This window comes from Streptococcus cristatus AS 1.3089, from assembly GCF_000385925.1.
Classification (GTDB): domain Bacteria; phylum Bacillota; class Bacilli; order Lactobacillales; family Streptococcaceae; genus Streptococcus; species Streptococcus cristatus_B.
On record NC_021175.1, the window covers coordinates 1,469,611 to 1,584,953 of the forward strand.

Annotated in this window: 111 protein-coding genes, 6 pseudogenes, 1 riboswitch and 2 other annotated features (2 of these 120 only partly in view); of the genes and pseudogenes, 17 read left to right on the forward strand and 100 right to left on the reverse strand. The window is 42.7% G+C overall.

Annotated features, from left to right (window positions below; all coding sequences use genetic code 11):
* The 6 genes from asp3 to pflA form a co-directional block, all read right to left on the reverse strand.
* On the reverse strand, positions 1 to 947 hold the 5' portion of the coding sequence (gene asp3 / locus I872_RS07255) for an accessory Sec system protein Asp3 (protein WP_015605484.1). The gene continues 88 nt to the left of window position 1, outside the view; the window shows 947 of its 1,035 coding nt (coding positions 1-947); the start codon lies at positions 945 to 947; its stop codon lies off the left edge, out of view.
* Positions 944 to 2,506 carry an accessory Sec system protein Asp2 gene (asp2, locus tag I872_RS07260; RefSeq protein WP_015605485.1) on the reverse strand — a complete coding sequence of 521 codons (1,563 nt, stop codon included), beginning with the start codon at positions 2,504 to 2,506 and terminating at the stop codon, positions 944 to 946. Before asp2 ends, asp3 begins: the two co-directional genes overlap by 4 nt.
* Positions 2,493 to 4,100, reverse strand: coding sequence for an accessory Sec system protein Asp1 (asp1, locus tag I872_RS07265; RefSeq protein ID WP_015605486.1), 1,608 nt, complete (start codon positions 4,098 to 4,100; stop codon positions 2,493 to 2,495). Before asp1 ends, asp2 begins: the two co-directional genes overlap by 14 nt.
* A 6-nt stretch (positions 4,101 to 4,106) precedes the next feature.
* Complete coding sequence (gene secY2 / locus I872_RS07270; protein WP_041826824.1) at positions 4,107 to 5,366, reverse strand: accessory Sec system protein translocase subunit SecY2; 1,260 nt, start codon at positions 5,364 to 5,366, stop codon at positions 4,107 to 4,109.
* Positions 5,367 to 5,532: 166 nt separating this feature from the next.
* The gene (locus I872_RS07275; protein ID WP_015605488.1) at positions 5,533 to 6,756 is read right to left on the reverse strand and encodes a glycosyltransferase; all 1,224 of its coding nucleotides are present in this window, start codon (positions 6,754 to 6,756) and stop codon (positions 5,533 to 5,535) included.
* Between the two features lie 503 nt (positions 6,757 to 7,259).
* The gene (pflA, locus tag I872_RS07280) at positions 7,260 to 8,057 is read right to left on the reverse strand and encodes a pyruvate formate-lyase-activating protein (protein WP_015605489.1); all 798 of its coding nucleotides are present in this window, start codon (positions 8,055 to 8,057) and stop codon (positions 7,260 to 7,262) included.
* A gap of 501 nt (positions 8,058 to 8,558) precedes the next feature.
* On the opposite strand from pflA, the pseudogene I872_RS11025 reads away from it, so the two are divergent.
* Positions 8,559 to 8,654 (forward strand): annotated as a pseudogene (locus I872_RS11025) (trehalose operon repressor); the annotation flags it as partial.
* 341 nt (positions 8,655 to 8,995) lie between these two features.
* On the opposite strand, the gene I872_RS07285 reads toward I872_RS11025, so the two are convergent.
* From I872_RS07285 to typA, 18 genes are all read right to left on the reverse strand, one after another.
* Positions 8,996 to 10,336, reverse strand: coding sequence for a hemolysin family protein (locus I872_RS07285; protein ID WP_015605490.1), 1,341 nt, complete (start codon positions 10,334 to 10,336; stop codon positions 8,996 to 8,998).
* 88 nt (positions 10,337 to 10,424) lie between these two features.
* Positions 10,425 to 12,071: a phosphoenolpyruvate carboxykinase (ATP) gene (locus I872_RS07290; RefSeq protein ID WP_015605491.1), complete on the reverse strand. Its 1,647-nt coding sequence runs from the start codon at positions 12,069 to 12,071 to the stop codon at positions 10,425 to 10,427.
* A 253-nt stretch (positions 12,072 to 12,324) separates the two neighbouring features.
* Positions 12,325 to 13,449 carry an AI-2E family transporter gene (locus tag I872_RS07295; RefSeq protein WP_015605492.1) on the reverse strand — a complete coding sequence of 375 codons (1,125 nt, stop codon included), beginning with the start codon at positions 13,447 to 13,449 and terminating at the stop codon, positions 12,325 to 12,327.
* Between the two features lie 274 nt (positions 13,450 to 13,723).
* On the reverse strand, positions 13,724 to 14,026 hold the full coding sequence (locus I872_RS07300; protein ID WP_015605493.1) for a DUF1827 family protein: 303 nt from the start codon (positions 14,024 to 14,026) through the stop codon (positions 13,724 to 13,726).
* Between the two features lie 99 nt (positions 14,027 to 14,125).
* Positions 14,126 to 14,578 (reverse strand): NUDIX domain-containing protein, encoded by a 453-nt coding sequence (locus tag I872_RS07305; protein WP_015605494.1) that lies wholly within the window; start codon positions 14,576 to 14,578, stop codon positions 14,126 to 14,128.
* A 193-nt stretch (positions 14,579 to 14,771) separates the two neighbouring features.
* A complete protein-coding gene (gene ileS, locus I872_RS07310; RefSeq protein ID WP_015605495.1) occupies positions 14,772 to 17,564 on the reverse strand; it encodes an isoleucine--tRNA ligase in 2,793 nt (930 codons plus the stop codon).
* Between the two features lie 51 nt (positions 17,565 to 17,615).
* Positions 17,616 to 17,819, reverse strand: a binding site (T-box leader).
* Entirely contained in the window at positions 17,819 to 18,604 is a 786-nt protein-coding gene (locus I872_RS07315) for a DivIVA domain-containing protein (RefSeq protein WP_015605496.1), read from the reverse strand. It overlaps the preceding feature by 1 nt.
* A 9-nt stretch (positions 18,605 to 18,613) precedes the next feature.
* A complete protein-coding gene (locus tag I872_RS07320) occupies positions 18,614 to 19,399 on the reverse strand; it encodes a YlmH family RNA-binding protein (protein ID WP_015605497.1) in 786 nt (261 codons plus the stop codon).
* A complete protein-coding gene (locus tag I872_RS07325) occupies positions 19,393 to 19,668 on the reverse strand; it encodes a YggT family protein (protein WP_015605498.1) in 276 nt (91 codons plus the stop codon). Before I872_RS07325 ends, I872_RS07320 begins: the two co-directional genes overlap by 7 nt.
* Before the next feature lie 3 nt (positions 19,669 to 19,671).
* Positions 19,672 to 20,238, reverse strand: a complete 567-nt coding sequence (locus tag I872_RS07330) for a cell division protein SepF (protein ID WP_015605499.1) — start codon at positions 20,236 to 20,238, stop codon at positions 19,672 to 19,674.
* A gap of 9 nt (positions 20,239 to 20,247) precedes the next feature.
* The gene (locus I872_RS07335; protein ID WP_015605500.1) at positions 20,248 to 20,919 is read right to left on the reverse strand and encodes a YggS family pyridoxal phosphate-dependent enzyme; all 672 of its coding nucleotides are present in this window, start codon (positions 20,917 to 20,919) and stop codon (positions 20,248 to 20,250) included.
* A gap of 5 nt (positions 20,920 to 20,924) precedes the next feature.
* Complete coding sequence (ftsZ, locus tag I872_RS07340; RefSeq protein WP_015605501.1) at positions 20,925 to 22,190, reverse strand: cell division protein FtsZ; 1,266 nt, start codon at positions 22,188 to 22,190, stop codon at positions 20,925 to 20,927.
* Positions 22,191 to 22,206: 16 nt separating this feature from the next.
* Complete coding sequence (gene ftsA, locus I872_RS07345) at positions 22,207 to 23,580, reverse strand: cell division protein FtsA (RefSeq protein ID WP_015605502.1); 1,374 nt, start codon at positions 23,578 to 23,580, stop codon at positions 22,207 to 22,209.
* 121 nt (positions 23,581 to 23,701) lie between these two features.
* Complete coding sequence (locus I872_RS07350; RefSeq protein WP_015605503.1) at positions 23,702 to 24,889, reverse strand: cell division protein FtsQ/DivIB; 1,188 nt, start codon at positions 24,887 to 24,889, stop codon at positions 23,702 to 23,704.
* Positions 24,886 to 25,956, reverse strand: coding sequence for a UDP-N-acetylglucosamine--N-acetylmuramyl-(pentapeptide) pyrophosphoryl-undecaprenol N-acetylglucosamine transferase (locus I872_RS07355; protein ID WP_015605504.1), 1,071 nt, complete (start codon positions 25,954 to 25,956; stop codon positions 24,886 to 24,888). The genes I872_RS07350 and I872_RS07355 overlap by 4 nt, the downstream gene beginning before the upstream one ends.
* A gap of 1 nt (position 25,957) precedes the next feature.
* Positions 25,958 to 27,310, reverse strand: coding sequence for a UDP-N-acetylmuramoyl-L-alanine--D-glutamate ligase (gene murD / locus I872_RS07360; protein ID WP_015605505.1), 1,353 nt, complete (start codon positions 27,308 to 27,310; stop codon positions 25,958 to 25,960).
* A gap of 386 nt (positions 27,311 to 27,696) precedes the next feature.
* Complete coding sequence (locus I872_RS07365) at positions 27,697 to 27,954, reverse strand: DUF3165 family protein (RefSeq protein WP_015605506.1); 258 nt, start codon at positions 27,952 to 27,954, stop codon at positions 27,697 to 27,699.
* A gap of 34 nt (positions 27,955 to 27,988) precedes the next feature.
* Complete coding sequence (gene typA, locus I872_RS07370; protein ID WP_015605507.1) at positions 27,989 to 29,836, reverse strand: translational GTPase TypA; 1,848 nt, start codon at positions 29,834 to 29,836, stop codon at positions 27,989 to 27,991.
* Between the two features lie 195 nt (positions 29,837 to 30,031).
* On the opposite strand from typA, the gene I872_RS07375 reads away from it, so the two are divergent.
* Positions 30,032 to 30,757, forward strand: a complete 726-nt coding sequence (locus I872_RS07375; RefSeq protein WP_015605508.1) for a 16S rRNA pseudouridine(516) synthase — start codon at positions 30,032 to 30,034, stop codon at positions 30,755 to 30,757.
* A 186-nt stretch (positions 30,758 to 30,943) separates the two neighbouring features.
* Here the strand turns inward: I872_RS07375 and I872_RS12285 are convergent.
* The 3 genes and pseudogenes from I872_RS12285 to I872_RS07385 form a co-directional block, all read right to left on the reverse strand.
* A pseudogene (locus I872_RS12285) lies at positions 30,944 to 31,114 on the reverse strand (DUF4190 domain-containing protein); the annotation flags it as partial.
* A 29-nt stretch (positions 31,115 to 31,143) separates the two neighbouring features.
* On the reverse strand, positions 31,144 to 31,524 hold the full coding sequence (locus I872_RS07380; protein ID WP_015605509.1) for a rhodanese-like domain-containing protein: 381 nt from the start codon (positions 31,522 to 31,524) through the stop codon (positions 31,144 to 31,146).
* Between the two features lies 1 nt (position 31,525).
* Positions 31,526 to 31,744, reverse strand: a complete 219-nt coding sequence (locus tag I872_RS07385) for a YqgQ family protein (protein ID WP_015605510.1) — start codon at positions 31,742 to 31,744, stop codon at positions 31,526 to 31,528.
* A gap of 268 nt (positions 31,745 to 32,012) precedes the next feature.
* Between I872_RS07385 and I872_RS11040 the strand changes: the two are divergent.
* A pseudogene (locus tag I872_RS11040) lies at positions 32,013 to 33,381 on the forward strand (IS3 family transposase).
* A 209-nt stretch (positions 33,382 to 33,590) separates the two neighbouring features.
* Here the strand turns inward: I872_RS11040 and I872_RS07400 are convergent.
* A complete protein-coding gene (locus I872_RS07400) occupies positions 33,591 to 34,106 on the reverse strand; it encodes a Dps family protein (protein WP_015605512.1) in 516 nt (171 codons plus the stop codon).
* A 166-nt stretch (positions 34,107 to 34,272) separates the two neighbouring features.
* Here I872_RS07400 and I872_RS07405 point away from each other — a divergent pair, with 166 nt between their 5' ends.
* Positions 34,273 to 35,004, forward strand: a complete 732-nt coding sequence (locus tag I872_RS07405; protein ID WP_015605513.1) for a prepilin peptidase — start codon at positions 34,273 to 34,275, stop codon at positions 35,002 to 35,004.
* Here I872_RS07405 and trpA read toward each other — a convergent pair.
* The 32 genes and pseudogenes from trpA to I872_RS07560 form a co-directional block, all read right to left on the reverse strand.
* Positions 34,903 to 35,682: a tryptophan synthase subunit alpha gene (gene trpA / locus I872_RS07410; protein WP_015605514.1), complete on the reverse strand. Its 780-nt coding sequence runs from the start codon at positions 35,680 to 35,682 to the stop codon at positions 34,903 to 34,905. The genes I872_RS07405 and trpA overlap by 102 nt on opposite strands.
* Entirely contained in the window at positions 35,675 to 36,898 is a 1,224-nt protein-coding gene (trpB, locus tag I872_RS07415; protein ID WP_015605515.1) for a tryptophan synthase subunit beta, read from the reverse strand. Before trpB (I872_RS07415) ends, trpA begins: the two co-directional genes overlap by 8 nt.
* Positions 36,888 to 37,475 (reverse strand): phosphoribosylanthranilate isomerase, encoded by a 588-nt coding sequence (locus tag I872_RS07420; protein WP_015605516.1) that lies wholly within the window; start codon positions 37,473 to 37,475, stop codon positions 36,888 to 36,890. Before I872_RS07420 ends, trpB (I872_RS07415) begins: the two co-directional genes overlap by 11 nt.
* Entirely contained in the window at positions 37,462 to 38,229 is a 768-nt protein-coding gene (trpC, locus tag I872_RS07425) for an indole-3-glycerol phosphate synthase TrpC (RefSeq protein ID WP_015605517.1), read from the reverse strand. The genes I872_RS07420 and trpC overlap by 14 nt, the downstream gene beginning before the upstream one ends.
* Complete coding sequence (gene trpD, locus I872_RS07430; RefSeq protein ID WP_015605518.1) at positions 38,226 to 39,230, reverse strand: anthranilate phosphoribosyltransferase; 1,005 nt, start codon at positions 39,228 to 39,230, stop codon at positions 38,226 to 38,228. Before trpD ends, trpC begins: the two co-directional genes overlap by 4 nt.
* Before the next feature lie 10 nt (positions 39,231 to 39,240).
* Entirely contained in the window at positions 39,241 to 39,804 is a 564-nt protein-coding gene (locus I872_RS07435) for an aminodeoxychorismate/anthranilate synthase component II (protein ID WP_015605519.1), read from the reverse strand.
* Complete coding sequence (trpE, locus tag I872_RS07440; protein ID WP_015605520.1) at positions 39,801 to 41,159, reverse strand: anthranilate synthase component I; 1,359 nt, start codon at positions 41,157 to 41,159, stop codon at positions 39,801 to 39,803. The genes I872_RS07435 and trpE overlap by 4 nt, the downstream gene beginning before the upstream one ends.
* 402 nt (positions 41,160 to 41,561) lie before the next feature.
* Positions 41,562 to 42,743: a tryptophan synthase subunit beta gene (gene trpB, locus I872_RS07445; protein WP_015605521.1), complete on the reverse strand. Its 1,182-nt coding sequence runs from the start codon at positions 42,741 to 42,743 to the stop codon at positions 41,562 to 41,564.
* Between the two features lie 61 nt (positions 42,744 to 42,804).
* Positions 42,805 to 43,033: a binding site (T-box leader), on the reverse strand.
* Positions 43,034 to 43,128: 95 nt separating this feature from the next.
* Positions 43,129 to 43,668: a VanZ family protein gene (locus I872_RS07450; protein WP_015605522.1), complete on the reverse strand. Its 540-nt coding sequence runs from the start codon at positions 43,666 to 43,668 to the stop codon at positions 43,129 to 43,131.
* Complete coding sequence (gene rlmN, locus I872_RS07455; RefSeq protein ID WP_015605523.1) at positions 43,655 to 44,743, reverse strand: dual-specificity RNA methyltransferase RlmN; 1,089 nt, start codon at positions 44,741 to 44,743, stop codon at positions 43,655 to 43,657. Before rlmN ends, I872_RS07450 begins: the two co-directional genes overlap by 14 nt.
* A gap of 9 nt (positions 44,744 to 44,752) precedes the next feature.
* Positions 44,753 to 45,316 (reverse strand): YutD family protein, encoded by a 564-nt coding sequence (locus tag I872_RS07460; protein WP_015605524.1) that lies wholly within the window; start codon positions 45,314 to 45,316, stop codon positions 44,753 to 44,755.
* 152 nt (positions 45,317 to 45,468) lie between these two features.
* The gene (locus I872_RS07465; RefSeq protein WP_015605525.1) at positions 45,469 to 46,575 is read right to left on the reverse strand and encodes a SepM family pheromone-processing serine protease; all 1,107 of its coding nucleotides are present in this window, start codon (positions 46,573 to 46,575) and stop codon (positions 45,469 to 45,471) included.
* Positions 46,568 to 47,053, reverse strand: a complete 486-nt coding sequence (gene coaD, locus I872_RS07470; RefSeq protein ID WP_015605526.1) for a pantetheine-phosphate adenylyltransferase — start codon at positions 47,051 to 47,053, stop codon at positions 46,568 to 46,570. Before coaD ends, I872_RS07465 begins: the two co-directional genes overlap by 8 nt.
* Positions 47,043 to 47,582 carry a 16S rRNA (guanine(966)-N(2))-methyltransferase RsmD gene (gene rsmD / locus I872_RS07475; protein WP_015605527.1) on the reverse strand — a complete coding sequence of 180 codons (540 nt, stop codon included), beginning with the start codon at positions 47,580 to 47,582 and terminating at the stop codon, positions 47,043 to 47,045. Before rsmD ends, coaD begins: the two co-directional genes overlap by 11 nt.
* 85 nt (positions 47,583 to 47,667) lie before the next feature.
* The gene (gene yidD / locus I872_RS07480) at positions 47,668 to 47,928 is read right to left on the reverse strand and encodes a membrane protein insertion efficiency factor YidD (protein ID WP_015605528.1); all 261 of its coding nucleotides are present in this window, start codon (positions 47,926 to 47,928) and stop codon (positions 47,668 to 47,670) included.
* Positions 47,925 to 48,656, reverse strand: coding sequence for a pseudouridine synthase (locus tag I872_RS07485; protein ID WP_015605529.1), 732 nt, complete (start codon positions 48,654 to 48,656; stop codon positions 47,925 to 47,927). Before I872_RS07485 ends, yidD begins: the two co-directional genes overlap by 4 nt.
* A 133-nt stretch (positions 48,657 to 48,789) precedes the next feature.
* Positions 48,790 to 49,335, reverse strand: a complete 546-nt coding sequence (gene scpB, locus I872_RS07490; protein WP_005590827.1) for an SMC-Scp complex subunit ScpB — start codon at positions 49,333 to 49,335, stop codon at positions 48,790 to 48,792.
* Positions 49,328 to 50,038 carry a segregation/condensation protein A gene (locus tag I872_RS07495; protein ID WP_015605530.1) on the reverse strand — a complete coding sequence of 237 codons (711 nt, stop codon included), beginning with the start codon at positions 50,036 to 50,038 and terminating at the stop codon, positions 49,328 to 49,330. Before I872_RS07495 ends, scpB begins: the two co-directional genes overlap by 8 nt.
* 2 nt (positions 50,039 to 50,040) lie before the next feature.
* Positions 50,041 to 50,772: a site-specific tyrosine recombinase XerD gene (xerD, locus tag I872_RS07500; RefSeq protein ID WP_015605531.1), complete on the reverse strand. Its 732-nt coding sequence runs from the start codon at positions 50,770 to 50,772 to the stop codon at positions 50,041 to 50,043.
* Complete coding sequence (cbpB, locus tag I872_RS07505; protein WP_015605532.1) at positions 50,769 to 51,230, reverse strand: cyclic-di-AMP-binding protein CbpB; 462 nt, start codon at positions 51,228 to 51,230, stop codon at positions 50,769 to 50,771. The genes xerD and cbpB overlap by 4 nt, the downstream gene beginning before the upstream one ends.
* Positions 51,227 to 51,748 (reverse strand): metallophosphoesterase, encoded by a 522-nt coding sequence (locus I872_RS07510; RefSeq protein WP_015605533.1) that lies wholly within the window; start codon positions 51,746 to 51,748, stop codon positions 51,227 to 51,229. The genes cbpB and I872_RS07510 overlap by 4 nt, the downstream gene beginning before the upstream one ends.
* Entirely contained in the window at positions 51,724 to 52,701 is a 978-nt protein-coding gene (locus I872_RS07515; protein WP_015605534.1) for a nucleoside-triphosphate diphosphatase, read from the reverse strand. Before I872_RS07515 ends, I872_RS07510 begins: the two co-directional genes overlap by 25 nt.
* Complete coding sequence (gene racE / locus I872_RS07520; protein WP_015605535.1) at positions 52,698 to 53,492, reverse strand: glutamate racemase; 795 nt, start codon at positions 53,490 to 53,492, stop codon at positions 52,698 to 52,700. Before racE ends, I872_RS07515 begins: the two co-directional genes overlap by 4 nt.
* A gap of 98 nt (positions 53,493 to 53,590) precedes the next feature.
* Complete coding sequence (locus tag I872_RS07525; RefSeq protein WP_015605536.1) at positions 53,591 to 53,839, reverse strand: YneF family protein; 249 nt, start codon at positions 53,837 to 53,839, stop codon at positions 53,591 to 53,593.
* Positions 53,840 to 53,896: 57 nt separating this feature from the next.
* Positions 53,897 to 55,147: a diaminopimelate decarboxylase gene (locus I872_RS07530; RefSeq protein ID WP_015605537.1), complete on the reverse strand. Its 1,251-nt coding sequence runs from the start codon at positions 55,145 to 55,147 to the stop codon at positions 53,897 to 53,899.
* Positions 55,148 to 55,337: 190 nt separating this feature from the next.
* Positions 55,338 to 55,471, reverse strand: a pseudogene (locus tag I872_RS12290) (DNA (cytosine-5-)-methyltransferase); the annotation flags it as partial.
* A gap of 158 nt (positions 55,472 to 55,629) precedes the next feature.
* Entirely contained in the window at positions 55,630 to 56,454 is an 825-nt protein-coding gene (locus tag I872_RS07535) for a hypothetical protein (protein ID WP_015605538.1), read from the reverse strand.
* Between the two features lie 42 nt (positions 56,455 to 56,496).
* Positions 56,497 to 59,148: a valine--tRNA ligase gene (locus I872_RS07540; protein ID WP_015605539.1), complete on the reverse strand. Its 2,652-nt coding sequence runs from the start codon at positions 59,146 to 59,148 to the stop codon at positions 56,497 to 56,499.
* 591 nt (positions 59,149 to 59,739) lie between these two features.
* Positions 59,740 to 60,318 (reverse strand): flavin reductase family protein, encoded by a 579-nt coding sequence (locus tag I872_RS07545; protein ID WP_015605540.1) that lies wholly within the window; start codon positions 60,316 to 60,318, stop codon positions 59,740 to 59,742.
* A gap of 244 nt (positions 60,319 to 60,562) precedes the next feature.
* Positions 60,563 to 60,817: a DUF1912 family protein gene (locus I872_RS07550; protein ID WP_002899692.1), complete on the reverse strand. Its 255-nt coding sequence runs from the start codon at positions 60,815 to 60,817 to the stop codon at positions 60,563 to 60,565.
* A 26-nt stretch (positions 60,818 to 60,843) separates the two neighbouring features.
* On the reverse strand, positions 60,844 to 62,205 hold the full coding sequence (locus I872_RS07555; RefSeq protein WP_015605541.1) for a DUF438 domain-containing protein: 1,362 nt from the start codon (positions 62,203 to 62,205) through the stop codon (positions 60,844 to 60,846).
* Between the two features lie 2 nt (positions 62,206 to 62,207).
* A complete protein-coding gene (locus tag I872_RS07560) occupies positions 62,208 to 62,438 on the reverse strand; it encodes a DUF1858 domain-containing protein (protein WP_015605542.1) in 231 nt (76 codons plus the stop codon).
* A 292-nt stretch (positions 62,439 to 62,730) separates the two neighbouring features.
* On the opposite strand from I872_RS07560, the gene I872_RS07565 reads away from it, so the two are divergent.
* Entirely contained in the window at positions 62,731 to 63,663 is a 933-nt protein-coding gene (locus I872_RS07565; protein ID WP_015605543.1) for a nitronate monooxygenase, read from the forward strand.
* 369 nt (positions 63,664 to 64,032) lie between these two features.
* Here I872_RS07565 and I872_RS12295 read toward each other — a convergent pair whose 3' ends face one another.
* Positions 64,033 to 64,176, reverse strand: coding sequence for an ATP-binding cassette domain-containing protein (locus I872_RS12295; protein ID WP_231913915.1), 144 nt, complete (start codon positions 64,174 to 64,176; stop codon positions 64,033 to 64,035).
* A 349-nt stretch (positions 64,177 to 64,525) separates the two neighbouring features.
* Between I872_RS12295 and I872_RS07580 the strand changes: the two genes are divergently transcribed.
* A complete protein-coding gene (locus I872_RS07580; RefSeq protein ID WP_015605544.1) occupies positions 64,526 to 65,377 on the forward strand; it encodes a helix-turn-helix domain-containing protein in 852 nt (283 codons plus the stop codon).
* Positions 65,378 to 65,386: 9 nt separating this feature from the next.
* Here the strand turns inward: I872_RS07580 and I872_RS07585 are convergent.
* Positions 65,387 to 65,677, reverse strand: a pseudogene (locus I872_RS07585) (replication initiator protein A); the annotation flags it as partial.
* A gap of 297 nt (positions 65,678 to 65,974) precedes the next feature.
* Positions 65,975 to 67,333 carry a 23S rRNA (uracil(1939)-C(5))-methyltransferase RlmD gene (gene rlmD, locus I872_RS07595; RefSeq protein WP_015605547.1) on the reverse strand — a complete coding sequence of 453 codons (1,359 nt, stop codon included), beginning with the start codon at positions 67,331 to 67,333 and terminating at the stop codon, positions 65,975 to 65,977.
* A 159-nt stretch (positions 67,334 to 67,492) separates the two neighbouring features.
* Between rlmD and recX the strand changes: the two genes are divergently transcribed.
* The 3 genes from recX (at position 67,493) to I872_RS07610 (ending at position 69,393) form a co-directional block, all read left to right on the forward strand.
* Complete coding sequence (gene recX / locus I872_RS07600; RefSeq protein ID WP_015605548.1) at positions 67,493 to 68,269, forward strand: recombination regulator RecX; 777 nt, start codon at positions 67,493 to 67,495, stop codon at positions 68,267 to 68,269.
* Between the two features lie 86 nt (positions 68,270 to 68,355).
* A complete protein-coding gene (gene ntdP / locus I872_RS07605) occupies positions 68,356 to 68,889 on the forward strand; it encodes a nucleoside tri-diphosphate phosphatase (RefSeq protein ID WP_005590859.1) in 534 nt (177 codons plus the stop codon).
* A 186-nt stretch (positions 68,890 to 69,075) separates the two neighbouring features.
* The gene (locus I872_RS07610; RefSeq protein ID WP_015605549.1) at positions 69,076 to 69,393 is read left to right on the forward strand and encodes a DUF960 domain-containing protein; all 318 of its coding nucleotides are present in this window, start codon (positions 69,076 to 69,078) and stop codon (positions 69,391 to 69,393) included.
* A gap of 56 nt (positions 69,394 to 69,449) precedes the next feature.
* Here I872_RS07610 and I872_RS07615 read toward each other — a convergent pair whose 3' ends face one another.
* Complete coding sequence (locus I872_RS07615; protein WP_015605550.1) at positions 69,450 to 69,884, reverse strand: GNAT family N-acetyltransferase; 435 nt, start codon at positions 69,882 to 69,884, stop codon at positions 69,450 to 69,452.
* 62 nt (positions 69,885 to 69,946) lie between these two features.
* Between I872_RS07615 and I872_RS07620 the strand changes: the two genes are divergently transcribed.
* Complete coding sequence (locus I872_RS07620; RefSeq protein WP_015605551.1) at positions 69,947 to 70,372, forward strand: MarR family winged helix-turn-helix transcriptional regulator; 426 nt, start codon at positions 69,947 to 69,949, stop codon at positions 70,370 to 70,372.
* Positions 70,373 to 70,493: 121 nt separating this feature from the next.
* Here the strand turns inward: I872_RS07620 and I872_RS07625 are convergent, their stop codons facing one another.
* The 4 genes from I872_RS07625 to I872_RS07640 all read right to left on the reverse strand — a co-directional run bounded on the left by I872_RS07625 (position 70,494) and on the right by I872_RS07640 (position 74,441).
* Entirely contained in the window at positions 70,494 to 72,035 is a 1,542-nt protein-coding gene (locus I872_RS07625; RefSeq protein WP_015605552.1) for an ABC-F family ATP-binding cassette domain-containing protein, read from the reverse strand.
* A 255-nt stretch (positions 72,036 to 72,290) separates the two neighbouring features.
* A complete protein-coding gene (locus tag I872_RS07630) occupies positions 72,291 to 72,947 on the reverse strand; it encodes a CBS domain-containing protein (RefSeq protein WP_015605553.1) in 657 nt (218 codons plus the stop codon).
* Between the two features lie 268 nt (positions 72,948 to 73,215).
* Positions 73,216 to 74,073, reverse strand: coding sequence for a bifunctional methylenetetrahydrofolate dehydrogenase/methenyltetrahydrofolate cyclohydrolase (locus tag I872_RS07635; protein WP_015605554.1), 858 nt, complete (start codon positions 74,071 to 74,073; stop codon positions 73,216 to 73,218).
* A 137-nt stretch (positions 74,074 to 74,210) separates the two neighbouring features.
* Positions 74,211 to 74,441 carry a DUF1797 family protein gene (locus tag I872_RS07640; RefSeq protein ID WP_002896146.1) on the reverse strand — a complete coding sequence of 77 codons (231 nt, stop codon included), beginning with the start codon at positions 74,439 to 74,441 and terminating at the stop codon, positions 74,211 to 74,213.
* A 241-nt stretch (positions 74,442 to 74,682) separates the two neighbouring features.
* Between I872_RS07640 and I872_RS07645 the strand changes: the two genes are divergently transcribed.
* Positions 74,683 to 76,956: an ATP-dependent Clp protease ATP-binding subunit gene (locus I872_RS07645; RefSeq protein ID WP_015605555.1), complete on the forward strand. Its 2,274-nt coding sequence runs from the start codon at positions 74,683 to 74,685 to the stop codon at positions 76,954 to 76,956.
* A 183-nt stretch (positions 76,957 to 77,139) separates the two neighbouring features.
* Here I872_RS07645 and I872_RS07650 read toward each other — a convergent pair whose 3' ends face one another.
* The 9 genes from I872_RS07650 to I872_RS07690 all read right to left on the reverse strand — a co-directional run bounded on the left by I872_RS07650 (position 77,140) and on the right by I872_RS07690 (position 84,767).
* On the reverse strand, positions 77,140 to 79,194 hold the full coding sequence (locus tag I872_RS07650) for a cation:proton antiporter (RefSeq protein WP_015605556.1): 2,055 nt from the start codon (positions 79,192 to 79,194) through the stop codon (positions 77,140 to 77,142).
* Positions 79,195 to 79,206: 12 nt separating this feature from the next.
* The gene (locus I872_RS07655) at positions 79,207 to 79,461 is read right to left on the reverse strand and encodes a hypothetical protein (RefSeq protein ID WP_015605557.1); all 255 of its coding nucleotides are present in this window, start codon (positions 79,459 to 79,461) and stop codon (positions 79,207 to 79,209) included.
* A 48-nt stretch (positions 79,462 to 79,509) separates the two neighbouring features.
* Complete coding sequence (mnmM, locus tag I872_RS07660) at positions 79,510 to 80,058, reverse strand: tRNA 5-(aminomethyl)-2-thiouridylate-methyltransferase MnmM (RefSeq protein WP_015605558.1); 549 nt, start codon at positions 80,056 to 80,058, stop codon at positions 79,510 to 79,512.
* Positions 80,052 to 80,999, reverse strand: a complete 948-nt coding sequence (gene mnmL / locus I872_RS07665; protein ID WP_041826825.1) for a tRNA modification radical SAM protein MnmL/YtqA — start codon at positions 80,997 to 80,999, stop codon at positions 80,052 to 80,054. Before mnmL ends, mnmM begins: the two co-directional genes overlap by 7 nt.
* Positions 81,000 to 81,058: 59 nt before the next feature.
* Positions 81,059 to 81,367 carry an MGMT family protein gene (locus I872_RS07670; RefSeq protein WP_015605560.1) on the reverse strand — a complete coding sequence of 103 codons (309 nt, stop codon included), beginning with the start codon at positions 81,365 to 81,367 and terminating at the stop codon, positions 81,059 to 81,061.
* 252 nt (positions 81,368 to 81,619) lie between these two features.
* Positions 81,620 to 82,270, reverse strand: coding sequence for a phosphatase PAP2 family protein (locus tag I872_RS07675; RefSeq protein ID WP_015605561.1), 651 nt, complete (start codon positions 82,268 to 82,270; stop codon positions 81,620 to 81,622).
* Positions 82,260 to 82,817 (reverse strand): ECF transporter S component, encoded by a 558-nt coding sequence (locus I872_RS07680; protein ID WP_015605562.1) that lies wholly within the window; start codon positions 82,815 to 82,817, stop codon positions 82,260 to 82,262. The genes I872_RS07675 and I872_RS07680 overlap by 11 nt, the downstream gene beginning before the upstream one ends.
* Positions 82,818 to 82,960: 143 nt before the next feature.
* Positions 82,961 to 83,179, reverse strand: a riboswitch (FMN riboswitch).
* Between the two features lie 103 nt (positions 83,180 to 83,282).
* Positions 83,283 to 84,200 (reverse strand): hypothetical protein, encoded by a 918-nt coding sequence (locus I872_RS07685; protein WP_015605563.1) that lies wholly within the window; start codon positions 84,198 to 84,200, stop codon positions 83,283 to 83,285.
* Positions 84,201 to 84,257: 57 nt separating this feature from the next.
* Complete coding sequence (locus I872_RS07690; protein ID WP_015605564.1) at positions 84,258 to 84,767, reverse strand: tRNA (cytidine(34)-2'-O)-methyltransferase; 510 nt, start codon at positions 84,765 to 84,767, stop codon at positions 84,258 to 84,260.
* 304 nt (positions 84,768 to 85,071) lie between these two features.
* Here I872_RS07690 and trkA point away from each other — a divergent pair, with 304 nt between their 5' ends.
* Together trkA and I872_RS07700 are read left to right on the forward strand one after the other, a co-directional pair.
* Entirely contained in the window at positions 85,072 to 86,421 is a 1,350-nt protein-coding gene (gene trkA, locus I872_RS07695) for a Trk system potassium transporter TrkA (protein WP_015605565.1), read from the forward strand.
* A gap of 4 nt (positions 86,422 to 86,425) precedes the next feature.
* On the forward strand, positions 86,426 to 87,865 hold the full coding sequence (locus I872_RS07700) for a TrkH family potassium uptake protein (protein WP_015605566.1): 1,440 nt from the start codon (positions 86,426 to 86,428) through the stop codon (positions 87,863 to 87,865).
* A gap of 317 nt (positions 87,866 to 88,182) precedes the next feature.
* Here I872_RS07700 and I872_RS07705 read toward each other — a convergent pair whose 3' ends face one another.
* The 12 genes and pseudogenes from I872_RS07705 to I872_RS07765 form a co-directional block, all read right to left on the reverse strand.
* Positions 88,183 to 88,668: an immunity protein YezG family protein gene (locus I872_RS07705; protein WP_015605567.1), complete on the reverse strand. Its 486-nt coding sequence runs from the start codon at positions 88,666 to 88,668 to the stop codon at positions 88,183 to 88,185.
* A 76-nt stretch (positions 88,669 to 88,744) separates the two neighbouring features.
* Positions 88,745 to 89,455: pseudogene (locus I872_RS12430) on the reverse strand (hypothetical protein).
* Positions 89,456 to 89,569: 114 nt separating this feature from the next.
* Positions 89,570 to 91,720: a PoNe immunity protein domain-containing protein gene (locus I872_RS12305; RefSeq protein WP_015605570.1), complete on the reverse strand. Its 2,151-nt coding sequence runs from the start codon at positions 91,718 to 91,720 to the stop codon at positions 89,570 to 89,572.
* A gap of 325 nt (positions 91,721 to 92,045) precedes the next feature.
* On the reverse strand, positions 92,046 to 92,585 hold the full coding sequence (locus I872_RS07725) for a T6SS immunity protein Tdi1 domain-containing protein (protein ID WP_015605571.1): 540 nt from the start codon (positions 92,583 to 92,585) through the stop codon (positions 92,046 to 92,048).
* A gap of 115 nt (positions 92,586 to 92,700) precedes the next feature.
* Positions 92,701 to 93,306, reverse strand: a complete 606-nt coding sequence (locus tag I872_RS07730; protein ID WP_015605572.1) for an immunity protein Imm33 domain-containing protein — start codon at positions 93,304 to 93,306, stop codon at positions 92,701 to 92,703.
* A complete protein-coding gene (locus tag I872_RS12310; protein WP_015605573.1) occupies positions 93,290 to 94,258 on the reverse strand; it encodes a hypothetical protein in 969 nt (322 codons plus the stop codon). Before I872_RS12310 ends, I872_RS07730 begins: the two co-directional genes overlap by 17 nt.
* Before the next feature lie 165 nt (positions 94,259 to 94,423).
* Positions 94,424 to 95,116 (reverse strand): PoNe immunity protein domain-containing protein, encoded by a 693-nt coding sequence (locus I872_RS07740; protein ID WP_015605574.1) that lies wholly within the window; start codon positions 95,114 to 95,116, stop codon positions 94,424 to 94,426.
* 7 nt (positions 95,117 to 95,123) lie between these two features.
* Positions 95,124 to 97,415: a T7SS effector LXG polymorphic toxin gene (locus I872_RS07745; protein WP_015605575.1), complete on the reverse strand. Its 2,292-nt coding sequence runs from the start codon at positions 97,413 to 97,415 to the stop codon at positions 95,124 to 95,126.
* Positions 97,408 to 98,127 carry a DUF4176 domain-containing protein gene (locus I872_RS07750; RefSeq protein WP_015605576.1) on the reverse strand — a complete coding sequence of 240 codons (720 nt, stop codon included), beginning with the start codon at positions 98,125 to 98,127 and terminating at the stop codon, positions 97,408 to 97,410. Before I872_RS07750 ends, I872_RS07745 begins: the two co-directional genes overlap by 8 nt.
* Positions 98,127 to 98,426, reverse strand: a complete 300-nt coding sequence (locus I872_RS07755; protein WP_015605577.1) for a hypothetical protein — start codon at positions 98,424 to 98,426, stop codon at positions 98,127 to 98,129. Before I872_RS07755 ends, I872_RS07750 begins: the two co-directional genes overlap by 1 nt.
* Positions 98,427 to 98,437: 11 nt before the next feature.
* Entirely contained in the window at positions 98,438 to 98,866 is a 429-nt protein-coding gene (locus I872_RS07760; RefSeq protein ID WP_015605578.1) for a hypothetical protein, read from the reverse strand.
* 65 nt (positions 98,867 to 98,931) lie between these two features.
* Entirely contained in the window at positions 98,932 to 100,545 is a 1,614-nt protein-coding gene (locus I872_RS07765) for a ribonuclease Y (RefSeq protein WP_015605579.1), read from the reverse strand.
* A 275-nt stretch (positions 100,546 to 100,820) separates the two neighbouring features.
* Here I872_RS07765 and I872_RS07770 point away from each other — a divergent pair, with 275 nt between their 5' ends.
* The gene (locus I872_RS07770) at positions 100,821 to 101,303 is read left to right on the forward strand and encodes an S-ribosylhomocysteine lyase (protein ID WP_005590897.1); all 483 of its coding nucleotides are present in this window, start codon (positions 100,821 to 100,823) and stop codon (positions 101,301 to 101,303) included.
* A gap of 95 nt (positions 101,304 to 101,398) precedes the next feature.
* On the opposite strand, the gene I872_RS07775 is transcribed toward I872_RS07770, so the two are convergent.
* The 6 genes from I872_RS07775 to I872_RS07800 all read right to left on the reverse strand — a co-directional run bounded on the left by I872_RS07775 (position 101,399) and on the right by I872_RS07800 (position 107,308).
* Entirely contained in the window at positions 101,399 to 102,088 is a 690-nt protein-coding gene (locus I872_RS07775) for a response regulator transcription factor (RefSeq protein WP_015605580.1), read from the reverse strand.
* Positions 102,089 to 102,097: 9 nt separating this feature from the next.
* The gene (gndA, locus tag I872_RS07780) at positions 102,098 to 103,522 is read right to left on the reverse strand and encodes an NADP-dependent phosphogluconate dehydrogenase (protein WP_015605581.1); all 1,425 of its coding nucleotides are present in this window, start codon (positions 103,520 to 103,522) and stop codon (positions 102,098 to 102,100) included.
* 162 nt (positions 103,523 to 103,684) lie between these two features.
* Positions 103,685 to 105,148, reverse strand: coding sequence for a flotillin family protein (locus I872_RS07785; protein WP_015605582.1), 1,464 nt, complete (start codon positions 105,146 to 105,148; stop codon positions 103,685 to 103,687).
* Positions 105,149 to 105,328: 180 nt separating this feature from the next.
* On the reverse strand, positions 105,329 to 106,012 hold the full coding sequence (locus I872_RS07790) for a Bax inhibitor-1/YccA family protein (RefSeq protein WP_015605583.1): 684 nt from the start codon (positions 106,010 to 106,012) through the stop codon (positions 105,329 to 105,331).
* Between the two features lie 19 nt (positions 106,013 to 106,031).
* Complete coding sequence (locus I872_RS07795; protein ID WP_041826827.1) at positions 106,032 to 106,523, reverse strand: HDIG domain-containing metalloprotein; 492 nt, start codon at positions 106,521 to 106,523, stop codon at positions 106,032 to 106,034.
* Positions 106,524 to 106,567: 44 nt separating this feature from the next.
* Entirely contained in the window at positions 106,568 to 107,308 is a 741-nt protein-coding gene (locus I872_RS07800; protein WP_015605585.1) for a TrmH family RNA methyltransferase, read from the reverse strand.
* Between the two features lie 141 nt (positions 107,309 to 107,449).
* On the opposite strand from I872_RS07800, the gene I872_RS07805 reads away from it, so the two are divergent.
* Both I872_RS07805 and yidC read left to right on the forward strand, forming a co-directional pair.
* Complete coding sequence (locus I872_RS07805; protein WP_015605586.1) at positions 107,450 to 107,728, forward strand: acylphosphatase; 279 nt, start codon at positions 107,450 to 107,452, stop codon at positions 107,726 to 107,728.
* A gap of 80 nt (positions 107,729 to 107,808) precedes the next feature.
* Positions 107,809 to 108,729 carry a membrane protein insertase YidC gene (gene yidC / locus I872_RS07810; protein ID WP_015605587.1) on the forward strand — a complete coding sequence of 307 codons (921 nt, stop codon included), beginning with the start codon at positions 107,809 to 107,811 and terminating at the stop codon, positions 108,727 to 108,729.
* A gap of 263 nt (positions 108,730 to 108,992) precedes the next feature.
* On the opposite strand, the gene I872_RS07815 is transcribed toward yidC, so the two are convergent.
* Complete coding sequence (locus tag I872_RS07815; RefSeq protein WP_015605588.1) at positions 108,993 to 109,928, reverse strand: dihydroorotate oxidase; 936 nt, start codon at positions 109,926 to 109,928, stop codon at positions 108,993 to 108,995.
* Between the two features lie 221 nt (positions 109,929 to 110,149).
* Here I872_RS07815 and gdhA point away from each other — a divergent pair, with 221 nt between their 5' ends.
* Complete coding sequence (gdhA, locus tag I872_RS07820) at positions 110,150 to 111,496, forward strand: NADP-specific glutamate dehydrogenase (protein ID WP_015605589.1); 1,347 nt, start codon at positions 110,150 to 110,152, stop codon at positions 111,494 to 111,496.
* Positions 111,497 to 111,566: 70 nt separating this feature from the next.
* Here the strand turns inward: gdhA and I872_RS07825 are convergent, their stop codons facing one another.
* From I872_RS07825 to I872_RS07840, 4 genes are all read right to left on the reverse strand, one after another.
* The gene (locus tag I872_RS07825; protein ID WP_373279006.1) at positions 111,567 to 112,199 is read right to left on the reverse strand and encodes a M15 family metallopeptidase; all 633 of its coding nucleotides are present in this window, start codon (positions 112,197 to 112,199) and stop codon (positions 111,567 to 111,569) included.
* Positions 112,200 to 112,303: 104 nt separating this feature from the next.
* A complete protein-coding gene (locus tag I872_RS07830; RefSeq protein ID WP_015605591.1) occupies positions 112,304 to 112,993 on the reverse strand; it encodes a histidine phosphatase family protein in 690 nt (229 codons plus the stop codon).
* A gap of 116 nt (positions 112,994 to 113,109) precedes the next feature.
* A complete protein-coding gene (locus tag I872_RS07835) occupies positions 113,110 to 113,802 on the reverse strand; it encodes a histidine phosphatase family protein (RefSeq protein ID WP_015605592.1) in 693 nt (230 codons plus the stop codon).
* A 265-nt stretch (positions 113,803 to 114,067) separates the two neighbouring features.
* On the reverse strand, positions 114,068 to 115,343 hold the 3' portion of the coding sequence (locus I872_RS07840; protein ID WP_015605593.1) for a PFL family protein. It continues 62 nt past the right edge of the window; only the last 1,276 of its 1,338 coding nucleotides appear in the window; its start codon lies beyond the right edge, outside the window — the gene reads right to left on this strand; the stop codon is at positions 114,068 to 114,070.

Here is a 115,343-nt window from a genome sequence, read left to right on the forward strand (position 1 = left end):
TTAGCTAGTACACGTGGCCTATTTTTCAGATGGGCATACTCTCTTACTTTAGCTGGGTTAAAGCGTTCAAGCAGCAAATCTCTGAACATAGGATAATTCACCCTATTTCGATAGCGCTCAAGCACATGCTGATAATCCACTTCTGGCATGAAGTCATCAGTCACCAAAGCATAGGCATTTTCAAATTGCTGGGAGTAAAGCAAGGCTGCTATATTTGAAACCGGCCCGTAGCCAGCAAAAGCTACCTTTTCAAAAGAATATTCTTGAGACAGCTTTTCAATTGTTCCAAGCAAGATTTCGAAGAACTCTTTTTCCATATACAAAAGAGCGTCTTTATAGGAAGAATTGACTATCAGCAAATTTGGAAAATGTTCCCGAACGATTTCTGGAATGTAACCCGTCCGATTAAAATCAGACTCCGTAAAGCATACGTAAACCGTTTCTTGATTGACGTCCTTATGCAACAATTTCGAAATCCAATAGCGATCAACTGTATAATCTGCCACACCTTCTTCGGCAATATAGATGCTTTCAAACAAGAAACGATGGCAACCAGAACTCACTAATTGAATTTTATAATGATGGGTATTGTTCGGCACGCGAACGCTCATGGTTTCACCCTGCTTAATGATCTGATTAAAAATCTCCTCATCACGCGCATTCATAAATTCAATCTTCAAGTAGGTCGAATTTTCAGGAAGAGTCTCCATATAGCTTCCAAAGATATATTTTTCTCCTCGCTTCAATTCAGGAAGCTGGCTTGTATTGCGCAAGGCCTGATAGTTTGCTTGCGAATGCCATTCATGAATAACTGTCCCAGATGGCATGAATTGATTCTCATATAAGACATGCCCATCTGCTAGCAGCTTCACAGACGATCCATATAGATACTGAGATACACTTTGCATATCCCAATAAGCAAAATAGATTTCTTCCTTGTATCTCACGAATCAAACTTCCTTTCAAAATTATTCACTAGCAAAGCTTTATATTGGTTAAAGAACCACTCGACGACTCCTTGTGTATCATCATTGTGTCGTCCAGTCAATCCCTTACTAATGATATTGACGCGATAAGGTCGCTTCCCTAGCTCTTCTAGCATATCAGGATAAGCCGTACTATCGTAGTCATCATGTTGCATATAAGACACAATAAATCTAGTCTTTGAAAAATTGGCCGCCTTGAAAGCTGTCCAGAAATGTTCATTGAGCTGGGAAATCCCTTCTTCTGAGAGTTCACCTGTCGCACGAAGTACCATGTCTAAAGAGGTAGGGAAACCTCCAGGACGAATCGTGGATTCATTCTCTGCAACATCACCTAAGCTCACTATGGGTTTTCCGACAATCACTGCATGAGGCTCTAACTTGGAAGCATAATATAGGGCACCAAAGGTTCCCATTGATAAGCCCGACAAGATTAACTGGTCACTTGTAAAGCCCAATTCATCTAAACAATGACGGATGACTTGAATTAGCTTTTGCTCAAGCTCTTCTGAGCCGAGATAGAAAGCTCCCCCCTCAGAACGCGGATCTCCAATCAGCAAGAAAGGCGATCCCAAATTGTTCATCATCCAGTAGCCCTCAAAACCTTCTGCCGGACGATAGCCAGAGAAATAAATATTGAGAGGTGGCTTCAAATCGCCAGGATGGAAGTAGTAAATCAACTCCTCCCGATTTTTATCCACAACACGATTTCCACCAACCAACAAGTCCCCATATCCCAAATGAGACTGGCGATGGTGGAAAGGTCCAATTTTCACAATGCCTTGCCCTTTTGCTTGAATGCTGACACTTAGGTAATAAGAATCGCTGGTATCCAAAACGAGAGGCTGATCAAAAGTTTCTTTATCATAAATCCACTCTTGCATGGGAGAGCTTCCAACTGGGTAGCCTTTGATGACATAACGAAGCAAGCAATCGTCCGAGTGCCTGAACTCTGGCCACAAATCCAAAGGAGTATCTCCACTCAAAAAAATATTGTACTGATAAGTCGCTATAGTTTTGTACTCCTCACCAAATTCCCCACACAGACGGAGATAGTTGGTTCCTTCATAGTCAATCTGACCCTTAAAAGAAGGATTAATCGTCAAGTGATTGACACTGAGCTTGGTACCACTTTGCTGAGAAGAAAAGCCTCTAGAGAATAGATACAACATCTGAGCGGGATCTTCAAAAACAGACTTGACCGCCTTTTTGCGCATAAGGAATCTGTCCAAGGTTCTCGTAGTAATCTGACAGCGCTCATGGTAAAACAAGCGATAAACCTGAATCAGACTATCCAATACTGTAATGTACTCAAAATGTTCGACAGTATCTACCAAGACAACATCATAGGGTTTGACAGGCTTGGGTTTCTTCAGCCTATCTTGCTTTAAAATACCAATATCTTCTGGCAAGAGAGACATGATGTCTCCTGGCTTTACAAATGTCCATGCGATATTACTAGGAATTTCATATTGATCTTGCCAATTCTCATCGGCAATCTGTAGGACACTAATTCTCTTCATTTAGCTTTAATTCCTTTATCGTATTTTTCCACATTTCGACAATTTCACCCCTTGTGTACTCCTCAATCTTCTTAACCGAATGTACCAAAGATTGGTTCCAATGCTCCAAATCTGTGAGATAGTACAAGAGGGCGTCTTTCAGGCTGGAAATATCATCCATGATCCAACCATTTTCACCGTGTTTGACATAAGAAGAACTATACAAATTCACTTGAGGAATCCCTCCACTGATACCTGCAATTTGGGTTCGGATATCGGCCGGACTTCCCAAGTCCAAGATGATACGAGCATACTGCAAGGCTTTGGCCAAATCAGTATCACTCTGAATCACTACAGTATCAATCCGTTCGCGAACAATCTCCTCTTCATCATCAAGAACTCGGTTCTCACCTCTCGCTCTTTTCTCTTTATCAACAAAAATCAAGTCTTGTTCATATTCTGGCTTAAGTGATAGATAGCTTTCTAGCACCTGCTTTATATAGTCCTCTCGACCAAAATCCTGACTCTGCGTCCCAACCAATAAGTCAATCCACTCATGTTGCAACATCATATCAAACAAGGAAGTAAAGACATATTGAAGATGATGTTCTGGTAAAGTATCGAAATTGACATAGATAATCAACTCTTTTTTCCGCTGACTATGCCCAAGATTCAACTGTGTGTCATAAGGTGGAATCTCATAATAAGCAGGAAGTTGCTCTTCTTCTACTTCCCCTACTTGTTCTGCAATCTTCACGATTTTATCCAAGCTATCTACCACAAAAAATGGGGTATCTTTTAAATCAGAGAATAATTGTTCTGTATTCGTAATCGGATAACGATTGCCAAAGAAGGACAGAACAACAAGATGGTCCTTCTTAATCTGTTGGAAAAAATGATTATGCTGCACATCTGCTGAAACAATAATCGAATCATCCTTGGTTAAAACAGAAGCCAAATGCTGCTCTAGCTTTTCTTTAACAAGCTCTTCAATATTCTGATAGACACCCTTAGCAAATGTGCCCTGTGCTTCAGGATTGATAATGACCTGCTGGTTATCAGCTGTCAAAAACTCTCTAAATTGCCATACACCATTCGAATTCAGATAGTCCTGATAATAAGGCTGATTATGCTCAAAGTAGATAATACTGGAGACAAAGCCACGGTCATCAAAGACAAGCTGGTGGTCTATCTGATTATTTTCAAAATAGGTAATATCAAAAATATTACCTATTTGCGAAAAATTAATCTGAGCATGAGGCAGGTGATCCACATGAACATCCACAATAAAAGGAGTATAAAAGATTTCTGCTCCCTGAGGCCATTTCAAATCATCCAAACGAATCTTTCGTGCTGGCACATCTGTCAGACCTTGTATGCTATCAAATAGATTCCACATGTCTTCTGATGAGATTCTCTGTCGATAAAAGAAGGTCCGAATATGAGGTGAATAATTCAAAATCAGGATAGAGTTGGACTCGCCTGATTGTTGAAACATCCGCAGTAAATTTACGGCATCATCAAACATCATATTTTTCGTTGCATGATAGAAAGGTAGGGCGGTAGAATACCATTTTCGATCTTGTTTATACCAGGAAGGTACAAAGTAAAACATATCCTTCTATTCTCCTTTAAGTTCTAATTCTCTATGATAATAAGTCCCAATTCTCAAGATTCGTATTTCTTCGCGCAAAGGCATAAGCATACTAATCAGAATAACTAGCGTGCTGGGCAAGGTCAAAAAGAAACTCGGCAAAGGCAAGAAGAAATTAACAAAATAGGGCAGACCGACATACAAGATTAGATAGATCGCTCCTATATTTGCTTGTAAAGAAATATAGTGTTTTAACACTTTTAAGGTTTCTTTCCCAGGCTGAATATAGTCAAAGTATTCTCCCTGACGCTGCAAGCGCTTAGCAGTCTCTTCCGGTTCCAAATTGATATAGGCAAACAAAATAGCCAAGAGGTAAATTGCAACTAGGTAAATTAGGAGACTCAGAGGTTTTGTAAAGTCAAATACATTCCCAATTTTTACTGAAAATCTTTTTCCCGTCCAGTCTACTAATAATTGGAACAACATCAAGACACTTGTTGCATACATGATGGGCATACCGCCAGAGGGAGTGAACTTAATCGGCAAATAAGATTTATCATTGTAACGACTGCTTAACATGATCCGATTAAGAGGCAATCGTATCTCCGCTTTCTCACATACAACAGCAACAAAAGTCAAAAGAAGATAAGCGATCACCGCAGCAACTAACATCATTCCGCCTCGGAGAGAAGACAGAGATTGACCAATCAAGATGATTAATTGATTGGCAAACTGAAGCAAAATCCCTGAGATAATGATGATGGTTGACCCGCCCACTCCCTTACGAGTATTGAGACTTGATAACCAGATAATGATAAAGCTCCCTGTCACAACTGTGGTTAAAACTGCTGCATTATAGAGCCAGTCATCCACGAGAAGTAGAAAACGACCATTTCCTCTATAAGCGGTGTACATAATAGCAAGTCCCTGCACAATCGCAAAGAACAAGGTGAGCATTTTCTGAAAGAAATCCGTCTTTTTGAGAGACCAAGATTGTATATTCCAGCTTTTCTTTAGGTTCATGACTTGCCACACAATCATGGTTGTAATCCAAGGCCCTAAGCCTAGAGAAAATACTGAAATCTGTGAGACATCAATCCCTGCCAAAAAATACAAAGAAGCCAAGGGATTGCCTTCCTTCATCCCTAAACCTTCTATACTACTGTTGTAGCCCGGAAGTAAAATATGTCTCCCTAATACATAGATAGCAATGATAAACATTGTAAAGAAGACTCTTTTTATAAAAACATTCTGACGCTTCTTTTTCTTAAGACCAAAGTGCTCCATTTATTATCCTTTATCTGTATTTTGGACTTACCTAGAGCCCTCTTTTTCACATACAAAGCTGTCTTTTAAGCTAAAGACTTAAGAAAGCAAGCCCATTCCATAGAATTATAGATAAGGAATCAACTTGCTTTCTATATTTGATTACAAAATAGGGGAGGTTCGTCCTTTACTCAAAATCTGATCGAATTTTTTCCACCATTTCCTGATAATTTTCATGTGAAAATACTTGCTCTGAAATCCCTTCGGTTTGAACATTATCAAAGGCGTAAACAGGCTTACCAGACTCTTGAAACTCCCTAATCACAGTGTCGAATTTCTGGTCATGGTTGATATCTAGATAAATGTCACTGCTCGCAAGTAGATCTTTTAAAGGATAGGGTAAAATCACAGGGTGCAAGCGAACATTTTCATAAGCCATCAGCTTGAGTAACTTATCAGACATCTGTGTATAGGCAGCAATATGAAACAGGCAGTTTGGCAATGCTTTCACTAAATATTCAATTCCCTCTAACCTATCCGAGTTTGTCAAGGTTACACAGCGGAGAGCAAAGCCTTCATCTATCTGTTTAATAGCTTTCTCGACACCAAATTCATCTGTCTCGATAATGGTCGACCAATCAAGAGAATTGTAAAACCACCATACTTCACGCAGACGCATGTTGGAAACAGTGTTCCATGGTTTTTGACCAGAAATATAATGCAAAACAGCAGGCAGTGGGGAAAGCGGAATTTCGAAAATCCAGTCATGCTTATCTAGCGCAGCTCCCATGTCAAAGCCGATTTGAAAATTGTAAGTATCTTCCAAATCAAGCTTTTTGCCCTCAAACATCAAATTCAAGATAGACTGATCACCTTCAGTAAAATTGGCTAATTCCCTATCTGTCAACTCAACCAATTGCTGAGCCATATTTTCTTCACGCCAACGCTTATTATTGATGAGCATCACTCCAGAATTAAAGCCCAAGCCTACTCCATACGTCGCACGAATCGTTGCTACATAATAATCCTCCAGATCCATCTCAAAAAGATGATCCAGATTTCGTGTCACAACAATATCACAATCTAAATATAAGACTCTATCTGCTTCAACATAGTTCGGTATAAAATAGCGCCCGTAAGCCATGTAGTTGATGTGAGCATAAGTTCCAGCTTCCCATTTCGATTTCACTTGATCGTCAATCTGATCATTAAACAATTTCACATCGTTCAACTGACTACCAGCTGCTTCTACCTTCTGACGCGTATAGTAAAACCATTCTTGAGGAATGTCCTGATTGAAAACATAAATATCTAAATTTTTATGATGACAGCAAAGAGATTTTATTGTCGTTTCAATCTGTCTGATATACCCATAATCTCCCGAAACCACAACGGCTTTTTTCTTTCCCAAAACACTACTCCCACTATGTTTATAATATTCTCTAAAAAATCACTATTAGGGCTCATTATACCATAAATTCCGCCTTTATTCAAACTCCTTCTTGGAAGCTAGACCTAACTTTGTGTAGCCTTACAATAGAGGTAAAAACTAAGCAGGCAAAAGAAGAAAGCTTGCTATAAACTCTTCTAATATATCCATCCTTTTAAAATCAGACAGCCACCACCTGTAACGTCTTTAAATAGGTGCTGATCATCCTATCAAAACTTATAGAATTAGGCTATCCCAAAGAATTAGCAGGTATTTTCTTGAGAAAAATGAGAGTGGAACAGAAATCGGTAATTCGTTAGAATTCGATTTCGTCGTCCCACCTCCGCACAGTTGAGTAGGGCTGTAAAAGCTGATGAAATCAGTGTAGTAGAGTCCACTCAACCACTGCGTCTTGCTCGACAATCCAAAGACAATTGAGAGGCTAGGACTTTTGTCCCAGCCTCATCTTACCCTACTTACATCACTTAGTTATTATGCACCCGATTCATGTATTCGGTATAGGATTCCGTCTGCATCAGTTCCTTGGCATTTTTGACCCGCTCGGCAGTTGGGGGCTTCACCCCTTCCAGTGAATAAGGAATGCCCAGCTCCCGCCATTTAAACTCTCCCATCGTATGATAAGGTAAGATTTCAAACTTATCAACATTCTTGAGTGTTTTGACAAATTTACCTAGCTCAATCAAATCATCATCACGGTCCGTCAAGCCTGGCACCAGAACGTGACGAATCCACACTGGCTTCCCGATATCTGAGAGGTATTTTGCACAGGCCAAGATGTTTTTATTCGTCTGGCTGGTCACGATTCTATGCTGTGCTTCATCAATTTCCTTGATATCCAGCAAAACCAAATCCGTCACCGCCATCAGTTTATTAAACTTTTCTAGATAACGAGGCGTGTTTCTAAAAGGCAGAGCGCAAGTATCCAGCGTACAATGAATCCCCAGTTCTTTGGCCTTAGTAAAGAAGGCAATCAAAAAGTCGATTTGCAGAAGTGCTTCTCCCCCGCTGACTGTAATGCCGCCTTTATTACCCCAGAAACCTTTGTAACGAAGAGCTTCTTGTAGGACATCATCCACGGTCCGCAACTGAGATTTATTGGTCTCCATCTCCCAAGTATCTGGATTGTGGCAATATTGACAACGCATATGACAGCCCTGCAAAAAGACGATGAAGCGGATACCGGGTCCGTCCACAGCCCCAAAACTCTCCGTAGAGTGCACCATTCCCGTTACTTTTCCATAATCAATAGCTTCTTCAACCATAATAACCCTCTCGCACTTGAAAACGTTTTATTTTATCTATATTATATCACTATTTGACTAAAAATAGATAGATTCTGCCTATTTTTTAGAAAACAAACTGTTTTTCAATTTCATTTTCATTGTGTTACAACAGATAGGATTTTCAGTTTGTCTAAAAATTACCACTCTCCGTTTCCAGCTTTCTCCATAAAAAAGCCGCCCTAGGGGCGACCTTTTCGGAGATTGTTATGAAAAAAAGGTGCGGAACTATAGCTATAACAGCTGCTCATCTGTTAAACTAAAGGACTCCTTCTATCAAATAAAGTTAAGAGGTCTTCATTTGATGCTTCTAGTATACTGCACCATACTTAAAAGAAGCTTAAGCTGGTTTTAATCATTATTTTACCAGAATAGCCAAGGTTTCGTATGGCTGCAGGGTCATGGTCGTTGCTACCATTGGCTCCTCATAATTCGAAATCAGTACCTGCCTAATTTGATAATATCTAAAAATGCTCTATCTTCTATCTCTCCGACGGCCGCCAGTTTCAATACACGGAAAGCCGACACAAATTAGATAAATTTCGCTTTGTGGATTTTGCTACACGGCAAAAAGAATGAAGTCGCTGATGCAGCGAGCATCAAAAATCTCCTCTGTCAGCTAAAATCTAGCGATCAGAGGAGTTTTCCTGTTCTTTGGTTTATTTTTTAGTTTTTTATATTTAGGAGATGATATGAAAAATGTATGAAATTCTTATACGAGAATCTATTTCTTGCTTCTATTGCTACTACTGGTTAGGCTACTTATTTGAGCTTGGAGCGGATGAATGATCCCTTATAATTTACTTTAACTTTATATGTCATTGGACTGCCCTCATTTCTTATTTGTTGAGACTAGTATAAGACTTTCAGCTTAAGCATTCCTTATAAAAATCTTGCGGAAAACTTAAAAAGAAGCTGAATTATTTTTCAGCTTCTTCATTTTCTTCAATGATTTCAGATATTTCCACTTTCACCTTGGTGACACGGCCATTCTTGACCTTGTCATTGGTCAAAATCAGTTTTTTATTCTGACTTTCCACTTCATAGCTGAGCCGTTCTGTTGGATTTGGAATGGTCCCAACACCAGTCAGATAATAACCAGCAATGGTGTCCACATCATCACTATCGATTTCAACTTCAAAGTATTCATTAAAGTCATTGAGGGTCATTGTTCCTAAAACAATGTAGGTATTCTCACCGATTTCATGAACTTCGATGGCAACCTTGTCTGTCTCATCGTCAATCTCACCGACAATCTCCTCCAAGAGGTCTTCCAGTGTAACCAAACCTGCCATACCACCATACTCATCCAACAGAATCGCCATTTGATTTTGGGTATTCCGGAGAGATTTGAGCAAATCATCTACAAAAATCGTTTCAGGTACAAAGAGTGGCTCTTGCAGAATCTTACGCAGAACAATATTGTCAAAACCATTTACAAAGCCTTCATTCAATAGACGTTTTGTGTGAATGAGACCAATGACATTGTCCTTGTCGCCATCATAGACAGGAATCCGCGAAAAACTCTGCTTGAGAATGCTTTTGATGATTTCTTGAGTATCGTCCTGAATATCCACCATAAAGGCATCCGTCCGCGGTACCATGAGTTCACGCGCCATCAGCTCATCCAGCGAGAAAATACCCTGCAACATTTCGATTTCGTCTGCATCCAGCGTCTCCTCGCTCTTAGTCAACATGTACTCAATCTCATCCCGCGTCATCTTTTCGTCTGCATCGTCGAACTGCATCGGCGTAATCCGACTAAGGAGATTAGTCGAAGCTGAGAGCAACCAAACGAAAGGACTGACGATTTTCCCTAGGAAGATAATCACAGGTGCGGTACGAATGGCTAAACTGTCCTTGAGATTCATGGCAATCCGCTTAGGATAAAGCTCGCCTAAAACAATGGAAATATAGGTCAAAAGAGCAAGAGCCAAGAAACTAGCAACTGCATGTGCTGTTTTGGAATCACCCATCCAAGAAGCAAAGATTTTCCCTAGATTGTCCGCAAAGCTTGCCCCCGACAGGATATTGATGACGGTGATACCGACCTGAATCGTTGACAGAAAGTTATTGGGACTTTCAAGAACTTTTAATAAACGAATGTATTTGGCATCGCCTTCCTCGGCTTTCTGCTCGACGCGAGCTCGATTGAGTGATACCATCGCCATCTCAGAAGCTGAGAAAAAGGCATTTAGTAAGGTTAAAACAAATAGCAGTATTGCTTGCAATAAAATACTCTGACTGCCAGGGTCTTCCATGGATTCTTCTCCTAAAATTATGATCAACCTTGATTATAACATATTTTAGGATTCGTGCACAAGGATTTATTGGAAAGCGTTTTGCATCTTAATTCTCCAAATCCTGCAAGACTTTTTCTAGCCGAGAAATAGCTCCGACAGGTAGGGCTGTCTTGGGATATTTCTGATTGAAGGCCAGCAGGAAGTTTAATCGAACCTGCATTCTTTCACGAATGAGCTGTCTGTACTTGTCGTCAAAGTTTGGAACAGCATAACCCTTATAATCTAGGTACTCAAAACCTTCCAAAGGACCAAAAGTCTTAAATTGAGCCTTGCCGTCTACAATCTGCTCGATAACGTCTAAAGATACTTCCTTTGAAATACCTTTGCCCATATAAAAACCAGTATTGATAATGTAGCAAGCGACTCCCGATTCAAATAAACGACGGAATTTCCGATAATCTTCCACCAGTGGATAAACTCGGAAAGGGTTGGCATAAGGCTCAATAACCAAGTCTTCGTGCAAGCCAGTGACATTCTCGGCATTGGAGCGCTTAGTCATCAGGGTGCAGCCCATTGTGGAAGCCATCAGCGGATCATTGATCTTAACCAGAGGCGGTAGAGAGTCATCTTTCATAATCCAGAAGATAGCGTTGATGGGCTCATCAATCCGATCTACTCGATTTGGAGTCGCAAAGCGCGATTTAACAGTCCGTCCATTCCCGTTACGGATGTCCTCAGTCACTAGCTTTTTCCGCCCATTTTCATCCAGCGTCACTCCGCAGTTCTGCACAGTGACAAAGAAATCCTGCTCACTATGACCTGTAGGGTAGTCATTTGTCTTGTCAAAATAAGACGGCTCGAGGGCAATAGAGGAGCCATCCTTAATCGAGATAATGAAGGCATCGTCATGGAGAACCTTGATATCATATTTATGGTCATGCTTGGCATGCGTCAATGTGGATTTTCCTGAACCGGATAGACCAAAGAAAGATGCAACATAGTCTTCTTTTTCCGTCTTCTGCTTGAAGATTTTCAGACCTCCGTGGCAGGCAACATAGCCATTTCTAGCAGCCGTTCCCCAGGCTAAAGTCAAGGTTGCCTTTTTCAGCTCCCCGAAATAGTTTAAGCCCAGAATAACGGCGCAATTATGATTGGTATCAAAATAAACCAAACCTTCTGGATAGTCTGGATGCTTCCACTTGGGATCAAAAAAGACAAAGATATCATTCTCTTCGTACTTTTTAGAAGCTCGTAGGCGGTTCTTAAATTCCTCATCCAAAATCTGGAAATTCAAGAGCCAAGAATAAAGATTATTGATTTCTTCCTGAGGCACCATCAGGTGGGCGCAAACCATGAAGTCCTCATCCAGCCCTACAACTGCATCTGCCTTATAAAAGGTTCTCTGATGTGCTTGGTAAACAGCACTACGAACCAGAAATAGCAAATGCTCGTCTTCCTGACAGTCTCTGCCATAAATCCGTCTAGCCTTAGCAGTTCGGCCGACAACCGCCCCCGAATTAGTCAATAAAACGCGGGCATAGGAAGGAAGCCCCAGCTCCTTAGTATGAATCACCGGCATGTCCAGCACAACCGTTCCAGCAGCTACCGAAGCCAGTTGATAGGCTTCTTCTACTGTCTTGATTGCCTGCACCTGATTCTCATAAAAGGCTGTCTCTACAATGGTCTTCAAGGACGAAAAATAAGAAGAATCTTTTCTTATTTCTTGCGGAGAAAATTTACGACGTGTTACCATAACGATACCTCCTTTATGCTATTACTATTATTTTAGCATAAATATTCAATTATGCACGCTAAAAAATGCAGTAAAAAAGAGTCTGGGACAAAAGTCCTAGCCTCTCAATTGTCTTTGGATTGTCGAGTAAGACGCAGTGGTTGAGTGGACTCTACTGCGCTGATTTTATCAGCTTTTACAGCCCTACTCAACTGTGCGGAGGTGGGACGACGAAATCGAATTCTAACGAATTACCGATTTCTGTCCCACTCTCCTATTTCTTTATAATACCAAATTCTTCATTCTTCTTTTGTTGCTGAGCTTCCTTGTGATTGTCATAAAGGTTGGCAAGGAATTTCACGATTTCCTTGAGGATAGAGTAGGTCGGAATCGCTACAATCATGCCCATAATACCATAGATATTACTTGAAAGAAGCAAGAGAACCATAATCGTAATAGGGTGCACCTTCATAACGCTCCCAACAATACGAGGATAGAGGATATTTCCATCAATCTGCTGGATAATCAACATATAGATCAAGGCCACCAACATTTTATGAGGATCGGTAAAAAAGTAGGTGATTAGCATGGGAATCAAGCCGATACTAGGCCCCACATAAGGAATTAAGTTAGCCAGAGCTGAGAAAATCGCAAAGACCAAGGCATACTTGAGTCCAATGACACTGTAACCAATATATGCTAAGGTTCCAATCAGCAAGGCATCAATCGAAATACCACTGATATAACGGGCAACCGTCGCATTGAGATTGGTCAAGAGACTAGATATATTTAGCTTATCGCGCTTGAGAACAGTCCGCTCCAGCATAGGCAAAAGCTTGTGTCCATCCATCAGGAAGTAGACCAAAAAAATCGGGGTCATGATGAGAATCATGAGGGTATTGATGACAGCAGACACTACACTACCCAGACTATTGGTAACACTATTTAAAATATTTTGCAGAATATCTACATAGGACAGATTGAGTTGCTGGATAGTAGACTGAATATTTAAACTCTTAAACAAAGGATTTTTGGATAATTGATTGACAAAACTCTGGATTTCCCAATAGAGATTTTGCGTTGAATTAATCAAGCTGGATAGCTGGTTAATCAAAATTGGCAAGAGGTAGATTACTCCGACCGTCACTAGACCAAAGAGCAGAAAAAGAGTGATTAAAATCCCGAAAATTCGATTGATTTTCAACTTTTTTTCGAGCAGTGTCACCAGAGGATTTGTGATATAGTAGAGAAATCCTCCCATAACAAAGGGAATTAAAATCGTATTGATAACGCTCACCACCGGCGTAATCATATCTCCCATCTGGCGCCAGATGAAAAAGATAATCGTCAGCAGCAAAACTTCACTGGTCCAAAACATTAATTTACTTTTATGAAACATCTTTACTCTCCTCCAAGTTATTTTACCATAATTTATCATAAAATAAAGGTGATTTCATAAAAGAAAGAATAAAAATGGAAACATTATTCAGTTCGAAGAATTTGGCTAGTCAGAAAAGATCACGCAATTTAAAATCTAAATCAGACAAGTAAAAAATCACCTGAAAGCAACAGCTGAAAAGCGGAATTTTTCAAGTGATTTTTGCTATTACCTCCATCAGGAAGCAAGGAATACAATTAAGAATGTAAAAATGTTTGAACCCGTAAACAGGTCATTATCCTTTAATCGGGATTGAAATCTCAATCAAACTATTGGTATAGATTGTCCGAATGGCAGAAGAGTCAATATTCTTTTGGTCAATTTTTCGCTTTAAAAAGAATTCTCTAATTTTTTCAATTTCTTGCTCTCTGATTGCGCGATGCTTATTTGAAATGAGAATTTCATAATGGGTGGGTGCTTCTGTGAAAATAACATCGCTATTTCCAGCAGAGTAAACCTCTACCAGCGTTGCATCCGTACTTTCCAACTGATTTTTTACTAGTTCTGCATGGGTATTCGTCGTATTTATAAGCTTCATTCATTTGCCTCCTACCTTAAATCGTCGCTATTATTATAACACGTTTTTCAGGAATTGTGAATGATTGCCTGTAATTTATATCATTTTAAATATAGCAGGCTAGTTATTCTGATATTTACGCTTCCACTGCTCAATTCCCCATTTATGACTGCCACGTTTCAATTTTTCAATGGCAAGATCGACAGGAAACCATGCTAGATTATTAAAGTCTTCCAGTGGCTTTTCTACTTCTTGATACGAAAGTGCTTCATAAATATAGGCTGGATTATAAAAATGCGTGTCCCGATGGCGTGAATAAAAATATTCATCCGCTTGACCAAAGTAATCTCCTACTTGGATGCTAAAACCAAGCTCTTCCAGTAATTCCCGCTCGAGAGTAGCCAGCTGGTCTTCTCCTTCTTCCATTTGGCCTCCAGGAAGAAACCAAGCACCATTAGGTGCCTGCACTAAAATAATATTTTCTTTCTTTTCATCTGGAATTACTGCATAAACTCCATAACGCGTCACATATTCGACATTTTCCTCATGAACTCCAAAAACTGGATGGGTCATTATCTTTCCTCATTCCTTCTAATCTTTACTACTATCATAAATAACTTATACTAGCCTGTCAAGAGTTTGAACTTATTTTTTCAGCTTTCACAAGGAAGCTTAGCCCCTTAGTTCTCAAGTAAAAAAGCCCGCCTCAGTTGAGACGGGACTTCTTCTACTAGCCATCAGTCAAACCTATTCATGTTAGACTGGATTATTTTTCTTCAAATCCTTCTGCAACTGCATCCGCAAAGTTTTCTTCTACGATGCTTGCACAGTGGTCACAAATAACTGCATGGTAGTTACGGTCTGCAGTAGTTGGATCGATACGACGGCAACGGTCACATACTTCACCTGCAGCGCGTTCAACTGTGAAGGCAACATCCTCAAAGCTAACTGCGCCTTCTGGAGCTGATCCTTCTGCAATGGTCAATTCTGACACGATCAAAAGTTGAGCTACATTGCTATCCACTGCTCCAAGAAGAGTTTTCACCACTTCATTTGGATAAACTGTCAAGTGCGCTTCGAGTGATTTACCGATAACTTTTGCATTACGGGCTTCTTCCAAGGCTTTCTGAGCTTGTCCACGGAAGTCCATGAAGGCTGCCCAGGTATCCAAGATTTCTTCTTGGTTAGCAAATGTTTGAGCTTCTGGCAATTCTGACAATTGAACGAAGTCTTCAGCTTCAAACTCGAGATATGACCAGATCTCCTCTGCAGTGTGAGGAAGAATCGGAGTCAAGAGTTTGGTGATTTTGACAAGAATGTCATAGAAAACTGTTTGCATTTGACGGCGTTCAAGCGATTTGGCACCTTCTATGTAAACAACATCTTTGGCAAAATCAAGGTAGAAGGCTGATAAATCAACGTTGATAAAGTTCACCAAGGCCTTGTAGATTGTCAAGAATTCAAAATCAGCATAGGCATCACGAATCGTCTTGACAAGCTGGTTAAAGCGGATGGTCATGTACTTATCAACAGAACGAAGCTCATCGTAAGCTACTGCGTCTTGAGCTGGGTTAAAGTCTGATGTATTAGCAATCAAGAAACGAAGGGTGTTACGGATCTTACGATACGTTTCAGAGACTTGGCTCAAGATATCCATAGAGATACGAACGTCGTTGCTTGAGTCAACACTTGTTACCCAGAGACGCAAGATTTCCGCACCAAATTGTTTTTCAACATCGCTTGGCGCAATCGTATTTCCAAGAGATTTAGACATCTTCTCACCTTTACCGTCAAGGGCAAAACCTTGTGACAAGATTTGTTTGTAAGGAGCCACGCCATGGTTGGCAACAGATGTGATAAGAGATGAGTTGAACCAACCACGGTACTGGTCAGAACCTTCCAGATAGAGGTCAGCTGGATATTTGAGTTCTGGACGGTTTACTACAACTCCATTCCATGAAGAACCGGAGTCGAACCATACGTCCATGATATCTGTTTCTTTCTTGAATTCGCCATTTGGTGAACCTGGATGGGTAAATCCTTCTGGCAAGAGGTCTTTAGCATCACGTTCCCACCATACAATAGAACCGTGCTCTTCAAAGAGTTGAGCCACATGCTCGATAGTTTCAGCTGTCATAATTGGTGTTCCGTCTTCAGCGTAGAAGATAGGAAGAGGAACTCCCCAAGCACGTTGACGAGAGATAACCCAGTCACCACGGTCACGGATCATGTTGTAAAGACGCACTTTACCCCATTCTGAATGGAACTTCACTTTTTCAATTTCATCCAAGATTTCTTGGCGGAATTTTGATACAGAAGCAAACCATTGTGGCACTGCACGCCAGATGATTGGTTTCTTGGTACGCCAGTCAAATGGATATGAGTGAGAGATTTCTTCTTGAGCAAGGAGAAGATTACCAAGTTTTTCGATAACAGTTGGAACTACCTTGTCATAGAATTGACCCGCAAAATCAGGACCAGCATTTTCCATCATGATCCCGCGTTCATTAACCGTTACTGCAACTTCAAGACCGTTAGCAACACCGACATTGTAGTCATCCTCACCGAAACCAGGCGCAGTATGGACAATACCAGTACCTGAGTCAGTCGTAACGTGGTCACCAAGGATTACCAACTCATCTATAGCTGTATCCCACGGGTGCTTTGTCACAATGTGGTTCAATTCTTGACCACGGTAAGTTGCCAAGACTTGAACATCAGCCCAGCCAAATTTCTCAGACAGGGTGTTCAACAATTCTGCAGCAACCACAAACTTACGAGCCTCACCAGCAGGTTGTGCCAATACATAATCAATATCCGCTCCAACTGTCAAACCACGAGAAGCAGTGATGGTGAATGGAGTTGTTGTCCAAACAACGATGTAGGTATCTGTATCTAGGACACCTTTACCATCTTTGACACGGTTAGCATAGTAAAGGGAAGTTGAAACCAAGTCATGGTATTCAATCTCCGCTTCAGCAAGGGCTGATTCAGAAGACCAAGACCAGTAAACAGGCTTAGCACCGCGGTAGATGTAGCCTTTCTTAGCCATTTCACCAAAGACGCGGATTTGAGCTGCCTCATAGTCTGGAGTCAAGGTCACATAAGGATTTTCCCAGTCACCAGAAACCCCCAAACGCTTGAAGTCTTCCCGTTGTTTATCAACTTGAGAAAGAGCATAGTCACGGCAAAGTTTCAAGTATTCAACCAAGTCCATTTCTTTGCGTTTGACACCTTGTTTCGCCAAAACTTGCTCGATTGGCAGACCATGGGTATCCCAACCCGGAATATAAGGTGCATAGTAGCCAGCCATCGATTTCGAACGGACAATGATATCTTTAGAAATCTTATTCATGGCATGTCCTACGTGGATATTTCCGTTGGCATATGGAGGGCCATCATGCAAGACAAAATGGGGTTTGCCTTCATTTAATTCTTGACGGCGTTGATAAAGCTTAGCTTCATCCCATTCTTTTTGCCAGATTGGCTCTTTATTTGGCAAGCCAGCACGCATTGGAAATGCAGTTTTCCCAAGGTTCAGGGTTTCTTTGAGTTTCATTTGGTCTCCTTATGACATATATTTTTCAAAATAAAAAACCGCAGACTTCTCCTAAAGGACGAAAAATCGCGGTACCACCTTTGTTTAGACAGGAAAAATCCTATCCCTCTTAGCCCGTAACGTAGGCAGACGTCGTTTCTTACTCGATTCAGAAACGATGAAGCAGAATGATAAATCAAACAAAAGGGATTACAGGTCTCTCACCACCACCTGCTCGCTGAAAATATTCTGTCTGATTTGTGTTTCTGCACTTATTATAAAAGATCTACTGGAACTTTAGAATCTTCATCCGATTCTGAACGTTTTACTGATTCTAAAATTTCTTTCTGTTGTGCTTGGATCAATTCCTCATCTATAGTCTGAAGGGTCTGTGTTTCTGCCAATTCTCGATTTGCTTGCTCAATTCGCTCTTGCAATTCAGCTATTTCCTCAGGCGAGAATTGACGAGTAACATCTACTTCTTCCTCGAGCTCTACTTTTTCACCAAGTGCTTCTTCAACCACTACTTTAAAGGCTTCATCACTGGTTTGGAGATAGGTAGCAGTTGGGCGAAGAATATCTTCCCAATCTTGAGAATCAACAATACTTAGCTGACTTTCAATTGTTGATTTGAGACGTTGATGGAAGACACGCGTTTTATTTTTCAATTCTTCTGTCTCAACAGCCACTCTCTTGGCATTGTCTGTTGCCTGACGAAGAATATCATTAGCCTTATACTTGGCTCTATCTAACAAGCGTTGCGCATCTTGCTCTGCTTGCTGAACGATATTTCCGGAACGTTCTTGTGCTGCTTGCTTAACCCGCTCTGCTGTGTCTTGCGCAATTAAAACGGACTGACTAAGCGAATCTTTCATTTCATCAAAATAAATTAGACGCTCTTCAAGATTACGGATTTTTGCTTCTTTCTCATGATTTTCACGGATTAAATCTTCATAATCACCGACAATGATATCAAGAAATTCTTCAACTTCATCAATATCGTACCCTCTAAATCTGGTCGAAAAAGCTTTATCTCTAATCTCTAGTGATGTTAGTGCCATATTTCCTCCTTATTTGCTAGGTAATAATTCAACTGTTAGTTTATGTTTCCCGTTTTTGGAAAAACCATTCTCTGTTAAAACCTTAAATCGTCCATATTTCCTAACGCTAATCAATTCACCTAAAGCAATCTGTTGACTAGGGTTATCAATGGTTCTGTAGTTTTGCTTCACCTGTTTCCCCATGATTAGTTCCACAGCTTGGCTACGCGATAATTTAAAGACTGTCGCTACTAACTTATCCAGTCTAAGACTAGAGACCAAGACATCTCTGGTTTTAGTCGCTGACAAGTTTTGCAGCTGCTCGGTCAAGGAAACTTTCTTGAGCCGAACTGGAACTTTAGCTATTTTGGAAACATTGGTAATGAAATATTCTTCTAATCTTCGGTCCACAAATACTTGCGCTCGATCATCTACAACGATAATATCGCCAAATGTCCATCTCTCAATCCCCAGCTGATGCAAAAGAGTTCCCATAATTTGTGAATGACTCACCTTATAGAACTTACTTGCGTAAACTATCTCTAATAAGGCCAAATCAAAATCTTCAACATCTAGCTGATAGTAGCTAGGGGCAATCAAAACTTTGGCAAACTCACTTGGAAAGTAATCGGAGCTAGAAAAGACTTGCACATCATACTGTTTACTTAAATTTTTGAGAATAGCCACCTGATGTGGGTTCAAAAAAGCAGTTGTCTCAAAGCTATACTGATCTTCTACCCGTTGAAGCAATTCCATGCTTTTATCCAGAAAATCCTGGTCATCCTGAGAAAAATGCTGATAAATATTATTTACCATAGTAAAAATAAAGCAGAAATAAAGTGCAAAAACAAGGTATCAAGCAGTCTCAAAGCAAAGAGTGCCACCAGAACAGTAAAGTCTAGGCCGCCAAACTGCAAGGGCAATTTGCGAAATAAACGCAAAAATGGTTCAACTAGAGAACCGACAAGCCTTCCTAGGGCTGTTTGGTAAGCTCCAGGGAACCAAGACAAGAGTGCATAGATGAAGACAGTAAGTGAGTAAAGATCGATTAGATTAGAAACTAATTTAAAAATAAAGTAAATCATTAATTATCTGCTGCGTTTCATATCAAAATCGTATTCACTCAACTCCATATCATTTGGAAGGCGAATATCTTCTACATTGACAACAACGTTGATTGGAGTAAGCAAATACATAGTACTAGCAACTTTTCTCAAGTTTCCAGCCAAAACATAGCGGGCTCCATCAAGATAATCCAAGCAACGTCTTGCTTGTACTTCTGTCATATATTGGAAGTCAATCAAGATACTCTCGTTTGCCACAAGTAGATCAACAACTTCTGTCGCTTCCTCGTATTTTCTTGGATAGCGGACATCAATCGTAACCTTCTCACTAGCTGTCACTCGATGTTGAGCCAGTTCTTGTTGGCGAGCATGCAATCTAGTAATATTTTCTGTTGCTGTTTTCTGTTGCGCTTGTGAAGAAGTTGAACGATTCCGTGCGTTATCCTTAGATGACGCAGCTGGAACCAACTCAGTCTTTGGTTGCTGCAATGCAGGGCCAGACTCGACTGAGGGCTGCACTGGCAAGTCAGACTTTTCTCCATCTTCAGTAAAATATTCTATAAATTTATCAAATTTATCTTTTAATGACATAGTTCTTTCCTATTTAAAAAATGCTGTTCCGATTCTGACATAGGTAGAGCCGTTGGCAATCGCTTCAGGATAGTCACGGCTCATTCCCATACTCAAATCAGAAAAGGGCATGTTTTTTAACTGTTTAGCTTGTAAGTTTATTTGAAGCTGACGGGCTTCCGAAAAAATCTGATCCAACTCTTGGTGAGTGGCCTCAAATGGAGCCATTGTCATCAGACCAACAAGACAAATATTTTCTAAGGCTGCAAGCTCAAGTAGCACACTATCTAGCTCTTCAACTAGAAAACCGTGCTTGCTCTCTTCTTTAGAAATATTGACTTGCAAGAAACAGTTAATCACATGGTCCGCTCTTTTGTTGATTTCTTGAGCTAATTTAACAGAGTCTAAAGCATGGAAATAATCAACATAGTTGATAACATCTTTAACTTTCCTTCTCTGCAAACTACCAATCAAGTGCCAAGTAAGATTTTCTTCCTTTAAAGCATGATATTTTTCAAGAAACTTATCTACTCGATTTTCTCCAATATGTTTGATCCCTGTAGCCACAAGTTTTTTCGCTGTTTCACAGTCAACATATTTGGTAACCGCAATAATGTTTACGGAATCCTTCGGTCGATTTTCTTTTTCAACTATTTGAGCAACATTTTGAAAAATTAAATCTTTATTTGCTTGAAAGTCCATTTAAATTAGCGATTTCTAAAGAATGGTGGTGTTTCAAGCTCGTCGTCTTCTTCCTTAATATCTGTATAGCGTTCAACACGGCTAGAAGGAACTGGTTCTGCTTGACGAACAATCGCTTCACGACGCAAATCCCAGTCTCCAAATACTGAAGTTCTAGAAGTTTCTACCGTTGAGCGATGAGAAGGAGCCGGCATTTCTCTTGTTTCTGCCATATCGAAGTTGCGATCATAATGAGCAGCTGATTGAACTGGACGTCCTTGTTCAGCACGGTTGGCAGGTTTCACACGTTGCAAACCACTTACCTTCTCAACTTTTTCTTCTTTGACACCTGTCGCAACAACAGTCACACGAATCTCATCCTTCATAGACTCATCAATTGAAGTACCGAGCCAGATGTTGACACCATGACCAGCTGCTTGATTAACGATTTCAGAAGCTTCTTCTGCTTCAATCAAGGTCATATCTAGGCCACCAGTAACGTTGACAATCACGTCTTCTGCACCATCAATAGTTGTTTCAAGAAGTGGAGAGTAGATAGCTTTACGAGCTGCTTCGATAACGCGCTCTTCACCGCTTCCGATACCGATACCCATCAAGGCATTACCTTTATTTTCCATAACAGTCTTCACGTCTGCAAAGTCAAGGTTAATCAAGCCTGGACTAGTAATCAAGTCAGTGATACCCTGAACCCCTTGGCGGAGAACGTTATCAGCTTCACTCAAGGCTTCCAAAAGTGGAGTCTTCTTATCAACGATTTCCAAAAGGTTGTTATTTGAAATGATCAAGAGAGTATCTACATGTTCACGCAGTTCATTAATCCCTTCGATAGCAAAGTTGCCACGTTTAGCACCTTCAAAACCAAATGGGCGGGTTACAACTGCTACAGTTAGGGCGCCTACTGATTTAGCGATGCGGGCAATAACTGGTGCAGCACCTGTACCAGAGCCACCACCCATACCAGCAGTGATAAAGACCATATCTGCACCTTGAAGGGCTTCTGTCAAGACTTCTTCGCTTTCTTCAGCTGCTTTACGACCAACCTCCGGCTGACCTCCAGCACCCAGACCACGAGTCAACTTAGGACCAAGCTGGATAACTGTTTCTGCTTTTGCACTGCTCAGTGCTTGTACATCTGTATTTGCTGCGATAAATTCTACACCAGCAAGACCTTCATCGATCATTCGGTTAATAGCGTTTCCGCCGCCACCGCCGACACCAATTACTTTAATGACTGCGCCTTGTGCAGCAGCCGCATCAAATGAAAATGTCATAATCTATTTATTCTCCTTACTCAAACATATTACCAATTAAATTGCGCATCTTATCTGTAAAACTAGCTTTTGGCTCTTCTTGTGGCACTTCGTTTCTAAACGTTGCAACTTCTGATTCTACTTCTTGAACTGGTTGAACCGATTGAACTGGTTCAATCGGATGGGTATCGAAACGAGGTGCTCTCTGATTTGGACGTTCAAAGCTGGTTGCTTGATGACGTAACTGCTCGTCTCCACGGACAGCAGCCTGGGCGATACGATCCACTTCTGTCAAATTGCCAGCATACTCTGAAAGACTAATCACATGAGCAAAAGCTGGATTGCGAATACCGATTTGATTTGGCACATACAATTTGGTATGAACACCAAATACTTCTTGGGCTAATTCCACGATACCAGGTAAGATTGCTCCACCACCAACGATAACAATGCCACCAGGAAGGTCTAAGACATGTCTTCTATCCAAATCTTGCTTGATTTGCTCAAAAATATGTCTAACACGAGCTGAGATGATTTCAGCCAGATAGCTTTCTGTTATCTCAACTGGATTGACTTCGCCAATAACTTCAACTGGGAAAGTTTCAGTGCCTGCAAACGGTACGTAAGCTACCCCGTAGTTAAATTTCAAGCTTTCTGCCAATTTTTGAGAGGTTTTCAAGACTTTTGAAATGTCTTTGGTAATATAATCGCCACCTTCTTGGTAGATATTGGTAAATTGTAATTCTTGATTTTTTACAGAAGCAACTGTAGTTTGTCCGCCACCCATATCAATGACTGTCGCACCAAACTCCCGCTCACCTTCGTTCAAGATGGATTTTGTCATCGCTAATGGAGAAATGATAATATTTTCCAATTTGACTCCTGCACGCTCCACTGTTTTACGGAGATTGTGCAAGATTGTACGAGGACCAGTGTAGAGCAGGCCACGCATTTCTAAGCGAATTCCCATCATGCCACGAGGGTCACGGATACCTTGGAAGCCATCAACAACAAACTCTTCTGGAATGAAGGTAATCACTTCACGGTCAGGAGTCATGCTCTTGGTCAAGGCAGATCTTACGACACTCTCAACATCTTCATCGGTAATTTCTTTAGAGTCACTAATCACAGGAATCATACCTTGAGTCGGCTCAATTTGCAGTAGATTTGCAGGTAGGCCAACATTCACTAAGCCAATCGAAATCCCCGCTTTTTCTTCTGCTTGAGAAATTGCTGACTTAATAGCCGCTGCTGCTGCTTCAATATCAACAATAATCCCATCTTTAACGCCAGCACTCTTTGCATTGCTGACTCCGATAACATTCATTTCACCGTTGATGTGCTCTGCCACCAACACTTTGATTGTGCTACTTCCTATATCTAATCCAGTAAAAAAGCCATCTCTAGCCATTACATCAGTCCTCTCTGTCTTCCACGTTTCCATTCTAATACAAATAACTCTAGAAAATAGGGTTATCCAACTTTATTATATCATAAAAATACGAAATTGGCGCAGTTTTTATCTATAATAATTAGTTATTTTCAGAAATCTCTGGTTTTTCTGCTCGAGACTGGGCAGAATCTTCAGTAGATTGTTCTGAATGTTGAGCTGAAGTTTCTGTATCTTGCCCATCGTTGCTAGATTCATGAATAACTGTACTTTCTGCGCCCTGTACATAGCTGAAAATACCAGCCTCCATATCGACCACACTTGGTAATTCCAACTGAGGATGAATTCCCGCATAATAGGGAAGTTTCTTAGCAATATGAGAAATTGGAACCAAAATTTGATGCTCATCAGACATGGTGATGGTCACTAAATCCTCTGTCACCTTGCTAGGAGTTAAATCAACTCTTCTCATACTTTTTTTGATCGAATCAGGAACATTCTTCAGTTGTTGAACGAATTTCTTGATCAAACCCGCATCTGAGAAGGTCACATCCATCCGCTCTTCCGGCAAAGCATCAGCCGCAACTTCGTTTTTCACGTATTCTCCACTGGTTAAAATAGGATAATACTTAGAATCTTTCTGTACATAACCTAAAACACTATATTCCTGAACATCGATTTTGAAAGTCAGTGGGAATTGATAGGTCATTTCTACATTTTCAATCCAGGGGCTAGAAGCTTTCAGATTTTGCTCATAATGATGGCGATTTTTGTAAACAGTAACAGTGTAATCGCGCTGATCGATTTTACTACTGCTTTTTAGTTCCTCCTGACTCACAACCTTATTCCCAGTAAATTCGATGGTCTTCATCGTTGCAAGTGGCGTGAGGAAATAAAGAGAAGCTAAAAAGATTAGAGAACTTGTCACTAAAACTGGCAAAGCCCGATACCAATGGATTTTCTCAATTGGAACCTTCGGAGGCTTAAGCTGCTCTACTTCTTCCTCCTCTGGTTCTTCTTGTTCTTGGACTTCCTCTTGCTCCTCACCTTCAGTTTCAGAATCTTGCACTTCAGTTTCTTCTTCACTTGTAGGAGAGTCTGTGTCAGTTTCTTCGGAGACTGTATTTTCTTCGTTGGAAGGCTCTTGATTTTCAAGCTCTGCCTTCATTTCTTCTTTTTTCTTCTCTAGCTCGGCTTGTTTCTGCTCTAACTCTGCTTGCTTCTTCGCCTTTTCTTGAGCTTTTTTCTCAAGATACTCTTTATTTCTGACTTGCCATTCAGAGAGAGAAAGTTGAGCATCTTTTTGCTTATCTTCCTTGCTTTTTTTCATATTTTCCCTTTGTTAATATCTTGCTTTAAAATTTCATAAAATTCATCTACTGATGTTAGTTCAGGCGCTTCTTCCATTCGTTGATAGTAGGCAGCCTTTTCCCTCAGTAAATCGTCCACTGCTACTTGAAGATTGACCCGATTCAAGTTTTCTTCATTGATTTTAAGCGCATAGCCCTTTTCCAAGAAGTAGTTGGCATTTTCAATCTGATCCCCTCGACTTGCCCCCAGCCCTAAAGGTACAATCACTTGCAACTTCTTCATAGCCAGTAATTCAAAGATAGTATTGGAACCACCTCGTGTCACGACGACATCTGCCATAGCCATCAGTGGCTGATACAGATCTGTCACATAGGACACCCGGTAGATACGGTGAGAAAGCTCATCCAAACTAGCATCGCCTGTCAGATTGATAATATTATATTTTTCAATCAAGCGATCCTTATTTTTTGTAATAAAATCATTGAAAACTTTAGCGCCTCCTGAGCCACCGACAAAGAGCAAGGTAGGCTTTCCTTCTGTGAAATGAGCCTTGATTTTCTCAATCTCAGCCGGTTCTGTTTGAGGGAGGGCATCTATCTTGGTCACCGCTCCAACATGTTCAGCCTTGCTCAGGCCTTCAGCTTGCTCAAAAGTCGTGAACATCTTTGTCGCGCATTTGTAACCGATTTTATTGGCCAAACCAAGCGACAAATCAGACTCATGGATAAAGACTGGAACGCCGGTCACCTTCGCCGCAATCACTGGCGGAACAGACACAAAGCCTCCTTTTGAAAATAGGGCTTTAGGACGGACTCTCAACATGATACCCAGCGACTGGAGAATCCCACCTGCCACTTTAAAAATATCCCAGAGATTCTGCCAAGAAAAATAGCGACGGAGCTTGCCAGTTGCAATCGAATGGAAGACAACAGGTAAACCTGATTTCTGAATTTCCTTGTACTCAATCCCATGGCAGTCACCGATATAATGGACTTCCCAGCCCTCTTCGATAAATTTAGGCATCAGCAAAAGATTGAGGGTCACATGACCAACTGTCCCTCCACCTGTAAATACTATTTTTTTCATTTTATCCCTTTAATTCTTTAAACACTGCAAGGAATTCATCGCCCCGCACTTCAAAATTCTTATACATATCCCAGCTGGCATTGGCTGGACTGAGAAGGACAACATCCCCGGGCTCCGCCACAGAAAAGGCCTTGCGAGTAGCATCTCTGACATCTGAAGCGTCCAGATAGCTTACTTTTGCCTGATCCGCAGCCCGCTTGACACGCGCAGCAGATTCTCCCAGAATCACCATTTTTTTCAAGCCCTTGATATCTGGCACCAATTCATCAAATTCATTGCCACGATCCAGACCACCAGCAATCAGAATGACCTTGCTATTGTCAAAGCCTGACAAAGCTTTTTGTGTCGCTAAGATATTAGTTGATTTACTGTCATTGTAAAATTTGACTTGATTGATGTCGCCCACATACTGGAGCCGATGCTTGACACCACCAAAATGAGCCAAGGTTTCTTTAATAACTTGATTGTCAATCCCGCGCAGTTTAGCGACAGCAATGGTTGCTAGAGCATTTTCTACATTATGGCTGCCAGGCACGCCTAGTTCAGAAGCTTTCATAATGGCTTCCCCACGGAAAGTCAGCACATCGCCGTCTAAGTAGGCTCCATCAACCTTTTCTTGGGTTGAAAAAGGAATCACCTGGGCTGCCGTCTCCTCAGCCAATTCTTTAGCCAACTCTTGATTGAAATTCAAAACGACATAGTCAGAAGCCATCATATTTTTTTGAACATTCCACTTGGCCGCTACATATCCCTCGAAAGAGCCGTGATAGTCCAGATGTGTCGGCATCAGATTGGTAATCACCGCTATTTCTGGATGGAAGGCTTCGATTCCCATTAGTTGGAAAGATGAAAGTTCCATGACCAGAGTATCTCTTTCACCCGCATCTTGGGCGACTTGACTAGCTGGAAATCCGATATTCCCAGACAAAAGACCATTTTGTCCGCCTGCTGTTAGCACTTCCGCAATCATGGTCGTGGTCGTGGTTTTTCCATTTGAGCCGGTAATGCCGATAATCGGTGCATCAGAAATCAGATAGGCTAGCTCCACTTCGGTGATGACAGGAATCTGCTTTTCCAAAGCCCTCATGACCATAGGATTGTTGTAAGGAATGCCTGGATTTTTCACCATCCATTCAAAATCTTCATCCAACAACTCCAATGGATGACCACCTGTCACGACCTTAATTCCTTCTTCTAGTAAAGATTGGGCTGCTGGATTTTCCTCGAAAGGCTTGCCGTCATTGACCGTCACAATCGCTCCCAGTTTATCTAAAAGACGGGCTGCTGACTCCCCAGATTTGGCCAAACCCAACACCAAGACTTTCTTATTGGCAAATTTTGAAATAGTCTTCATCATGTACCTCTTCATTCATACTACCTTCTATTTTACCTTTTTTTGCGAAAATAAAAAAGTCATATCAGGCTTTTATTTTAACTGTTAATAGCTTTTAATAAATAAGAAGAAATTTTATTCTCTTTGAAACCTTTGCTAACATCTATTTATACTATCTAAAACATTTGATTGCCTGTATCTTATCAAGCCTGATCTGCTCACTTCTTGCCAGCAGTATTCAAAAAGGCATGTTCTCACTAGATGAGAATCTACCGGTATCTGTATGTCATTTCTAGCCAGCCAAAAGCACCAGAGGCCAATCCCACTTTGAAGCAAGAAAAGGAACTAGGCCACCAACAGTCTAGACGACCTTGGAAATCCTAATTCCTTCTTTATAGTTTATCAGCTTACAGTTCTTTTGATTTATGAGGTGGCACCAGACGCTCAATATCTGTCAAGGCCCACACCGTTATAATAATCAAAAAGATACTCACAAACAGTTCCCCAGGCAATTTAAAAATCTGGAAAATTGCCAAAGCAAGCAAGATAATCAAGGCAACCAGCAAGAGCACAATTGTCAAGACATTCAGCGTTCCTTTAATGCTAGCCGGAATGGCAAATACATAGAAAAGCAGGATTAAAATTCCAATAATCAGGTAAATCATGCTGCTCCTTTCTACCACCTGTCAACTAAATGACTTATTCTGCTGCTTGTTTTTTCTTATTTTTGTTAGCTTTTTCGCGCTCTTGTTTGTTCAAGATTTGCTTACGGAGACGGATAGACTCAGGTGTTACTTCCATGTACTCATCGTCGTTCAAGAACTCAAGTGACTCTTCAAGCGTCAAGATACGAGGTGTCTTAATAACCGCTGTTTGGTCCTTAGTAGCTGAACGAACGTTGGTCATTTGTTTAGCCTTGGTGATATTAACTGTCAAGTCATTTTCACGAGAGTTTTCACCGATGATCATTCCTTCGTAAACTTCAGTACCTGGGTTAACAAAGATGGTTCCACGTTCTTCAATAGACATGATTGAGTAAGTTGTAGCCTTACCAGCATCGATCGAAACAAGGGCACCACGGTGACGTCCACCAATTTCCCCTGGAATCAATGGCAAGTATTGGTCGAAGGTATGGTTCATAATACCATAACCTCGAGTCATTGACAAGAACTCAGTTGAGTATCCGATTAAACCACGCGCTGGAACAAGGAAGACCAAGCGAGTTTGACCATTACCAGTTGAAATCATATCCAACATTTCACCCTTACGTTCAGAAAGGCTTTGGATTACAGATCCTTGGTATTCTTCTGGAGTGTCGATTTGCACGCGCTCAAACGGCTCACATTTGACACCATCAATTTCTTTAATGATAACTTCTGGACGAGATACTTGAAGCTCATAACCCTCACGACGCATGGTTTCGATAAGGATTGACAAGTGCAATTCTCCACGTCCTGAAACCGTCCATTTATCTGGTGAGTCCGTTGGGTCAACACGAAGGGAAACGTCTGTTTGCAATTCTGATTGCAAGCGTTCTTCTACCTTACGAGAAGTCACCCATTTTCCTTCACGGCCTGCAAATGGTGAGTTATTCACCAAGAAGGTCATTTGAAGCGTTGGCTCATCGATGTGAAGGATTGGAAGTGGTTCTACTGCGTCTGTCGGTGTAATGGTTTCACCGACAAAGATATCTTCCATACCAGAAACGGCAATCAAATCACCAGCTTTTGCTTCTTGGATTTCACGACGCTCCAAACCAAAGAAACCGAAGAGTTTTGTAACACGGAAGTTCTTAGTTGTGCCATCAAGTTTAGAGAGGGTAACTTGGTCCCCAACTTTCACACTACCGCGGAAGACACGACCGATACCGATACGACCTACGAAGTCATTATAGTCCAAAAGAGACACTTGGAACTGCAAAGGCTCATCTGAGTTGTCTACTGGAGCTGGGATATGGTCGATGATGGTATCGAAGATTGGTGCCATTGTTTTTTCTTGATCAGCCGGATCATCTGACAATGAAGAAGTTCCGTTAATCGCTGAAGCATAAACAACTGGGAAATCAAGCTGGTCATCATCTGCACCAAGCTCGATGAAGAGTTCCAAGACTTCGTCCACTACTTCTGCTGGACGAGCTGATGGCTTGTCGATTTTGTTGACAACCACGATTGGGACAAGGTCTTGTTCCAAGGCTTTTTTCAATACGAAACGAGTTTGTGGCATGGTTCCTTCGTAGGCATCCACAACCAAAACAACACCGTCAACCATTTTCATGATCCGCTCAACTTCTCCACCGAAGTCCGCGTGCCCAGGTGTGTCCATGATATTAATACGAGTTCCATTGTAAGCAACGGCTGTATTTTTTGCAAGAATAGTAATTCCGCGCTCTTTCTCGATATCGTTTGAATCCATCGCACGCTCTGCCAATTCAGTACGAGCGTCAAGAGTTTCAGATTGTTTCAATAATTCGTCAACGAGGGTTGTTTTACCGTGGTCAACGTGGGCGATAATCGCAATATTACGGATATCTTCTCTTAATTTTGTCATTTTTCCTCTAAATCTTATTATTTATTTCCAACTAAAAATTATAACACAGTTTTTTCCAAAAAACACGAGCCAACCAAGTGTAAATGTTTTCATAAGCAAATCGTAAACTGTAACCTTTTTTGCAATTTTACTTCTGAAAGAGTATGATAAAAGAAGAAAATATAGAATTTGTCCCAACCTTTGAAAGGAAAACTCATGCGCCTTGATAAATTCTTATCCCTAGCTAAGATTAGCCGGAAAGAAATGAAACAAAAACTACGACTAAGGCAGATTGTAATCGATGGTCAGCCAGCTCGCTCCCTCAGTCAAAATGTCGATAGTGGCCTCCAGTCCATTAACCTAGAAGGCAAACCTTTAAAACACCTAGCCCATCGTTATTTCCTAATGAACAAGCCTGCTGGTGCTGTGACTGCCAATTCTGACGCAGAAAAACTGACTGTCCTAGATTTGCTTGCGCCAGAAGATTTTAACGACCAGCTTTATGCCATCGGCCGCCTGGATCGCGATACATGTGGCCTGCTCTTGATTACAGATAATGGCCCACTGGGATTTCAGCTCCTCCACCCGCAATACCATATCGCAAAGACTTACTATGTAGAAGTCAACGGTCCTCTTGATTCAGCAGCTACAAACGCTTTTCAGCAAGGCATTATCTTTCTGGACGGCACCCGCTGCAAGCCTGCCCAACTTCAAATTCACACGACTAACCCCGAGCACTCCACCGCTTCAGTTACCATTTCTGAAGGGAAGTTCCATCAAGTCAAAAAAATGTTTCTTGCAGTTGGTGTCAAGGTCACCTATCTCAAACGTACGCATTTTGGTGAATTCCAACTGGATCCCAATCTGACAGAGGGCAGCTATCGACCGCTGAATCCTTCCGAACTCGAGATTATCAAAAGCTATTTGGAACAAACCTGGTAAAAGAGAGAGTGGGACAGAAATCGGTAATTCGTTAGAATTCGATTTCGTGGTCCCACCTCCGCACAGTTGAGTAGGGCTGTAAAAGCTGATGAAATCAGCGTAGTAGAGCACACTCAACCACTGCGTCTTGCTCGACAATCCAAAGACAATTAAGAGGCTAGGACTTTTGTCCCAGCCTCTTATTATTTACTGCATAAATCCATTCATAGTCAGAAGAATTCCTGCAATCCAAATGACAATCGAAATCACAATACCGACGATATTAAGAATTCTTTCTGTTTTATAATCTAATTGAGTCTCTTTTTGGTGAGAATTACTCAAAACCAGACCGATAATACCTAGAATAAGACCAACTATTTGTTTTGTATAGATATTTCTACAAAGAATCAGCTTGTCTTAACCTTACCAGTCCATGAATCAAGACCGTAAGATAGGATATAAATATCATTAAAACCTTGCTTTTTCAAGTAGATTGCCGCATTGGTCACACGTTGTCCACGACTATTTTCATAGAGAAGAACTGGTTTGTCTTTGCGAAGTGCATTGATACTAGACTTGAGCTGTTGAGACGGAATATTGCGCGCCCCCAAGATATGCTTGCGATGGAAATCCGATGAATCACGCAGGTCAATCAATTGCCCCTGACGAATCAAAGCTTCAAACTCACTGTTATCTACTATCTTAGCTGCACGACGAATACGGAAATAATTGAAGCCCATCCAAGCCAACATTCCCAGCAAAATTGCCCATAAAATCCAAGTTCCCATTCTAGTTTCTCCCTTTATCTTCTAAATACTTCAACTCTGCTTGATGCTCTCTGCGCAGGACAGCCTCAGCCTCTAGATAATCAAGCTTATCCATCAGGCCGGCATCGTAAATCCGTTCCAACTCAATTTTCATCATTTCAATATCATAAAGACGCTTGCCCATATAGATAATGATCCCGAAATTTTTAAGAAATTGCTGCACATCATAGAGTGTTTTCATGAGCTATATTTTATCAGATTTTAGCAAAGTTTTCAAGATAGCAAAACAGAAAAGACAGCCACGGAGACTGCCTTTTCGGGAGATTATTATGAAAAAGAAAAGTTTAGGAGTTCTATCAAAACAAAGTTAGGAGGTCTTCATTTGATAATCTTAGTATAAAGGAAGAAGCTTAAACAATCCTTAAGAAAAAACAAAAGAGAGTGGGACAGAATGAACTGCACCCCAAAAGTTAGACAGAAAAAAATCTAACTTTTGGGGTGTTTTTATTATGAAATTAACTTATAAAGATAAAGTTCAAATCTATGAACTTAGAAAACAAGGGCGAAGCTTCAAAGAGCTCTCAAATATATTTGGGATAAAAATTCCCAATCTTCAGTACATGATTAAATTGATTGATCGTTATGGAATAGAAATCGTCAAAAAAGGAAAGAATTGCTACTATTCACCTGAACTAAAACAAGAGATCATTGAATAAAGTTCTACTTGATAAAGTTCTACTTGAAGGTCGTTCACAAATAAGGGTGTCTCTAGATTATGCTCTTCCAAGTGTTGGAATGTTGCCTAATTGGATAGCACAATATAAGAAAAACGGGTATACTATTGTTGAGAAAACAAGAGGGAGACCGCCTAAAATGGGAACGTAAACCAAAAAAGAAGCCCGAAGAGATGACAGAGCTAGAGCGACTTCAGGAAGAATTAGAATTATTTGAGAGCGGAGAATGCCATTACTAAAAAAGTTGAGAGAACTCCGATTGAGGGACGAAAAGGATCAAGAAGAAAAGCAGAAATTGTTCAAGGATTAGTAACAGAGTTTGCCTTAGAGATTCTTCTAAAGATTATTAAGCTAGCTCGTTCAACCTATTATTACCAGCTAAAGCAATTAGAATAAAAGCGATAAAAATCATGATATTAAGGCTGAAATTCAAGCTATTTTTACTGAGCATAAAGGAAATTATGGTTATCGCCGAATAACACTCGAATTAAGGAATCGTGGTTTTGTAGTGAACCATAAAAAGGTCCAACGTCTAATGAAGGTCCTTGGTCTAACAGCTCGGATTCGTCGTAAACGCAAGTATTCTTCATACCAAGGAGAAGTTGGCAAGAAAGCAGATAACCTTATTCAACGCCAATTTGAAGCATCCAAACCAATGGAAAAGTGCTATACAGATGTGACAGAGTTTGCCATTCCGATAAGCAGTCAAAAGCTCTATTTATCACCAGTTTTAGATGGCTTTAATAGCGAAATTATCGCCTATAATCTTTCTACGTCACCGAATTTGATACAAGTGAAAGATATGCTGGAGCAGGCATTTACAGAGGAACATTACACAAATACCATCCTCCATAGTGATCAAGGATGGCAGTATCAACATCAGTATTATCATCGTTTTTTAGAGGATAAAGGAATCCAACCGTCCATGTCACGTAAAGGAAACAGTCCAGATAACGGTATGATGGAGTCCTTCTTTGGTATTCTTAAGTCTGAGATGTTTTATGGTTATGAGAAGTCGTTTAAATCACTTGAGCAATTGGAACAAGCTATTGTAGACTATATTGATTACTACAACAACAAACGGATTAAGGTAAAACTAAAAGGACTTAGCCCTGTGCAATACAGAACTAAATCCTTTGGATAAATTAATTGTCTAACTTTTTGGGGTCAGTACAGAAGTCGGTAATTCGTTAGAATTCAATCTCGTCGTCCCACCTCCGCATAGTTGAGTAGGACTGTAAAAGCTGATGAAATCAGCCTAGTAGAGCCCACTCAACCACTGCGTCTTGCTCGACAATCCAAAGACAATTGAGAGGCTAGGACTTTTGTCCCAGCCTCTCTTTAAATATCATTTTACAAACCTGGTGCTTGACCAAGCTCAGCTGTCAACATCCAGATAGTCTTTTCAAGGTCTGCTTTAGCACCAACGAAGATATCATTGGTTACATCGTCACCTTCTTCATCCGTCACATCCATCGCTTCTTGGTAAAGATCTGTCAGATAACGGAAGATTTCAATCACGCGCTCCAAGCTTTCTTCAACATTCTTGCTGAATTCGCCAGCTTTTTCTTCAATTTTGCTGTGTTGGATAAACTCTGTCAGAGTTGAATAAGGCTTACCACCTAGAGTAATCAAGCGTTCGCTGACTTCATCCAATGTTTCATCAATTGTATCCATGTATTCGTCCATTTTTGGATGCCATACCATGAAGCCTGCACCACGCATATACCAGTGAACTTGGTGAAGAGCGATACGAGCTGTATAAAGATCTGAAACCACTTGGTTAAGAACTGCTTTTGTTTTTGGTAAAGAATTTTGGTTAGTGAAAGTTGCTACGTCTGCTGCAGCGCCATGTTTTACTTGAGTCATAATGATACCTCTCTTTTTATTTGTAATCATTCTAATCTTTATTGATTATGTTTTAATTATAATGCTTCTAATTAAGAAAGTCAAGTATTAAAACTAAAAATTTTACTTTATTAGAAAAGTTGTAAAATTTCAAAATTTTTCTGCTCAAAATCACGAATAAATAAGTATGATACATCTATACTTTTTTCTGGTCGGAACGATTTTAGCCTCATTTCTAGGCTTGGTCATTGACCGCTTCCCTGCACAGTCCATCATCTCTCCAAGCAGTCACTGTGACAACTGCAAGCAGATGCTCAAAGCACGGGATTTGGTCCCTATCCTGTCTCAGTTGCTTAATGGCTTCTGTTGCCGTTTCTGCAAGATCCGCCTTCCTATCTGGTATGCTGCTTTTGAGTTAGTGCTGGGCTTGCTTTTTCTAAGCTGGAGTTTAGGCTATCTTCCGCTAGCCCATCTCTTACTGCTAACTATGGGCTTGACCTTGGCCATCTACGATCAGCGGGAGCAAGAATATCCTCTCCTAATCTGGCTGATTTTTCAGTTCTTGCTGATGGCGACAGCGGGTATCAATCCACTCATGCTCTTCTTTCTAACTCTGGGACTTCTAGCCTTCTTTTTTGATCTTCGTATTGGAGCTGGCGACTTTCTATTTCTCGCTTCCTGCTCTGCTATTTTCAGCCTAACAGAAATTCTCATTCTTATCCAAATAGCTAGCTTCTCTGGCCTCGCCTGTTTCTGCTTTAAAAAGAAAAAAGACAGGCTAGCTTTTGTACCCTGTCTTTTGTTGGTGTTGTGGTGGTTATTTCTTATAAGCTGCTGCTTCTTGGATAAAGGCTGCTATGCTGGCGTCCTTTTCATGAAGAGCTTTGACAATCTTAGATCCGACAATGACTCCATCTGAGACTTGATTGAAGCGGTCAACATCCTCTAAAGTCGAAACGCCAAAGCCTGTCAGTACTGGAATCTCTGCAATATCACGGAGTTTGCTCAAATGCTGGTCCAAATCATTGCGGTAGCTGCCGCTCTTACCCGTTACACCGTTGATGGCTACAGCGTAGATAAAACCTTCTGCCTCCTTAATTAGCTCCTGCTGACGTTCTAGGCCAGTCGTCAAACTCACTAAAGGAATAAGAGCAATATCTGAATCTTCCAGTAAAGGCAAGATGAAATTTCTATGTTCGTAGGGCAGATCCGGAATAATCAAACCTTTAACCGGTGTCCTAGCCAAATCCTTTACAAAATCTTTGAGACCGTACTGGAAAATAGGATTGAAGTAGGTCATGATAATGAGAGGCAGCTGAGTATCCAAATTCTGCAAGCTTGCGACTAAAGACTTGGCCGAAGTATGGTGGCCCAGACTTCTCAGACCGGCTTCTTCAATAACCGGCCCATCTGCAACAGGGTCTGAAAATGGCAGACCGATTTCAATAGCTGACACGCCCAAGTTTTCCAAAAAAGCGATAGTTTCCGGCAAACCTACTAAACCTTTCTCGTGATCACCAGCCATGATATAAGGGAGGAAAATTCCCTTACCTGCTTTTTTGATGGTTTCTAAATGCTGAGTGAGTGTTTTAGTCATGAGCACCTCCTTTTTGAGCCGATTCACTTTCCAAGCGTTCCTTTACCTGAACGACATCCTTGTCACCACGGCCGGATAGGCAGACAATCATTGATTTATCTGGTCCCAACTCCTTAGTCAGCTTAACTGCGTAAGCAATAGCGTGGCTAGACTCTAGAGCAGGGATAATCCCTTCGATACGAGACAGGAGCTGAAAGGCTTCCAAGGCTTCTTCATCCGTGACTGGAACATAAGTGGCACGTTTGATAGCATTAAAATGAGAATGTTCAGGACCGATGCCCGGATAGTCCAGTCCGGCAGAGATAGAGAAAGCTTCCAGAATCTGGCCTTGCTCATCCTGCAAGACATCCATCAAGGCACCGTGTAAAACACCCGGCCGCCCCTTGGTTAAGGTCGCAGCATGTTCATCTGTATCCACGCCTCGCCCAGCTGCCTCTGTTCCATACATAGTAACTGAGCTATCATCTACAAAGGGATAAAAGAGCCCAATAGCATTGGAACCACCGCCAACGCAGGCGACTAAAGCATCGGGTAAGGCACCTGCATTTTGCTCAGCAAACTGGCGCTTGGCCTCACGCCCAATCACACTCTGATAGTCGCGGACAATCTCTGGGAAAGGATGGGGACCTAATGCTGAGCCCATAATATAGTGAGTATCATCAACCTGAGCCACCCAAGCTCTCAAGGCAGCATTAACTGCATCCTTGAGGACTCGAGAGCCATCGGTCACAGACTCTACCTTGGCTCCTAAAAGTTCCATCCGAAAGACATTGAGGGCTTGGCGCTTGACATCTTCTTCTCCCATATAGATAGTACAGTCCATATTGAAAAGGGCTGCAGCTGTGGCCGTAGCTACTCCGTGCTGACCTGCACCAGTCTCCGCAATGATTTTCTTCTTGCCCATTCGCTTGGCCAATAGGACCTGGCCTAGGGCATTATTGATTTTATGGGCACCGGTATGGTTGAGGTCTTCCCGCTTCAGATAAATCTTAGCACCGCCAGCATAGGCTGTCAGATTTTTTGCAAAATAGAGAGGATTCTCCCGCCCTACATACTGCTTCAGCAATTCGTCCAGCTCAGCCTGAAAGGCTGGGTCTTTTTTACTCTCACGGTAGGCTTTGTCTAGCTCCAAAACTGCTGTCATCAGCGTTTCGGGAACAAATCGTCCACCAAACTCACCGTAAAATCCTTCTTGATTGGGTTGATTATATGCCATCTTTCACTCTTTCTATAAATTCTTTTATCTTTTCTAAGTCCTTCTGGCCGTCAGTCTCGACCCCGCTTGAGACATCAACTGCGTAAGGGGCGAAGTGCTGAATAGCTTCTCGGACATTTCCTGCATGCAGACCACCGGCGATAAAGAAGGGCTGGTGGATTTGATTCTTGTCAAAAGCTTGCCAGTCAAAGGTCTGCCCACTGCCAGCAAGAGGTGCATCAAAGAGCAAGTAAGCTGCCTCTTGACTGATATCTTCTAAATCACCCTTGAACTGATAAGCTCTAATAACCGGACGGCCAATCTGAGTCAGAAGCTCTTCATCAAAATCGCCATGAATCTGCACCAAATCCAGATTTGCCACTGAAATAGCTTCCTGCAGCTCTACCAAGCTCGGAGAGACGAAAACTCCTACCTTTCGAACAGCAGGCGGCACCAAGGCAGCTAGCTTCTGAGCTTGCTCCAAACTGACCCTCCGACGGCTCTCAGCAAAGACAAAGCCAATGTAATCTGCACCAGCCTGGCATGCCGTTTCCACAGCGCTGGCCGTTGACAAGCCGCAAATCTTAACCTTTGTCAATTTTCAGCTCCTTGATTTTTTCTGCCACATCCTCAGCCTGCATCAGGGCTGTTCCGACTAAAACCGCATGGAAATAAGGAGCTACTAGCTCAGCATCTTCCTTGCTGAAAATAGCGGATTCTGATACGTAAACCCTGCCATCTTTGAAATGGGCAGACAGCTGGAGACTGGTATTGATATCTGTCTCAAAAGTAACTAGATTGCGGTTATTGACACCGATTATCTGTGCTCCTATTCTATGGGCAATTGCCAGCTCCGCCAGATTATGGGTTTCGACCAGAACTTCCAAACCTAAACCTGTCGCAAACTCATAGAGTTCTTGCAGACGCTTTTCAGGCAAGGCAGCCACAATCAGAAGAATAACCGTTGCTCCGGCATTGCGGGCGCGAACAATCTGCTTTTCATCAATGATAAAGTCCTTATTGAGGGTTGGAATGGTCACTTGACTGGAAATCTCTCTCAGGTAATCCAGATGTCCTTTGAAGAAAATTTCATCTGTCAGAACCGAAATCATGGCTGCACCGCAGCCTTCATAGGTGCGAGCCTGCTCCACAATATCCACACCGAGATTAATATCTCCCAGACTGGGACTGGCTTTTTTAACCTCAGCAATCAGCTGCAGCTCTCGAGGATGACTTTTGAGATAGTCATAGAGGGAATAGGTCGAGCGCAGAGGTTGCAGTTCTTCATAGGACATAGCTGCCACTTCCTGCTCTTTTTGCCTTAGAATCGTCGGGAGAAATTCTTTACTCATTTCTGATACTCCTGTAGTTGCTTGAGTTTTTCATAGGCTGCGCCGCTGGCAATCACTTGGCGGGCCAAAGCTATTCCTTCTTCTATGCTGTCTGTTTTCCCATTGGCAAAGAAGCCTAGACCTGCGTTCAGAGCTGTCATTTCCAGATAAGGACTGGCTTGATTTTGCAGGACAGATAGCAGAATATCTGCATTTTCTTTGGCATTGCCTCCACGAATTGCTTCAAGAGGAATTTCTTCCATGCCAATGTCTGACGGTAGAAAGCTGTGCAGGCTGATCTCCCCATCTGCCAGCAAAGCGTACTGGGTACGGCCATGAAGACCGGCTTCATCTAGACCATCTGGACCCGACACGACCACTGCGCGCTTGCGCCCCATGTTTTTCAAAACCTCTGCCGTGCTCTCTAGCATATCTGGTCGGCTGGTTCCCAAAAGCTGAGTTTCTAGAACCATTGGATGAATGAGCGGTCCAGTCAGGTTCATGATAGTGGGAACACCTAGACTGAGACGAGCTGGCATGATATATTTCATAGCTGGATGAAGGTTTTTAGCAAAAAGAAAGACTATCCCCATCTGATCAAAGACCTTACCCAAGCTGGTTGTATCCAAGTTCAGATTAATTCCCAAGGCTTCTAAGACATCAGCTGAGCCTGATTTAGAAGTAATAGAGCGATTACCGTGCTTAGCCATCTTGATCCCACCACCTGCTAATACAAAAGCAGCTGTAGTCGAAACATTGAAACTAAATGATCTATCACCGCCAGTGCCACAATTGTCCATGGCTGTGCGGATTGTAGTAGGGATCTGCGGAGTATGGCCTCGCATGGCCTGAGCTAAGGCTGTCCGTTCCTCTACTGTTTCCCCTTTCATCTTGAGAGCCAGCAAAAAGGCCGCAATTTGTGTTTCCGTTACTCTTCTAGTAACGATGCGCTCTAGCACATCTGACACTTCCGAGCTGCTTAAATCCTTAAAATCGGCTAGTTTTGCAATAATTTCTTTCATAATTCTTCCCCTATTTTACTAAGTCGATGAAATTTTTGATGGACGACAAGCCGTCCGGCGTGCCAATACTTTCTGGATGATACTGAAAACCATAAATGGGCAGGCTCTTGTGCTGGATAGCCATGATTGAGTTGTCATCAACCGCCCGAGCTGTCACTTCAAAGTCCTCTGGCATCTCCTCAATCAAAATCGAATGATAACGCATGACTGGCCGTCCATCTTCTATCCCTTGATAGATAGGAGATTTTCCCTCAAAACGCAGAATACTTTGCTTGCCGTGCATAACCTTCGGAGCCAATCCTAGCTTTCCACCAAATACTTCTGCAATGGCTTGATGCCCCAAGCAAATCCCCAAAATCGGCTTTTTACCAGCAAAATCGCGGATCAGCTCTTCCATCCGTCCTGCATCTGCTGGCCAGCCTGGACCCGGAGACAGAACCAAAGCATCAGCTTCTTCTGCCGCTTGATAAAGACCTGCATCATCATTTCTAAGAACCTTAACTTCTGCAAAATTGCCGATATACTGGGCTAGATTGTAAGTAAAAGAATCATAATTATCAATCAATAAAATCATTGCATATCTCCTATCTTGGTCATTGATTTGGCCTTGTTGATGGTTTCTTGGTATTCATTGGCAGGGATCGAGTCATAGACAATACCCGCTCCAGCTTGAACGTAAGCTCTGCCATTTTTCAAAATCATAGTGCGGATAGCAATGGCAACATCCATATCCCCTGTCGCAGACAGATAGCCGATAGCTCCCGCATAAATGCCACGCTTTTCCTGCTCCAACTCATAAATTCGCTTCATGGCTCGAATCTTAGGCGCGCCCGAGACGGTACCGGCCGGCAGGGTTGACTTGAGCGCATCCATGGCCGTCAGCTGAGGCAAAAGCTGACCACGAACCACACTGGTCAGATGCATGACATAGCGGAAATACTCCACTTCCATATACTTAGTGACTTCCACGCTGTTATTCTGGGCAATTTTACCGATATCATTACGCCCCAAATCAACTAACATGCGATGCTCCGCCACTTCCTTCTCGTCAGCCAGCAACTCCTTCGCCAAAGCTTTATCCTCTCTCTCATCCTTCCCACGCGGTCTGGTACCAGCAATAGGATTGGTCGTAACCTGACCCTGCTTGACAGAGACCAGACTTTCCGGGCTGGCTCCGATAATCTGATAATCCCCGAAGTCATAAAAGTAAAGGTAGTTGGAAGGGTTGGTCACACGCAGATTGCGATAGTAATCCAGTGGCCTACCAGAATACTCTGCTGAAAAACGCTGACTGAGGACACATTGGAACATATCTCCCTGCCGAATCAAGCTACGTGCTTCTTCCACCATTTTTTCAAAAGCTGCCTGCTCGATATGACTCTGAAAGTTCAAACTGGACAGCTCCAATGGCGAAAATTCATCTGCCGCAGGCTGCGCCAACTCAGTCATGATTCGCTCCAGACTAGTAGCCAAATCAGTTTCGCTTCTATCACTGTAAAGCGCCTCCTCAAGGATATAGACCTTGTCTTTTTTATGGTCAAAAACCATGTAACTCTCATAGACGAAAAAGTGCATATCCGGCGTTCCAATCACATCAGTTGGTATCTGGCCAATCTCCTCATAGAGGGAAATCATATCATAGCCGACAAAACCAATAGCCCCACCACCAAAAGGCAGATCTGAATGATGATCTTTTCTTACTGTTAAGTCATGAAGATAGTCCAAGGGATCCGCCTCTATCACTTGTCCGTTCTTTGTTAACTGGCCATTTTCATAGCGAACTTCAAAGACTGGATTATAGGCTAGGATAGAAAAGCAGGCTGTCTCGCTATCTCTCGGAATACTCTCCAAAATCACCTTGTGCTCGCCCTTAATCCGCATATAAGCCAGAATTGGCGATAAAATATCAGCTGGTAAAATCTTTTGCATAATGTTTCTTTCTATTAAATCAGAAGCGTTTAAGGAGGAGCAATCCGCTAGTTATGACTGCATTCGCAAGAATAGATAGCACCTGTCCACTGTCATAACTTGCTCCAGAACTACAGAAAAACGCCCGCACAGTTCATCCTGTGAGGGCGTGTCATCGCGGTGCCACCTCAGTTATGGAGTTTTCAGGCTCCACATCTCATTTACCTATTTACAGTCATTTAGATCCCTTTTAGTAGAAGGCAGCATACTGGTTTACAGCAAAGTAAGCTAACAAAGTAATAAAAGTTCAACTAAAGGACAAAAATTTGTCTCCAGCAGCCCAATTCATAACTTCTCCTGCCTGTTTACAGCAACCACAGACTCTCTGAAAGGAGGGATGTTACTACTCTTCTGCTGGGTATATTATTTTCGTTTTTCTAGATAGTCGGCAATGGCTGCCACATCCTTGTCTCCACGACCAGATACATTGATAATGATGATTTGGTCAGATGACAATTGCGGAGCTCGCTTGATGGCTTCAGCAATGGCATGAGAGCTTTCGATTGCCGGCAAAATTCCCTCCTTTTGTGTCAAGAGAAGCAAGGCATCCACAGCTTCATCATCTGTCGCTGCCACGTATTCTACTCGGCCAGAATCTTTAAAGAAAGCATGTTCGGGACCAACTCCAGGATAGTCCAAGCCTGCCGAAATGGAGTAAACCGGCGCTACCTGACCATCTTCAGCAAAGACAGCGTAGGTCTTCATACCATCCACTACCCCGACGCTTCCCTTGGTCATGGTCGCCGCATGCTGGTCTGTGTCAAGTCCACGCCCGGCTGCTTCAACACCAACCAACTTGACTTCTTCATCCGCCACATACTGGGAGAAAGCACCGATGGCATTGGAGCCGCCACCTACGCAGGCAATAACATAGTCCGGCAAGCGGCCTTCCTTGTCCAAAATCTGACGGCGAGATTCTTCACTAATCACCTTTTGGAACTCATGGACAATCGTCGGATAGGGGTGAGGTCCGACAGCCGAACCCAAAACATAGAAGGCTTCCAAATCGCTCATCCAAGCTCCAAAGGCTGCATCAACTGCATCCTTGAGGGTTTTGGTGCCTGTTTCCACAGCGTGAACAGTCGCCCCCATCATTTCCATTCGGAAAACATTGAGCCGCTGGCGTTCTACATCTTCTGCACCCATGTAGACATCGCACTTCATACCAAACTTAGCTGCGGCTGCCGCAGTTGCTACACCATGCTGGCCAGCTCCAGTTTCAGCAATTACTCGGGTCTTGCCCATGCGCTTAGCTAGAAGAATCTGTCCCAAAACATTATTAAGCTTATGGGAGCCCAAGTGATTGAGATCTTCCCGCTTCAGATAAATCTTCGCTCCACCCAGATGCTGGGTCAGGCTTTCGGCAAAGTAAAGCGGGGTCTCCCGACCTGAATAATCCGCCAAATAATGCCGGTATTCCTTTAAAAATTCTGGGTCATCCTTGTACTTCTCAAAAGTCGCTTCTAATTCATCCAGCAAGGCCTGGATAGGCTCCGGTACAAAGGAGCCGCCGAATTGTCCAAAATATCCTTTAGTTTCCGTCATCTTGATTGCCTCATTTCTTTATTTTCAAGCAAAACAAAAGCCCACACACAGAAAAACTCTGTGTGAGGGCGTAAAATCGCGGTGCCACCTCAATTATGGAAAAAGTATAGACTGCCTCCATATCTCTGTCTTGTCTAACAACAAGTCGCACTGTAAGGTGTGCTCACCGAATTTTTATTGTTTCAAATTCATTTTTTTGCATCAGCCCACTTCATAATCTCCCACTACCTGTTTCCACCAACCACAGGCTCCCTGAAAGTAGAAAAATTATTACTTTTCTGATGATTGTTTAAAATTATAAAGCTTCTAAAGTCTTTTGTCAAGAGAAAAAACAGAAAAAGAATTATTTTTATAAAAATTCCATAAAATCCGAACTTTTCCTTGGCTAATCCCTCTTGAAAGCGTCATCTTGGCGATTTTTCCAGATTTTCTGACCAAGCTGAAATGCCCGCCAAGCTAGATAACCACCCAAAGTATTGGTCCAGAGATCATCAATCTCAAAAACTCGATTGGCGTTGATAAGAAGGTCCAGCAGAATCTGAGTCATTTCGATGGACAAGCTCATCCCAAAACTCAGCCAGACAACTCTCTTGGTACTCCGCAGCTTTGGAAAGAGCAAAAGCAATTGAAAAATCAATGGCGATAGCAAAAAGATATTGGCCAAATTTTGGACAAAAACCTTGACCAGCTGGATCCAAGAAGTAATCTCACCAATATTGACAAAGGAGTTAAAAGGAACCAAGAGTACTACTACTCGGCCAAAGTACTGGATTCCCGGCGTCTCCATTCCTGGCTCTGGCGTTTGCGGTAGGAAGCACATGAGGCAGAGCATCAAGAAATAGAGCCAGCTTCCCCCCATCAGCAATTTCCGTCCCTTAGCAGTCAGCTCACCGTCTGAAGTCAGATAATTTTTAAGGCTGAACATTTTCAACAAGTGCTTTCTCGCGATCTCGCTTCATGGTATTGGAACGCAACTGGCCGCAAGCTGCATCAATATCTGTACCGTGCTCCTGACGCACCACACAGTTGACTCCGTTTTTCTTGAGGGTGTCATAGAAGGCCATCACGCGCTCCTTAGGACTACGGGTATATTGATCGTGCTCGCTAACGGGGTTGTAAGGAATAAGATTGACATAGGACAATTTCTTGATATTTTTCAGCAATTCTGCCAGTTCCTTGGCCTGCTCTACGCCATCATTGACTTCATTGAGCATGATGTACTCAAAGGTCACCCGACGGTTAGTAGTCTCGATATAATATTCAATAGCCGCAAAGAGCTTCTCAATCGGAAAGGCACGGTTGATTTTCATGATACTAGAACGCAGTTCATTGTTGGGCGCGTGTAGTGAAACGGCTAGATTGACCTGCACGCCTTCATTGGCGAAGTCACGGATCTTATGAGCCAGCCCTGAAGTCGAAACGGTGATATGGCGGGCACCGATGGCCAGACCCTTATCATCATTGACCGTCCGTACAAACTTCAAGACATTCTTATAGTTATCAAAAGGCTCGCCGATTCCCATAACTACGATGTGGCTGACCCGCTCATCCTGACCACGCTCATCAAAATACTTCTGAACCAGCATAATCTGAGCTACAATCTCACCATTATTGAGGTCACGTTGCTTTTTAATCAAACCAGAAGCACAGAAAGTACAGCCGATATTGCAGCCAACTTGGGTAGTTACACAGACAGAAAGTCCATAGTGCTGGCGCATGAGTACCGTCTCAATCAGCATACCATCCGGCAGCTCAAAGAGGTACTTGACCGTACCGTCAGCCGACTCCTGAACAATACGCTGTTTAAGCGGATTGACAACAAACTGATCATTGAGCTTGGCAATCAAGTCCTTGGACAGATTGGTCATTTCCTCAAATGACTGGACACGCTTGCGATAGAGCCACTCCCAAATCTGGGTGGCACGGAATTTCTTTTCTCCCTGAGCTTCCGCCCATTCAATCATTTCTTCTCGCGTTAAACTATAAATCGATGGTTTCATGTTTCTCCTTTATTTCTGACGAATGACAAAATGGCGCTGCGATTGGCTAGATGCCGCTTGCTTTGCCTGTTTGCCTTGTTTCTGTTGTTTGTTCTTGTTTGCCTTTGGACGATTTTTTTTCTGCTCATCCTTGTTTTTTTTAGAGCCACGTTCTTTAGAAACTTCTGGATGTTTTTTGCCGTCCGATTTTCTCTTATGATGGGATTTTTTGTCAAAGGCGGCCCGTCTTGGCTGAGCATTTTCCAAAACAAAATAGGCGCAACCATAATTACAATACTCTAGCAGATAGTCTTGCAAACGGCTGATTTTCTCTGCATTTTCCTTGGCTTTCTCATCCCGATAAAAACCGCGCAATCGCAACTGTTCATTGCCCCAATCGCCGACAATATAGTCGAACTTGTTCAGAATTTCTGAAAAGCGTTGGTGAAAGGCTGTCAAGTCAAAGGCCTCTTTATAATTCTCCACCAATTCAAACTCGAATTTTTCTGCAACTATCTTGCTGCCCATTTGCTTAAATTCTGGGCCAGGGAATTTATTGTAATTATACAACTCAGGTGAAATCTCTTTACGCATACCTATCCTTTGTCACTCATCTATCTTACTTCATATTATTTTATCACAAAACAAGGGGAATTTATATTTTTTCAGAAGAAAAAGATCTTTCTGTAAAAAGTCAGACGATTTAATAAAAAACATTCTTCGTTCGTCTCTAAAAGACAAAAATCTTAGCCGAAACTAAGATTTTTTGGTTTTTCTAAATAATCAATCGCGTCCTGAAGCGTCTTAACCGGCACGATTTTCATATCCGTTTTGATTTCCTTGGCTGCTTCAAGCGCTGCTTCATAGTTAGTTTTGGCTTTAGGATTAGCCTTTTTTTCTTCCTCGCTGACAGGATTGTCTGGGGCAAAGAAGATTGTCGCTCCGATTTTGGCCGCAGAGACGACTTTTTTGTCAATCCCACCAATATCTCCAACTTTACCTTCTCTGTCAATGCTACCCGTTCCCGCAATCACGCGGCCGTCTCGCAGGTCAGGATTGGCCAATTGAGTATAGATGGCTAGGCTAAACATGAGGCCAGCACTAGGACCACCGATACCTTCAGTTGAAAATTCAATCGGAACACTGCTGTTGACTTCCGTGCGGTCAATCAAACTAATGCCAATTCCGTTTTTTCCATTTTCCAGCTTGATGATTTTCCCAGTCGCTGTCTTGGTTTCTCCATCTTCCTCGTAGGTCACCTTGACACTATCGCCCAAGGCCTGAGAATTCACATATTTGACCAAATCTTCTGAGCTTTCAAAGGTTTTGTCATTGACTCCCGTCACCGTATCCGCAATATTCAAAATTCCTTTAAAGGTCGAATCCTGAGCTACTTTCAGAACATAGACACCCAGATAGTTCATCTTGATATCTTTTCCTGCGGTCTTGAGACCTTGGTATTTGGCCATATTCTGCGACGTTTCCATATAAAATTGGTTAATGCGCATATACTCAGCATCACTCGAGCCACCCGTCATATCCTGAGCCGAATAAATATCCGTAAAAGGCGTCAACCAAGCGTAGACCAGATGGGCAAAGGTCGCATGCTGGATCCCAACAGTCACAAAATTGTAGGAACCTGCCGCTTGATCCTCTTTTCCGTCCACAGTCAGAACCTTCCGAATGTCTTCTGCGCCTCCAGGCACCTCAATGTAGTAAGGTAGGGGAACAATGAAAGAGAAAAGGAAGAGCACAACCACAATAATAGAGGCCAGTCCAGCACAACCAACTACTTTTAAACCACGTTTATCTTCCTTCGTCATCGTTTTCGGATTTGTCATGTCATTATTCATCTTTTTTCTCTAACTCCTCAATCACACTCGCTGGTACATAGGCAGAAAGATTCTGCTGGAAAGCAATCAATTCCCGCATCGCTGAAGAACTGATGTATCGGTAGGCCGGCTGACTCAGCAAAAAAACGGTCTCCAAGTCAGGCTCTAAGTCCTTATTGAAAAAATGCAGGCTAGCTTCATAGTCCAAGTCCTGACCATTGCGTAGGCCGCGGACAAGGGCAGTCACACCCAGTCTTTTTGCCACATCGACCGCCAATTCATCATGGGAAGTGATGACTTCCACATTTTCCAAATGCGCCAAAGCCGCTAGAACCATTCTTTTTTTCGCATGGATGCTAAAAAATCCTTCTTTGTGAGGATTGTAGAAAATGCCCACATACAAGCGATCAAACAGCCGACTGGCACGCTCAATCAAATCCACATGTCCATTGGTAATGGGATCAAATGACCCTGTAAAGAGTCCAATTTTATCTGACATAGACCGTCACCTTTGAAATTCCATATATTTTTTGCTTCCAGATACCCAAGTCTGCGATTTCTTCTGGCAAATCAACCGACTTGTCCGTCTCGCAAACAACCATAATATCCTCGCTCAAGAGCTTGCGCTCCGCCATTTTCTCAATATCCGCGATAATCTGCTCCTTGGCATAGGGCGGATCCAGCAGAACCAGATCAAACTGGCCGGTCAAATGCTCCAAGGCTCGACTCGACTCCATCTTGAGTAGTTCAAAGCGCGCCGCTTCCTTGGTCATGGCAATATTTTCCGCCACGATAGCTTGTGCTCGCCGATCTTTTTCAACCAAAACAGCGGAATCCATGCCACGAGATACCGCCTCAATCCCCAGACTACCGCTACCTGCATAGAGATCCAGCACCCGACCGCCATCAAAATATGGCCCAATCATATTAAAAATCGCACCCTTGACCTTATCTGTCGTAGGTCGCGTTGTCTTACCATCTAATGTCTTGAGGGGTCTGCCCCCGTACTTCCCTGAAACAACTCTCATAAAAAACATTATAACAAAAATATTGAAAAGCTGATAGTAATTGCTAAGGCTGGACTTTATTCTCTAGCAAAAAACGGAAACAAGGCTATTTCCGTTCGAAGTCTATTTTAGAGTCATTCCGCCGAAGACTAAAATGATCCGGGACTGGATCGTCCCCTTCCTCGGACCAGGGATGGCAGCGGCCAATTCTGGCCAAGCCCATCAGCACCCCCTTGGCCCCGTGTTTTTCAATGGCTTCAATCATGTAATTGGAACAAGTCGGCCGAAAACGGCAGGAAGGCGGAAAGGTAGGGGAAATAAAGCGCTGGTAAAAACGAACCGGCGCTATCAATATTTTCTTCATCATTTTTTCTTAGTCTTGGTCACAGCCAAATTATGCAACTGGCTGACTTCCTTTTTACTCAATCGACGTGCTTCACCTGGCTTGAGGCCAGTCAAATCCAGATGTCCAAACTGAGTCCGTGAAAGCTTGTCCACTGGAAGCCCCACCGCTTCAAACATCTTCTTGACCTGATGATTACGCCCTTCATGGATGGTCAACTGAACAACCGAGCGATTCTTCACGGGATCGACCTTGAGAATCTCATAGACTGCTGGCTTGGTCTTCTTGCCCTCAATGACCAGACCGCGGGTCAGCGGACGCAGAACTTCCTTATTGGCCACACCCTTGATACGCGCCACATAGACCTTGTCAATTTCATTTCGTGGGTGAATCATTTCATCTGTGAAGTCACCGTCATTGGTCAAAATCAAGGCACCAGAAGTATCCCAGTCTAGTCGGCCAACGGGATAAATCCGTTCCTTAACCTGCGGCAGCAAATCAACGACTGTTTTACGCCCCTTGTCATCGGTCACGCTGGAAATCACCCCTCGCGGTTTATTGAGCAGGTAGTAGACCTTTTCTTCATTGTAGATAGGCTGGCCTTCTACTTCTACTCGGTCGCCCGACTTGATGGTCGTCGCTAGCTCACGCACCACCTGACCATTCACGGTCACTAGCCCCTGCTTGATCAGCTCCTCAGCCTTTCTCCGGCTGGCAATTCCCGCATGGGCAATGTATTTATTGATTCTCATCGATATTGTCCTTTCACAAGATACAAAGACCATTTTCACAACTTTAACAGCTGGAAAAATGGCAACTAGGGAAAGCAGTGCCTTCCTCAAAGCTTGGAACCGTTCAGAAAACGTCCCTTATAGGATGAACTTGTCATTCTCCGAAAAGCTGACTTTCCTCAGCAATAAGCTCCGCTTCGTCCACAATCGGCAATTCATCCAAATGATTGATGCCCATATAGTCCAAAAAATAATCCGTCGTCACATAGAGATTGGGACGGCCAATGACTTCCTTCTTGCCATCTTCCCGAATCAGCTCAAAGGCCAGCAATTTCGAAATCGCTCCGCTGGAATTGACCCCACGAATATCATCGATCTCCACCCTTGTAATGGGTTGCTTGTAAGCAATGATCGACAAGGTTTCCAGTGCCGCTCGGGATAAGCTCTGGTTAATCGGTGCCCGTGAATACTCTCGTAAAATCTCAGCAAATTCAGGCTTGGTGACCAACTTATAGGTCTTTGAAGTTTCCAGCAAGGTCAAGCTGGAGTCGGGATTTGCCTGATAGTTCTCCGCCAATTTTTCCAAACTCTGGATGACGCCAGTCGGCGGCAAGGAGAGGATTTCTGATAGCTGATGAACTTTCAGACCGTCTTCCCCCGCTACAAAAAGCAGGGCTTCAATCTCTGCTAATTTACTCATTCTTTCTTCCTACTAAATAAATATTTCCAAAGTTTTCCTCCTGAATGACCTGCACCTCCTGCACCTTGACTAACTCCAAGGTTGCTAAGAAGAGTGTAATCACTTCATTCATGTCTTTGGTTTCTGCAAAAATATCTTGCAGGGCAAGGCGTTTATGAGCCCGACAGCGCTGGCGCACTACTTCCATCATGTCCTCGATCTTGTACTCATCTCGCACAATGGTCGTATGACTCTTGGAAAACTCCTCCTGCTTCTTGGTCATCACCTTGGAAAAAGCCAAAAAGAGATCAACAGCTGTCTTGTCATGCAGGAGCTCAGCGTCTTCATAGACCAATTCCAGCTTGGGTTTGGAGTAGTAAAGAGCTCGGTCCTCATGCTGGAGGGACATTTTCTGGCCTAGCAGCTTAAACTTCCGATATTCCTCAATCTGACTCAGCAAATCCTGCTCCAGATCGTCTTCCAAATCTACTTGATCTACCACCTTGGGCAAGAGCTTGCGACTCTTAATCAACATGAGCTGGCTAGCCATGACCATGTATTCTCCCGTCACTTCCAGCCGCATGGCCTGCAGAGTAGACACATAGTCCAGATATTGCTCGATGACCTCGGTAATGGGCACATCGTAAATATCTACCTGATACTTGGATACGAGGTGGAGCAACAAGTCCAGCGGCCCCTCAAAATCTTTTAACTTGATATCCATTCTTATCTGTATTTTTCTAATGTAATCACTGTCTTCAAGCCCAGATCACGAGCAATGTCGTAGATACCGACACCTTTTTCCCGCTGGCGCAGGATAAATTGTTCCCGCAGGCTTTGGGCTGACAAGCTAGCCTGCCCTTGCTCAATCAAGAAAGCTTCTAGCTGGCGAAAGCCCCATTGGCGTGAATAGGACTTGCCATTCTTTTCAAATAGATAAGTCCCTGTCAAATAAGCGCCCAACTCGCTCGTCAGACTTTCAGGGATTTTAATAATCCGCTTCTGCCCAGCCTTCTCAATCCGTAAAACCTGAAAGTCAAGATTGACATCTTCAACCTTGACCTGCAGGATTTCACTTGGCAAGAGACCCATTTCCAAAATCAAGAGCGCTATCAACCGGCCTTGTGGTACCGCAGAAGCTTCCCAAAAGGCTGACAAGTCCATCAGCTCACTTCCCAGTTCCTTGGAAATAGCGACTTTTGGCAGGGTTAAGCGGTGAAATTCCCCAATCATCTTGTTCTCATAAAGATAATAGAGAAATTGATTGACCGCTGAGAGCTTCCGCTTCTGGACAGCTGCCTTGAAATCCTTGATGGAGGCTTGATAAATCCGCAAATTGGTTTCTGTCACCTTGCTGTGGATTTCATTGACAAATTGCTCCAAATCGTAGGAATAGGCTAATTTTGAATTTTCTGAGATATTTTTTTGTTCTAAAAAAGGAGTGATATGTTCTTTCATTTTTTGGAAATCTCATACTGACTCGTGAAGGTATGCATCAACGAGTTAACAGCTTTTAAAATCGACTTTCTAGTAATGATACCATAAAAATGTTGTTTTTTATCCACAACAGGCAGGAAAGACTCATCCACCAGCTTGTGCAAAACGTCCGCAATCTGGTAATCTGGCTCGACCGTCAGACCATCCTTTCGTGTCATGTGGACAATATCCATCGACATAAACTCTTCCTCTGCCAGCTCATGCTTCATCCGATAGGCCATGATGTCCGTCAGAGAAATGGTGCCAACGAACTTTTTCTCCGCAGTCACCACTGGAATGCGCGAATAGGTCATCTGACTAAGCAAGAGAATAGCATGATCCACATTGTGCGTGTCAATCATGACCGCCAGATTCTCCCCCGGCGTCAAAAAAGTGTCTTCCAAATCCAGAAGGTAATCTTCAAATTCCTTAGCAATCATCGGGCAAACTCCTTGGACAAGCTTGGATAGAGCTCATGATTTCGCGTATAAAAATCAATCTTAAAGAGGTCATTATCAATCTCTACCTTAGCGTAGAGACGTTCGTTGATTGAGCCACGAGGTTGGCTAATGGAGCCCGGATTGAGAAAGAGAGTTTTCCCTTGCATCCAAGCATCTGGAACGTGTAAATGCCCATAGAGACAGATATCTGCCCCTACTTCCTGAGCCCAGAGATCCAGCTTTTGGAAGCTAAAGTTGATATTGAAAAGGTGCCCGTGGGTCTGGGCAATAATAGTCCCATCCAAATCTGTCACCAGTCGCTCTGGATAGCCAGGATAAAAGTCCATATTGCCTGCCACGACATGAATCCCTTTCCAGACTTCATCCTCAAAAGGTAACTCGGAGTCTCCATCATGGAAAATAGCATCGACTTTTCCTAGATAATGGTCTTTAATTGCTTTGACAATGGCACGATCCCCATGGGAATCGCTCATTACGATGATTGTTTGCTTTGCCATGCTGGAAATACCTCCAATAATTTTTGCACTGCTTGTGCACGATGGGACTGGGCATTTTTTTCGTCGATGGTCAGCTCAGCTGATGTTTTTCCTGTCTCTCCGACCAAGAACAAAGGATCATAGCCAAAGCCATTTTCACCTTTTGGCTCATGGGCAATGTAGCCCGGCCAATCCGCTTCAACCACTAAGGATTCCTTATCTGGACTTGCGACCACCAGAGTTGTGTGGAAATGAGCAGAGCGGTCTTTAATATCAAAGACCATGGCCAGTTCATGTAGGAGTTTGATATTGTTTTCATCATCTGTTGCACCAACGCCAGCAAAGCGAGCGGACCAAACACCTGGTAAGCCGCCCAATACATCTACTTGCAAGCCTGAATCATCTGCCAAAACCATTTTGCCAGTCAACTTGCTAATCGTTTCCGCCTTGAGGCGGGCATTTTCTTCAAAGGTCATGCCTGTTTCAGCCACTTCTGGCAAATCAGGATAGTCATTCAGATTTTCTACCTCGTAGCCCAACTTCCCGAAAAGCTTACGGAACTCTGCTGTCTTGCCCTCATTGCGCGTCGCAATCAAGAGGGTATCCTTGACATCTTTTGCTCCCAGAAAGGCTTGTAAATCTACACCAGTCTGCGGCAGATGGACATAGAGGAGTTTTCCCCCTTCAACCAAAAGAAGGGCTCCCTGTCGCTGCAACAATTCTAACTTTCGACCCGTTTCCTGATTTAAAATATCCAGCAAGAAGGTCAAAAAGCGAAAGGCTGAGCCGTAGCGAATGACCGTGATATTTAAGGGCAGGCCTAGCTCCTCTTCCGCTAAAATACTCTCTAAGCGGTCTAAAATCTCAGAAGCTTCAACTGGCACCTGCTCGAACTCACTGTAAGAGGCACTTTGTCCCCATTCAGCTACATACCAGTCAGAGCCATCTTTGTATTCATAAATGTTCTTTGTCATAAGGTCACATGCTCCACATTGACTTTCAGATTCAGCCAGTTTTCAGCGATTTCCGCAAATCTCTTAGCATTGGCTGTAGTATAAAAACGATGGTTCAGTTCATGCTTCTCGCGGCTACGATTGATTTCAAAATAATTGAGCAGGACAGAAATATCCCGCACACACTCAGCTCCGCTGTCAATCAACTTGACACTCGGCCCCATCATATTTTGAATAATCGGCCGGAGCAAAGGATAGTGGGTACAGCCCAAAACAAGAGTATCCACCTTACCCGCCAGAGGATGGAGAGTCTCATAAACCACCTTTTTAGTCAGGCTGGACTGGAGCTCATTTGACTCCACCAGTGGGACAAACTTAGGGCAAGCCAAGCTCTGCACCTCCATCTCAGGAGAGAGGGCCTCAATCTTTTGTCGGTAAATATCGGACTGAACCGTCATAGGAGTCCCGATGACCCCAATTTTGCCACCAGTCGTAGACTTGATGGCAGCGCTAGCTCCGGGCAAAATCACACCGAGGACAGGAATGTCCAACTTAGCCTTGACCTCCTCCCAGACAACAGCTGTGGCAGTATTGCAGGCAATAACTATCATCTTGACATCCTTGGTCAAGAGAAAATTGACCAACTGCCAAGTATAGTCCCGAATCTGCTCCGCCGGCCTAGGACCATATGGAGCCCGAGCCGAATCACCTATATAAACCACTTCCTCGTGGGGGAGTTGCCGCATCAATTCACGGACAACAGTCAGACCGCCCACCCCAGAGTCCAAAAATCCAATCGGTCGGTTATCCATACAGTCTTCTTTCTAAAACAAGGGATTGGAAGCCTAGCCCAAATCCCCATTTTTATATAGAAATCTCCGTCTGCCACCAAAGGGCGGCTGAGAGAAGCTTATTTTTTGTTTTTATTTTTAGCAACTGCTGCTTTTTGTTGGTTGATGATTTGGCGGTAAACTTGTTGAACGCGTGCTTCACTTGGTTTTTGACCATTGGCACTGAGCAACATCCGCACTGCTTCTACATTGAGACGTGGATTTTCCGCAAATTCCTTTTCGACCTGACGGCGAAGCAAGTACATACCAAGCAAAATCCCACCAAAGAAAGCCAGCATAATCAATAAAATTGCTAACAATGTATTCATAATAATCCGAACTCCTGTTTCATTTTTTACATTACTCTTTATTATACCAAATTATCTCTATTTTTCAAAATCAAAGCCATAGAGAGTCGCGAAATAATCCTCTGGCCTTTCTGCCCGACGAATCATGCGAGCCTGACCATTTTCCTCCAGGAGAATCTCGCTAGAGCGCAATTTGGCATTGTATTGGTAGCCCATGGAGAAGCCGTGAGCACCAGTATCGTGAATGACTAGCGTATCGCCAATCTGACTGATAGGAAATTCCCGCTGGATGGCAAATTTATCGTTGTTTTCACAGAGGCTGCCGACCACATCGACAATCTCCGTCGGTCCTTCAGGTCGATCCATATTGGTAATATGGTGATAAGCTCCGTACATAGCGGGACGCAGGAGATTAACCGCAGAAGCATCCACTCCCAGATAGGTCCGATAGGTTTGCTTTTTGTGAGTCACCTTGGTCACCAAAAGACCGAAAGGAGCCAGCATAAAACGGCCCAGCTCGGTAAAAATCTTGACCTGCCCCAGACCAGCTGGAGTCAGGATGTCCTCATAGGCCTGACGAACTTCCTGACCGATGACCGCAATATCATTTTCCTCGCCATCAGGCTGATAATTGACCCCAACACCGCCAGACAGATTGATAAAATCCAGCTCAACTCCTGTCTCAGCCACTACTTCTACAGCCAGCTCAAAAAGCTGCCGAGCCAGTGCTGGATAGTAGTCATTGCTGACAGTATTGGAGGCCAAGAGGGCATGGATGCCGAATTTCTCTGCTCCCAGCTCCTTGAGGTCTTTGAAGGCTTGAATCAGCTGCACCTTGGTCATACCAAACTTGGCTTCCTCTGGATGATCCATGATGCTGGTCCCCAGCTCAAAGACACCACCGGGATTGTAGCGGCAAGAGATCACCTTGGGAATCCCGGCCACTTCCTTCAAGAAAGCCACGTCTTCGTAAGCATCTAGATTAATGGTCGCTCCCAGCTCCCGCGCCAGACGAAACTCCTCGGCTGGCGTATTATTGGACGAAAACATGATCTCATCCCCAGCAAATCCCATCTTTTGGCTCATGAGCAGTTCCACATAGCTGGCACAGTCCACCCCGCAGCCCTCTTCCTTGAGGATTTTTAAAATAGCAGGATTTGGTGTCGCCTTGACGGCAAAATATTCCTTAAAACCAGCATTCCAAGCAAAAGCCTCATGTAAAGCCCGCGCTCTCGCTCGAATCCCCTTCTCATCATACAGATGAAAAGGCGTTGAAAACTGCGCTGTCAGCTCCGCCAAGCGCTCACGACTGATAAATGGAGTTTTCATACACGCTCCTACTTTCTCTTTTACTGACAATATTATAACACAAGTGTAGGCTGGGGAGGGGAAAAAATAGACTCCAGAATTTCTACAATGGTTTTATCCATCACGGAAACCCTAGAGCCTGTAAATCATAAAATTAGAGAATATTTATATGGAATAAGTTAGGAGTTATGACATATATTTAAGACATACCCTCATCAAATTCATTTACATAGGGAATGCTGAACTCGTTAGTCTGTTCAAATCCCAACTCAATTTCCCAATATGTATGAAGAAAGCTGTTATGTTGTAGTTATCAGGTCGGTTCTAACTGACAGAATTTGTCATGTAGTAACCTGCTTTCTAAAATATTGATTTTTCTATGAAAATACTAAGGATAGTACAATAATAGAAAATCTATTCTTTTCATCAATTAAGGCTGATATTACATTTCTCAATCCTTTATTTATCACTATTATATATTACACTAAAATAATTGGTAATTATTATTTAAATATAAACTTTATAACAAGAATAAATATTGGAGCAATAACTGTACTTATGGAAGAAAGAGAATTGACAAGTTTTGTTTGTATTTTAGAATCGTATACTGAAATTAAACTATGTAATCTTACAATCAAAATATTTAAACTAAAGAATAATGGGAATAGAACAACCAAGGCAACAATTATAGAAATAAATACTGAGAGACTAGATAAAATAATAGGATACTTCAAAAACTGTATAAAACCTTGCTTAATCTCTGAATAAGTAAATAAATATAAAAAGATAGTTACTGTAAATCCTAAAGTATTGATAATGTTTTGCTTATCTAGTAAATACTTAATAACTACTAAAACAATATAGATTAAAATCATTAACAACATTTGCTTTAAAGTTGTATCAAACGATAAAACTAGATTATTTTTTATTATATTTACTTCCAAAATCGAGGATATATTTTTAAAATCACTTGAAATGTTATTAATTATATTGAAAATAAAAACAACTAAAATAATCCAAAGAGATGCTTTGTATAACTTGTTTGATAAAAATTTTTTATCTTCTAATCTCTCCTTCTCAAATTTTTCAAGTTCATTCTTTAATTCTACATTTATGGTCTGTGGGTTATTAATTTGTATATAACCATTTTGAATACTTACGTCCTTGAAATCAAAATTTGAATTATTTTGATAATTGTAATTAGATACAATTGATTCTATCTGTTTCTTATCAGTAAAGTCACTTTTTATTTGCCATAAAAATGATAAAACAGGTATCCCGTATGTAATAAAACCGGCCAATAATTCTACTACATTTTTAAGATTCATTTAAATTTTTCTCCTTTTTCTAAAAAATACATGTTGCCAGCTTTATCCCACCAACTTCTTCATCTCATCAATACGTGCAACGGTCGCGTCGTATTTCGCTTGGTAGTCGGCTTGTTTGTCGCGTTCTTTTTGGACGACTTCTGGTTTGGCGTTGGCTACGAAGCGTTCGTTAGAGAGCTTCTTACCGACCATATCCAGTTCTTTTTGCCATTTAGCCAGTTCCTTGTCGAGACGAGCCAATTCTTCTTCGACATTGAGGAGGTCTGCCAGTGGCAAGTAGATTTCTGCTCCTGTGATGACACTTGACATAGCCAGTTCAGGTGCAGGAATGTTTGAAGCGATTTCCAAGTGCTCTGGGTTTGTGAAGCGTTTGATGTAGTTGACATTGCTGTTAAAGAAGGCTTCCAAATCGCTATCGCTAGTTTTCACGAGAATCGTGATAGGCTTACTTGGTGCTACGTTTACTTCCGCACGCGCATTCCGAACGGCACGAATCAAGTCTTTGAGGCTTTCCACACCTGTGTGAGCCGCAAGGTCTTCAAAGGCTGGGTTGACAGTTGGGTATTCTGCTGTAACGATAGAGCCTTCTGAGATTTGTCCAAAGATTTCCTCTGTCACGAATGGCATGATTGGGTGAAGGAGACGAAGGATCTTGTCCAAGGTGTAAAGGAGAACAGAACGTGTGATAACTTTCTCTTCTTCGTTGTCGCTATAAAGGACTTCCTTGGTCAACTCAACGTACCAGTCCGCAAACTCATCCCAGATGAAGTTGTAGAGGATGTGGCCAGCTACACCAAATTCAAACTTGTCAAAGTTAGCAGTTGCTTTGCCGATAGTTTCATTAAGATTGTGGAGAATCCAGCGATCTGTGACATTTCCAGCTTCCTTGTTGGCAACTTTTTCGACATTGGCAGTTGCTTGCTCAAGGGTCAAGCCTTCATTGTTCATGAGGATGTAGCGAGAGATGTTCCAGATCTTGTTAATGAAGTTCCATGAAGCATCCATTTTCTCGTAAGAGAAGCGCACGTCTTGCCCTGGTGCAGAGCCGTTTGAGAGGAACCAACGAAGGGCATCGGCACCGTATTTTTCGATGACATCCATTGGGTCAATCCCGTTACCGAGAGATTTAGACATCTTACGTCCTTGCTCGTCACGGATGAGACCGTGGATCAGGACGTTTTGGAATGGCTGACGGCCAGTGAATTCCAAGGATTGGAAGATCATACGAGATACCCAGAAGAAGATGATGTCGTAACCTGTTACCAAGGTTGAAGTTGGGAAGTAACGTTTGAAGTCTTCTGAGTCCACATCAGGCCAGCCCATAGTTGAGAATGGCCAAAGGGCAGAGCTGAACCAAGTATCCAAGACATCTTCGTCTTGAGTCCATCCGTCACCTTCTGGAGCTTCTTCACCGACGTACATTTCACCTTCAGCATTATACCAAGCAGGGATTTGGTGACCCCACCAAAGCTGACGAGAGATAACCCAGTCGTGGACATTTTCCATCCATTGAAGGAAGGTATCATTGAAGCGTGGTGGGTAAAATTCTACCTTGTCCTCTGTGTCTTGGTTGACAATAGCATTCTTAGCCAATTGGTCCATCTTGACGAACCATTGCGTAGACAAGCGGGGCTCAACCACTACACCTGTACGCTCTGAGTGACCAACACTGTGGACACGTTTTTCGATTTTAACAAGGGCACCGATTTCTTCCAACTTGGCAACGACTGCCTTACGAGCTTCAAAACGGTCCATGCCTGCAAATTCAAAGGCCAAATCGTTCATGGTTCCGTCGTCGTTCATAACATTAACTTGTGGCAAGTTATGGCGTTGACCAACCAAGAAGTCGTTTGGATCATGGGCAGGCGTGATTTTCACGACACCTGTACCAAACTCAGGGTCTGCGTGCTCATCTCCAACGATTGGGATGAGTTTATTAGCGATTGGAAGGATGACGTTTTGGCCGATCAAGTCCTTGTAACGTGGGTCTTCTGGATTGACCGCAACGGCTACGTCCCCAAACATGGTCTCAGGACGAGTGGTCGCTACTTCAAGGGCGCGTGAACCGTCTTCCAGCATGTAGTTCATGTGGTAGAAGGCACCTTCGACATCCTTGTGAATCACCTCGATATCAGAAAGGGCTGTGCGAGCTGCTGGGTCCCAGTTGATGATAAACTCACCACGGTAGATCCAGCCTTTCTTGTAAAGGTCGACAAAGACCTTGCGAACTGCTTTTGACAAACCTTCGTCAAGAGTGAAACGCTCGCGAGAGTAGTCTACAGAGAGCCCCATCTTGCCCCATTGTTCCTTGATGGTGGTGGCATATTCGTCTTTCCATTCCCAGACTTTCTCGAGGAATTTTTCACGACCTAGGTCGTAACGAGTAATGCCCTCACCTCGCAAGCGCTCCTCGACCTTAGCCTGAGTCGCAATTCCCGCATGGTCCATACCAGGAAGCCAAAGCGTATCAAAACCTTGCATGCGTTTTTGACGGATGATGATATCTTGCAAAGTTGTATCCCAAGCGTGACCAAGGTGAAGTTTCCCAGTTACGTTTGGTGGTGGAATGACGATAGAATAAGGCTTAGCCTTTTGATCGCCAGAAGGCTTGAAAACATCGGCATCAAGCCATTTTTGGTAACGACCAGCCTCAACCTCGGCTGGATTGTATTTAGGTGAAAGTTCTTTAGTCATGTGTGTTCTCCTTGTTTTATTGCTTAATTACTTTCTTATGTAACTTTTTCTGTTCTTTTTTTATTTTATTAATACTTTTTCTTGTTATATTATATTTCATATTCAAATATTTTTTGTTTCAATTATAATTGGCATTATAAATTTCGTAACACTATTTTTCTAAATCTGTCCTATTCCTTTCTATCTTTTTTATTTGAGAAATATATTTATGATCTATATTAGAAATTTGATAAAGGAAAAATTTCTGAAAAAATTATAATTAGCACTAAGATTACTGGCAAGATCGCTTCTAGCAAATTCACTTTAATCAGATTATAGAAATTTAATAAAACAATTGTTAATTAAAATGAATACAAGTAAGGGAGTGCGAACGCCACCATGAAAGAAAGGAATAAGATAATTTTTTCTTTCTTTCATGGTGAATCAAAATTGAGCTTAGATAGTAATTTTATCAGGAAATATTGCAAAATTAAAAAAATAATTGAAAAAATAGATGGATATATGTTGAGTAGCGTAGGCATGGATATCCTCGGCTCAGCCACTGTACTGACTCGTAAGACCAGATGCTCCGTCTCGATTCATTCGGGTAGCTCAGCTCTTGTCATCTTTTTTCCTCGCTTTCTTGATAAAGCTTCCCATGGGATCGACTCGGTTATCTAGATAACGATAAACGCGCTGATGACCGTCCCCCATAAAGTAAGTCGGCGCAAAACGGTCATTTTTAAAATGTCCCTTCTCATCCAAAAGTTCTGGGACAGCCAGTCGATCAAGAATCTTAGCAAAGATATGGCAGATACCATCTTCCTCGATGATTCTGTCGACCTTACAATCCAGAACGACTGGACAGGCATCCAAGATAGGTGCTTGTGTCAGTTTAGAAGGTTGAAAATCTAAACCGAGTTTAGCAATCTTTTCACGGTGACTAATAAATCCAGCCTGCTCCATCTCGAGCATGAAGTTTTCGTCAGGGATATTCACGGTGAACTGTTGATAATGCTTAATCTGCTTAGCCGCATTTTCCTCAGCACCAACACCGATGACTAGCCAATCTCCCAGACTATAAGAGGAGCTGCAGGTCGTTATATTGTGTCCAAAGTTCTGGTCCTGATACCCCAAAATGAAGATAGGAAAGCCATAATATAGTTTACTTGTTTTAAAAGATTGCTTCATGACGACCTCCTTTGACTAAGACGCAAAAGAAAATCCCTGCCATAAACATGACAGGGACGAATGTGTTTATCCGCGGTACCACCCAATTTCGGGCAACGCCCGCAACTTTGTTTATTTCAATTTTTCATCTCATCAGCAACCAGTCTTGACACATTTGTGGACTTCTCAGCACCGCCACTTTCTGTAAAATGCTTGACTCAAAACACCTCTGATGAACTTATTCTATCACCTTTCCAGTGAAAAATCAATAATTTCTCTCACCCAAAAGTCCATCTGGCAGATCGTGAAATCCCTTGCCCGCCTGATAGTTGGCGAATTTTCCTAAAAGGAACTGGTAGGCATCTAGTCGACTCTCATAGCGAATGGCCGCTTCCTTGGCCCGCTCGTCTTGGTCCGCCTCGTAGACTGCCTGGCTCTCCTTGAGGGCCATCTCGTTAATCATGACCTGGGTCTTGACCCAAGCTTCAAACTCCTGTAAAAATTCCTGTTCGTAACTCATGTTTCTCACTTTCTAACTGCAAATACCTAGTCCAAATCTCGGTAAAAATCACTGTCAATATCACGAAAGGGCTGAATGTCCTGTACATACTCCAGCACCCCCTGAAATTCACCGGCCTCATCCCGCACCGCCGCATAGGTCACATGGACAAACTTGCCCCGCGATTCCGACTTGAACCACATCTCAAACTTGTCCCGCTCTCCCTCACGCAGAGCCATGAAAATCCGCCGCACCTTGTCCAAAAGCTTGGGCGGGTGGCAGAGCTCGACATTGCGCCCTATCTGAGACGGCGTCCGCTTGAAAATCATCTCGTCCGCCGGCACACTGTCATTATAATACTGGAAAATATCGTCCTTATTGACAAAGGTAATCTCCATGGGCAGATGGTCCAAAATCAGATTGGCCTCCGCCACCGACAGATAGCCATGACCAAAAGGCTGCTGGGAGTCCCGATTAAAGGCTTGCTCCTTCTTTTCCTTAGGCTTAAAGGAAATGGTGACCTGACCATCCGGCGTATCAATGACCTGCTCAAATCTGCCATCACTAGTCTGCTCCGTGCTGGCTGACGCTTCGCTTCCTTCATCAGCAGCAACCCCAGCTTCCTCCTCCGAGAATGAGTGTCGCGCAGGAATCCATTTCTCTGTCGGCTTGATAATGGCATAACCATAAGCATCGCTCTCCTCAGCAATCTTGAGCCAGTCATCCTGAGTAAAGGACTCGAGGAGAATCATGAGAAGGATAGACTCTTCCTTGAAAATCATAGCTTCAAACTCAGCCGCAAAGGTCTCAAACTTGTCCTTGACTTCCTCAATCGAAGTATCCGGCAACTGCTCTGCAGCAATCTTAGCCTCTTGGAAAAGGTCACGAATCTGGTCATCTACACCCCACATGACCTTGGGCGGCGAATCATGGCCGTAGCTCTCCATGATGGGAAACATGAGCTCTTCCTTACGCTGATAGTGGATATCAAACTGCCCCACCAAACCCAGCTGGCGCTGGAGTCCCTTGCGGATTTCAGGAAGAAGCTCCTCATCTTCTGTGCTTTCATAGGTGGATAGGAGCCTGCGAACCCGCATAAGGGCAGCCCGCAGCGCTAGATTTTCCTGCTTGAAGACCTGAACAGGATGGCCTGGATGGTCAGTATCAGCCACCTCTACATCCTGAATGGCACCTTTAAAGAGGTTGGCATGGACATTGCAGAGGGACATGACATCTTCGAAGGTCACTCCCGTATCCGAGTTCATCAGCTCATGCTCCATCAGGCTAATCTCAATAGCCGACACACCAGCAAAATGCTCATTAAAAAGCTCCTGAACAGATTCTGCCGAAGCTCCGTTATGTAGGTCCAGCAAGATAGACTTGAGGACTTCAATGCGTTCAGTAGCCATGCCTAAATCCCCACCACTTCATAGCCGTTTAATTCCAGCGTTTGCTTGATTTTATTCAGGTCAATGCCGTTCATGGCAGCTCCTTTTTTGATCGAAACCACGCGCCCGACTGTATTGCGCATGACAGGATTGGCCAGAGGCTTAAAGCCCAACTCGACCAAGACATCCAAGACCTCGGGCTGCTTTTCAATCACTTCTGCCACTGGAATAGACAAATCAATCACATTATCCATATGCCCTACCTCCGTGTATTTTTTATTATTATATCACAAAAAATGCGTCCAATAAAAATCCTTCCCACACTTGCTCAAATCCAAGCTTGGAGAATATAACAAATTCTAATAGACTATAAGTTATTGTTATAAGGACACTGATAAAGGGAGTTTCACAAAGAAAAGCCAGTCCTATCAAGAATTTCTGAGATTTTTTTCACAAAGTGCTAGCTTTTGTCAGACTAGAGCTTTCTTGAAAACGCTTTATTATAGTGATATAATGATTTTAAATACAGAATAAAGGAGATGCCCTATGTCTATTACAGAATTGTTGAACATCAAGTACCCTATTTTCCAAGGAGCTATGGCTCAGATTTCCCACTACCAACTGGCAGCGGCTGTTTCAGAAGCTGGTGGGCTGGGAATCATCGCTTCAGGTGGAATGACGGGTGAGCAGTTGCGCGAAGAAATCCGTGAACTGCGTAAATTGACTGACAAGCCATTTGCCGTCAATGTTATGCTCATGATGAAAAATATCAAGGATATTGTGACAGTCATCATTGAAGAAAAAGTTCCTGTCGTAACGACTGGGGCTGGTACACCAAAATTCATCATGCCTTATCTAAAAGAGGCTGGTATCAAGGTTATCCCTGTTATTGCCAGTGTCAAACATGCGCAAAAAATGCAAGAGCTCGGAGTTGATGCCGTGATTGCCGAAGGTTCTGAAGCTGGTGGCCATATCGGTGAAACCAATACCATGGCTCTCATTCCTCAGATTGTTGACTCAGTTGATATTCCAGTCATCGCTGCAGGTGGGGTTGCCGATGGTCGTGGTCTCGCTGCCGCTTTTGTCCTCGGTGCGCAAGGGGTTCAGATGGGAACTATCTTCCTAGCTTCAGAAGAATGCCCAATTGCCGCAGCTTACAAGGATGCCATTGTCGCAGCCAATGACACTGCTACTGCCGTTACTGGTCGTATTGCTGGTGCGCCGGTTCGTTGTATCCGCAATGAAATGACTGACCACTATATCGAACTAGAAAACAAAGGCACCAATCGTGATGAACTCGAAGAAATCACCATCGGTTCTCTTTCTAAAGCTGTTTATGAAGGAGATACTGTGCACGGCTCTATGATGAGTGGCCAAATCGCAGGCTTAGTCAAGGAAATTCGTCCATGTAAAGAAATCCTCGATACAATCTTTGCCGATGCTCAAAAGGTTCTCCAAAACACCGAAATCAAGCTATAATCCTCTAACTCAAAAACCTGCAGACTTCTGCAGGTTTTTGCTGTTCATTTAGGCTTGTTTCTAAACAAATCGCTCTTTTACTTAACTTTTTTGACCAATTTCACGACTGCTTCGGTTCGTGTTGTCTTTCCCTTGAGAATAACATCTTTTAATCCCACCATTGATAGATATTCATTAAGTTTTTCTTTCAATATCTAAACTAAGCCCTTATATTTGCTATTAACTTCAAATTTTTATAAGCATCAAGATGACCATAAAATGAAGGTCCCAAAACTAATCCTATCCTAGATAATATATTTTCAGAATTCTGTTCTACGGTTTGATTAAAAATAGTTATTTCCCCAGAATCTGGTTTTAAAATCCCTAGAATCATTTTGATAATGTAGTTTTTCCAGCTCCATTTGGTCCAACAAAACCATATACTTTTCCCTTCTTTAAATAAAATGAAGTGTTATGAATAACTTCAGTATCTCTAAAGCTTTTTGTTAGATTAATAATTTCAACTATAGACATCTCTACTCCCTAGTTTACAGCAAAAAATTATGCTTAATCTTATCGTTTTGTAAAAAATCAGCGAACCCAATAATATTCCATTCAACAAGCCTAAAGAAATACCATATTCAATTGGAAAATCTAAAAAAATTAGCAAACACTATTCCAATCATCACCCCTAGTGAGGCTGCTGTTGAAATAACATCTTCATTTTCTTTTTTCATTTTCTTTACACCTCATTTCCTTTTTGTATATAAGCTGTAGTACTCTCCACCAATAGCCATTTTCATATTTAGACTTCCTTTCAGCTTTTATTTATTGTACAATAAATAAAAATCAATTACTTTTTTGTTGGGAAAATGGGAAAATTATGAAATCAAAACTTGGCATCACACTCAGAAAAGTTCGTAAAGGAAAACAGATCAGTTTATCTTCCGTTGCTGACGAGCATCTTTCTAAATCTCAAATATCTCGATTCGAACGTGGAGAATCAGAAATATCTTGTATTCGACTAATCAATATTTTAGATAAATTACATATTACTTTGGACGAATTTCTTATTTTACATGATAAAGACTACTCCAATACCGAATCATTTGCTAACCTAGTTCAATATATTCGTAAACAATACTCATCACAAAATATCAATAATATAAAATGTCTACTTTCTGACTCCTCAAATTACACCTTAAATTCCTTTGAAAAAACCATGGTAAAATCCATTCTACACACAATGGATTCGAGGATCAGTCCATCTGATGAAGAATTACTTCAATTAATGGACTATCTTTTTAAAGTCGAAAAATGGGGTTACTATGAGATTGTTCTATTTGGTAACTGTGTACGAACAATTAACTACGATTCCTACTTCTTATTGACAAAGGAACTGCTAAAGAATTATCTCTACTCTTCTCTGAATAAAACCAATAAACGAATGGTCGCTCAACTTGCTATAAATTGTTTAATTCTTAGTATAGATGAGGAAAAATTTTCAAATTGCTCCTATTTAATTGATAAGATAAAGGAGTTGCTAGATAACGAATTAAACTTTTATGAACAGACAGTTTTCCTCTATGCAACAGGTTACTATGAATTTAAGCGTCAATCATGTACTGGAATCGAAAAAATGAAACAGGCTATAAAAGTTCTAGATATTTTAGGTGAAGACAAGTTAAAATTACACTATACTGACCATTTTAATAAACTAGTAAATAAAAAATAAATGAAATCATTGTCTCAACTGGTCGTGAACCAATCCCCAAATATAATCTCTGTCGTATCTTGTGAATCGGTCCTCCTTTCGATGAAAATGTTCATTGTCGCTTTTCCTACTTGTTTGACTTTCTTTCTCCTCCTCGTCCTCAATGACAGACTCACTCCCTTTAGTTTCACTCATATCAGTCTCACTAACCTCAGTCTCACTAGTGGCTGAATTTAAGACCGACCCCGGCTGATTTTGATACCTCCCTAGTGTTTTTTGAACACTACCCCCGTCTGAATTTAAGACGGGGGTAGGTTCATGATTGTCCCTCCAACACTATCCAACACTAATAAACCGACATTTCCTAACTCATCAAATTGGATTAGCCCTGACTCTTCCATTTCAGCAATTAACTGAGTTGCTTTCTCAATATTTATTCCCATGATAGCCATGAGATGGCACACTATGATTTGCCGTGATGCCTATTCTTCCTTTTGCATGCTTTCCTCCTGAAAATAAAAAAGCGAGAACACTTATTAAAATGTTCTCGTTGAGTTAATTTATTACTGATGTATCTATTTTTTGTCTACGCAGTCGACATCAAAACAGACGTTCACATCAATATACTTTTTTGACCAATTTCACGACTGCTTCGGTTCGAGCGGTATGCGGAAACATATCAACCGACTGGATGTAGTGGACATCGTAGACCTGACTGAGCTTGACCAAATCGCGCGCCAAGGTTGAGACATTGCAGGAAACATAGACCATCTTTTCAGGTGCATAGTGGACAATTGTCTCTAGCAGCTTATCGTCCAGACCAGTTCGTGGCGGATCGACAATCAAGGCATCCGCCCGATAACCTTCGGCATACCAGCGAGGAATAATCTCCTCTGCCGTCCCAGCTTCGTAGAGTGTATTGTCAAAGCCCATCCGTTTCGCATTACGCTTGGCGTCTTCAATGGCCTCAGGAATGATATCCATGCCCCGCAGAGATTTGACCTTTTTAGCAAAGGCAAAGCCGATGGTCCCCACTCCGCAATAGGCGTCAATCAAATGATCTTCTTTCGTCACATCCAGCGCCTTAATTGCCTCCCCATAGAGCACCTCTGTCTGTTCAGGGTTGAGCTGATAGAAAGCTCGAGGCGATAGGGAGAACTCATAGTCCAGTACTCCTTCTTGGATAGCCTCCTCGCCCCAGATAATCTCTGTCTTATCCCCATAAATCTCACTGGACTTGCTCGTATGATAATTGACTGCAACTGTTTCCAGCTCTGGAAATTCAGCCACTAGGTCTCGAACGACTGGAGAAAAGTCCAGCTTGCGTCCTGTTACAAAAATCATCTGCACTTGACCCGTTTTTCTGGCTCTGCGAATCATAACGGTACGTACTCCAGCTGTCTTTCTCTCATCATAGATAGGCAGCCTGTACTTGCCTAAAAGCCGAGCCACCTTATTGATGATCTGTTGCGTTACCTTGTCCTGAACCAGACAATTTTTTAGCGAGACCAGATAGTGGGAATTCTGGGCATATAGCCCCGCCTTGACCTCATCCTTAAATTTCCGAGTCTGAAACTGCAGTTTAGCCCGATAATAGAGCGGCTCCTGCATACCAATAGTCGGACGAATTTCATAGTTTTCGTAGCCAGCTGGTGCAAACTTTTTCAAGGCCTGACGCAACAAATCTTCCTTAAACTCCAACTGCTTGTCATAGTGGAGGTGCATGATTTGACAGCCTCCACAGCTTTCATAAATCTCACACGGCGCTTCCACCCGAAATTTTGACCGTTTGTTGATGGTCAAGAGCTTGGCCTCGATAAAATTACGCTGAACCTTGGTCACCTGACAGTAGACTTCTTCACCCTTCAAAGCCCCCGGCACAAAGACCAGCGTTTTCTTATAAAATCCAATTCCTTCCCCATTGATTCCCATTTTCTTGATTTTCAGAGGGATTCTTTGCTTCACTTTTACATTCATGCTTCTATTATACCATGCTAGAGTCGATTCGTTGAGAATATGTTACAATAAAGATGAGAAAATAGTCTAAATCATAAAAATCTCTCAACAACTACGAATAGAGTCAGAGAGACGATGAATGACTCTACTCTAAAATATCGTCCAAGTGAAAGGACTAGTATGAAAATCACAAAAATTGAAAAGAAAAAACGGCTCTACCTCTTGGAGTTGGACGACAGCGAAAAACTCTATATTACAGAAGATACTATCGTCCGCTTCATGCTGTCCAAAGGGATGGAAATCACGGAGCAGGAGCTATCAGAAATTCAAGACTATGCCCAATTTTCCTACGGAAAAAACCTAGCCCTCTACCATCTCTCCTTCAAGCAAAGGACTGCCAAAGAAGTCAAAGACTATCTGACCCAGCACGACATTCAGCCAGACATCATCAGCCAAGTCTTGGACGCTTTGAAAAAAGAAAATTGGATTAACGACAGAAAATATGCTAACTCTTTTATCCAATCCAACCTTCTCACTGGAGACAAGGGCGCTTTTGTTCTAAAACAAAAACTCAGTCAAAAAGGAATTTCTAGCACTATTATCGAAGAAGAGCTAAGACAATTTGATTTTACTGAAGTAGCCGAGCGAGTTGCTGAGAAACTTTTAAAGAAATACCAAGGAAAGCTTCCCAGCAAGGCGCTGCAAGATAAACTCCTCCAAGCCCTGATAAACAAAGGATTTTCCTATGGACAAGCCAAAGAGGCCTTCCATCATCTAGACATTGAAGAAGACCAAGAAAACCAGCAAGAACTGCTCTATAAAGAGCTAGACAAGCAGTACCGCAAGTACTCCAAAAAGTACGAGGGCTATGACTTAAAACAGCGTCTGACCCAAGCTCTAGCCCGCAAAGGGTATGATTTTTCGGACATTGCCAGCGCTCTAAGAGAATATCTTTAAGATTTTCTATGAAAACTTAGGCATTTTTATGAAAATATGTTACAATAAAGAGGATAAACTTATAAATTGTAGAAAGTTGGTAGGTTATGAAACTTCCCAAAGAAGGCGACTTTATTACAATTCAAAGTTATAAGCATGATGGGAATCTTCACCGCACTTGGCGAGATACCATGGTACTAAAGACAACAGAAAATGCCATTATTGGCGTTAATGACCACACACTGGTGACAGAAAGTGATGGCCGGCGCTGGGTAACACGAGAGCCTGCCATTGTCTATTTTCATAAGAAATATTGGTTTAATATCATTGCCATGATTCGTGACAATGGCACTTCATACTACTGCAACCTTGCCAGCCCCTACTATCTGGACAATGAAGCCCTCAAGTACATCGACTATGATTTAGATGTCAAGGTCTTCACAGACGGAGAAAAACGGCTGCTTGATGTGGAAGAATATGAACGTCATAAAAGGCAAATGAACTATTCGGATGATTTGGATTTCATTCTCAAGGAAAACGTTAAGATTCTGGTTGACTGGATCAACAACGAACGCGGTCCCTTCTCCGATGCTTATGTGAAAATTTGGTACAAACGTTATGTTGAACTAAAGAATCGATAAAGTTGTCAAAGAGCGCAAGCTCTTTTTTCTTGCTCTCTTTCTCGAAAATCCTTTGTCCAGCAAGGAAGCAATTTCTTGCAATTCCTACTTATTTCTTGTATGATAGAACCAACAATATTGCTGTGTCACACTAAATGACTGATATTTGGTCTACCGCAGCTAGGTTTCCAGAAAGGAGTGAGTCTCATGGCTTTTACCAATACTCGTGGTCGCTATGCCAGCTTTGGCGCCATCACTAGCCTTCCAGATGATGTGATTGACACTTTCTGGTACATCATCGACAACTTCCTTAAAGATGTCTTTCCCCTGAATAACCTGATTCGCTTTGAATTGATCAATAACAAGGGCAAGTTGACTTTCCGCTTCTCTGAGGACCATCTCGATACACTTATCTCCTTTGATTTTACCTATAAGTTTGACCCCTTCTATCCTCGAATGATCTACGTTGTGGACAATGACGGTAGAGAGACAGTCATGTTAGCCGATGAATACTCCATGTTTTAAGAAAACAAAATCCAGTTGAGACACCATCATTAGAGGTGGTTCATCAACTGGATTTTTTATTTTTTGTAAATCATTTTGATATGAGGCGTTGATTCAAAGATAAAAGACTCTCCCTCAGTTACAAAACCAAATTTTTCATAAAGCCCCACGACTTGCTCCTGAGCTTCGATTTCAATCATTTTTCTCGGCCACTTTTTCTCACAAAGAAGCAAGATTTCCTCTACCAATCTATTCCCCAAGCCCTTTCCTCTGGCTGACAGGGCAGTCACAAGGCGGCCAAAAACGACTTTTTCATCTTCCTCAAACACGCGGGCATAGGCATCCACTTCCTCTTGCTCATTTACATGGAAAATGTGCACAGCTGTTAGATCTTTCTCATCCAATTCATGATAGATTCGCTCTTGCTCGACAACAAAGGTATCGATCCGCAGTTTTAAAATCTTGTAAAACTCCAGTGTGTCCAACTCTGGAAAATATTTTTTATACCACATACTTGTTTCCATCCTTGCTTTATTATATAATCATTGTAAATGCAACTATAAAAGGAGTTCTTATGGATTATCGTCAGTTATTTCGTCAAATGGGGTTCATCTCCCGTCAAGCCATGATGAGAATGAACCAAGAAGCTAGCCAATACGGGCTTGATAATAATCTCTTTCTCATTCTTACTCGCATTGTCGAACATCCTGCCATCCATCAATCTCAGCTGGCAGAGCTGGTTCAGATTGACAAGACTACCTTGAGCCGCTCTCTAAGAAAGCTGGAGGAAAGAGGCTTGATTATCAAAAAGACCAAAGCTCAGAATAAGAAGTTCAAGGAGCTCTATCCACTGACTCCTGCACTAAAAGTATATGATAAGCTGATTGGCTATGAGGACAGATATATTCAGGCTAGTCTGCATCAACTGACTTCATCTGAACTCTTTCAGTTGGATCATATCTTACAGAAAATCCAAAACTCCCGACAAGAAGAAGTATAACACAATACAGTTGCATTTGCAACTATCTAACATTTAAAACTAAAGCTATTAAAAACGGCTGCTTGCAAGTGACTAAGTGAATCCTCCTCGTCTCTGCAAGCAAAACCGCCTTAATAGCTTTTTAAGTTAGTTGATTGAAATCCCAGATTTGATCCATCCATCCTTCATAAAAATCAGGCTCGTGGCAGACCATAAGGATGCTGCCCTTGTATTCTTTCAGAGCGCGCTTGAGCTCCTCTTTGGCATCTACATCCAAGTGGTTAGTCGGCTCGTCCAGAACCAGAACATTATTTTCTCGGTTCATGAGGAGACAAAGTCGGACCTTGGCCTGCTCGCCACCTGAAAGAACTTGGATCTGGCTCTCGATATGCTTGGAAGTCAAGCCACATCTGGCCAGAGCAGCTCGAACTTCAGCCTGATTCAGGGCCGGAAAGGCATTCCAGACTGCTTCCAGCGGTGTCTGACGATTGCCGCCTTCCACTTCCTGCTCGAAATAACCCAGCTCCAGATAATCCCCTCGCTCAACTTCCCCAGCGATTGGTGGGATAATCCCCAAAAGACTCTTCAAAAGAGTTGTTTTTCCAATCCCATTTGCCCCGATGATCGCCACTTTCTGATTGCGCTCAAAGGTCAGATTAAGAGGCTGGGTCAGTGGACGGTCATACCCAATCTGCAAATCCTTGGCTTGGAAGATAAAACGGCCAGGTGTACGGGCAGGCTTGAAATCAAAGGAAGGCTTTGGTCTCTCACTTTGCAGCTCAATAATGTCCATCTTATCCAGCTTTTTCTGGCGAGACATGGCCATATTACGGGTCGCTACCCGAGCTTTGTTGCGGGCTACAAAGTCCTTGAGATCCGCTATTTCCTTCTGTTGGCGCTCATAGGCTGCTTCCAGCTGAGATTTTTTCATCTCATAGACCTCTAAGAACTGATAATAATCACCAGAATAGCGGGTCAACTGCTGATTTTCTACATGGTAAACAATATTGATTACATCGTTCAAGAAAGGAATATCGTGGGAAATCAGAACAAAAGCATTTTCATAGTTTTGTAGATAACGCTTGAGCCAGTCAATATGCTCCGCATCCAGATAGTTGGTCGGCTCGTCCAAAAGCAGGATATCTGGCTTTTCCAGAAGAAGCTTAGCCAAGAGAACCTTGGTCCGCTGTCCACCAGATAGCTCTGTCACATCGCTTTCCATACCGTAGTCCATGACACCTAGAGCACGCGCGACTTCGTCGATTTTAGCATCTAGCGTATAAAAATCCCGACTTTCCAAGCGGTCCTGCAGCTCACCCACTTCTTCCATCAGGGCATCGACATCCGCTCCGTCCTCAGCCATGCTCATATAGATTTCATTGATGCGGGCCTCGGTCTTGAAAAGTTCGTCAAAGGCCGTGCGCAAGACATCTCGGACAGACTGACCTTGCTCCAGCACAGCATGCTGGTCCAAATAGCCAGCCGTCACATACTTGGACCACTCGACCTTACCTTCGTCTGGCAGCATTTTACCCGTCACAATGCTCATAAAGGTCGACTTTCCCTCGCCATTGGCACCGACCAGGCCGATATGCTCTCCTTTGAGCAGGCGGAAGGATACATCCTCAAAAATAGCCCGGTCTCCGAAACCGTGGCTGAGATTTTTTACTTCTAAGATACTCATTTTTTCTCCTCTATCATTGATTGCAGTCCTTTTGATTATATCATCTTAGGAAGCCAATTGGCAAGAAAATAAAGAGGCTGGGACAAAAGTCCTAGCCTCTCAATTGTCTTTGGATTGTCGAGCAAGACGCAGTGGTTGAGTGAGCTCTACTAGGCTGATTTCATCAGCTTTTACAGCCCTACTCAACTGTGCGGAGGTGGGACGACGAAATCGAATTCTAACGAATTACCGATTTCTGTCTCACTCTCTTTTACTCTATAAAACTTTTGCACTGGTACGGCTAATCTCTTCTACTTTTATACCGTGTGCTTCAAACTTAGTCTTCAAGGCAGCCAAGTCAATATCTCCGTCAATTTGTACCTCAATGACAACTTTGCCATCCTTCCGAGGAATGTTGACCGTATTTGAAATATTGAGATTTTCTTCGACGAGCAAGGTGATAATCTGAGCCAGCACACCGACCTCATCTTCTGTGACAAAGCGCATGCGGACACCCTCTTCGCCGTAGCCAGAAACTTCCAGAAAGGCCTTGAAGATGTCGCGGTCTGTAATGACGCCATAGACCTGCTCATTGTCCACAACTGGTAAAATTCCAATTTTATTTTTCAGCATCAAATAGGTCGCATCTTCCAAGCTGGCATATTTAGAAACAGTCACCACATCGTGGATCATAACATCTTTTACCTTGGTTTTATTCAGAAGGTAGTTCATTTCGTAAATAGATAAGCTCGTCGCCTTTGATGGACTTGCTTCCGCAATCGTTCCTTCTGTCACAAGACCTACCAGCTTATCATTTTCAATCACGGGCAGGCGATGCAGTTTTTGGTCACGCATAATATCTGCCGCATGCGCAATCGTTGTGTCTGGACTAATGTATACAACCTTACGCGTCATAAAATCTTTTACTGCCATGTGAAGCCTCCTCTAGTTTTTTATTCTAATCTTATTATACTGTATTTTCTAAATGATTTCACGGTTTTCTCTTATGTTTTCAAAATTTAGAAAAATCACTCAATCCACTTGCAAAAACAAGTCCAATCTGCCTATGAAAAAACGAGGCGGGAAAGCTTGACCCAGCCTCGCTTTATCGTATCTCTCTAGTTTCTTGCCTAAGAGCCTCTAGCCATAAAATTGCCAAAAATGAGTGAAGGAAGAAATTCGTCAGATAAATGCTACTTCCCTACTCTTTCTCCAAACTTCTGACAAAGGCTTGATAGGTCTGCTCCATCAGCATGGTAATGGTCATCGGTCCGACTCCCTTTGGAACTGGAGTAATGAGACTAGCCACTTCAGCCACTTCGTCAAACTTAACATCGCCAATCAGCTTGCCATTTTCATCCCGGTTCATGCCGACATCAATCACGACAGCTCCCTCCTTGACAAAGTCCTTGGTTACAAAGTGCCCACGTCCAATAGCCACCACCAAAATATCTGCTTTCTTGGCAATTTTAGCTAAATGATGGGTCCTTGAATGCGTCAACGTAACAGTCGCATTTTTAGACAACAGAAGCTGAGCCATGGGTTTACCGACAATATTACTACGACCAATCACCACCGCATTCTTGCCTTCCAAGTCCACCTTATATTCGCGGAACATTTCCATGATTCCTGCTGGTGTAGAAGGGATCATCAAAGGATGTCCTGACCAAAGCCGCCCCATATTAGTCGGATGAAAGCCATCTACATCCTTCTCTGGATCAATGGCTAATAAAACCGCTTCGTCATCAATGTGAGCTGGCAAAGGAAGCTGAACTAAGATGCCATGCCAAGCCGAATCCTGATTATATTTAGCAATCAAGGCCAACAATTCTTCCTGACTCGTTGACTCAGGCAAGCGCACAACTTCACTGCGGAAGCCTGCAGCTAGAGCGGACCGTTCTTTATTTCTCACATAAACCTGACTGGCTGGATTGTCTCCTACCAAAATCACCACTAAACCAGGTTCTTGCCCTGTCTCTTCTTTTAGTTTTGCTGTTTTTTCTGCAAGTTTTGCTTGGAGTTTCTCCGCTAAAGCCTTTCCGTCAATAATGTTTGCCATGCTTTTCTCATTTCTTTTTCATATAATTATCCATTATATCAGAAATCCTCCTGTCCCACTTATACATTTTTCTTATATAATGTTATAGGATGAAAGACTGGGGTGACAAGCAAAACAAAAAAGCAGAAACCTGCTTTTTAGTATAATAATTCATAAATTTCCATGGCAATCAAATCAATACTATCGAAAGTATAAGTCTCACGCGCTGCCACATCACGCAGAGTAAACACTGAACCATTTTCTTCGTCGTAGCTGTAAGCCACTTCGGCAACAACCACTCCTTCACGTTCAAAATTACGTTTTAAATTTCCACCATCTTTGGCCATAGCTTCCAAACGATTGATGATTCTAACTAAATGTGATTCCATTTTATTTCTCCTATTTACTTGCTTCTTTCCTATTTTACCACAAAAAGAAACTGAAATACCAGTAAAAGACGATTTTTTTCTCATTTTCGCTCTATAATTTCTCAAAGAATCAATCTCAGGGAGGATTTTGTAGTAAATTCTTGCATTGTGTAAGAATACTGATATAATGAAACTATAATACTTTGACTATTTTTGACCATTTAAAAATAGGTGGATTCACGGCCAAAGAAAGAGGTAGAATATGCTTTGTCAAAATTGTAAAATCAATGAATCAACCATTCATCTCTATACAAATGTAAATGGAAATAAGCAGCAGATTGACCTTTGTCAAAACTGCTATCAAATCATGAAAACAGACCCTAACAATAGTCTTTTTCGAGGACTCGCTCAGGCTAACAACCAAGGAATTGACCCTATTGATGATTTCTTTAACAGCCTTGGTAATTTCCAACAACCGCAAGAACCAAATCCAAATATCCCACCAACTCAATCTGGAGGAGGCTACGGTGGCGGTGGCTATGGTGGCAATTCCAACCGTGGATCTGGTCCGCGCCAACAGGCTCCGCAAAAGCCGAAAGGTCTCCTAGAAGAGTTTGGTATCAATGTGACTGAGATTGCTCGTAAAGGAGAGATTGATCCTGTCATCGGTCGGGACGAAGAGATTACCCGTGTCATCGAAATCCTCAACCGCCGTACCAAGAACAATCCTGTCCTTATCGGAGAGCCTGGTGTCGGAAAAACAGCCGTGGTCGAAGGTCTAGCCCAGAAGATTGTGGATGGGGATGTGCCTCATAAACTCCAAGGCAAGGAAGTTATCCGTCTCGACGTAGTCAGCTTGGTACAGGGGACTGGTATTCGTGGCCAATTTGAAGAGCGGATGCAGAAGCTCATGGATGAAATTCGCTCTCGTGAAGACATCATCCTCTTTATCGATGAAATCCATGAAATTGTCGGAGCGGGCTCAGCTGGCGATGGCAATATGGACGCTGGAAACATTCTTAAACCAGCTCTGGCTCGTGGCGAACTCCAAATGGTCGGAGCAACTACTCTCAATGAATACCGTATCATTGAGAAAGATGCAGCCCTCGAACGTCGTATGCAGCCAGTTAAGGTGGACGAGCCGACTGTTGAAGAAACCATTACCATTCTCAAGGGTATTCAAAAGAAATACGAAGACTACCATCACGTCAAGTACACAGATGCGGCTATTGAAGCAGCTGCCCTTCTCTCCAACCGCTACATCCAAGACCGCTTCCTGCCAGACAAGGCTATCGATCTCTTGGACGAAGCAGGCTCTAAGATGAATCTGACCCTCAATTTTGTTGATCCTAAGGTCATTGACCAACGTCTGATTGAGGCCGAAAATCTCAAGGCTCAAGCAACCCGTGACGAAGACTTTGAAAAAGCAGCTTACTTCCGCGACCAGATTGCCAAATACAAGGAACTCCAAAAAACGAGCGTGCTGGATAACGATATTCCCATTATCAGCGAGAAAACAATTGAGCACATCGTGGAGCAAAAGACCAATATCCCAGTTGGCGATCTCAAAGAAAAGGAACAGTCTCAACTGGTCAATCTCGCCAGCGACTTAAAAGCCCACGTCATCGGCCAAGATGATGCCGTGGATAAGATTGCCAAAGCCATCCGCCGCAATCGGGTCGGACTAGGAAGTCCTAATCGTCCAATCGGAAGTTTCCTCTTTGTCGGCCCAACTGGTGTCGGTAAGACTGAACTATCTAAGCAACTAGCCATTGAGCTCTTTGGCTCGGCTGACAGCATGATTCGTTTTGACATGAGTGAATACATGGAAAAGCATAGCGTGGCCAAGCTGGTTGGTGCGCCTCCAGGCTACGTCGGCTATGAAGAGGCTGGCCAGTTGACTGAGCGCGTCCGCCGCAATCCATACTCGCTCATTCTACTGGATGAGGTAGAAAAGGCCCATCCTGATGTTATGCACATGTTCCTGCAGGTTTTGGATGATGGCCGCCTAACCGATGGTCAAGGTCGGACTGTCAGCTTCAAGGACACCATTATCATTATGACATCCAATGCCGGAACGGGCAAAGCTGAAGCCAGCGTTGGCTTTGGGGCAGCTCGTGAAGGCCGCACCAATTCCGTCTTGGGTGAATTGGGCAACTTCTTCAGCCCTGAGTTCATGAACCGCTTCGACGGCATCATCGAGTTTAAGCCACTCAGCAAGGACAACCTCATGCAAATCGTCAACCTCATGCTGGACGATGTCAACCAGCGCTTGGCAACCAACGACATTCATCTGGATGTCACAGAGAGAGTCAAAGAAAAGCTGGTCGATTTAGGCTACGATCCCAAAATGGGGGCTCGCCCACTGCGCCGCACCATCCAGGATCATATCGAAGATGCTATTACTGACTTCTATCTGGAAAATCCAAGCGAAAAAGATCTCAAAGCTATCATGACCAGCAATGGCAAAATTCTCATCAAGTCAGCCAAAAAATCAGAGACAGAAAAAACCAAGCTCGATGAAAGCAAAAGCTAACTGACTTTGGCTTTGCATCTCGATAAACTTTAAAAGATAAAATAAGAAGAGAACGGCTGCTTTGTCCGCTCTCTTCTTGTTTTATTTTATTTTTTAGAAGACGCTTCACCAGCAAATATAGAAAACAAGCTAGCCAAGTATTCCTTATCATCTCCTGTGGAGCTCACTGGATAGACTTAGCTTTTAGTGTCCTCTAGCGTAATTAACCATGTCGTAGGGCAAGGTATTAGCTCTTTCTTTCAATGAGTAATTTTCTAAATTATTGACATTTTGGCGCAGGCGTTTGGCATAGCTGCTTGAGATTAATTTATTTTTCTCGTATTCGAAGATGATTTTTCTCTCCAGATAGTAGCCCCACATCATTTCTGAGATGTTGTTAGGCTTGATACGCGTAATAACCCGCTCGATGAAGGCACCGCTGCCGATGATCTCCGTTTCCCTTAGTCGAGATTCCTGCAAGAATGTAATCAGCGAGGGCTTATAGATCCCTTTTAGGTGTTCCAAACTTTCGATAATGACTTCGGTATTGGACAGGTAAAGCTCTGCTATATCCTCCATGTCCTCGGCAGTCAAACGCTTAGCTCCCCCTTGCCTCCAAGAGCGCCATCTGGCACCAAGAGTGACGATTTCATGGAGCAACATGCGCAATACACGCAGCGTAACAAGAAACATATAGGTAAAGCTAGAAGCCAGATTGCGATTGATTCCCTGCTCGATATTTTGCAGGTAACGCTGATAGATGTGATAGCTGCGATCGCTGATTTTTCCTTCCTCAAAAGCTTGCTCCAGACCATCATTTTCGATACTCAAAATCAATAATTTCAGAGCTGCCAAATCTCGCTGAGTGGCCTTATCTTCCTGTTCAAGGATTAGATTTTCGATCCGGCCATGGTAATTGTCAATAGCCGCATAGAGAGGTGCCTTAGCCTTGGCCTGCTTGAGACTCGCTTCCAGTTCACCCACCACTTCATTTAAAATAGCAATGTGCATCAGGTGCTCGGCTTCCTCTTCTCTCTCCTCAGATAGATGCGGAAGAGTGAGCAAGCCTGTCATAAAGCTCAGAAAGGTGACACCCGCCACCAAGAAAAGCAGCAAAGGATAGGCCTGCTCAAGCTGACTCGGAATCAAGAGAATGGTGGCAATGGAGACGGTTCCTTTGACACCTGAAAAAGTCAGCAGCAGCATTTCCTTCAGGTAGTTCCCAAAATTCTTGTGCAATCTTCTAATTCGAATGAAGTAAAAAGTGAACAACATGACAAACCGAAGGGCAAAGAGCAGGAAAGTCAAAAGAACAATGCTTACTAACAGCAAGAGATTATCGTAAATCGGGCTCTTTAAGATTGGCTCTGCAATCATTTCCAGTTCCATTCCTAAAATGATAAAGACCGAGCCATTAAGCATAAAATTAACTGTATTCCAGATGGTCTCCGTGACCGAATCTACCTGCGCTTCCAGAAGCGTAATCCGCTTGAAGCGACTGGCCTTAAAGATACCTGCGACGACTACTGCGATAATCCCTGAAACATGGATTTCCTCTGCTAAAAAGAAGGTGACCAAGGGTAGGCTCAGCTCCAGCAAGAGCTCACTGGCAATATCTGACACTTGGGCACTCATCAAGAGCTTATGTAGCCAGCGATTGAGGCCAGCACTGAGCATCCCGATGGCAAACCCACCGATAATTGAAAGAACTAAGGAAATACTAGCTTTTCCTAAGGAAAAACTTCCTGTGGTCCAGGCCAGAAGGGCGACACGAAAAGCCACCAGACCAGACGCATCATTGAGCAAGCCCTCTCCTTTTAGGATATTTTCCACCCGCTTGGGGAAGGAAAAACGCTCTGAGAGAGAAGCAAAGGCAACCAAGTCTGTCGGCCCCAGAGCTGCTCCTACGGCAACACAGGCCGCCAAGGGCAAGGCTCCCCAGATAAGATGAGCCAGATAGCCCAAGCCAACCGTTGAAATAAAGATAACTGGAAAAATCAAGTATAAAACGATTCTCCAATGTTTGAGGATACTAGTAATATTGCTTTCCTCAGCTTCCCGAAAGAGCAAGGGTCCGATCACCAAGGCCAAAAACAGCTCTGTATCCAAGTGAAACTTCTCCTGAGGAAGGATAAAACCAAGTGAAATTCCCAGCACAATCTGAACTAAGGGTAAGGGGAGCTGGGGCAGGAAGCGATTGGTCACATTCGATACAACCAACAGGAGCAAAAAAACAATCGTGTAGAGAAGGATTTCCACTCTGAACCTCCTTTATCTTTGCTGGCAGCACTCTTTAAACAATTCTTTTTGCGCCGAAATCTTTTGATCAATTTTGGATAGGTCGCGGTGCTCAATCATCTTTTGGCAGCGCTCCATTTCTAAATTCACCAATTTTTTCTTGATTCGCAGCATTTTTTTATTCATTTTGGCCTCGTCCAAAAAGCCAGCATTCGTTTCTTCGTTGGCAGACTCGACGTATTTGTTTCGTAAGCCAGCCAATTTTTCATGCAAATATTGCTTGTCCATTTTTTCTCCAAATGATTCCTCAGAAAGTTTTTAGCAACCTTGGAATCCTTATTTTTCTTTTAATTTCTCAATCATGACCAAGAAAGGCGGATTGTTAATCTGATTGATTGTCTTGTAGAGGACGACAGTGAAATCCTGCTGAGGCAGCTGACTGACGAAGTCAAGCACCGCATCTTTTTCAACTTCGCCCCCTTCATGCCCATAGTAAATCATGATAGCTGCACGGCCGCCTTTTGCCAAGCCTTGGCAGACCTTTTCCAAAGCTTCCAGCGTCGTAGCGGGTCGTGTAATGACAGACTTGTCCGCCGAAGGCAAGTAGCCAAGATTAAAAATAGCGGCCTTGAAATGGTCTGTGTATTGGTCCAGAGTCTCATGGCCAGCCAAGATTAGCTGGGCATTGTCCAAGTCAGCTTCTGCCAAGCGCTGGCGAGTCTTTTCCACAGCCTGCTCCTGAATGTCAAAAGCATAGACTTGCTTAGCCAATTTAGCCAGAAAAAGGGTGTCATGTCCGTTGCCCATAGTAGCGTCCACCACAGTATCTTCCTTGGTCACGACTTCAGCCAAAAAATCATGAGCCATTTGTAAAGGTCTTAACATACGAATTTCTGCTCCTTTGCTTTACAGCCTTGCTTGCTGCCACGGCGACGCATTTCTGCCTCAATGGCATTGAGCACTTCCCATTTATTGAGGCTCCACATAGGGCCAATCAGCATATCTCGCGGGGCATCGCCTGTGATACGGTGGATGACGATATGCTCGGGGATAATCTCCAGTTGGTCGCAGATGATGGAGACATACTCCTCCTGACTGAGTAGCTGCAGCCGTCCCTCATGGTAATCCCGTTGCATGCGGGTATTGGTCATCAGGTGAAGCAAGTGGAGCTTAATACCCTGAATGTCATTGTCCGTCACACAGCGGCGGACATTCTCCAGCATCATCTCATGGGTCTCACCCGGCAGGCCGTTAATCAAATGAGAGACAATCTCCGCCTTGGGAGCCAGCTTACGAACTCGCTGGACCGTTTCCACGTAGAGCTCATAGGAATGAGCACGGTTGATAAGGTCTGAAGTCTCCTCGTAGGTGGTCTGAAGCCCCAGCTCCACGGTCACATGCATGCGTTCGGACAGGTCAGCCAAGTAGGCGATGGTCTCGTCAGGCAAACAGTCCGGTCGAGTCCCGATATTGAGTCCAACGACACCTGGCTCATTGATGGCCTGCTCATAACGCTCACGAATCACTTCAAGCTTCTCGTGAGTATTGGTAAAGTTCTGGAAATAAACCAGATACTTGCGAACATCTGGCCATTTGCGGTGCATAAAGTCAATTTCCTTATAGAACTGCTCCCGAATGGGGGCATCAGGTGCCACAATGGCATCACCAGAACCCGAAACGGTACAGAAGGTACAGCCTCCATGCGCCACCGTCCCATCCCGATTGGGACAGTCAAAGCCCGCATCAATAGGCACCTTAAAGGTCTTTTCTCCAAAAAGTTTTCGATAATAATCATTCAAAGAATTGTAAGATTTCATACCTTCCATTCTACCACAAAAAGGAGCCTAGAAACAAAAATTTCCTCTTTCACTAAGAAAGAAGAAAATCATGGCTCCCACTGATATTTCTTGAGGTCCACACAACCGTTGGCCTTCAAGTCCACTCCCTCTGCCCAAAGCAAGTGCGCTTGCTCTTCCCAGCCCGGTGCGAGACGCCCTGCCGCATTGACCACCCGATGGCAAGGATGCTTACCGCCATAAAGCTCCGACTGACTGAGGATCTTCCCCACCAAGCGGGCGTTTTTAGGCCGTCCAATCAAACGAGCAATCTGACCATAGGTTGCCACGCGCCCAGCAGGAATCTCATCCACAAGAACTAAAACCGACTTTATGATTTCTTGATTTAAAACGGACATGCTAATCTCCCCCATCTCACTTGCTCTTATCTTAAATAAAGAGGCCTCCTTTGTCAAGACAAAAGAGAGTGGGACAGAAATCGGTAATTCGTCAGAATTCGATTTCGTCGTCCCACCTCTGCACAGTTGAGTAGGGCTGTAAAAGCTAATGAAATCAGCCTAGTAGAGCCCACTCAACCACTGCGTCTTGCTCGACAATCCAAAGACAATTAAGAGGCTAGGACTTTTGTCCCAGCCTCTTCTCATCTCTATTTATTTCTGCTTTCCCTTGAAACGCCACTGAAAGCGCAGTTTGTCATAAAAGGGAAATTCGATATTGAGAATGACAAAGCCCATCAAGGCTCCTCCAATCACATCCGTCGGATAGTGCACGCCCAGATAGACTCTGGATGCCATAATGGTCAAGATAAAGAGCAAGAGCAAGCCCTGTACCAGACGCTTGATTTGTTGATTTTGCATCCGTTGCTGAACGATAATAATCAAAGTCCCCACCACAATGGCTGTCGCCATGGAATGTCCGCTCGGGAAAGAATAGCCACTCTCTTCGACCAAATGTAAGATACTAGGTCGGCTTCTTTGGTAAAGGAGTTTAATCAGCTTAATCAAAATCCCATGTAAGACCAGATTTCCCGCTAGCAAGGCAGCTTCGATCTTCCATTTTTTATAAAGGAAAAAAAGGACTAGGGCAGAAACCCAGATAATAATCCCCAGCGGGTCAATTAAACTAGTAACCAGTTTGAAAAATGTCGTCAAAGCTGTGGGCAAGTCCCCTCGCAGCCAGGTCTGAATCGGGCTATCAAAGGCAACTAGCTGCTCTGGATAAAACTTGACCATGTAGCCTAGTATGACGAAAAGTAAAAGGGCAAAAGAGCCCTTTGTTAGATAAGATTGTTTATTTTTCATAGCGTTTTAGAACGGGTGTCAAAAGCGTATAAATCAGCCAGAAAGCCACCGCCCAGATCACTCCTTCTAATAGGTTAAAGGGAACAATCATGGTCAGCAGATACTTACTTACACCAATGATCTGACCGATATCAAAGTTTGCAAAACGAGCATAAAGCGGAATGGCATAAAAAGCATTCAGCGCCAGCATACTTGCAGTCAAGGAAAGAATTCCTAGGAAAGATGCAAGCAAATAGCTCATCAAATCTCTCTTCTTTTCCCAGAAAAGAGCAAAGAAGAGGACAAAGACCAGAATCGCCACAATATTGATTGGCAAACCGATCAAGGTTTCCACTCCATGACCATTTAAGGCCAATTTTAAAACAGAGCGAATGAGCAGAACTGCTACAGAACTCTTAAAATCCAAGAGAACCAAGGCTAGTAAAATCGGAATAATCGAAAAATCCAACTTTAGAAACTCGGCTACCAAAGGGATTTGATAGAACATGAGCAGGAATGATAGTGCAGATAGAGCCGCAACTATCGCCATTTTGCGCGTATTTGTCATAACAGGTTCCTCCAATTTATAAAAATTAGAGAAGCTGGAAGGCTGTTAACACAAGGCCCGAAAAATCCTTTCAGAATTTATAAGAGTATATAAAATACCCTTAAAATAAAATTAAAACGACCAACCGGCCAGGCAATAACGCCTTTCGTCTTCTCCCATCCAGACTATACTGTCGGTTGTGGAATTGCACCACATCAGCTTTCGCTCGCGGACTTATTTGGCTAAGATATTTTAGATTTATCTAGGCGTCGCAGTCGAAGATAATACTTAAAGTATATCGAGACAAGACAACGACGAGAAAGCTAAAATAACTAGTTAAATTTACCGCCGGTCGGGAATTTCACCCTGCCCTGAAGACCCTTTAATCATAACAAAAAACGCTTGCAAGTGCAAGCGTTTTGATTGATGTAAGCATAAATAGTGCAATAGAATCCATTTCATATATACCTACTTTTTACGTATGGCTTAATGCTGATCCCACCAAGCTTCCATATCTTTATATGAGTTGATGGGAGTTTGCTCGCCTGTTTCAGGATTGGTAGCTACAACATCTATTTTATCCTGACCGATTGGCGCAAACCAATGACGCATATCCTCAAAGACAGACTCTTTTGTGTTTTGTCCCTTACGCAAATTTACTTCAAATAGTTTGTCTTCCTGCATTAGGTTTATGATGCTTGGATTTTCTTTATAAAAATTAATATTTCTATTCTTTGGGAAATCTTTACCTGTGTCAAGGAAAGAAATATGCCACATTAAAACCCCTACATTATTAGGCTTCATTGCCTCACGAAGGTTTGTCGGACCAAACCCCATATCCATCTCCTCCATATAAGTCTTGGCATCAAAACCTTGTGGAGCTTCCTGAAATTTCTCTGTCTCTAAATCCAAAAATAGGTATCGACCATTGCGACTATCAGGTTCTTCTTTAAGAGATACCAACACAGCCACATAATCTTTCCCATTATAATAGACAGGATCCCAACCCCATGGTTGGAGCTGATAATCATATCTATATAGCTCCTTATAGAGATCAATCTTCCGTTCCTTAAAATCCTTCGTACGCAAGTCATGTAGAATCAGATACCAATAATCTCCCTCTAGCTGATGATTATTATTGGCAAGACGTTCCTGCATCCTACGCTCCTGAGATACCAGATAATTTTGAGTTGGCTCAGCACCACTTTCGTGACCTTCTTTATTAAGGCCAACCACATACTGTTGCTTATCACCGAATAGTAAAATCTTATCCACTTTTGTTGAAAAATCATCATACTTGACTTCGTCCTTCTGAACAGTGAGATGGTTGTATAGGAGCACTGCAGAAAAGATACTGATTAGAAGGAGGGTGCTGATGACCCATTTATGTTTTATCCATTTCATGTTTACCTACTTTCTAGGCTAATTCCCTGTAGCCTGAGCTGGTGGGACAAGCTCATTTCATTTCAACTTATCCGCTTCGTATTCATGCACCAAGTCCAGTCCTGCAAAGTTCTGTTGCCGTAGGGCTTCGTAGACAATCATGCAGACCGTATTAGAGACATTCAAGCTGCGGACATGCTGGTCATTCATGGGAATGCGCAAGGCCTTTTCTGAATGCTGACGCATAAATTCCTCTGGCAAGCCTTTGTCCTCACGGCCAAACATAAAATAATGCGACCCTTCTGCAGCAAAATTCTCTTCCGAGTAGACCTTCTCGGCAAACTTGGATATCAGATAGAGCTGGCCGTTCATCTGCTTCATAAAGTCATCCAGACTCTCATAGAAGCTAATATCTAGCTTATCCCAATAGTCCAGTCCAGCCCGCTTCATTTTACGGTCATCAATGGGAAAGCCCATGGGCTTGATGATATGGAGGGGAGAATTGGTCGCTGCGCAAGTACGAGCAATATTGCCTGTATTCTGTGGAATTTGTGGTTCAAAAAGGACGATATGATTTTGCTGAGACATGATTTTTTCCTGATTTTCATTAGAATAAAAAAATAGCCACACTGCCCGGAGTCAAGCTCAGCAAACAGCGTGGTTAAGGCATCATTAACTTACATCACAACAGGTCTGATGTAAATCAATGAGGGTACTTTCCTAGTATATCATTTTCTTCCGACAAGTCAATAAAAATGACCTCAAAAAGTGAGATTTTTGTAGGATTTCTTTTGAAACAGCTTACTATTCTGTAAAAAACGACTTTATTGAGATTTATAGATGAAATTTTATATAAAAAAGGTATGATAGATACATATTCGGGAGGAATAATATGAAAATTGTCGTCGTCGGAAGCGGGAAGGTCGGCGCCGCCCTTTGTCGCTCACTCGTCGCTGAAAAGCATGATGTCGTTTTAATTGAACAAAATGAAGCTGTTCTAAATCATATTACAAAACGTTACGATATTATGGGCATCGTTGGAAATGGTGCGAATTTTAAAATCTTGGAGCAGGCAGATGTTGCCCACTGCGATATCTTTATTGCCATGACTGAGCAGGATGAGGTTAACATGGTTTCAGCCGTTCTCGCAAAGAAAATGGGGGCCAAAGAAACCATTGTCCGTGTGAGAAATCCTGAATACTCAAATGCTTATTTTAAAGAAAAAAATATTCTGGGCTTCTCTCTGGTAGTCAATCCTGAGCTCCTCGCAGCTCGTTACATTGCCAATATCATTGATTTTCCTAATGCCCTGTCCCTAGAGCATTTTGCCAATGGCCGAGTGACCCTAATGGACTTTAAAATCAAGCCAGAAAGCCATCTCTGTCAAATGAACCTCTCACAATTTAGGAAACGTTTCCCCCACGTTATAATTTGTGCTATTGAAAGAGAGGGCAAGCTCAGTATCCCAGATGGTGATTTCACCTTGCAGCCATCTGACAAAATCTTTCTAACTGGAAATCGGTCAGAGATTGTCCGTTTCCACAATCAAATCCGACCAAGAGTCATCAAAAGCCTCATGATTATCGGAGCAGGCAAGATTGCCTATTATCTATTAAACATTCTCAAAAACAGCAAAATAGAGCTCAAGGTCATCGAAATCAATCGCCAGCGAGCAGAGTTCTTTAGCCAAGAATTTCCAGAACTCTATGTGGTCAATGGGGATGGAACAGCCAAAGACATCCTACTGGAGGAAAGAGCTGCGCACTACGATGCGATCGCCACACTGACAGGGGTCGATGAAGAAAATATCATCACCTCCATGTTCCTCAATAACCTGGGAGTTCAGAAAAACATCACCAAAGTGAATCGGACCAGTCTGCTTGAGATTATTGACAATCAAGACTTCGCAAGTATTGTCACGCCGAAAGGGATCGCGGTTGATACCATTATGCACTTCATCCGTGGACGGAATAACGCGCAATTCTCTAGCCTAGAAGCCTTACACCATGTGGCAAATGGCCAGATTGAAACGCTCCAATTCCAGATCCACGAAGGAAACAAAATGATTGAGCAGCCTCTTTCTCAGCTCAGATTGAGGAAAGGGGTCCTGATTGCAGCGATTATTCGTCAGGGTGTAACCATCTTCCCAAGTGGAGATGACTATTTGGAAGTCGGAGATAAGATCATCGTGACAACCTTGATTCAAAACATCGATAAGATTTACGATTTATTAGAGAGGTAGCCCCATGAATAGATCTATGATTCGCTTTCTCCTCTCTAAACTCCTGCTCATCGAGGCAGCCCTCTTGTTAGTTCCAACAATCGTTGCCCTGATTTACCGTGAAGATCTTGAAGTCTTCCTTTCGATCGGCGCGACAATGATTATTTTAGTGATTTTGGGTGGATTAGGTTCAGCCTTTAAGCCTAAGGATGCCCACATTTACACCAAGGAAGGGGTACTGATTGTTGCCCTTTGCTGGATTCTCTGGTCCTTCTTTGGCGCTCTGCCTTTTGTCTTTTCTGGTCAGATTCCAAATCTAATTGATGCTTTCTTTGAAGTCAGCTCTGGCTTTACCACTACTGGTGCTACGATTTTAAATGATGTATCTGTCCTTTCCCACTCCCTCCTCTTTTGGCGTAGTTTTACCCACTTGATTGGAGGAATGGGGGTGCTGGTCTTTGCCTTAGCTATCATGGACAATGCTAAAAATGGCCACTTAGAGGTCATGAAAGCAGAAGTTCCTGGACCAGTCTTTGGTAAGGTTGTGTCGAAATTGAGAAACACCGCCCAGATTCTTTATATTATCTATCTAGCGCTCTTTGCCCTTTTTGCCTTTCTTTATTTCCTCGCCGGCATGCCACTCTTTGATAGTATCGTCATCGCAATGGGAACGGCTGGTACAGGAGGCTTCACTGTCTTTAACGACGGAATTGCCCACTACAACAGTTCTCTAATCACCTACCTTGTCAGCTTCGGCGTTCTGACCTTTGGGGTAAACTTCAATCTCTACTATTATCTCTTGATTCGAAGATTTAAAGCCTGTTTTCATGACGAGGAGTTGAAAGGCTATCTCTGGATTGTCCTCACTGCCACTATTTTGATTAGCTTCAATGTTCTCCATATTTACGGGGAATTTGCTAAAAGCTTAGAAATTTCATTTTTCCAAGTTTCCAACATCATTACTACGACAGGATTCGGCTATGGAGATACCGTACAGTGGCCCCTCTTCTCACAAGTCATTCTGCTGCTGCTCATGTGTCTAGGAGGTTCTGCTGGCTCCACCGCTGGCGGTTTCAAAGTGATCCGTGCCATTATAATCGGTCGCATCGCTAAAAACCAAATCCTTTCCACACTTTCGCCAAACCGCGTTCTAACCATGCATATCAACGGTGCTGTTTTGGATAAAGATACCCAACACAAGGTTCTCAAATATTTGGCTGTTTATATTTTGATTATCGCAGCTTTGATTGTTATCATCAGTCTGGATAATAACAATCTAATGACTGTTACCAGTGCTGTCATCAGCTGTTTCAATAATATCGGACCAATGATCGGAACCACCGAGACCTTCTCTATCTATAGCCCATTTTCTAAATTCCTCCTCTCTCTTGCCATGATTGCAGGGCGTTTAGAAATCTATCCAATCTTGCTTCTATTCCTACCAAGAACTTGGTCTAACAGATAGCAGGAAAATAGCTATAATATAATACTTAGCTTTATCATCGAGTTCAAAAATGAAAGCTCTATAATTTCTGTAGTGAATAAAACACTGTAGAAATTATGGAGCCTATTTTGTTATCTCGAATATATAATATACAAATCATATCATTTACTTGATACATAATTTCTCATTAATTTATTTTTCCATTTTATCCTCCGATTGGGCTTGCTACTGATTTCCTTTTCACGCTTCATTATGGTTCTAGTATGCCACAAACAATATATATAAGGTTTGATAAACCACAAAAGACCACCTAAATGGTGGTCTTTTATCCAAGCAAATTACTTTCCATTATGTTCCTGCTGGAAGGCTTCCATGGCTTTGAACTGTTCTAGTTCTTTTTCGTTAGCTGGTTGCATTCCGAGATATTTATATTCAAAAAAGTCCATTTGTTGACCTGAACTATAATCACTTTCATTCCAAGGTGCATAGTCAAATTCAGCAGATAATTTCGTGCCAATTACCTTTATCGTACAAGAAGTCCACAAAGGTTGGCCTTCTTTCTCAAAGATTTCTCTCAACTCCCAAGCCAATCTAAAGGTGCGTCTTTCTTGATTCCGAAATTCTAAATTAGGAATACCATACCGCTTTGGAATATAGAGATTGTAGATATACTCATTTTTCCCCTCTTCATTAAAGAAATAATATACCTCTCCCCCATCAAAAGCTAAACTTATGTTAATAAAAAGATTATCCCATGCTACTGGTATTGTCTCATTAACACTCTGTGCAATCTCACGAATTTTTTCATTAATTTGTTTTTCCATATTTCCTCTCTCTAGTTTGCTAAGTTGTGTCTGGCAAATCCTCCCCATACTCAACCTAGTTGAGACAAGTTTCTTTTTAAAAATACAGTCCAATGATAATCCATTCATCAATGATATCCCAAAAATTTAAGTTTCCTTTAGGAAGCTCTTTGGCGGACCAAAGATAGGCTCCTGTCTCCAGATCTTGGTTTAAATCAAGTACCACATAGGTCCCCATGCCATTACTGAAAAAGTTGTAGCAAGAGGTCAAATCCATCTCCAGCTGGTCTTCATATTCCCATTCAAAATCAGCCATGGAATCGATATTTTCAGTGCTATCCAAGCCCATTGTTTTACTAGGGTAGTAGTAAAAGCCATTATGAACTTTTGTGTAAAAGTCTACAATCGTTTTATCTATATTTTCAATCGGACAGTCAAATTTCTCACTAAATTCTGATTCTGGCAGTGGATTTTTCCCTTCATAGAAAGCTGTTTTTTGAGTCTTGTAACTAAGAATAGTATATAAAATAGAATATTCTTCACCAATTTCATCAACTCAATCTCAGTCAGATATGTTTGTAGATAAAGAATCGTATTGCTCAATTCCTTTGCAAGATATTTCCCCCAAACTCCTAGAATAACTGCTTTTCTATCTTCCAAAGTATCGGCTAGAAATGCCGCTTTCCAATATTCTGGAATGGGAGCATTCAAAATAGTGGATTCATCGGTTATAAACTCTACTTTTTTCTTCAGACGATAGCGTGTATTTATCTAAAAATGCAATCTTTTCATTTACCTTTTTATCCATCTTCACCTCCAGCTTGATTTATCATCAACTTTCCTGTATCTCTAGTATACCACAAAGCATACCTTCCAAGCTTTCCCAGATAAAAACCGCCCAAAAGGGCGGTCAACTTAGATATTATTTATCGTTCTGAACCAATAGGTCGTATGGGAAGAAATCCAAATCTTTGAGACGTTCATCATAGATACCACGCATCTTGCAAAGGGCAGCGGTATCAAAACTCCAGTAACCATAATAGGCATCATCTGTCTTATGCGTGTCATACCATGATGCTTCTGAGTGGGCATAGTACCAGAACTTCTGTGCTTCAATGACACTATCCGCATCATTCCCAATCATATTCAGGTATTCCAAATGCGAGTGGAAATTCTCAACTTCGCCCTTTAACAAGTATAGGGCAAGTGTTTCGATGTAGCCGTCTTGAACACTTTCGTCTTCCTCAGAATATTGTACATATTTATCAAATAAAATTTTTACATCATCTATAAACTCTTCTTTGCGATTTTCAAAAAGAACCGCTAGAGACAGGTAGTCAATCATGGTAAAAATACCTGAACTTTCGTTATATATTAAACCATAGTAAGACAAACTATCTTTAAAACAACTAAATACACTTTCAATATCCTCACCAATAGAATATAAAACTTTAGATAGATTTCTGTAATCTCCAGCAAGGTATAAATTTAATAAATCTTTCTTATCCAATGGTAAAGTCGACTGTAAGGATATAAATTCTCTGGAACTCTTTTCTAAAAAAAGCTTTCTTTCTAAAAAATACTCCTCATTTTTATATTTATCTCTAAACATAACATCCTCACCTCTAAGCTTACCAACAAAACGGCTTTGAGGCTCACTTAAATCTCTTGAAACGTTTTCAACTGCTTTCTCACCAAACTCTTCCTTGGTATGTTTACCAACTTGTTCTGCAGCCTCTTTCGCACCCTTAGCTACTTCATCGCCATGTTTAGCTAACTGCTCACTGGCTTCCTTGCTGAACTCCCTGCCAACTTTCTTACCAGCTTGTTCTGCAGCCTCTTTCGCACTTTTAGCTACTTCATCACTATGCTTAGCTAACTGCTCACTAGCTTCCTTGCTGAACTCTCGGCTAACCTTCCGACCGCTCTGCTCGCTTGCCTCGCCATAGAGTTTCTGGCGTATACGCTGAAACTCCGCACTCTCACCCGTACTCTGGTAAAGTCGAGCGGTATGCTTGCCAATGTCATCTCCTTTGCGGAAATCATCCAATCCCGCAAAGGAGAACTTCTTGTAACTCAAGTCATCCCATAGATTCCCCAAACGACTTCTAAAGAAGTCCTTGGTCGCACCATAGCTCTCCCGTGCTAGTGTACTCAGATAGTTGTCAGACAACATCGTACGAGCTTGTTTTATATAAGATAGACCCTTTTCAATCTTGGGCACCTGTGACAATCGGCTTACCAGCTTGCTCTTGCCGGCTATCTTGGCTAACTTAGTAGGACCAATAAATGAAACGATCTCACTGATGATTTCTCCCGCAGCCTGTCCACTTTCGTAACCCGAAAACTGTCCAACCAATTTAATTTTATCACGAATCGGTTGCTGTTTCAAATCTTTGGCATGACGGGCATCATGTAGAATCGACCCCATGAGACTGCCATCGCGAGTACTGTCGTCTAAGGCATTAATCAAATCATTCACTTCTGGAATCATTGTGACTAATCCATAAGCAGTCCCAAGCGTATTTAGTAAGGCTTCGCCAAGAGCATTCTTCCCACCTTCTAGATCATCCTTCATCCACTGCGGAGTTTCTTTCCCCATGAGAGAATTATAACCAAACGTCAGACCCTCGTGGGTGTATTGGGCAAGATCAACACCAAATTCTACAGCTCCAAATGTTGCATCACCTAAAATGCCAAAGGCTGCATCCCCAAAACCTTTGATGTAGGCCCAGTTCGGATCATCCTTCATCCATTCAGTCATTCCGTCTAAACTATCAGAGAGGCCCTTACGCCAATCTCGCAACGTGGCCTGAATTGGATGGTGAAGACGCCAATCCTTTTCTATCCTCTCCTTTTCCTTGTCTTCCAATTCCTTGGCTTTTTGTGCCTCTAGCTCGGCTTTCTGGACACTCTCATCTATCTGATCATCTATCTCCTTGACCTTATCCGCCATGGGGGAAAGATTGTTCACTACTTGGCTGATAATAGGATCGCTATAGTCTAGCCCATTTGTCTGCTGCAGTTGACCCAGCAATTCTTGCAGATATTGGAGACTAGTCTCCGTTGCCAATGCGGTGCTTTAGTTATTTGATCTAATAAAAGAGCTAACATTTCTATTATTGATGCATTTATATATATTGAACAGTCATTTCTTAGGTGCCTCTATTCTGAATGAAAGATTAGGCCATTTGAATCTTTATCATGTTAGATAAAGATGATGATAACTCCCTATCTAAAAAGGCCAGCAAAGCTGACCATTTGAATTATTTTATAGTATTATCTATGTAGCATTGTTAAAAAAACGTGAAATGTCTGCAATCACCTTCAGACAAAAAAAAGTTAGACAGAAAAATCTAACTTTTGGGGTGCGGTTCAATAGGGTGGTGATATCATTATCAATCATCCATTACTCCGCCTGTCAGTTGGTACATGAGGTAAATGTGCTCCAAGGTTTTTACCTTATCCATATGGTCCACATCTTTAAAACCTCCTAATGCTAGGAGCGGTACAAAACCAAAACATTGGTCATAAGGCAGGGGACCATGTTTTGCTACAGCTTGTCTATATAAATCAAGTTCAAATTTCTTTGTAATATATTCATTATCTAAAAATTGAATGAATAAATCCAGACCCTTACAAATAATATCTAAATCTTGAATATTATATTGGACAATTCCCACGTAGGCATTCTCTTCCCAAGTTATAATATCTCCAAAAGCTGTTACAAACATGGGAAAAGCGACATCTCCTCTGAAATAGCTATCTTGGAGAAGTTCAAGATAGTCATCTGGATTAATCACCTTCAAATAACCATCTAAAAAGGTTCCCAGACCATCTTCCTGCCAAATTTGAACTAACTCAGCTGGAACCTGATCCTTGTATTTTTCAATAACTTCTTGAGGCATATCTGCCACTTTTATAAAGTTGTCTAACATCGCATCCTCTTTTTTCAGTTTATAGACAAAAACATTAGATACTATTTTCCGCATTCGCTACCTAGAAAACTAGATAAATCAGGCTCTTGATCATCCCCTAGCAAGTCGAGTAACTCTACGAAGCGGAAAAAATTTCTTCATCTTGTTCATTCAGAATCGCCTGAATATCTCCACCATTAACTACTACTAGGTAGTCCGCAGGTAGAATCAAAGTTTTTATTAGCTTTGGATTCTTTTTTAATATTTCAAAAGCATATATGCCGACAAAATCATCAGTATCTTGATTTTGATAGCCAACAAACCAGCCCGAATCACCTTTTCGATCAGTGTTTTGTCTTTGCAAAAAGTAATGGTCGCTTTCAAAGACACCTTTGGCTAACACTATTTTCTCATCAAATCTGATTTCAGAAGCTTCAATCTTAAGCTCTTTAGCTAGCCTAGTTTGTTCGGACTGAATCCAAAGAGCCAAGGTCAAATCATCAGTAAACTCTTTAAAAGGGTTTGTTTCATAGTTTACTGACATTATCCTAAATTGGTCCATATTCAATTGAGCAAGTTTATATATGCTAAAACCGATTTGTAATAGCAGGCCATCTTGTATTCGTTCCTTTGAGGGCAGTACATTCACAACTTTGAGCCATTCCTCAAAAAGACCTTCAGAGAATGTCCCGTAAAAGATCAAACCATTCTTCTCTACTTTTGTATCAAGCACTTCCGTCATTTTTCAACCTCCTGAAAATTTCATTTTGTAGCTTCGTTCTAGCTTCACTCTCCAAAGCTATCATTTTTTCTCTTATCTCAGCCGGAATATCTCCTAATTTAGAATGCCCCTGCCAATCACTCCAAGTTTTAGCCCCTTTGGAACTATTGGTAGGTTTACCTAATCCCATAAAATTATCCTCAAGATTCAAAACCTCTACTTTATCAACATCAGATAGAGAAGAAAATCCATCCATTTCGGTAATTTCTTTCATAGAGACAATATGGTCTGCTTCGAGGGTTTCAACTGGATAACCATAAATTGGATCAAATTTTTCTCCATCAACATTATTGACATGATCGCGTATCTCTTGACTTGGTGTTTTCTTGCGAAGCGAATTATATTCTTTTTTTGAAATTCCTTTAGAAGTACTCGCAGCATCATCACTATGCTTAGATAGTTGTTCACTAGCTTCCTTGCTGAACTCTCGGCTAACCTTCCGACCGCTCTGCTCGCTTGCCTCGCCATAGAGTTTCTGGCGTATACGCTGAAACTCCGCACTCTCACCCGTACTCTGGTAAAGTCGAGCGGTATGCTTGCCAATGTCATCTCCTTTGCGGAAATCATCCAATCCCGCAAAGGAGAACTTCTTGTAACTCAAGTCATCCCATAGATTCCCCAAACGACTTCTAAAGAAGTCCTTGGTCGCACCATAGCTCTCCCGTGCTAGTGTACTCAGATAGTTGTCAGACAACATCGTACGAGCTTGTTTTATATAAGATAGACCCTTTTCAATCTTGGGCACCTGTGACAATCGGCTTACCAGCTTGCTCTTGCCGGCTATCTTGGCTAACTTAGTAGGACCAATAAATGAAACGATCTCACTGATGATTTCTCCCGCAGCCTGTCCACTTTCGTAACCCGAAAACTGTCCAACCAATTTAATTTTATCACGAATCGGTTGCTGTTTCAATCTTTGGCATGACGGGCATCATGTAGAATCGACCCCATGAGACTGCCATCACGAGTACTGTCGTCTAATACGATTAATTGGAAATCAGGAACAAATTCATTTCATTATACAACATGAACAAAGAATGTAAAAACCGCCCAAAAGGGCGGTCAACTTAGATATTATTTATCTTTCCTGAACCAATAGGTCGTATGGGAAGAAATCCAAATCTTTGAAACGTTCATCATAGATACCACGCATCTTGCAAAGGGCAGCGGTATCAAAACTCCAGTAACCATAATAGGCATCCTCTGTCTTATGCGTGTCATACCATGATGCTTCTGAGTGGGCATAGTACCAGAACTTCTGTGCTTCAATGACACTATCTGCATCATTCCCAATCATATTCAGGTATTCCAAATGCGAGTGGAAATTCTCAACTTCGCCCTTTAACAAGTAGAGGGCAAGTGTTTCGATGAAGCCATCCTCATACTGCTCGCCCGAATCTACGAAGGACTGATACTTACTGAAGATTTTCTCAACATCTTCGATAAATTCCTCTTTGCGGTCTTCGAACAGAACAGCAAGAGATAAGTAATCCATCAAGTCATAGATACTTTCAAAAGCTCCATAAGAAAGTTGGTAGTATCTCAAACTAATCTTGAACCATTTGAATACTTCATCTAATGAATTTCCAAGAGCATAATTAATTCGTAATAATTTTTCAGCATAAGTAGACTGAGATATATAATATTTATTGATGTATTGTGGTAAAACACGTTCTTTATGTTCTTTCCCTTCTCTCCTTTCAAATGCTTTGAAATTAAAATCATACTTTTTCTGAAAATAATTTTCATCTTTATATTTGTCTCTAAACATGCTTCCCTCACTTCAATTTCTTAGCCATTTCATCTAATTGATTGACAATAATATGTCCATCTTGCTTAATATTAAACAGATGGCTTTGAAAATCGCCAAATTCCATGGCATCCTGAATAGCCGCAATACGCTCTTCTCCAACAGCATTTTCCAATCTTCTATCAATCCATCGTTCATTCATCTGTTTCCCATCTTTAGTTTTCCCAAGCTTAGCCGTATTATACTTAGCCTCTGAAATGATGTATGGTGGGTGGCCATTAGGATTGTAGTAAACACCATCAATCCCCTGATGACCAGCATCATCCAAGCCTGTTACCATGTCCCTGCTGATACGCTCATAACCAAACTGACGATAGTACTCATCCTGAACCATTTCTCCAAAGTTACCTTTCTTCAAACTTGAAGAAAGCGCCTCTTCGCCATAGCGGACTTTTAATATCTCTGCTTGTTGTTTAGCTATCTCTTCTATCGTATGTACTTCAGAAGTTACTGGAACATTATTCTTCAACATTTTCTGATGGAGGTCATCCAAATGGCTTTCCCACTTGTGGCCCTCCCAATGGACTTCAGGATGAGCTTGTGTACCGGTTTCCTTGCTGAACTCTCGGCCGACCTTCTGGCCGCTCTGCTCGCTTGCATCGCCATAAAGATCCCGAAGTATACTCTGATACTCCGCACTCTCACCCGTACTCTGGTAAAGTCGAGCGGTATGCTTGCCAATGTCATCTCCTTTGCGGAAATCATCCAATCCCGCAAAGGAGAACTTCTTGTAACTCAAGTCATCCCATAGATTCCCCAAACGACTTCTAAAGAAGTCCTTGGTCGCACCGTAGCTCTCCCGTGCTAGTCTGCTCAGATAGTTGTCAGACAACATCGTACGAGCTTGTTTTATATAAGATAAGCCCTTTTCAATCTTGGGCACCTGTGACAATCGGCTAATCAGCTTGCTCTTGCCGGCTATCTTGGCTAACTTAGCCGGACCAATAAATGAAACGATTTCACTGATGATTTCACCTGCAGCCTGTCCACTTTCATAACCCGAAAACTGTCCAGCTAGTTCGATTTTATCACGAATCGGTTGCTGTTTCAAATCTTTGGCATGACGGATATCATGTAGAATCGACCCCATGAGACTGCCATCACGAGTACTGTCGTCTAAGGCATTAATCAAATCATTCACATCTGGAATCATTGTGGCTAATCCATAAGCAGTCCCAAGCGTATTTAGTAAGACTTCACCAAGAGCATTCTTCCCACCTTCTAGATCATCCTTCATCCACTGCGGAGTCTCTTTCCCCATGAGAGAATTATAACCAAACGTCAGACCTTCGTGGGTGTATTGGGCAAGATTAATACCAAATTCTACAGTTCCAAATATTACATCACCTAAAAAGCCAAAGGCTGCATCCCCAAAACCTTTGATGTAGGCCCAGTTCGGATCATCCTTCATCCATTCAGTCATTCCGTCTAAACTATCAGAGAAGCCCTTACGCCAATCTCGAAACATGGCCTGAATTGGATGGTGAAGACGCCAATCCTTTTCTATCCTCTCCAATTCCTTGTCTTCCAATTCCTTGGCTTTTTGTGCCTCTAGCTCGGCTTTCTGGACACTCTCATCTATCTGATCATCTATCTCCTTGACCTTATCCGCCATGGGGGAAAGATTGTTCACTACTTGGCTGATAATAGGATCGCTATAGTCTAGCCCATTTGTCTGCTGCAGTTGACCCAGCAATTCTTGCAGATATTGGAGGCTGGTCTCCGTTGCCAATGCGGTGCCTTGGCCATCCCAGGTTGAGACTTTTTCTATCGTAGTCGTTATCACTTCCTTAGCATTCGAGAGATTACCTCCAAAATACTCATAGTTCCGAGCATCACTGGTTACAGAGATCAAATCACTGACACTATCTGTCGCGCTATTGATTGTTTTCCGAATTTGGTCAATCTCACCTTTTAGCGTATCAAAATAGTCTCCTGTAGTCTTCAAAATACCTTGATTCAGTACAGCAGTACTCGACTTCTCACCAGTCGCTGATTGAAAGCTCTCCACTTCCTTAGCAAAGTCACTTTGCAGACTGTATAGAAGATCCTTTAGCTGCATTAGCAACATATTATGCGAACTATTAATCTCGCCTGCGATTGCTTGCCCCACATTACCATACATGGAATTAGAAGTGATCACAGAATTATAAGAGCTTTTAGCAGCTTCTAAACTACTAATTATTTTTTTAGATTGCGATTGGATTTCCTTAAAAACATCGTATAGTTCTGCTATATCAACATGAAATTCATCACTCATCTAATCCCTCCTTCTCTACTAACTTCTCATTCAAAAAGGCTAAATAAGCCAACTGATCTACCCTAGTCATAAAGGCGGTTGACAACTGGTGGCTTTTGATATAAGTCTGGCGAATGACTTCTTCTGAAATTCTTTCCTCCCATTCATTTTCATAGCCAAAATGAACAACATTCTTAATCATCATGTTGCTAACAAATACAGGCGGAAAAGCAGCAACTTCACCAAATGGCCATACTCGACCAAAATAATCGATCACATAAGGGTCAAAACCTTCTGCTAACGGTGCCTTGCGTCCAGTCAGCATGACCAACGCTCCTGGCTCCTCAGAAAACATTTCCTTAAGCTCACTGTTCAGCAAATCCAAATCAAGCTCAACAACTGAACCAATCGGATAAATCTTTCCAAAATAGACATCTAGAATAGCCAAAAATAGAAAAAATGAATCTTCCGACCACACCTGCTCTTCTCCGTTAAAAGAGAAGGTAATCTGACCGTTCTGAGTACGGGTAAAAAGAATAGTCGTTCCAAGCAAAGAATTGTATTCGTACTGAGATCCTTTCAGCTTGATTAACTTGTATAATTCTCTCATCAAAGGGGGCCGTGCTCCCAGAAAATCTCCGAATTTGATAATAGTATCTGTTATTTCGAAATCAGTATCCGGCCACGTAGACAAGACTGTGCGAAAGTCCTCCAACTCTTGAGTATCTGCCATTAGTTAAACCTCACATAATTCTTATTCTTATCAATTTGACTAGCATAGACAGCATCATCCTCAATGATTTTCTCACCCATCTTAGCCATCATATCTGCCCTTGCTTCTCCATACGTTTTATAAGCAGTCAAGGCTGAGTTCCAAGTATCTTGAATTGTATTAAATTTTTTAAAACGAGAAAGAGTTGTCGAGCTAACTTCTTTTTTTGACAAAGCTACTAGCCCATGAACACTTTTCTTAGCATTACTGACAACACTAGACCATTCTTCGGGTTGTACACCTACTTTATCTTGAGACATGTTTCCTCCTTTTATTGAATGGAATTCCACCAAGACTGAGCTTGATCCCAAAAACTCTGTGCCGCTCCCAATAAATCTAATTGAGAAGCTTTCAATTTCACTAATTCACCATTAATGTTTTTCAAGGTATCCTGATAATTGTTTTCCATATCAGTCAGATTTGTAATTCCACGCTCGAAATGAAATTTACATTCTTTTTTCAAATCTCCTTTCCAATTACCAGCAGGAGACATATCTCCTGCAGATCCATTGAAAAGACTTTCTGCACCATCAATTTTTCCATTTAGTAGAACGAGCTGTTCGTCTAAAATTTTCTTTGCAGCCTCTAATCGCTCTATTTTTGCGCCTACATTATCTGCTTCTTGCTTTTTTTGATCTCCGCTTAATTGGCAATTTCTCGCATTTTGGGCATATAAATCATTGTCGATAATTTCTACCATTACGTCTCCTTTCTTTATTCGTTTCATCAGCTTTTCAAAAAAGACTAGGACAAGGTCCTAGTACTTTATTTAGCATAATCAACTGCTCGCATTTCGCGAATGACTGTGACCTTGATATTTCCTGGATATTCCAAGTTGTTTTCAATCTTTTCACGCACGTCATGCGCCAAGATTGTAATCTTATCATCCTTGATTTTCTCTGGACTGACCATGATTCGGATTTCACGACCTGCTTGAAGGGCAAAGCTTGTCTTAACTCCTTCAAAGCTGTTCGCAATTTCTTCCAAATCATGCAATCGCTTGATGTAGCTTTCCAGCGACTCACTACGAGCTCCTGGACGAGCTGCGCTCAAGGCATCCGCTGCTGCAACGATGACTGCAATGACGCTCTCAGCTTCTACATCACCGTGGTGGCTAGCAATGGTATTGATAACAACTGGATGTTCCTTATACTTACGAGCCAACTCTGTTCCGATTTCCACGTGGCTACCTTCTACTTCTCGGTCGATAGCCTTGCCAATATCATGGAGGAAACCAGCACGGCGAGCCAAGTTCGCATTTTCACCCAACTCTCCAGCGATAACTCCAGCCAATTTGGCAACCTCAATCGAGTGGCGGAGAACATTTTGCCCGTAGGAAGTACGGAACTGCAAGCGACCCATGATTTTCATCAAATCAGGATGCAAGTTTGGTGCTCCGATTTCATAGGCTGCGGCTTCACCATACTCTCGAATACGGTTATCAATCTCTAAGCGATTCTTTTCGACCAATTCCTCGATACGAGCCGGATGAATCCGACCATCCTTGAGAAGAGCTTCCATAGTCATCCGAGCAATCTCACGGCGAACTGGATCGAAACCTGAAAGAGTAACCACTTCAGGCGTATCATCAATGATAACATCAATCCCTGTCAAGCTTTCAAAGGTTCGAATATTGCGACCTTCACGTCCGATAATCCGTCCCTTCATACTGTCATCAGGAAGATGAACCGTTGAATTGGTCTGTTCAGCCACATAGTCACCAGCAATCCGCTGCATAGCTTGAACCAAGATATCCTTGGCCACCTTGTCCGAACGCTCTTTGATATCCTGCTCCGCTTCCCGAATACGGGTCGCGATTTCCTTGGACAGCTTATCCTCGGTCTTGGTCAAGATAATCTCACGCGCTTCCGTCTGAGTCAAGGACGCTACCCGCTCAAGCTCAGCTTCTTTTTGCTGCTCTAGCTCAGCTACTTGTGCTTCACGCGCATCAATGTGTTTAGCTTTATCAGTAAGACTTTGTTCTTTGTGCTCCAAAGTCTTTTCCTTGTTGGTTAAATTGTCATCTTTGCGGTCAAGACTACTTGCACGCTCTGTTAAGCGGCTTTCAATTTGTTTTAACTCTTGACGCTCAGACTTAAATTCTGCATCAACCTCTTCACGATATTTTCTGGCTTCTTCTTTTGCCTCCAAAAGTGCTTCTTTTTTAAGCGAACTGGTTTCGCGCATCGCTTCTTTGACAATCAAATCCGCTTCGCGTTCTGCCTGACCGCGTAAATTGGTTGCTTCTTGTTCAGCATTTAAAAGAGTAAGTTCCGCGGCCTCTTTAGATGCTTTCATCTTAACCGCAATCCCTACATACCCAATCACTAAACCAAAGATGGCAGCAAAAACAAAAGCAGCTATCGTATATAAGCCCATGTTTTTACTCCAAATCTATTTAATTATTGAATTCAAAATTCCTTTTTATTCTATCATAAATAGCAGAAATTCACAAATCAATTTTTTGAAAAAGAAGCCTGATTTTTGCCTATTATTGGGCGAAAAGGCTCTAAATCAAAGAATTTAATATATAAATTTTTTATTTCCTAACTCTTATTTTTTTATGCTATAATCAAAAGGAAGTGTTTGAAATGTCGCTTTTGAAATCTGATCTCATTTTCAGGTTCCAATTTTAAAATTTTAAAGGAGAAATCATGTCTAAAGAAGTTATCGTTGAAAGTTTTGAGCTTGACCATACAATCGTAAAAGCACCCTATGTTCGCCTCATCGGCGAAGAAACTGGCCCTAAAGGAGATATTATCTCTAACTTTGATATTCGTTTGGTGCAGCCAAATGAAGACTCTATTCCGACGGCTGGCCTGCATACCATCGAGCATTTGCTGGCTATGCTGATTCGCAAGCGGATTGACGGCATGATTGACTGCTCGCCTTTTGGTTGCCGCACTGGCTTTCATATGATTATGTGGGGACAACACTCAGCGACTGAAATTGCCCAAGTCATCAAATCTTGCTTAGAAGAAATCGCTGAGACAACTACTTGGGAGGATGTCCCTGGCACTACTATCGAATCCTGTGGCAATTACAAGGATCATAGCCTTTTTTCTGCCAAAGAATGGGCGAAACTCATTCTCAGCCAAGGGATCTCTGACAATGCTTTCGAGCGCCATGTCCTCTAAGCAGAGGGATTTTAATCTTCTAGGATTTTATTATTTGCGCTAAAAATGAAAAAATCAACCCGCCCTTCTGGAAACAGAGGGCGGGTTTGTTCTTATTATTCCTGCATAGCATAGCCAATGCCACGGACAGTTTTGATATAGCTAGTCTGACCAGCAATATCAATCTTACTACGTAGATAGCGAATATAGACATCGACTACGTTGGTCTCAGTGGCGCCTTCATACTTCCAGACACGTTCCAGAAGCTGCTCGCGGCTCATGACCTTTTGGTTGCTCATCAGCGTCACCAGCAGATCATATTCCCGTCGTGTCAAGGCAATCACTTCCTCTCCACGATAGACGATATGATTTTTCAAATCAACTCGTAGATTGCGGTAAGCAGTCGGTGTTTTCAGCTTGCTACAATGCTGGTCGATAAAGTCCCGACCTCGAAAAATATCGGAGACTTTCTCAACCAAATCACTGATAATAAAAGGCTTTATGGTATAGGAGACTGCAAAGCGCTGAATCTCATCTACATGTTCTTTGATTTCTTCACGGCTAGCTAAGACGATAATAACCGAAGCCGGTTTGAGCAAGCTCAGTTGCTTGGCAAACTCACTAGCAGTCATATCCTGCAAGTCATAATTAAGCAAGAGCAGATCGTAGTCATTTTCTCTGGCCAACGCCAAACCTTGACTTCCTGTCTCAACTACATCCAGAAGATAAGCTTCCTTTTGCAGTTCCAAAGTCACAAATCGTGCAAGATTCTTTTCATTTTCTACTAATAAAATTCGCTTTGCCATAGGCCTATCCTATTTTTCGTCATACCAAGAGTAGTGGAAGGTTCCTTCTTTGTCTTTACGTTGGTAAGTATGGGCACCAAAGTAGTCACGTTGCGCTTGGATCAAGTTAGCTGGAAGGTCCGCTGAACGGTAGCTGTCAAAGTAAGTAATGGCAGCTGAGAAGGTTGGTACTGGTACACCTGCTTGAACAGCAAGAGCTACGATATCACGCACTGCTTGTTGGTACTTAGCAGTAACATCCAAGAAATATTCATCCAAGAGAAGGTTAGCAAGGTCTGCATCACGATTGTAAGCATCTGTGATCTTTTGCAAGAAACGTGAACGGATGATACAGCCATCACGCCAGATAGATGCGATGTCCGCAAATGGCAAGTTCCAGTTATTTTCTTTAGAAGCTACACGCAATTGAGCAAAACCTTGTGCGTAAGAAATAATTTTTGAGAAGTACAGGGCTTGACGGATCTTTTCGATCAACTCAGCCTTGTCTCCTTCAAACTTGAAGGCAGCTGGTTTTGGAAGCACCTTGCTAGCGTGTACACGCTCTTCTTTGTAAGTAGAGATATAGCGTGCAAATACTGACTCAGTGATGAGTGACAATGGCACACCAAGGTCAAGTGCTGATTGGCTAGTCCATTTACCAGTTCCCTTGTTACCTGCAGCGTCAAGGATGTAGTCTACGATTGGGCCGTCTTGACCTTCATCGTCCTTGCGACTCAAGATATCAGCTGTGATTTGGATCAAGTAGCTATCAAGCTCACCCTTATTCCACTCAGTGAAGATTTCAGCCATGTCTTCTGCAGAAAGACCGAGCAAGTGTTGCATGAGGTCATAGCTTTCTGCAATCAATTGCATATCACCGTACTCGATACCGTTGTGGACCATCTTCACATAGTGACCAGCTCCGTCAGGACCGATGTAAGTCACACATGGTTTGCCATCTTCTGGTGCTTTGGCTGAGATTTCTTCGAGAACATCAGCAACCAATTCGTAGGCTTCTTTTTGTCCACCAGGCATGATAGAAGGACCTTCAAGGGCACCTTTTTCACCACCAGAAACACCAGTACCGATAAAGTTGATGCCTGAATTTGCCAATTCTTCATTACGACGGATCGTATCTTTGTAGAAAGTGTTTCCGCCGTCAATCAAGATATCGCCCTTATCAAGATGTGGAAGAAGGGCTTGGATAGTAGCATCTGTACCAGGTCCAGCTTGAACCATGAGCATGATACGGCGAGGTTTTTCGATAGATTGCACGAAAGACTCTACATCGTAGCTAGGCACGAATTTCTTTTCAGGGTGACAAGCGATTACATCTTCCGTTTTATTTGCTGAACGGTTATAGATGGCAACAGTATAGCCACGAGATTCAATATTGAGAGCCAAGTTACGACCCATCACGGCCATACCGACAACACCAAAGTTTGCTTTAGTCATTTTCTACTCCTATAGTCATAGTTGTTTAATTTGTTATATTTTAACATTTTTACAAGGTAATGAAAAGTATTTAGCTGATTGAAATGCTTTTCTGGGGGAAGACAGACAAACAGCCAGAAGTTCCAACTCCCAGCTGTTTGTATATCTTAGACACATTTAGATTTATTTCTCATCAACTTCGATGACTGCTTGCTCATCTTGTTTGAGCTTGTTGACAGTCATATTGACACCAAGTGCTCCAGCTAACAGTTGACGGATATCAAATCCTGCCCCTTGGGAAACTTGGTCAATGCTCTGCATGATGTCACCAACCATTTTAGAAGCATTGCCTTCACCATACATGGTAATCTTGTCTACCTTGGTCAATGGCTCTGCTACCGCACGAGCGATTTCTGGCAGTTTATCGACAATCATTTCCGTAATCGCAGCTTCCTGCATCTTCTTCATGGCTTCGGCTTTCTTGTCCAAACCTTCTGCTTCCGCTTCTAGTTTAAGACGAATGGCTTCCGCCTCCGCACGTCCCTTAGCTTCAATAGCTTCAGCTTCTTGCAGTTGCGCAAATTTTTCAGCCTCAGCTTGAGCCTTACGTGCTTCCGCTTCTTTCTGCGTTTCAAAGAGTTCTGCTTCGGCCTGACGTTGACGTTCAATCAATTGTGCTTCTGCAGCCTGTTGACGGGCATATTTTTCAGCTTCGGCTTGCTTGCGGATATTGGCATCCAATTCCTGCTCACGAACCTTAACTTCCCGTTCTTTGACTTCCGCTTCTTTTTCCTGTTTCATGATGTTGGCTTCTGCGGCCACACGTTCTTGTTCACGACGCTGGATTTCTGCCTCAATCCCTTTAGCCGCGTCCGCTTTAGCTTGCGCAATATCTGCTTCCTGCTTGAGGGCAGCTTGTTTCAGTTTGAGTTCATTTTGCTTTTGAGCAATTTCCAAATCAGCAGCCACGCGCTTGTCGTTAGCCAACTTGTCCTGCTCAGCTTCAACTTCCTTACGCTCACGTTCAGCCTTAGCCTTGGCAATCAGGGCGTCTTTCTTGATCGTTTCGACATTTTCAATACCGAGGTTGTCAATAACGCCACCTTCGTCAGAGAAGGATTGAACGGTAAAGGCAATGACTTCCAGACCCATCTTAGCCAAATCTGGCGCTACGTTATCTTGCACTTTAGAGGCAAATTCCTGACGGTCATTGACCATCTTGCGCAGTTCCATCTGGCCGATTACCTCACGAAGGTTCCCTTCTAGGACATCTTGGACAGAGTTGGAAATATCTGTTGTATTCCAATTAAGGAAGTTTTCTGCCGCACGCTCAATCATTTCATCCGTAGTACCAATCTTCAACTTAACAGCTGCATCAGCACGAACGTTGATAAAGTCAAGTGTTGGTACAGACTCAGAAGTACGGACGTCGGTAGAAAACTGCTCAATATCCAGATAAGAGCGTTGCTCTACAAAAGGAATCATGAAGCCAGCCTTACCTCGCAAATGGCGTTGCTTACGCAGACCAGTAATAACGACTACTTCATTTGGCTTAGCATTGACATACCCCTTAGCCAAAAGAATAATAAGCACGATGGCTGCAACGATTGCAAAAATCAACCAGCCTGGGATAAATAACATATCCATAGAAACTTCCTTTCTTTTTCCAGAGCAATAGACGAAGGCATTGCCCAAATATATTTTTAGTTAGTATATCAAAAAATTAACAGTTTGCAAAACTTTTACTGCTAATCCTATTCAACTTCCAAAATCCCCTTCAAACAAAAAGATAGCTCCCCATTTATCGAGGAAACTATCCATCTTTTATTAGTCGTTTCTTCCAAAGATACGAAGGATGCTGAGGAAGAGGTTGATAAAGTCGAGATAAAGGCTCAAAGCCAGAGAAAGGGCCCATCCAAGTCCAGCTTGTCCGCCTGTCTGCTCATAGACATAGCGAATTTTTTGATTATCCCAAGCAATCAAACCAGCGAAAATGACGACGCTGACATAGCTGACAATATAGTCTATCATGTCGCTACCCAGGAAAATATTGACAAAACTCGCGATCACAATCCCAATCAGACCTGCAAACATAGCACGGCCCATACCAGACAAATCTTTTTTGATGACGATGCCCATGGCTGCCATGACAAGGAAAACAGCCGCACTAACTGCAAATGCTTTAAAGACCACACCTCCTGTGTACATGGCCACAATGAAACTCATGGTAAAGCCGTTTAGGGCTGAGTAGCTCAAAAAGAGGGGGAGGGCAGCTGGGCTATTGCGAAGTCCCATACTGGAAGCTGACCAAACCAAGGCCACCTCAAGGAAAATCGCACCGTAGTATATCCAGCGGTAATGGAGCAGAATATCTACTAGAGCTGTCTGGAAGGTCGTCAGCATTAAGCCTGAAACCAGAGCAGAGATGGCAATTCCCATCCCAACAAATCCGTAGACCTTAGAATAAAAACTAGAAAGTCCACTGTTTTCTTGAATAATTGTATTGTTCATAATGTCTCCTTTTTACATTTTAACTTTTCATCATCTTTCGATGATACTTTTTACGCCCACTCAGCTTTTGTCGCCAAGGTGCCGTCGCTTCTTTGACTGCCCAATACTTGTCCACCATGGTCACAACGAAGGACTCCTTGTAGCGTGGCGGTGCCAAGGTAGCTCCCCACATATGCTTGATGATAATATCTTCCTCAACTCGATTGAGCTTGGTAATCTTACGGGCATTTCGGACTGCTAGGCGGGGATGTACCCAAGCATGACTCTTTTTAAACTTGGTTTCGCGCCAGTCATAATAAAATAGATCATGCAGAAGAGCACCTCGTGCCGTACTACGGGCATTCCAGCCAAATTTTTTAGCAATTTTATAACTAGTATAACTGACATTGATTGAATGTTCAAGCCGATTGGAATGAATATGATGGGTAATCCCTTTTAAGCGTTGGACGCTGGGCTTTTCAATCAAATGCCCCACATAGGCCATAAATTCATCATCTTCTCTGTAAGGTATGTCATCACCTCCATTTAGTTTTATTATAGAGAAATTTCTAAAAGTTAGCTTAAAGCAAACATCAGGATGCCGGCTGCCACAGCTACGTTCAGACTTTCAGCCTGACCCTTCATGGAAATATGAACCAAAACATCAGCCGCATCCGTCATTTCTTGGCTGATTCCCTGACCTTCATTGCCCATAACTAGGAGGAAATTCTCATTTTTTTCGACTTTTTGATAATCAAGGGAATCCTCTGATAAAGTCGAAGCCAGAATTTGTAAATCATTCTGACGAGCCAGAGTCAGCATATCCTCTCTGCTCACGCGATAAATGGGCAGATGAAAATGGCTGCCCTGCATAGAACGCAAGGTTTTGAGATTGTAAACGTCAGCGGAGTGGCTAGAAATGAAAACTCCCTGATAACCTGCCGCATCCGCTGTTCGGATGATGGTCCCGACATTGCCAGGATCCTGGACATCCTCTAAAAAGAGGTAGGCGCCTTCCAGCTTTTCTGGAATATTCTGCTCATCAAAGGCCAATTCTGCGACGATTCCCTGAGGGGTCTTGCTATCTGCCAAATCACTGAGAATCTCTGGACTAACAAAAATTGTCTGGGAAAATGCTGACAAACGCTCTTCGTACTCCGCTAAAGCAAAAATTCGAAGAATCCTCGCCTGACTGGCCAGAGCCTCCTCAAAAAGATGCCAGCCCTCAATCAAATAAGACTCGCTACGATATTTTTTTTGATGTAGCTTTTTAGCTTTTTTCACCACATTATTGGCTTTTGAGGTTATAATATTCATAAATACATTATAACACAATTTAGCAGTTTTGAACTCATCCTCTAGACTTATCCTCAGAGAAAATCTTGTCTCCAGCAAGCAGCTGCTCTTTGCGCTCTGGGCTGAGAAGCGAGTTTCAAACCGCTACAAAAGGAGGTAACTATGCAAAAAGTAAGAATGATTGCGCAAGGACGAGTCCAAGGCGTCGGCTTTCGTTGGGGCGTTTACTCCCTCGCTTTGCAAATCGGCGGGATTACCGGTCGTGTCTGGAATAACGACGACGGTACAGTCGAAATTTTGGCTCAAGCTGAAAGCTCTGCCCTTATGGCCAAGTTCATTCAAGAAATCCGCAAGGGTCCAACTCCTTTTTCAAAAGTCAGCTATTTAGATGTCACCATGGCCAATTTTGATGCCTATACCGACTTTAAAATTGCAAATTAGGTCTGCAGAACTATTGTATATTTCCTTAAAAAACAGTAGAATAGATAGGTATTATTTTTAGAAACAAAGGAAATGAACTCGTGAAAACATTTAAACGTATTTTATTCTCTGGAATGAGCTTGTCCCTCCTTCTATTATTGACAGGGTGTGTCGGACGAGACAAGGCTGGCAATCCTTCTGGCCCCATTTGGGACGTGCTTGGTCGGCCTATGGCAGATAGCATCCAATTCTTTGCTAAGAATTCAGGTCTCGGTTACGGTCTAGCGATTATTATCGTTACCCTCATCGTGCGGCTGATCATTTTCCCACTGGGAATCTATCAGTCTTGGAAGGCTACTCTTCAGTCAGAAAAGATGAACTACTTCAAGCCCATCTTTGCCCCTATCCAAGAACGGATCAATAATGCCGAAACTCAAGAAGAGAAGCTAGAAGCCCAGCAAGAACTTATGGCTGCTCAAAGAGAAAATGGTCTGAGTATGTTTGGCGGTATCGGATGCCTCCCTCTACTCATTCAAATGCCTTTCTTCTCAGCTCTCTTCTTCGCTGCCCAATACACAAACGGCGTAGCCAGCAGTACTTTCCTTGGCATCAATCTTGGAAAACCTAGTCTGGCCTTGACTCTCATTGTCGGTGTACTCTACTACATCCAGTCACTTCTCTCCCTACATGGGATCGAAGATGAGACCCAAAAAGCGCAGATGAAGAGTGCAACTTACATGAGCCCGATTATGATTGTTGTCTTCTCCTTCATGTCACCAGCAGCCGTAACCCTCTACTGGGTAGTCGGTGGTTTCATCCAAATTATCCAACAATTCATCATTAACTACTTGCTTCGTCCGCGGATTAGAAAACAAGTAGCTGAAGAATATGAAAAGAATCCTCCGAAAGCCATGAGCAATGCAGGCCGCATCAAGGATGTCACGCCAAAAGCGAGCCAAGCAATCTCTCAAAACAATAAAAAGAAAAAGAATCGCAACGCTGGTAAACAACGTTCTAGATAAATAAACTATCCATGTCCCTCCAAGATTTCCTATCTAATCTTGGAGGGCTTTTTCTATTCCCCCTAACAATACTAAAAGAGTGTGGGACAGAAATCGGTAATTCGTTAGAATTCGATTTCGTCGTCCCACCTCCGCACAGTTGAGTAGGGCTGTAAAAGCTGATGAAATCAGCCTAGTAGAGCCCACTCAACCACTGCGTCTTGCTCGACAATCCAAAGACAATTGAGAGGCTAGGACTTTTGTCCCAGCCTCGTCTTAAACTTTTAATCAATATACTTCAATTTTCCTCGGAAATCTTCCAGACTTTCATAGCCTTTTTCTTCCATAATCGCCTTGAGTTCGGTAGTGATACGCTCGAAAGCTGCCACACCTTCTTTATGAAGGGTTGTTCCTACTTGCACCATGCTGGCACCACAGAGGATATGCTCAAAGGCATCACGCCCCGTCAGAACACCACCTGTTCCGATGATTTGGATTTCTGGTTTCAGGCGTTGGTAAAAGGCATGGACATTAGCCAGAGCCGTCGGCTTAATGTACTGACCACCGATACCGCCAAAGCCATTTTTGGGACGAATGACCACTGACTCATCTTCTATATAAAGACCATTCCCGATCGAGTTGACACAATTGACAAACTTGAGCGGATATTTGTTGAAAATCGCGGCAGCCTGATCAAAATGTACAATATCAAAGTAAGGGGGCAGCTTGATTCCCAATGGCTTAGTGAAATAAGCAAAAACCTCTGACAAAATCTTTTCCGTCGTTTCAAAGTCATAAGCAATCTGTGGCTTACCTGGAACATTTGGACAAGAAAGATTGAGCTCGGTAATTCCCTTAAAATCACTCTCTTGGACTTTTTTCAAGATGTTATGTGTTTCCTCTGGTGACATACCGACCAAAGAAAGGAAGAAGGTGCGATTTGGTTCGCTTTCTTGCAGCTCTAGCAAGTAGTCAAGATAATAATCTAAACCATTATTGGGCAGGCCCATGGAGTTAATAGAGCCCAGCGGCACATCCTGATAGCGTGGCTCTGGGTTTCCCTGACGAAATTCCAGCGTCGCCGTCTTAGTCACAAACGTTCCTGCAGCAGAATCTTTGACTTCCGCCAGTTCCTCTTTTGTCATGCAGGCAACACCAGCTGCATTCATCAGGCAGTTGCCAAATTCAAAACCCGCAATTTTTGTCTTGGTTGTCGTCATTATCTTGACCTCATATTCCTTATTTTCTTCTATTATAGCATTAAAGTTCTTCCTATAAAAATTTATCCCATTTTCCAATAAAAGGTTCGGTATTTGCACCTAGAATCTTCAAAAAAGATATTATGGAAATTTTCAGAAAATTCAACTTTTTTCTTTACAAGTAGAAAAATCTCTGCTATAATTGACCCCGTAAGAAAACAATCTTTCTAAGGAGAAACATCATGACAACTGCTAAACAATATATCCAAAGCACTTTTGAAGCTGTAAAAGCCCGCAACGGACACGAAGCAGAATTCCTCCAAGCTGTTGAAGAGTTTTTCAGCACGCTAGAGCCAGTCTTTGAAAAACACCCAGAATACATCGAAGAAAACATCTTAGCTCGTATCACTGAGCCTGAGCGCGTAATTTCTTTCCGTGTGCCTTGGGTTGACCGTGAGGGGAAAATCCAAGTCAACCGTGGTTACCGCGTACAATTTAACTCAGCAGTTGGTCCTTATAAGGGCGGACTTCGTTTCCACCCAACTGTAAATCAAGGGATTTTGAAATTCCTCGGATTTGAACAAATTTTTAAAAATGTCTTGACTGGCCTACCAATCGGCGGAGGTAAGGGTGGTTCTGACTTTGATCCGAAAGGTAAAACCGACGCAGAAGTCATGCGTTTCTGCCAAAGCTTCATGACCGAATTGCAAAAATACATCGGCCCTTCACTTGACGTTCCAGCTGGTGATATCGGTGTTGGCGGACGTGAAATTGGCTACCTCTACGGTCAATACAAACGTCTTAACCAATTCGACGCTGGTGTCTTGACTGGTAAACCTCTTGGATTCGGTGGTAGCTTGATTCGCCCAGAAGCTACTGGCTACGGTTTAGTTTACTATACCGAAGAAATGCTCAAAGCTAACGGAAACAGCTTTGCTGGTAAAAAAGTAGTCATTTCAGGTTCTGGTAACGTAGCCCAATACGCTCTGCAAAAAGCTACTGAGCTGGGAGCAACTGTTATCTCTGTGTCTGACTCAAATGGTTATGTTATTGATGAAAATGGTATCGACTTCGACCTGCTAGCAGATGTGAAGAATAATCGTCGCGCTCGCTTGACAGAATACGCTGCTGAGAAAGCAACTGCTAGTTACCATGAAGGCTCTGTCTGGACTTACGCTGGAAACTATGACATTGCTCTCCCATGTGCGACTCAAAACGAAATAAACGGTGAAGCTGCCAAACGTTTGGTTGCCCAAGGGGTTATCTGCGTCTCTGAAGGAGCTAACATGCCTAGCGACCTTGATGCCATTAAAGTCTACAAAGAAAACGGTCTTCTTTACGGACCTGCTAAAGCTGCCAATGCTGGTGGTGTGGCAGTATCTGCCCTTGAAATGAGTCAAAACAGCCTTCGCCTGTCATGGACTCGTGAAGAAGTTGATGGCCGTCTCAAAGACATCATGACCAATATCTTCAACACAGCTAAAACAACCGCTGAAACTTATGGACTTGGTACTGATTATCTTGCCGGTGCCAATATTGCTGCCTTTGAAAATGTAGCCAACGCTATGATTGCCCAAGGTGTGGTTTAACATATAAAATTAAAAATCAGCTTGCTCACTTGAGCAGCTGATTTTTTGTCTATCAATGGATTGTAACGATTTACCGATCCGACTCTTTCAAAAGGGCCAGATATTCCTCTAAAACTAGATGATGTTTTTGCATATATTGGGCCGATTCTAGGCCGACATAACGATAGTGCCAATTTTCAAAATCCACGCCAGTAATATCGCTTTTCCCTTCAGGATAGCGCAGAATAAAGCCGTATTTAGGAGCAATTTCTGCAATCTTATGGGCTACTTCATCATTCTGACCTTCTGACTCGCTCATATCAATCGCCAAGCCTGTCTGATGCTCGCTGGCACCTGGTAGCTGGATCCGTTTTTGCACTTCTTGCTCTGCTTCTTGCCGAGACAAGCCTTCTTCTTCGGCCAAGGCTAGCGCTTCTTCATAGAGCTCTGTCTGATCTGCTCGGCTACGATAGCCCGAAATCAAGGTTTCTCCCGGCGCAATGGCCCGAGCCGCAGCTAAAAATTGTCTGGTGTTTTCAGCAATCCGTCTATCTACCTCAATATCATCAATTTGGCTCAACCTAGGATGAGATTCTTCCTGTAAACGACTACGATTGACCAAAATCAATTCCCAATCATCAACTGACACCTTGGGTAAGTCAGAAATCTGGACTCCAAAACCATGATTAATAAAAGTTGGCAAGTCTTCATCCATATCTTGCACTCGTAATAGAGCAAAAAACAAGCTAATGGCAATTCCTAGAAATAAGAGCCTATTTATCAGTCGAAATAGTGAGAGTTTTCTCCTTCTTTCGCGGCGACGTCTTTTCAAGCCTTGTCCTCCAGCTCTTTCGCTCCAACTTCACGATAGGACATATCGCCGATAGAAACGACTGAAAATTGACCATCTTCATAATCTACGATTGTCACACTACCATTGCCTAGACCGTGAGGTTGCATGCGATTAATCAGGTAGACAAAAGTTCCAATGGTCATGCCATGACTAACCACCAAGGCATTGCCACCACCCGCAGCCTCCAGCTCCTCAGCAATCTCTGAGAAGCCTTGCCAAATTCGGCTACTGAGTTTTTCCCAATTCTCAGCCCAGCCAGCCGTATCGACTTCCACCAAACCTTCTGCCAATTCAGCATAGCTTAGTTGATGGACATGGTTGATATTAAAGACTCTAGGCATGACTCCCATAAAGAGCTCGCCATCATAGCCACCATCAAAGCTGCCAAAACACCACTCTCGAATGCGCTTGTCAAACCGGTAAGGAATCTTTCCCGTCAAGCCCAACTCTTCCAGAATAATTCCCATGGTCTGAATGGTCCGACCCGAATCACTAGATCTGGCAATCTTAAAGTCAATTCCTGCTTGTCGCAGGCCAATCCCTAATTCATGGATGCCACGTTCACCTTCTGCTGTCAATGGACTATCGCTCCAGCCCTGAGCTCGCCCGATTGTATTAAACATCGTTTTGCCGTGACGGATTAGGTATAATCTTGTTTTTGCCATACACTTCCCCCCTTATTCTCCTACATTATATCACTTTTCTGAAAAAAAGCGGTCTATAAGATAGCAAGAAAACAGCGCAACAATCCTTCATCATTGCCCTGCTTTCTTTTAACGATTTATCTAGCGTCCAAAATTTTAGCACCAACCTTACGGTAAGACACATCTCCCAAAATATGAATCGTAAATTGTCCCTTTTCATATTCGACGACTGTCACACTGCCGTTGTCAACCTCAGGATTTTTGCTAATGGATTTGTCCAGCAGATAGGCAAAAGTCCCGATGGTCATACTATGGCTGACAACTAAAGCATTGCCTCCACCAGCGGCCTCCACTTCTTGGGCAATAGCTGTAAATCCAGCTAAAATCCGCCCGCTCAGTTGCTCCCAGGGCTCAGCCCAACCAGCCGTATCCACTTCAACCAAGCCATCTGCCAATTCTGGGAAAGTCAGCTCTTTATAATTATCAGTGTCACGCACCCTTGGAATCACTCCGCGGAAAAGATCGCCACCATAAGCCCCGTCAAAGCTCCCGAAGCACCACTCTCGGATGCGCTTGTCAAACTTATAAGGAATCTTCCCGACCAAATCCAGCTCTTCTAGGATAATCCCCATGGTCTGAATGGTTCGACCAGAGTCGCTTGAGAAAGCCTTGGTAAATTCCAAGCCAGACTCTCTTAGCCCAATCCCTAGCTCACGGATACCACGTTCGCCTTCTTCAGTTAAGGGAGTGTCCGACCAGCCCTGAGCTCGACCAATGGTGTTAAACATAGTCTTACCATGTCGGATGATGTATAATTTTGTTTTTGCCATGAATGTCTCCTTTTCTCATCAAGGCCACCCATCTAAGAGTGGCTTATTTGTCTCGCACTTGACTGAGCAAGACAGAGGGATAGAGAGTGGGACAGAAGTCGGTAATTCGTTAGAATTCGATTTCGTCGTCCCACCTCCGCACAGTTGAGTAGGGCTGTAAAAGCTGATGAAATCAGCCTAGTAGAGCTCACTCAACCACTGCGTCTTGCTCGACAATCCAAAGACTATTGAGAGGCTAGGACTTTTGTCCCAGCCTCCTATTTACTTAGTTTTTAAAACTATGAATCGGTGCTGGAATCTGACCACCCCGCGCAATAAAGGCAGCTGACGAAGCCTGATTGACCTTCATGACCGGAGCTGTTCCCAAGAGCCCGCCAAATTCAATCATATCACCTTCCTTGCCCTTCGGAATAATCCGCACAGCTGTCGTCTTTTGATTGATAACACCAATCGCCGCTTCATCCGCAATCATGGCTGCGATGGTCTCAGCAGGCGTTGCCTCTGGAATGGCAATCATATCTAAACCTACCGAGCAGATAGCTGTCATAGCTTCTAGCTTTTCTAAATTGAGCGAGCCATTTTGCACAGCCGCAATCATGCCCTCATCTTCTGACACAGGAATGAAAGCACCAGATAGGCCGCCAACCTGATTGCAGGCCATGACACCGCCTTTTTTGACTTGGTCATTGAGCAGGGCAAGCGCCGCTGTCGTGCCATGAGTGCCAACTGTTTCCAAGCCCATTTCTTCCAAGACGCGAGCCACTGAGTCCCCGACTGCTGGTGTTGGAGCCAGACTCAAGTCAACAATCCCGAACTTGACGCCCAGACGCTCGCTGGCCATCTGACCGACCAACTGACCGATACGGGTGATTTTGAAGGCTGTTTTCTTGACCGTTTCAGCCACCACGTCAAAGCTCTCACCACGGACCTTTTCCAAAGCCCGCTTGACAACACCCGGCCCAGAAACACCAACATTGATGACCACATCTGCTTCACCGACACCATGAAAAGCGCCCGCCATGAAAGGATTGTCCTCTACCGCATTGGCAAAGACGACCAGCTTGGCCGCCCCCATGTCAGAAAGCTGGGCGGTTTCCTTGATAATCCGTCCCATATCCGCAACTGCCGTCATATTGATGCCAGTCTTGGTTGAGCCGATATTGACAGAGGAGCAGACCTTGTCCGTCTCCGCCAAAGCTCGCGGAATGGAATTAATGAGGATTTCATCCCCTTTTTGATAGCCCTTTTGAACCAAGGCAGAGAAACCACCGATAAAGTCAACACCGATTTCCTTGGCTGCCCGATCCAGAGCATGAGCCAGAGGCAGATAGTCCCTAGCATCCGTAGCTGCCCCAATCAGGGAAATCGGAGTCACGGAGACCCGCTTGTTGACGATAGGAATCCCCAGCTCAGCTGCAATCTCATTTCCGACTGCCACCAAATCTTTAGCCTTAGTCGTGATTTTTTGGTAAATCTTGTCCGCCGCCCGATCAATATCTGTATCGATACAGTCTAAGAGCGAAATGCCCATGGTGATAGTC

What these genes read in the sequence shown, in the direction of transcription:
- asp2 (WP_015605485.1), bottom strand. Translation starts at nt 2,506, where the DNA reads ATGAAGAGAATTAGTGTCCTACAGATTGCCGATGAGAATTGGCAAGAT.
- asp1 (WP_015605486.1), bottom strand. Translation starts at nt 4,100, where the DNA reads ATGTTTTACTTTGTACCTTCCTGGTATAAACAAGATCGAAAATGGTAT.
- secY2 (WP_041826824.1), bottom strand. Translation starts at nt 5,366, where the DNA reads ATGGAGCACTTTGGTCTTAAGAAAAAGAAGCGTCAGAATGTTTTTATA.
- pflA (WP_015605489.1), bottom strand. Translation starts at nt 8,057, where the DNA reads ATGGTTGAAGAAGCTATTGATTATGGAAAAGTAACGGGAATGGTGCAC.
- I872_RS07285 (WP_015605490.1), bottom strand. Translation starts at nt 10,336, where the DNA reads ATGGAAGACCCTGGCAGTCAGAGTATTTTATTGCAAGCAATACTGCTA.
- I872_RS07290 (WP_015605491.1), bottom strand. Translation starts at nt 12,071, where the DNA reads ATGGTAACACGTCGTAAATTTTCTCCGCAAGAAATAAGAAAAGATTCT.
- I872_RS07295 (WP_015605492.1), bottom strand. Translation starts at nt 13,449, where the DNA reads ATGTTTCATAAAAGTAAATTAATGTTTTGGACCAGTGAAGTTTTGCTG.
- I872_RS07300 (WP_015605493.1), bottom strand. Translation starts at nt 14,026, where the DNA reads ATGAAGCTTATAAATACGACGAATACCCATGCAGAACTAGTAAAAAAT.
- I872_RS07305 (WP_015605494.1), bottom strand. Translation starts at nt 14,578, where the DNA reads ATGACCCATCCAGTTTTTGGAGTTCATGAGGAAAATGTCGAATATGTG.
- ileS (WP_015605495.1), bottom strand. Translation starts at nt 17,564, where the DNA reads ATGAAACTCAAAGAAACCCTGAACCTTGGGAAAACTGCATTTCCAATG.
- I872_RS07315 (WP_015605496.1), bottom strand. Translation starts at nt 18,604, where the DNA reads ATGGCACTAACATCACTAGAGATTAGAGATAAAGCTTTTTCGACCAGA.
- I872_RS07320 (WP_015605497.1), bottom strand. Translation starts at nt 19,399, where the DNA reads ATGGTAAATAATATTTATCAGCATTTTTCTCAGGATGACCAGGATTTT.
- I872_RS07325 (WP_015605498.1), bottom strand. Translation starts at nt 19,668, where the DNA reads ATGATTTACTTTATTTTTAAATTAGTTTCTAATCTAATCGATCTTTAC.
- I872_RS07330 (WP_015605499.1), bottom strand. Translation starts at nt 20,238, where the DNA reads ATGTCATTAAAAGATAAATTTGATAAATTTATAGAATATTTTACTGAA.
- I872_RS07335 (WP_015605500.1), bottom strand. Translation starts at nt 20,919, where the DNA reads ATGGACTTTCAAGCAAATAAAGATTTAATTTTTCAAAATGTTGCTCAA.
- ftsZ (WP_015605501.1), bottom strand. Translation starts at nt 22,190, where the DNA reads ATGACATTTTCATTTGATGCGGCTGCTGCACAAGGCGCAGTCATTAAA.
- ftsA (WP_015605502.1), bottom strand. Translation starts at nt 23,580, where the DNA reads ATGGCTAGAGATGGCTTTTTTACTGGATTAGATATAGGAAGTAGCACA.
- I872_RS07350 (WP_015605503.1), bottom strand. Translation starts at nt 24,889, where the DNA reads ATGAAAAAAAGCAAGGAAGATAAGCAAAAAGATGCTCAACTTTCTCTC.
- I872_RS07355 (WP_015605504.1), bottom strand. Translation starts at nt 25,956, where the DNA reads ATGAAAAAAATAGTATTTACAGGTGGAGGGACAGTTGGTCATGTGACC.
- murD (WP_015605505.1), bottom strand. Translation starts at nt 27,310, where the DNA reads ATGAAGACTATTTCAAAATTTGCCAATAAGAAAGTCTTGGTGTTGGGT.
- I872_RS07365 (WP_015605506.1), bottom strand. Translation starts at nt 27,954, where the DNA reads ATGATTTACCTGATTATTGGAATTTTAATCCTGCTTTTCTATGTATTT.
- typA (WP_015605507.1), bottom strand. Translation starts at nt 29,836, where the DNA reads ATGACAAAATTAAGAGAAGATATCCGTAATATTGCGATTATCGCCCAC.
- I872_RS07375 (WP_015605508.1), top strand. Translation starts at nt 30,032, where the DNA reads ATGCGCCTTGATAAATTCTTATCCCTAGCTAAGATTAGCCGGAAAGAA.
- I872_RS07380 (WP_015605509.1), bottom strand. Translation starts at nt 31,524, where the DNA reads ATGGGAACTTGGATTTTATGGGCAATTTTGCTGGGAATGTTGGCTTGG.
- I872_RS07385 (WP_015605510.1), bottom strand. Translation starts at nt 31,744, where the DNA reads ATGAAAACACTCTATGATGTGCAGCAATTTCTTAAAAATTTCGGGATC.
- I872_RS07400 (WP_015605512.1), bottom strand. Translation starts at nt 34,106, where the DNA reads ATGACTCAAGTAAAACATGGCGCTGCAGCAGACGTAGCAACTTTCACT.
- I872_RS07405 (WP_015605513.1), top strand. Translation starts at nt 34,273, where the DNA reads ATGATACATCTATACTTTTTTCTGGTCGGAACGATTTTAGCCTCATTT.
- trpA (WP_015605514.1), bottom strand. Translation starts at nt 35,682, where the DNA reads ATGACTAAAACACTCACTCAGCATTTAGAAACCATCAAAAAAGCAGGT.
- trpB (WP_015605515.1), bottom strand. Translation starts at nt 36,898, where the DNA reads ATGGCATATAATCAACCCAATCAAGAAGGATTTTACGGTGAGTTTGGT.
- trpC (WP_015605517.1), bottom strand. Translation starts at nt 38,229, where the DNA reads ATGAGTAAAGAATTTCTCCCGACGATTCTAAGGCAAAAAGAGCAGGAA.
- trpD (WP_015605518.1), bottom strand. Translation starts at nt 39,230, where the DNA reads ATGAAAGAAATTATTGCAAAACTAGCCGATTTTAAGGATTTAAGCAGC.
- I872_RS07435 (WP_015605519.1), bottom strand. Translation starts at nt 39,804, where the DNA reads ATGATTTTATTGATTGATAATTATGATTCTTTTACTTACAATCTAGCC.
- trpE (WP_015605520.1), bottom strand. Translation starts at nt 41,159, where the DNA reads ATGCAAAAGATTTTACCAGCTGATATTTTATCGCCAATTCTGGCTTAT.
- trpB (WP_015605521.1), bottom strand. Translation starts at nt 42,743, where the DNA reads ATGACGGAAACTAAAGGATATTTTGGACAATTCGGCGGCTCCTTTGTA.
- I872_RS07450 (WP_015605522.1), bottom strand. Translation starts at nt 43,668, where the DNA reads ATGTTCAGCCTTAAAAATTATCTGACTTCAGACGGTGAGCTGACTGCT.
- rlmN (WP_015605523.1), bottom strand. Translation starts at nt 44,743, where the DNA reads ATGAAACCATCGATTTATAGTTTAACGCGAGAAGAAATGATTGAATGG.
- I872_RS07460 (WP_015605524.1), bottom strand. Translation starts at nt 45,316, where the DNA reads ATGCGTAAAGAGATTTCACCTGAGTTGTATAATTACAATAAATTCCCT.
- I872_RS07465 (WP_015605525.1), bottom strand. Translation starts at nt 46,575, where the DNA reads ATGAATAATGACATGACAAATCCGAAAACGATGACGAAGGAAGATAAA.
- coaD (WP_015605526.1), bottom strand. Translation starts at nt 47,053, where the DNA reads ATGTCAGATAAAATTGGACTCTTTACAGGGTCATTTGATCCCATTACC.
- rsmD (WP_015605527.1), bottom strand. Translation starts at nt 47,582, where the DNA reads ATGAGAGTTGTTTCAGGGAAGTACGGGGGCAGACCCCTCAAGACATTA.
- yidD (WP_015605528.1), bottom strand. Translation starts at nt 47,928, where the DNA reads ATGATGAAGAAAATATTGATAGCGCCGGTTCGTTTTTACCAGCGCTTT.
- I872_RS07485 (WP_015605529.1), bottom strand. Translation starts at nt 48,656, where the DNA reads ATGAGAATCAATAAATACATTGCCCATGCGGGAATTGCCAGCCGGAGA.
- scpB (WP_005590827.1), bottom strand. Translation starts at nt 49,335, where the DNA reads ATGAGTAAATTAGCAGAGATTGAAGCCCTGCTTTTTGTAGCGGGGGAA.
- I872_RS07495 (WP_015605530.1), bottom strand. Translation starts at nt 50,038, where the DNA reads ATGGATATCAAGTTAAAAGATTTTGAGGGGCCGCTGGACTTGTTGCTC.
- xerD (WP_015605531.1), bottom strand. Translation starts at nt 50,772, where the DNA reads ATGAAAGAACATATCACTCCTTTTTTAGAACAAAAAAATATCTCAGAA.
- cbpB (WP_015605532.1), bottom strand. Translation starts at nt 51,230, where the DNA reads ATGATTGCTAAGGAATTTGAAGATTACCTTCTGGATTTGGAAGACACT.
- I872_RS07510 (WP_015605533.1), bottom strand. Translation starts at nt 51,748, where the DNA reads ATGGCAAAGCAAACAATCATCGTAATGAGCGATTCCCATGGGGATCGT.
- I872_RS07515 (WP_015605534.1), bottom strand. Translation starts at nt 52,701, where the DNA reads ATGACAAAGAACATTTATGAATACAAAGATGGCTCTGACTGGTATGTA.
- racE (WP_015605535.1), bottom strand. Translation starts at nt 53,492, where the DNA reads ATGGATAACCGACCGATTGGATTTTTGGACTCTGGGGTGGGCGGTCTG.
- I872_RS07525 (WP_015605536.1), bottom strand. Translation starts at nt 53,839, where the DNA reads ATGAATACATTGTTAGCAATTTTATTGATTATGCTGGCTTTCTTTGGT.
- I872_RS07530 (WP_015605537.1), bottom strand. Translation starts at nt 55,147, where the DNA reads ATGAAAACTCCATTTATCAGTCGTGAGCGCTTGGCGGAGCTGACAGCG.
- I872_RS07535 (WP_015605538.1), bottom strand. Translation starts at nt 56,454, where the DNA reads ATGAATCTTAAAAATGTAGTAGAATTATTGGCCGGTTTTATTACATAC.
- I872_RS07540 (WP_015605539.1), bottom strand. Translation starts at nt 59,148, where the DNA reads ATGACTAAAGAACTTTCACCTAAATACAATCCAGCCGAGGTTGAGGCT.
- I872_RS07545 (WP_015605540.1), bottom strand. Translation starts at nt 60,318, where the DNA reads ATGAAGCAATCTTTTAAAACAAGTAAACTATATTATGGCTTTCCTATC.
- I872_RS07550 (WP_002899692.1), bottom strand. Translation starts at nt 60,817, where the DNA reads ATGAGTTACGAACAGGAATTTTTACAGGAGTTTGAAGCTTGGGTCAAG.
- I872_RS07555 (WP_015605541.1), bottom strand. Translation starts at nt 62,205, where the DNA reads ATGGCTACTGAACGCATTGAAGTCCTCAAGTCTATCTTGCTGGACCTA.
- I872_RS07560 (WP_015605542.1), bottom strand. Translation starts at nt 62,438, where the DNA reads ATGGATAATGTGATTGATTTGTCTATTCCAGTGGCAGAAGTGATTGAA.
- I872_RS07565 (WP_015605543.1), top strand. Translation starts at nt 62,731, where the DNA reads ATGTCTATTACAGAATTGTTGAACATCAAGTACCCTATTTTCCAAGGA.
- I872_RS12295 (WP_231913915.1), bottom strand. Translation starts at nt 64,176, where the DNA reads ATGTCTATAGTTGAAATTATTAATCTAACAAAAAGCTTTAGAGATACT.
- I872_RS07580 (WP_015605544.1), top strand. Translation starts at nt 64,526, where the DNA reads ATGAAATCAAAACTTGGCATCACACTCAGAAAAGTTCGTAAAGGAAAA.
- rlmD (WP_015605547.1), bottom strand. Translation starts at nt 67,333, where the DNA reads ATGAATGTAAAAGTGAAGCAAAGAATCCCTCTGAAAATCAAGAAAATG.
- recX (WP_015605548.1), top strand. Translation starts at nt 67,493, where the DNA reads ATGAAAATCACAAAAATTGAAAAGAAAAAACGGCTCTACCTCTTGGAG.
- ntdP (WP_005590859.1), top strand. Translation starts at nt 68,356, where the DNA reads ATGAAACTTCCCAAAGAAGGCGACTTTATTACAATTCAAAGTTATAAG.
- I872_RS07610 (WP_015605549.1), top strand. Translation starts at nt 69,076, where the DNA reads ATGGCTTTTACCAATACTCGTGGTCGCTATGCCAGCTTTGGCGCCATC.
- I872_RS07615 (WP_015605550.1), bottom strand. Translation starts at nt 69,884, where the DNA reads ATGTGGTATAAAAAATATTTTCCAGAGTTGGACACACTGGAGTTTTAC.
- I872_RS07620 (WP_015605551.1), top strand. Translation starts at nt 69,947, where the DNA reads ATGGATTATCGTCAGTTATTTCGTCAAATGGGGTTCATCTCCCGTCAA.
- I872_RS07625 (WP_015605552.1), bottom strand. Translation starts at nt 72,035, where the DNA reads ATGAGTATCTTAGAAGTAAAAAATCTCAGCCACGGTTTCGGAGACCGG.
- I872_RS07630 (WP_015605553.1), bottom strand. Translation starts at nt 72,947, where the DNA reads ATGGCAGTAAAAGATTTTATGACGCGTAAGGTTGTATACATTAGTCCA.
- I872_RS07635 (WP_015605554.1), bottom strand. Translation starts at nt 74,073, where the DNA reads ATGGCAAACATTATTGACGGAAAGGCTTTAGCGGAGAAACTCCAAGCA.
- I872_RS07640 (WP_002896146.1), bottom strand. Translation starts at nt 74,441, where the DNA reads ATGGAATCACATTTAGTTAGAATCATCAATCGTTTGGAAGCTATGGCC.
- I872_RS07645 (WP_015605555.1), top strand. Translation starts at nt 74,683, where the DNA reads ATGCTTTGTCAAAATTGTAAAATCAATGAATCAACCATTCATCTCTAT.
- I872_RS07655 (WP_015605557.1), bottom strand. Translation starts at nt 79,461, where the DNA reads ATGGACAAGCAATATTTGCATGAAAAATTGGCTGGCTTACGAAACAAA.
- mnmM (WP_015605558.1), bottom strand. Translation starts at nt 80,058, where the DNA reads ATGTTAAGACCTTTACAAATGGCTCATGATTTTTTGGCTGAAGTCGTG.
- mnmL (WP_041826825.1), bottom strand. Translation starts at nt 80,999, where the DNA reads ATGGAAGGTATGAAATCTTACAATTCTTTGAATGATTATTATCGAAAA.
- I872_RS07670 (WP_015605560.1), bottom strand. Translation starts at nt 81,367, where the DNA reads ATGTCCGTTTTAAATCAAGAAATCATAAAGTCGGTTTTAGTTCTTGTG.
- I872_RS07675 (WP_015605561.1), bottom strand. Translation starts at nt 82,270, where the DNA reads ATGAAAAATAAACAATCTTATCTAACAAAGGGCTCTTTTGCCCTTTTA.
- I872_RS07680 (WP_015605562.1), bottom strand. Translation starts at nt 82,817, where the DNA reads ATGACAAATACGCGCAAAATGGCGATAGTTGCGGCTCTATCTGCACTA.
- I872_RS07685 (WP_015605563.1), bottom strand. Translation starts at nt 84,200, where the DNA reads ATGAAATGGATAAAACATAAATGGGTCATCAGCACCCTCCTTCTAATC.
- I872_RS07690 (WP_015605564.1), bottom strand. Translation starts at nt 84,767, where the DNA reads ATGTCTCAGCAAAATCATATCGTCCTTTTTGAACCACAAATTCCACAG.
- trkA (WP_015605565.1), top strand. Translation starts at nt 85,072, where the DNA reads ATGAAAATTGTCGTCGTCGGAAGCGGGAAGGTCGGCGCCGCCCTTTGT.
- I872_RS07700 (WP_015605566.1), top strand. Translation starts at nt 86,426, where the DNA reads ATGAATAGATCTATGATTCGCTTTCTCCTCTCTAAACTCCTGCTCATC.
- I872_RS07705 (WP_015605567.1), bottom strand. Translation starts at nt 88,668, where the DNA reads ATGGAAAAACAAATTAATGAAAAAATTCGTGAGATTGCACAGAGTGTT.
- I872_RS07725 (WP_015605571.1), bottom strand. Translation starts at nt 92,585, where the DNA reads ATGTTAGACAACTTTATAAAAGTGGCAGATATGCCTCAAGAAGTTATT.
- I872_RS07730 (WP_015605572.1), bottom strand. Translation starts at nt 93,306, where the DNA reads ATGACGGAAGTGCTTGATACAAAAGTAGAGAAGAATGGTTTGATCTTT.
- I872_RS07740 (WP_015605574.1), bottom strand. Translation starts at nt 95,116, where the DNA reads ATGTTTAGAGACAAATATAAAGATGAAAATTATTTTCAGAAAAAGTAT.
- I872_RS07745 (WP_015605575.1), bottom strand. Translation starts at nt 97,415, where the DNA reads ATGAGTGATGAATTTCATGTTGATATAGCAGAACTATACGATGTTTTT.
- I872_RS07750 (WP_015605576.1), bottom strand. Translation starts at nt 98,127, where the DNA reads ATGGCAGATACTCAAGAGTTGGAGGACTTTCGCACAGTCTTGTCTACG.
- I872_RS07755 (WP_015605577.1), bottom strand. Translation starts at nt 98,426, where the DNA reads ATGTCTCAAGATAAAGTAGGTGTACAACCCGAAGAATGGTCTAGTGTT.
- I872_RS07760 (WP_015605578.1), bottom strand. Translation starts at nt 98,866, where the DNA reads ATGGTAGAAATTATCGACAATGATTTATATGCCCAAAATGCGAGAAAT.
- I872_RS07765 (WP_015605579.1), bottom strand. Translation starts at nt 100,545, where the DNA reads ATGGGCTTATATACGATAGCTGCTTTTGTTTTTGCTGCCATCTTTGGT.
- I872_RS07770 (WP_005590897.1), top strand. Translation starts at nt 100,821, where the DNA reads ATGTCTAAAGAAGTTATCGTTGAAAGTTTTGAGCTTGACCATACAATC.
- I872_RS07775 (WP_015605580.1), bottom strand. Translation starts at nt 102,088, where the DNA reads ATGGCAAAGCGAATTTTATTAGTAGAAAATGAAAAGAATCTTGCACGA.
- gndA (WP_015605581.1), bottom strand. Translation starts at nt 103,522, where the DNA reads ATGACTAAAGCAAACTTTGGTGTTGTCGGTATGGCCGTGATGGGTCGT.
- I872_RS07785 (WP_015605582.1), bottom strand. Translation starts at nt 105,148, where the DNA reads ATGGATATGTTATTTATCCCAGGCTGGTTGATTTTTGCAATCGTTGCA.
- I872_RS07790 (WP_015605583.1), bottom strand. Translation starts at nt 106,012, where the DNA reads ATGAACAATACAATTATTCAAGAAAACAGTGGACTTTCTAGTTTTTAT.
- I872_RS07800 (WP_015605585.1), bottom strand. Translation starts at nt 107,308, where the DNA reads ATGAATATTATAACCTCAAAAGCCAATAATGTGGTGAAAAAAGCTAAA.
- I872_RS07805 (WP_015605586.1), top strand. Translation starts at nt 107,450, where the DNA reads ATGCAAAAAGTAAGAATGATTGCGCAAGGACGAGTCCAAGGCGTCGGC.
- I872_RS07815 (WP_015605588.1), bottom strand. Translation starts at nt 109,928, where the DNA reads ATGACGACAACCAAGACAAAAATTGCGGGTTTTGAATTTGGCAACTGC.
- gdhA (WP_015605589.1), top strand. Translation starts at nt 110,150, where the DNA reads ATGACAACTGCTAAACAATATATCCAAAGCACTTTTGAAGCTGTAAAA.
- I872_RS07830 (WP_015605591.1), bottom strand. Translation starts at nt 112,993, where the DNA reads ATGGCAAAAACAAGATTATACCTAATCCGTCACGGCAAAACGATGTTT.
- I872_RS07835 (WP_015605592.1), bottom strand. Translation starts at nt 113,802, where the DNA reads ATGGCAAAAACAAAATTATACATCATCCGACATGGTAAGACTATGTTT.